The sequence below is a fragment of the Rahnella sp. ATs2 genome (assembly GCF_051851855.1).
Taxonomy (GTDB): Bacteria; Pseudomonadota; Gammaproteobacteria; order Enterobacterales; family Enterobacteriaceae; genus Rahnella; species Rahnella variigena.
Genome location: NZ_JBLYPL010000017.1, coordinates 1 through 115343 on the forward strand (window position 1 = coordinate 1; position 115343 = coordinate 115343).

105 protein-coding genes, 4 tRNA genes and 1 other RNA gene (1 of these 110 running past the window's edge) are annotated in these 115343 nt (G+C 52.9%); 32 read left to right on the forward strand and 78 right to left on the reverse strand.

The features are described from left to right. Positions 1-345: 345 nt before the first annotated feature. Genes hemG through pepQ form a run of 4 tightly spaced genes read right to left on the reverse strand, consistent with a single transcriptional unit; the run spans position 346 to position 4338 of the window. Complete coding sequence (gene hemG, locus ACJY2G_RS17865; RefSeq protein ID WP_120162759.1) at positions 346-885, reverse strand: menaquinone-dependent protoporphyrinogen IX dehydrogenase; 540 nt, start codon at positions 883-885, stop codon at positions 346-348. Positions 886-907: 22 nt separating this feature from the next. Then, a complete protein-coding gene (gene trkH / locus ACJY2G_RS17870; RefSeq protein WP_120162760.1) occupies positions 908-2359 on the reverse strand; it encodes a Trk system potassium transporter TrkH in 1452 nt (483 codons plus the stop codon). A gap of 36 nt (positions 2360-2395) precedes the next feature. Next, positions 2396-3007 (reverse strand): IMPACT family protein, encoded by a 612-nt coding sequence (locus ACJY2G_RS17875; protein ID WP_430320577.1) that lies wholly within the window; start codon positions 3005-3007, stop codon positions 2396-2398. Beyond that, the gene (gene pepQ, locus ACJY2G_RS17880; protein ID WP_439291970.1) at positions 3007-4338 is read right to left on the reverse strand and encodes a Xaa-Pro dipeptidase; all 1332 of its coding nucleotides are present in this window, start codon (positions 4336-4338) and stop codon (positions 3007-3009) included. Before pepQ ends, ACJY2G_RS17875 begins: the two co-directional genes overlap by 1 nt. Before the next feature lie 188 nt (positions 4339-4526). Between pepQ and fadB the strand changes: the two genes are divergently transcribed. Both fadB and fadA read left to right on the forward strand, forming a co-directional pair. Further along, positions 4527-6719: a fatty acid oxidation complex subunit alpha FadB gene (gene fadB / locus ACJY2G_RS17885; protein ID WP_439291971.1), complete on the forward strand. Its 2193-nt coding sequence runs from the start codon at positions 4527-4529 to the stop codon at positions 6717-6719. 11 nt (positions 6720-6730) lie between these two features. Continuing rightward, positions 6731-7894, forward strand: coding sequence for an acetyl-CoA C-acyltransferase FadA (fadA, locus tag ACJY2G_RS17890; protein ID WP_112290960.1), 1164 nt, complete (start codon positions 6731-6733; stop codon positions 7892-7894). A gap of 135 nt (positions 7895-8029) precedes the next feature. Here fadA and fre read toward each other — a convergent pair whose 3' ends face one another. From fre to pepE, 3 genes are all read right to left on the reverse strand, one after another. Next, the gene (fre, locus tag ACJY2G_RS17895; RefSeq protein ID WP_113878003.1) at positions 8030-8731 is read right to left on the reverse strand and encodes an NAD(P)H-flavin reductase; all 702 of its coding nucleotides are present in this window, start codon (positions 8729-8731) and stop codon (positions 8030-8032) included. 48 nt (positions 8732-8779) lie between these two features. Then, the gene (gene ubiD / locus ACJY2G_RS17900) at positions 8780-10270 is read right to left on the reverse strand and encodes a 4-hydroxy-3-polyprenylbenzoate decarboxylase (RefSeq protein ID WP_112290958.1); all 1491 of its coding nucleotides are present in this window, start codon (positions 10268-10270) and stop codon (positions 8780-8782) included. A gap of 191 nt (positions 10271-10461) precedes the next feature. Beyond that, complete coding sequence (gene pepE, locus ACJY2G_RS17905; RefSeq protein WP_430320579.1) at positions 10462-11187, reverse strand: dipeptidase PepE; 726 nt, start codon at positions 11185-11187, stop codon at positions 10462-10464. Between the two features lie 172 nt (positions 11188-11359). Here pepE and rfaH point away from each other — a divergent pair, with 172 nt between their 5' ends. Further along, entirely contained in the window at positions 11360-11848 is a 489-nt protein-coding gene (gene rfaH, locus ACJY2G_RS17910; RefSeq protein WP_181955594.1) for a transcription/translation regulatory transformer protein RfaH, read from the forward strand. A 60-nt stretch (positions 11849-11908) separates the two neighbouring features. On the opposite strand, the gene tatD is transcribed toward rfaH, so the two are convergent. The 11 genes from tatD to katE all read right to left on the reverse strand — a co-directional run bounded on the left by tatD (position 11909) and on the right by katE (position 23365). Then, a complete protein-coding gene (gene tatD, locus ACJY2G_RS17915; protein ID WP_113878005.1) occupies positions 11909-12700 on the reverse strand; it encodes a 3'-5' ssDNA/RNA exonuclease TatD in 792 nt (263 codons plus the stop codon). A 57-nt stretch (positions 12701-12757) separates the two neighbouring features. Next, positions 12758-13531: a Sec-independent protein translocase subunit TatC gene (gene tatC / locus ACJY2G_RS17920; protein ID WP_120162767.1), complete on the reverse strand. Its 774-nt coding sequence runs from the start codon at positions 13529-13531 to the stop codon at positions 12758-12760. A gap of 2 nt (positions 13532-13533) precedes the next feature. Further along, positions 13534-14181 carry a Sec-independent protein translocase protein TatB gene (tatB, locus tag ACJY2G_RS17925; RefSeq protein ID WP_120162768.1) on the reverse strand — a complete coding sequence of 216 codons (648 nt, stop codon included), beginning with the start codon at positions 14179-14181 and terminating at the stop codon, positions 13534-13536. A 3-nt stretch (positions 14182-14184) separates the two neighbouring features. After that, positions 14185-14451 carry a Sec-independent protein translocase subunit TatA gene (tatA, locus tag ACJY2G_RS17930; RefSeq protein ID WP_112290973.1) on the reverse strand — a complete coding sequence of 89 codons (267 nt, stop codon included), beginning with the start codon at positions 14449-14451 and terminating at the stop codon, positions 14185-14187. Positions 14452-14523: 72 nt separating this feature from the next. Then, positions 14524-16155 (reverse strand): ubiquinone biosynthesis regulatory protein kinase UbiB, encoded by a 1632-nt coding sequence (gene ubiB, locus ACJY2G_RS17935; RefSeq protein ID WP_112290949.1) that lies wholly within the window; start codon positions 16153-16155, stop codon positions 14524-14526. Then, positions 16152-16760, reverse strand: coding sequence for a ubiquinone biosynthesis protein UbiJ (gene ubiJ / locus ACJY2G_RS17940; RefSeq protein WP_430320607.1), 609 nt, complete (start codon positions 16758-16760; stop codon positions 16152-16154). The genes ubiB and ubiJ overlap by 4 nt, the downstream gene beginning before the upstream one ends. 13 nt (positions 16761-16773) lie before the next feature. After that, a complete protein-coding gene (gene ubiE / locus ACJY2G_RS17945; protein WP_112290948.1) occupies positions 16774-17529 on the reverse strand; it encodes a bifunctional demethylmenaquinone methyltransferase/2-methoxy-6-polyprenyl-1,4-benzoquinol methylase UbiE in 756 nt (251 codons plus the stop codon). A 148-nt stretch (positions 17530-17677) separates the two neighbouring features. Beyond that, on the reverse strand, positions 17678-19213 hold the full coding sequence (gene rmuC / locus ACJY2G_RS17950) for a DNA recombination protein RmuC (RefSeq protein WP_120162769.1): 1536 nt from the start codon (positions 19211-19213) through the stop codon (positions 17678-17680). Between the two features lie 157 nt (positions 19214-19370). Further along, positions 19371-19898, reverse strand: a complete 528-nt coding sequence (locus ACJY2G_RS17955) for a DedA family protein (RefSeq protein WP_113878008.1) — start codon at positions 19896-19898, stop codon at positions 19371-19373. A gap of 199 nt (positions 19899-20097) precedes the next feature. After that, complete coding sequence (gene udp / locus ACJY2G_RS17960; RefSeq protein WP_112290943.1) at positions 20098-20859, reverse strand: uridine phosphorylase; 762 nt, start codon at positions 20857-20859, stop codon at positions 20098-20100. Between the two features lie 223 nt (positions 20860-21082). Further along, positions 21083-23365: a catalase HPII gene (katE, locus tag ACJY2G_RS17965; protein ID WP_439291973.1), complete on the reverse strand. Its 2283-nt coding sequence runs from the start codon at positions 23363-23365 to the stop codon at positions 21083-21085. 184 nt (positions 23366-23549) lie between these two features. Here katE and ACJY2G_RS17970 point away from each other — a divergent pair, with 184 nt between their 5' ends. Then, positions 23550-24377, forward strand: coding sequence for a dienelactone hydrolase family protein (locus tag ACJY2G_RS17970; protein ID WP_120162770.1), 828 nt, complete (start codon positions 23550-23552; stop codon positions 24375-24377). Positions 24378-24555: 178 nt separating this feature from the next. On the opposite strand, the gene ACJY2G_RS17975 is transcribed toward ACJY2G_RS17970, so the two are convergent. After that, positions 24556-25320: an SDR family NAD(P)-dependent oxidoreductase gene (locus ACJY2G_RS17975; RefSeq protein ID WP_112290940.1), complete on the reverse strand. Its 765-nt coding sequence runs from the start codon at positions 25318-25320 to the stop codon at positions 24556-24558. A 223-nt stretch (positions 25321-25543) separates the two neighbouring features. Further along, on the reverse strand, positions 25544-27823 hold the full coding sequence (gene metE, locus ACJY2G_RS17980; protein WP_430320581.1) for a 5-methyltetrahydropteroyltriglutamate--homocysteine S-methyltransferase: 2280 nt from the start codon (positions 27821-27823) through the stop codon (positions 25544-25546). Positions 27824-27927: 104 nt separating this feature from the next. Between metE and metR the strand changes: the two genes are divergently transcribed. Continuing rightward, positions 27928-28863: an HTH-type transcriptional regulator MetR gene (gene metR, locus ACJY2G_RS17985; RefSeq protein ID WP_112290937.1), complete on the forward strand. Its 936-nt coding sequence runs from the start codon at positions 27928-27930 to the stop codon at positions 28861-28863. Here the strand turns inward: metR and ACJY2G_RS17990 are convergent. Further along, positions 28769-29668, reverse strand: a complete 900-nt coding sequence (locus ACJY2G_RS17990) for a carboxylate/amino acid/amine transporter (protein ID WP_120162772.1) — start codon at positions 29666-29668, stop codon at positions 28769-28771. The genes metR and ACJY2G_RS17990 overlap by 95 nt on opposite strands. A gap of 202 nt (positions 29669-29870) precedes the next feature. Here ACJY2G_RS17990 and ACJY2G_RS17995 point away from each other — a divergent pair, with 202 nt between their 5' ends. Further along, on the forward strand, positions 29871-30173 hold the full coding sequence (locus ACJY2G_RS17995) for a DUF2756 domain-containing protein (RefSeq protein WP_112290935.1): 303 nt from the start codon (positions 29871-29873) through the stop codon (positions 30171-30173). 56 nt (positions 30174-30229) lie between these two features. On the opposite strand, the gene ugpQ is transcribed toward ACJY2G_RS17995, so the two are convergent. The 11 genes from ugpQ to ACJY2G_RS18050 all read right to left on the reverse strand — a co-directional run bounded on the left by ugpQ (position 30230) and on the right by ACJY2G_RS18050 (position 41856). After that, positions 30230-30970: a glycerophosphodiester phosphodiesterase gene (ugpQ, locus tag ACJY2G_RS18000; protein WP_113878013.1), complete on the reverse strand. Its 741-nt coding sequence runs from the start codon at positions 30968-30970 to the stop codon at positions 30230-30232. A gap of 2 nt (positions 30971-30972) precedes the next feature. Continuing rightward, the gene (locus ACJY2G_RS18005; protein WP_430320582.1) at positions 30973-32046 is read right to left on the reverse strand and encodes a sn-glycerol-3-phosphate import ATP-binding protein UgpC; all 1074 of its coding nucleotides are present in this window, start codon (positions 32044-32046) and stop codon (positions 30973-30975) included. A gap of 5 nt (positions 32047-32051) precedes the next feature. Further along, entirely contained in the window at positions 32052-32897 is an 846-nt protein-coding gene (gene ugpE / locus ACJY2G_RS18010) for a sn-glycerol-3-phosphate ABC transporter permease UgpE (RefSeq protein WP_112290926.1), read from the reverse strand. Further along, positions 32894-33781: a sn-glycerol-3-phosphate ABC transporter permease UgpA gene (ugpA, locus tag ACJY2G_RS18015; protein WP_112290924.1), complete on the reverse strand. Its 888-nt coding sequence runs from the start codon at positions 33779-33781 to the stop codon at positions 32894-32896. The genes ugpE and ugpA overlap by 4 nt, the downstream gene beginning before the upstream one ends. 185 nt (positions 33782-33966) lie before the next feature. Beyond that, positions 33967-35280 (reverse strand): sn-glycerol-3-phosphate ABC transporter substrate-binding protein UgpB, encoded by a 1314-nt coding sequence (gene ugpB / locus ACJY2G_RS18020; RefSeq protein ID WP_112291887.1) that lies wholly within the window; start codon positions 35278-35280, stop codon positions 33967-33969. Positions 35281-35501: 221 nt separating this feature from the next. After that, the gene (locus ACJY2G_RS18025; RefSeq protein ID WP_430320583.1) at positions 35502-36689 is read right to left on the reverse strand and encodes a PLP-dependent aminotransferase family protein; all 1188 of its coding nucleotides are present in this window, start codon (positions 36687-36689) and stop codon (positions 35502-35504) included. A gap of 131 nt (positions 36690-36820) precedes the next feature. Then, positions 36821-37522, reverse strand: coding sequence for a high-affinity branched-chain amino acid ABC transporter ATP-binding protein LivF (gene livF, locus ACJY2G_RS18030; RefSeq protein ID WP_112291891.1), 702 nt, complete (start codon positions 37520-37522; stop codon positions 36821-36823). A 27-nt stretch (positions 37523-37549) separates the two neighbouring features. After that, a complete protein-coding gene (gene livG / locus ACJY2G_RS18035) occupies positions 37550-38320 on the reverse strand; it encodes a high-affinity branched-chain amino acid ABC transporter ATP-binding protein LivG (RefSeq protein WP_013577465.1) in 771 nt (256 codons plus the stop codon). Further along, entirely contained in the window at positions 38317-39606 is a 1290-nt protein-coding gene (locus tag ACJY2G_RS18040; RefSeq protein WP_120162778.1) for a high-affinity branched-chain amino acid ABC transporter permease LivM, read from the reverse strand. The genes livG and ACJY2G_RS18040 overlap by 4 nt, the downstream gene beginning before the upstream one ends. Further along, positions 39603-40529: a high-affinity branched-chain amino acid ABC transporter permease LivH gene (livH, locus tag ACJY2G_RS18045; RefSeq protein WP_113878018.1), complete on the reverse strand. Its 927-nt coding sequence runs from the start codon at positions 40527-40529 to the stop codon at positions 39603-39605. The genes ACJY2G_RS18040 and livH overlap by 4 nt, the downstream gene beginning before the upstream one ends. A 214-nt stretch (positions 40530-40743) precedes the next feature. Further along, positions 40744-41856 carry a branched-chain amino acid ABC transporter substrate-binding protein gene (locus tag ACJY2G_RS18050; protein ID WP_112290547.1) on the reverse strand — a complete coding sequence of 371 codons (1113 nt, stop codon included), beginning with the start codon at positions 41854-41856 and terminating at the stop codon, positions 40744-40746. Between the two features lie 405 nt (positions 41857-42261). On the opposite strand from ACJY2G_RS18050, the gene panM reads away from it, so the two are divergent. After that, positions 42262-42639: an aspartate 1-decarboxylase autocleavage activator PanM gene (panM, locus tag ACJY2G_RS18055; RefSeq protein WP_439291975.1), complete on the forward strand. Its 378-nt coding sequence runs from the start codon at positions 42262-42264 to the stop codon at positions 42637-42639. Between the two features lie 41 nt (positions 42640-42680). Here the strand turns inward: panM and ACJY2G_RS18060 are convergent, their stop codons facing one another. The 8 genes from ACJY2G_RS18060 to ftsY all read right to left on the reverse strand — a co-directional run bounded on the left by ACJY2G_RS18060 (position 42681) and on the right by ftsY (position 51597). Beyond that, positions 42681-43985, reverse strand: a complete 1305-nt coding sequence (locus ACJY2G_RS18060) for an MFS transporter (protein WP_113878020.1) — start codon at positions 43983-43985, stop codon at positions 42681-42683. A gap of 92 nt (positions 43986-44077) precedes the next feature. Continuing rightward, on the reverse strand, positions 44078-45292 hold the full coding sequence (gene rhmD / locus ACJY2G_RS18065; RefSeq protein WP_113878037.1) for an L-rhamnonate dehydratase: 1215 nt from the start codon (positions 45290-45292) through the stop codon (positions 44078-44080). 17 nt (positions 45293-45309) lie between these two features. Beyond that, entirely contained in the window at positions 45310-46215 is a 906-nt protein-coding gene (locus ACJY2G_RS18070; RefSeq protein WP_113878021.1) for a dihydrodipicolinate synthase family protein, read from the reverse strand. A 7-nt stretch (positions 46216-46222) separates the two neighbouring features. After that, complete coding sequence (locus ACJY2G_RS18075; RefSeq protein WP_240783273.1) at positions 46223-46993, reverse strand: IclR family transcriptional regulator; 771 nt, start codon at positions 46991-46993, stop codon at positions 46223-46225. Between the two features lie 256 nt (positions 46994-47249). Next, positions 47250-48107 (reverse strand): RNA polymerase sigma factor RpoH, encoded by an 858-nt coding sequence (gene rpoH, locus ACJY2G_RS18080; RefSeq protein ID WP_112290541.1) that lies wholly within the window; start codon positions 48105-48107, stop codon positions 47250-47252. Between the two features lie 318 nt (positions 48108-48425). Beyond that, positions 48426-49406, reverse strand: coding sequence for a permease-like cell division protein FtsX (ftsX, locus tag ACJY2G_RS18085; protein WP_112290540.1), 981 nt, complete (start codon positions 49404-49406; stop codon positions 48426-48428). Continuing rightward, complete coding sequence (gene ftsE / locus ACJY2G_RS18090; protein ID WP_013577472.1) at positions 49406-50068, reverse strand: cell division ATP-binding protein FtsE; 663 nt, start codon at positions 50066-50068, stop codon at positions 49406-49408. Before ftsE ends, ftsX begins: the two co-directional genes overlap by 1 nt. A 5-nt stretch (positions 50069-50073) precedes the next feature. Next, positions 50074-51597: a signal recognition particle-docking protein FtsY gene (gene ftsY, locus ACJY2G_RS18095; RefSeq protein ID WP_113878023.1), complete on the reverse strand. Its 1524-nt coding sequence runs from the start codon at positions 51595-51597 to the stop codon at positions 50074-50076. Between the two features lie 226 nt (positions 51598-51823). On the opposite strand from ftsY, the gene rsmD reads away from it, so the two are divergent. The 4 genes from rsmD to ACJY2G_RS18115 all read left to right on the forward strand — a co-directional run bounded on the left by rsmD (position 51824) and on the right by ACJY2G_RS18115 (position 56137). Continuing rightward, on the forward strand, positions 51824-52435 hold the full coding sequence (rsmD, locus tag ACJY2G_RS18100) for a 16S rRNA (guanine(966)-N(2))-methyltransferase (RefSeq protein WP_113878024.1): 612 nt from the start codon (positions 51824-51826) through the stop codon (positions 52433-52435). Between the two features lies 1 nt (position 52436). After that, positions 52437-52715, forward strand: a complete 279-nt coding sequence (locus ACJY2G_RS18105; protein ID WP_013577475.1) for a DUF1145 family protein — start codon at positions 52437-52439, stop codon at positions 52713-52715. Between the two features lie 219 nt (positions 52716-52934). Further along, positions 52935-53561 carry a lysoplasmalogenase gene (locus ACJY2G_RS18110; RefSeq protein WP_112290535.1) on the forward strand — a complete coding sequence of 209 codons (627 nt, stop codon included), beginning with the start codon at positions 52935-52937 and terminating at the stop codon, positions 53559-53561. A gap of 224 nt (positions 53562-53785) precedes the next feature. Continuing rightward, positions 53786-56137 carry a zinc/cadmium/mercury/lead-transporting ATPase gene (locus ACJY2G_RS18115; protein ID WP_430320584.1) on the forward strand — a complete coding sequence of 784 codons (2352 nt, stop codon included), beginning with the start codon at positions 53786-53788 and terminating at the stop codon, positions 56135-56137. A gap of 51 nt (positions 56138-56188) precedes the next feature. Here ACJY2G_RS18115 and tusA read toward each other — a convergent pair whose 3' ends face one another. Beyond that, positions 56189-56449, reverse strand: coding sequence for a sulfurtransferase TusA (gene tusA / locus ACJY2G_RS18120; RefSeq protein WP_430320585.1), 261 nt, complete (start codon positions 56447-56449; stop codon positions 56189-56191). Between the two features lie 233 nt (positions 56450-56682). Between tusA and ACJY2G_RS18125 the strand changes: the two genes are divergently transcribed. The 5 genes from ACJY2G_RS18125 to glpT all read left to right on the forward strand — a co-directional run bounded on the left by ACJY2G_RS18125 (position 56683) and on the right by glpT (position 61288). Next, a complete protein-coding gene (locus ACJY2G_RS18125; protein WP_112290530.1) occupies positions 56683-57354 on the forward strand; it encodes a 7-cyano-7-deazaguanine/7-aminomethyl-7-deazaguanine transporter in 672 nt (223 codons plus the stop codon). A 124-nt stretch (positions 57355-57478) separates the two neighbouring features. Next, positions 57479-58045: a DcrB family lipoprotein gene (locus ACJY2G_RS18130; protein WP_112290529.1), complete on the forward strand. Its 567-nt coding sequence runs from the start codon at positions 57479-57481 to the stop codon at positions 58043-58045. 217 nt (positions 58046-58262) lie between these two features. Next, positions 58263-58955, forward strand: coding sequence for a hypothetical protein (locus tag ACJY2G_RS18135; protein ID WP_430320586.1), 693 nt, complete (start codon positions 58263-58265; stop codon positions 58953-58955). Between the two features lie 226 nt (positions 58956-59181). Further along, a complete protein-coding gene (locus ACJY2G_RS18140; RefSeq protein ID WP_430320587.1) occupies positions 59182-59661 on the forward strand; it encodes an Hcp family type VI secretion system effector in 480 nt (159 codons plus the stop codon). A gap of 274 nt (positions 59662-59935) precedes the next feature. After that, positions 59936-61288 carry a glycerol-3-phosphate transporter gene (gene glpT, locus ACJY2G_RS18145; protein ID WP_120162786.1) on the forward strand — a complete coding sequence of 451 codons (1353 nt, stop codon included), beginning with the start codon at positions 59936-59938 and terminating at the stop codon, positions 61286-61288. Between the two features lie 47 nt (positions 61289-61335). On the opposite strand, the gene ACJY2G_RS18150 is transcribed toward glpT, so the two are convergent. Next, positions 61336-62412 carry an ABC transporter ATP-binding protein gene (locus tag ACJY2G_RS18150; protein ID WP_430320588.1) on the reverse strand — a complete coding sequence of 359 codons (1077 nt, stop codon included), beginning with the start codon at positions 62410-62412 and terminating at the stop codon, positions 61336-61338. Between the two features lie 102 nt (positions 62413-62514). After that, on the reverse strand, positions 62515-63549 hold the full coding sequence (locus tag ACJY2G_RS18155; RefSeq protein ID WP_439291976.1) for a LacI family DNA-binding transcriptional regulator: 1035 nt from the start codon (positions 63547-63549) through the stop codon (positions 62515-62517). A gap of 265 nt (positions 63550-63814) precedes the next feature. On the opposite strand from ACJY2G_RS18155, the gene ACJY2G_RS18160 reads away from it, so the two are divergent. From ACJY2G_RS18160 to ACJY2G_RS18180, 5 genes are read left to right on the forward strand one after another with little or no spacing between them, the layout of a single operon-like run. Beyond that, positions 63815-65077, forward strand: coding sequence for an ABC transporter substrate-binding protein (locus tag ACJY2G_RS18160; protein WP_439291977.1), 1263 nt, complete (start codon positions 63815-63817; stop codon positions 65075-65077). A gap of 4 nt (positions 65078-65081) precedes the next feature. Beyond that, entirely contained in the window at positions 65082-65951 is an 870-nt protein-coding gene (locus ACJY2G_RS18165; RefSeq protein WP_430320590.1) for a carbohydrate ABC transporter permease, read from the forward strand. 20 nt (positions 65952-65971) lie between these two features. Then, the gene (locus ACJY2G_RS18170) at positions 65972-66829 is read left to right on the forward strand and encodes a carbohydrate ABC transporter permease (protein WP_430320608.1); all 858 of its coding nucleotides are present in this window, start codon (positions 65972-65974) and stop codon (positions 66827-66829) included. Positions 66830-66841: 12 nt separating this feature from the next. Then, the gene (locus ACJY2G_RS18175; protein ID WP_430320609.1) at positions 66842-68392 is read left to right on the forward strand and encodes an alpha-amylase family glycosyl hydrolase; all 1551 of its coding nucleotides are present in this window, start codon (positions 66842-66844) and stop codon (positions 68390-68392) included. Further along, positions 68379-69449, forward strand: coding sequence for a glycoside hydrolase family 130 protein (locus ACJY2G_RS18180; RefSeq protein WP_167459661.1), 1071 nt, complete (start codon positions 68379-68381; stop codon positions 69447-69449). The genes ACJY2G_RS18175 and ACJY2G_RS18180 overlap by 14 nt, the downstream gene beginning before the upstream one ends. 103 nt (positions 69450-69552) lie before the next feature. Here ACJY2G_RS18180 and yigL read toward each other — a convergent pair whose 3' ends face one another. Both yigL and pldB read right to left on the reverse strand, forming a co-directional pair. Continuing rightward, positions 69553-70362, reverse strand: a complete 810-nt coding sequence (yigL, locus tag ACJY2G_RS18185) for a sugar/pyridoxal phosphate phosphatase YigL (RefSeq protein ID WP_113878084.1) — start codon at positions 70360-70362, stop codon at positions 69553-69555. A gap of 48 nt (positions 70363-70410) precedes the next feature. Next, positions 70411-71403, reverse strand: a complete 993-nt coding sequence (gene pldB, locus ACJY2G_RS18190) for a lysophospholipase L2 (protein ID WP_112291313.1) — start codon at positions 71401-71403, stop codon at positions 70411-70413. Positions 71404-71524: 121 nt separating this feature from the next. Here pldB and rhtB point away from each other — a divergent pair, with 121 nt between their 5' ends. Then, entirely contained in the window at positions 71525-72145 is a 621-nt protein-coding gene (gene rhtB / locus ACJY2G_RS18195; RefSeq protein ID WP_112291315.1) for a homoserine/homoserine lactone efflux protein, read from the forward strand. 64 nt (positions 72146-72209) lie between these two features. Here the strand turns inward: rhtB and rhtC are convergent, their stop codons facing one another. The 3 genes from rhtC to pldA all read right to left on the reverse strand — a co-directional run bounded on the left by rhtC (position 72210) and on the right by pldA (position 75705). Then, positions 72210-72827 (reverse strand): threonine export protein RhtC, encoded by a 618-nt coding sequence (gene rhtC / locus ACJY2G_RS18200; protein WP_112291317.1) that lies wholly within the window; start codon positions 72825-72827, stop codon positions 72210-72212. Positions 72828-72864: 37 nt separating this feature from the next. Next, complete coding sequence (gene recQ / locus ACJY2G_RS18205; protein ID WP_430320591.1) at positions 72865-74697, reverse strand: ATP-dependent DNA helicase RecQ; 1833 nt, start codon at positions 74695-74697, stop codon at positions 72865-72867. Positions 74698-74826: 129 nt separating this feature from the next. Then, complete coding sequence (pldA, locus tag ACJY2G_RS18210; protein ID WP_120162795.1) at positions 74827-75705, reverse strand: phospholipase A; 879 nt, start codon at positions 75703-75705, stop codon at positions 74827-74829. 255 nt (positions 75706-75960) lie between these two features. Between pldA and ACJY2G_RS18215 the strand changes: the two genes are divergently transcribed. Beyond that, on the forward strand, positions 75961-76443 hold the full coding sequence (locus ACJY2G_RS18215) for a thioesterase family protein (RefSeq protein WP_113878087.1): 483 nt from the start codon (positions 75961-75963) through the stop codon (positions 76441-76443). Positions 76444-76489: 46 nt separating this feature from the next. Continuing rightward, a complete protein-coding gene (rarD, locus tag ACJY2G_RS18220) occupies positions 76490-77404 on the forward strand; it encodes an EamA family transporter RarD (RefSeq protein WP_120162796.1) in 915 nt (304 codons plus the stop codon). Here rarD and ACJY2G_RS18225 read toward each other — a convergent pair. The 3 genes from ACJY2G_RS18225 to ysgD form a co-directional block, all read right to left on the reverse strand. Then, on the reverse strand, positions 77369-78421 hold the full coding sequence (locus ACJY2G_RS18225; protein ID WP_369921078.1) for an AbrB family transcriptional regulator: 1053 nt from the start codon (positions 78419-78421) through the stop codon (positions 77369-77371). The two genes, rarD and ACJY2G_RS18225, sit on opposite strands and share 36 nt — an antisense overlap. A 21-nt stretch (positions 78422-78442) precedes the next feature. Next, positions 78443-79393, reverse strand: a complete 951-nt coding sequence (gene corA, locus ACJY2G_RS18230; RefSeq protein ID WP_095924204.1) for a magnesium/cobalt transporter CorA — start codon at positions 79391-79393, stop codon at positions 78443-78445. 167 nt (positions 79394-79560) lie between these two features. Next, on the reverse strand, positions 79561-79617 hold the full coding sequence (gene ysgD / locus ACJY2G_RS18235; RefSeq protein ID WP_369921081.1) for a YsgD/CorL family protein: 57 nt from the start codon (positions 79615-79617) through the stop codon (positions 79561-79563). Between the two features lie 205 nt (positions 79618-79822). Between ysgD and ACJY2G_RS18240 the strand changes: the two genes are divergently transcribed. Continuing rightward, complete coding sequence (locus ACJY2G_RS18240) at positions 79823-80299, forward strand: WbuC family cupin fold metalloprotein (RefSeq protein WP_112291325.1); 477 nt, start codon at positions 79823-79825, stop codon at positions 80297-80299. Positions 80300-80450: 151 nt separating this feature from the next. Here the strand turns inward: ACJY2G_RS18240 and uvrD are convergent, their stop codons facing one another. The 7 genes from uvrD to ACJY2G_RS18275 form a co-directional block, all read right to left on the reverse strand. Next, positions 80451-82613 carry a DNA helicase II gene (gene uvrD / locus ACJY2G_RS18245; RefSeq protein ID WP_112290261.1) on the reverse strand — a complete coding sequence of 721 codons (2163 nt, stop codon included), beginning with the start codon at positions 82611-82613 and terminating at the stop codon, positions 80451-80453. Between the two features lie 85 nt (positions 82614-82698). Beyond that, entirely contained in the window at positions 82699-83415 is a 717-nt protein-coding gene (yigB, locus tag ACJY2G_RS18250; protein ID WP_159282718.1) for a 5-amino-6-(5-phospho-D-ribitylamino)uracil phosphatase YigB, read from the reverse strand. Continuing rightward, positions 83415-84326, reverse strand: coding sequence for a tyrosine recombinase XerC (gene xerC / locus ACJY2G_RS18255; protein WP_439291978.1), 912 nt, complete (start codon positions 84324-84326; stop codon positions 83415-83417). The genes yigB and xerC overlap by 1 nt, the downstream gene beginning before the upstream one ends. After that, positions 84323-85027, reverse strand: coding sequence for a DUF484 domain-containing protein (locus ACJY2G_RS18260; protein ID WP_112290265.1), 705 nt, complete (start codon positions 85025-85027; stop codon positions 84323-84325). The genes xerC and ACJY2G_RS18260 overlap by 4 nt, the downstream gene beginning before the upstream one ends. Next, the gene (gene dapF / locus ACJY2G_RS18265; protein ID WP_439291979.1) at positions 85024-85848 is read right to left on the reverse strand and encodes a diaminopimelate epimerase; all 825 of its coding nucleotides are present in this window, start codon (positions 85846-85848) and stop codon (positions 85024-85026) included. Before dapF ends, ACJY2G_RS18260 begins: the two co-directional genes overlap by 4 nt. 95 nt (positions 85849-85943) lie before the next feature. Next, complete coding sequence (gene lptM, locus ACJY2G_RS18270; protein WP_112290268.1) at positions 85944-86147, reverse strand: LPS translocon maturation chaperone LptM; 204 nt, start codon at positions 86145-86147, stop codon at positions 85944-85946. 158 nt (positions 86148-86305) lie between these two features. After that, the gene (locus ACJY2G_RS18275) at positions 86306-88864 is read right to left on the reverse strand and encodes a class I adenylate cyclase (protein WP_120162800.1); all 2559 of its coding nucleotides are present in this window, start codon (positions 88862-88864) and stop codon (positions 86306-86308) included. A 330-nt stretch (positions 88865-89194) separates the two neighbouring features. Between ACJY2G_RS18275 and hemC the strand changes: the two genes are divergently transcribed. From hemC to hemY, 4 genes are read left to right on the forward strand one after another with little or no spacing between them, the layout of a single operon-like run. Next, entirely contained in the window at positions 89195-90136 is a 942-nt protein-coding gene (gene hemC / locus ACJY2G_RS18280) for a hydroxymethylbilane synthase (RefSeq protein ID WP_430320592.1), read from the forward strand. Then, a complete protein-coding gene (hemD, locus tag ACJY2G_RS18285; protein WP_430320593.1) occupies positions 90133-90882 on the forward strand; it encodes a uroporphyrinogen-III synthase in 750 nt (249 codons plus the stop codon). Before hemC ends, hemD begins: the two co-directional genes overlap by 4 nt. A 13-nt stretch (positions 90883-90895) precedes the next feature. After that, complete coding sequence (gene hemX / locus ACJY2G_RS18290) at positions 90896-92047, forward strand: uroporphyrinogen-III C-methyltransferase (RefSeq protein ID WP_112290275.1); 1152 nt, start codon at positions 90896-90898, stop codon at positions 92045-92047. 3 nt (positions 92048-92050) lie between these two features. Beyond that, positions 92051-93247 carry a protoheme IX biogenesis protein HemY gene (hemY, locus tag ACJY2G_RS18295; RefSeq protein WP_113878096.1) on the forward strand — a complete coding sequence of 399 codons (1197 nt, stop codon included), beginning with the start codon at positions 92051-92053 and terminating at the stop codon, positions 93245-93247. Between the two features lie 641 nt (positions 93248-93888). Here the strand turns inward: hemY and ACJY2G_RS18300 are convergent. The 18 genes from ACJY2G_RS18300 to trxA form a co-directional block, all read right to left on the reverse strand. Continuing rightward, a non-coding RNA gene (locus ACJY2G_RS18300) (RtT sRNA) lies at positions 93889-94018 on the reverse strand. Between the two features lie 36 nt (positions 94019-94054). Beyond that, positions 94055-94131 (reverse strand) — tRNA-Pro (locus ACJY2G_RS18305). A 59-nt stretch (positions 94132-94190) separates the two neighbouring features. Continuing rightward, positions 94191-94276 (reverse strand) — tRNA-Leu (locus ACJY2G_RS18310). 29 nt (positions 94277-94305) lie between these two features. After that, positions 94306-94381 (reverse strand) — tRNA-His (locus ACJY2G_RS18315). Between the two features lie 68 nt (positions 94382-94449). Further along, positions 94450-94526: transfer RNA gene (locus ACJY2G_RS18320), tRNA-Arg, on the reverse strand. A gap of 143 nt (positions 94527-94669) precedes the next feature. Continuing rightward, the gene (gene thrP, locus ACJY2G_RS18325; protein ID WP_112290315.1) at positions 94670-96064 is read right to left on the reverse strand and encodes a bifunctional threonine/serine APC transporter ThrP; all 1395 of its coding nucleotides are present in this window, start codon (positions 96062-96064) and stop codon (positions 94670-94672) included. 240 nt (positions 96065-96304) lie between these two features. Continuing rightward, positions 96305-97045 carry a lipopolysaccharide N-acetylmannosaminouronosyltransferase gene (gene wecG / locus ACJY2G_RS18330; RefSeq protein WP_430320594.1) on the reverse strand — a complete coding sequence of 247 codons (741 nt, stop codon included), beginning with the start codon at positions 97043-97045 and terminating at the stop codon, positions 96305-96307. Then, positions 97029-98408, reverse strand: a complete 1380-nt coding sequence (gene wzyE, locus ACJY2G_RS18335; protein WP_430320595.1) for an ECA oligosaccharide polymerase — start codon at positions 98406-98408, stop codon at positions 97029-97031. Before wzyE ends, wecG begins: the two co-directional genes overlap by 17 nt. Continuing rightward, complete coding sequence (locus ACJY2G_RS18340) at positions 98405-99487, reverse strand: TDP-N-acetylfucosamine:lipid II N-acetylfucosaminyltransferase (RefSeq protein ID WP_439291980.1); 1083 nt, start codon at positions 99485-99487, stop codon at positions 98405-98407. Before ACJY2G_RS18340 ends, wzyE begins: the two co-directional genes overlap by 4 nt. Continuing rightward, a complete protein-coding gene (gene wzxE, locus ACJY2G_RS18345) occupies positions 99484-100734 on the reverse strand; it encodes a lipid III flippase WzxE (protein WP_439291981.1) in 1251 nt (416 codons plus the stop codon). Before wzxE ends, ACJY2G_RS18340 begins: the two co-directional genes overlap by 4 nt. A 1-nt stretch (position 100735) precedes the next feature. After that, positions 100736-101866 carry a dTDP-4-amino-4,6-dideoxygalactose transaminase gene (gene rffA / locus ACJY2G_RS18350; RefSeq protein ID WP_113878102.1) on the reverse strand — a complete coding sequence of 377 codons (1131 nt, stop codon included), beginning with the start codon at positions 101864-101866 and terminating at the stop codon, positions 100736-100738. 4 nt (positions 101867-101870) lie between these two features. Continuing rightward, the gene (gene rffC, locus ACJY2G_RS18355; protein ID WP_192878660.1) at positions 101871-102581 is read right to left on the reverse strand and encodes a dTDP-4-amino-4,6-dideoxy-D-galactose acyltransferase; all 711 of its coding nucleotides are present in this window, start codon (positions 102579-102581) and stop codon (positions 101871-101873) included. Then, complete coding sequence (gene wecC / locus ACJY2G_RS18360; RefSeq protein WP_113878104.1) at positions 102572-103834, reverse strand: UDP-N-acetyl-D-mannosamine dehydrogenase; 1263 nt, start codon at positions 103832-103834, stop codon at positions 102572-102574. Before wecC ends, rffC begins: the two co-directional genes overlap by 10 nt. Further along, on the reverse strand, positions 103831-104961 hold the full coding sequence (gene wecB, locus ACJY2G_RS18365) for a non-hydrolyzing UDP-N-acetylglucosamine 2-epimerase (RefSeq protein WP_113878105.1): 1131 nt from the start codon (positions 104959-104961) through the stop codon (positions 103831-103833). The genes wecC and wecB overlap by 4 nt, the downstream gene beginning before the upstream one ends. Next, positions 104958-106010 carry an ECA polysaccharide chain length modulation protein gene (wzzE, locus tag ACJY2G_RS18370; RefSeq protein WP_439291982.1) on the reverse strand — a complete coding sequence of 351 codons (1053 nt, stop codon included), beginning with the start codon at positions 106008-106010 and terminating at the stop codon, positions 104958-104960. The genes wecB and wzzE overlap by 4 nt, the downstream gene beginning before the upstream one ends. Positions 106011-106054: 44 nt before the next feature. Beyond that, a complete protein-coding gene (gene wecA, locus ACJY2G_RS18375; RefSeq protein WP_113878106.1) occupies positions 106055-107140 on the reverse strand; it encodes a UDP-N-acetylglucosamine--undecaprenyl-phosphate N-acetylglucosaminephosphotransferase in 1086 nt (361 codons plus the stop codon). Between the two features lie 288 nt (positions 107141-107428). Then, positions 107429-108688, reverse strand: coding sequence for a transcription termination factor Rho (gene rho, locus ACJY2G_RS18380; RefSeq protein ID WP_013577536.1), 1260 nt, complete (start codon positions 108686-108688; stop codon positions 107429-107431). A 415-nt stretch (positions 108689-109103) separates the two neighbouring features. Further along, entirely contained in the window at positions 109104-109430 is a 327-nt protein-coding gene (gene trxA, locus ACJY2G_RS18385; protein WP_013577537.1) for a thioredoxin TrxA, read from the reverse strand. 117 nt (positions 109431-109547) lie between these two features. On the opposite strand from trxA, the gene rhlB reads away from it, so the two are divergent. Both rhlB and gppA read left to right on the forward strand, forming a co-directional pair. Beyond that, on the forward strand, positions 109548-110840 hold the full coding sequence (gene rhlB / locus ACJY2G_RS18390) for an ATP-dependent RNA helicase RhlB (RefSeq protein ID WP_112290300.1): 1293 nt from the start codon (positions 109548-109550) through the stop codon (positions 110838-110840). A gap of 6 nt (positions 110841-110846) precedes the next feature. After that, positions 110847-112337, forward strand: coding sequence for a guanosine-5'-triphosphate,3'-diphosphate diphosphatase (gene gppA / locus ACJY2G_RS18395; RefSeq protein WP_439291983.1), 1491 nt, complete (start codon positions 110847-110849; stop codon positions 112335-112337). A 100-nt stretch (positions 112338-112437) separates the two neighbouring features. Here the strand turns inward: gppA and rep are convergent, their stop codons facing one another. Beyond that, positions 112438-114462 carry a DNA helicase Rep gene (rep, locus tag ACJY2G_RS18400; RefSeq protein ID WP_439291985.1) on the reverse strand — a complete coding sequence of 675 codons (2025 nt, stop codon included), beginning with the start codon at positions 114460-114462 and terminating at the stop codon, positions 112438-112440. Positions 114463-114637: 175 nt separating this feature from the next. On the opposite strand from rep, the gene ppiC reads away from it, so the two are divergent. Then, positions 114638-114919, forward strand: a complete 282-nt coding sequence (ppiC, locus tag ACJY2G_RS18405; protein WP_015690589.1) for a peptidylprolyl isomerase PpiC — start codon at positions 114638-114640, stop codon at positions 114917-114919. Between the two features lie 195 nt (positions 114920-115114). On the opposite strand, the gene ilvC is transcribed toward ppiC, so the two are convergent. Next, positions 115115-115343, reverse strand: the final stretch of a protein-coding gene (ilvC, locus tag ACJY2G_RS18410; RefSeq protein ID WP_056772344.1) for a ketol-acid reductoisomerase. 1247 nt of this gene lie beyond the right edge of the window; the window shows 229 of its 1476 coding nt (coding positions 1248-1476); its start codon lies off the right edge, out of view — the gene reads right to left on this strand; it ends in the stop codon at positions 115115-115117.

The window sequence follows — 115343 nt, forward strand, 5'->3', positions numbered from 1 at the left end:
CTGTCAGTAAATATTTTGCCACCGAAGTGGCTGATATCGTCTTGTGAGTGCCCACACAGATTGTCTGATAAATTGTTAAAGAGCGTACGTTGCAAGACTTAACTCAGCAACGTGGGAGGCAGATAATACTCTTTCTCCCTGAAGAGTCAACCATTTTCTTTTACAAGATGCGGTGTTCTCACCGGGTTGAATCTTCCTGACTGGGCGACTTGGTTCTCGTTAGAGGAGTCGTTGTTCCCGGTCAGTGGAGGCGCATTATAGGGAGTTCTCAGAAGGCCGCAACCCCTAATTTCAAAAAACTTTCTGAATGCTTTCTTTTTGGTCTATACGTCTATAAAGCCCGCATTAATGCGATTTTTTATACGATATCTGCCCAAAATCTTCAGCGAATTTAGCCACCTGCTGCCAGTCGGTGTATTCCACTTCTTTTCGCGTATCGGTTTCGCCACCTGTCATACGCATAATAAGTTGGATCATTACCTTATCGAACCAGCGATATCGTGGATAACGCAGCGCACCGGCGAATACTGCGCATATTGCAGGTTTCCACGGCGTGGCCAGCAGGAACTTACGCACATACGCATTAGTTTGCGGAGTCCGCTTCTCTGCTTTACGCGCCGTCAGATTCACACCGAAAAATGCCGAAGGCATCTGGTTCAGCGTCTGCACGTGTTTCTCAACGAATTTATCCAGCACCGGATTGAAATGACCATAACGTATAGAAGCACCGATCATCACCTGGTCATAGTTTTTCAAATCGACGTGTTCGGCATGAACGAGATCGATGACATCGCAGCTGCACTTCTCTTTCAGCTCACTTGCTATATAAGAAGCAATCGCGTGTGTCTGTCCGTCACGACTTGAATAGAGTATCAACGCTTTCATTCTTGTTTCCCTTTCTTAAAACTCATTCGCGCCAGAACGTCGGCGTGAACAGTACCAATAATGTGAACACTTCGAGACGACCAAACAACATGGTGACGATAAGGATCCATTTCGCCACTGAATTCATAGATGCAAAGTTATCGGCCACAACGCCTAATCCCGGCCCCAGGTTATTCAGCGTAGCCGTGACCGCAGCAAAAGCAGAGAAGTTATCTACGCCGGTCGCCACGATCGCCAGCATGCTGATAATGAAAACCAGTGCGTAAGCGGAGAAAAATCCCCACACAGCTTCGATAATACGTTCTGGCAGTGCGCGATTACCGAGTTTGATGGTGTAAACCGCGTTCGGGTGAACCAGCCTTTTCAGCTCGCGTGTTCCCTGTAAATAAAGCAACAGGATGCGGATCACTTTCAGACCGCCGCCGGTGGAACCCGCACAGCCGCCGATAAACGCAGAGCACAATAATAAAAGAGGCAGGAACAACGGCCATTTGGAAATACTGTCCGTGGTATATCCTGCCGTAGTGGCCATTGAGACTACCTGGAAGAATGCCTGATTGAGCGTTTCCAGCGGCGAGCCGTAGGTATTATGGATCCACAGAATCACCGTGCAGATGACGACCAGCGTGAACTGCACGCCGATAAACATGCGAAATTCCGGATCACGCCAGTACACCTTGAGGTTGCGCCCGCTCAGCACTGCGAAATGCAGGCCGTAGTTACAACCGGAAATCAACAGGAATACCGCCACAATGCTATTAATAGTGCCGCTATGGAAATAACCGATGCTGGCGTCGTGCGTCGAGAAACCGCCAATCGCAATCGTCGAGAAACTGTGCCCAATCGCATCAAAGACCGACATCCCCGCGCCCCATAAAGACAAAGCACAGGCAATTGTCAGCAGAACATAGATAAGCCACAGCGTTTTAGCCGTCTCAGCAATACGCGGGCGCATCTTGTTATCTTTCAGCGGCCCCGGCATTTCTGCGCGATATAACTGCATCCCCCCGACGCCCAATATCGGCAGAATTGCCACCGCGAGCACAATGATCCCCATCCCGCCAAACCATTGCAGCATCTGCCGGTAGAAGAGAATCGCCTTCGGCAGGGAGTCCAGCCCGACAAGCGTGGTGGCGCCTGTTGTAGTCAGACCGGAGAAGGATTCGAAGAACGCATCGGTCAGGGAAAGGTTCGGCCGCTCAGAGAACAGGAATGGCAATGCCCCGACGCTGCCCAGCACCGTCCAGAACAGCACCACGATCAGGAAACCTTCGCGCGGCTTGAGCTCACTCTTTTGTTTCCGGTTGGGAAGCCAGAGGAATAGCCCAATCGCCAGGGCGACAAAGAATGTCTGACTGAATGCACGCCCCGCACCATCACGGTAAATTAAAGCGACCAGTCCGGGAATGATCATCGTTCCCGAGAAAAGGATGACAAGCACCCCCACGATGCGTGTTATGGCACGAAAATGCATGCTGGTGCGTTCCTCAGCGAATTAACCATAGAAAATTTAAGAAACCGGACGCAGGATAAGCGTGCCACGGCTGATATCGAATAAGTGACTGACGGTTGCCGGCGCATCCGCGGCGGGTAGCGCCAGTACGAGATCTACCGCAGCGCCAAACTCACTGCGTAAAATATGTCCACCGACTTGCGAAAGCAGGGTTTCCACCAGCTGTAACTGGCTGTAATCACACTGCACCGCGAACTCCACCAGCGGAACTTTTTGCTGCACGACAAGTTGCTTTAATGCCTGCTGAACACCGCCGCCATAGGCTTTCACCAGCCCGCCGGTTCCCAGCATAATGCCACCGTAATAACGTACGACGACGGCGGTAATTTCTCCGATCCCGCTTCCCATCAGCTGACTGAGGATCGGTTTACCTGCTGTGCCCGCAGGTTCCCCGTCATCAGAAAATCCCAGTTGCTGAGAATCATCAGGCGCACCCGCCACAAACGCCCAGCAGTGATGACGCGCTGCGGGGTGCTGGTTTCTGATCTCCTGAATAAAAGCTTTTGCCGCTTCAACTCCCTCAGTTCTCGCCAGCAGGGTGATGAAACGGCTCTTCTTTATTTCTTCGCTGAAACTGACAGGTTCAGCGGGGACGGAATAAGGCTGCATCAGGCCAGCTTCAGATCACGTGTCATGTTCTCGATACGATTATCGTGGATGACAATGTTGTCTTCGATACGAATGCCGCCAAACGGCTTCATTGCGTCGATGCGATCCCAGGCAAAGTGCTTGCTGAACTGCCCTTCCCGCCACGGTAACAGCAACGAATCAATGAAATACAAACCTGGCTCGATAGTCAGCACCATTCCCGGCTCAAGAACACGGGTACAACGCAGATACGGATATTGCGAAGGCGCCGCCAGATGCGTACCGGTGTCGTCCTGCATGAAACCGGCCACATCGTGTACCTGTAATCCCAGCGGATGTCCCAGACCATGCGGCAGGAAAGGCCCGGTCAGATTCTGTTCCACCATAGCGTCTTCACTGATATCAACCACCAGCTTGTGCGCTTTCAATAATTTGGCGATACGGTGATGCATCTGAACATGATAGTCGGTATAGCGCACACCAGCCTTAATCGTATCGATCAGCGCCAGCTCTTCCGTGTTCAGATCTTTGATCAGCGCAGCGAAATCACTGTCCGGTTTTGCGGCATAGGTCCGCGTCAGGTCAGCGGCATAACCGTTATATTCCGCGCCCGCATCCAGCAGGAAGCTGCGCATTTCGGCAGGTGGCTGGTTATCGAGCGTGGTGTAGTGCAGCACGGAAGCGTGTTCATTGAGCGCGACGATGTTGCTGTAAGGCACATCGGTATCACGGTGACCTGTCGCAGTCAGATACGCCAGGTTGATATCGAACTCGCTCATGCCAGAAAGGAACGCTTCTTTCGCCGCAAGATGGCCACTCACCGCGACTTTCTGCGCTTCACGCATACAGGCCAGTTCGTAATCTGTTTTGTAGGCGCGTTGATAATGCAGGTAATCCAGCACCGCTTTCGGGTTCACATTCGCAGCAGGGATACCCATGCTGATCGCGCGATCCTGACTGTAGCCGATATAACCGACACGCTTGAGATCAACCGGCAACTGGCCTTTGATGTCATCGGCATTAGCCAGCGGCGTCAGGGAAATTTCTTTGGTCCAGAAGGACTCCGGCAGCGGTTCATGGCTGTGCCAGTAGTCCACCGGCGAATAGAACCACAGCTTCGGCGCATTCACGCCATCCACCCATAACCAGCAATTAGGCACCTGCGTGACCGGCACCCAGGCTTTGAACTGCGGGTTTACTTTGAACGGATAACTATGATCATCAAGGAAGGTCGTCAGCAATTCACCAGAGTGAATCAGTAACGCATCAAGCTGAGAACGTTGCAGAATTTCACGGGCACGCGTCTGCAGCGTGGCGATATGTTCTTTATAAAGCGTAGTAAGCGATTCCATCCAACTGTCCTTTTTCACCTGAAAGACGATGCAGCATCTTACCACAGCCTCACCGTGACCATAGTCCCGGAAGGTTTGTGATCTTGCCTGCAAATAAAACACATCTCATTTGCAAATTATTAACATAAAAACCACACTCCAAAGCATCTGGTCATACCAGATCATCCCAGATGATTCAGGAGAGACACATGCTCTACCAAGGCGAAACATTACACCTGCACTGGCTCGACGGCGGTATCGCGGAGCTGGTGTTTGATGCTCCAGGCTCGGTTAACAAGCTCGACACCCAAACTGTCGCCAGCCTGGGCGAAGCCATTGCGATACTTGAAAAACAGTCTGACCTGAAAGGTTTGCTGCTCAGTTCAGCCAAACCGGCGTTTATCGTCGGCGCGGATATCACTGAATTTTTATCACTGTTTAATGCGCCAGCCGAAAAACTGCACGAGTGGCTGGATTTCGCTAACAGCATTTTTAACCGGCTGGAAGACCTGCCGGTGCCGACCCTTTCTGCCATCAGTGGTTATGCGCTGGGCGGCGGTTGCGAATGCGTGCTGGCGACGGATTTTCGTATCAGCACCGCCGATGCGCGTATCGGTCTGCCGGAAACCAGCTTAGGCATCATGCCGGGCTTTGGTGGCTCCGTGCGTTTGCCACGCCTGATTGGTACTGACAGTGCGCTGGAAATTATCGCCGCCGGTAAAAACATCAGCGGGAAAGAGGCTCTGAAAGTCGGGCTGGTTGATGCAGTGGTTGAAGCGGATAAACTGCGCGACGCCGGTATCACCATGCTGAAAAATGCCATCGACGGCAAACTGGAATGGCACAGCCGTCGTGACCCGAAACGTCTGCCACTGAAACTCAGCCAGATTGAAGCGACGATGAGTTTCAGCGTGGCCAAAAGTATGGTCATGCAAACTGCCGGCAAACATTATCCGGCACCGATGACCGCAGTAAAAACGATTGAAGCCGCTGCCCGTCTGGGTCGCGACGAAGCTTTGCAGCTGGAAACCGCCAGTTTTGTGCCGCTTGCACAATCGAAAGAAGCGCGCGCACTGGTCAGCATTTTCCTTAACGATCAGTTCGTGAAAGGCAAAGCTAAAAAACTGGCGCAGGACAGCGAAAAACCGAAGCAGGCTGCGGTTTTGGGCGCAGGCATTATGGGCGGCGGGATCGCTTATCAGTCCGCGCTGAAAGGCGTACCGGTAGTGATGAAAGACATCAGCGACCAGTCCCTGACGCTCGGCATGAACGAAGCGGCCAAATTGCTGAACAAGCAGCTTGAGCGCGGCAAACTCGACGGTCTGAAAATGGCCAAAGTACTGTCGACCATTCATCCAACGTTGGATTACAGCGGCATCGAACGTGCTTCCGTCGTCGTTGAAGCTGTAGTAGAAAATCCAAAAATCAAAGCCGCAGTTCTTGCGGAAGCGGAATCCTTACTCATCGCCGATACCATTCTGGCCTCGAATACTTCAACTATTCCTATCGATCAGCTGGCTTCTTCGCTGAAACGTCCGGAAAACTTCTGCGGTATGCACTTCTTTAACCCGGTTCACCGTATGCCGCTGGTTGAAATCGTGCGTGGCGAGAAAACTTCAGACAAAACCATTTCGCGTATCGTTTCTTACGCACTGGCGATGGGCAAAACGCCGATCGTGGTGAACGACTGCCCGGGCTTCTTTGTTAACCGCGTGCTGTTCCCGTATTTCTCCGGCTTCAGTTTGCTGCTGCGAGATGGCGCTGATTTCCGCCAGATCGACAAAGTGATGGAAAAACAGTTCGGCTGGCCAATGGGCCCGGCCTATCTGCTGGACGTGGTCGGCATCGATACCGCTCACCACGCGCAGGCCGTCATGGCCGCCGGTTTCCCGCAACGCATGGCCCGCGATTATCGTGATGCGGTTGATGTCCTGTTCGACAACCGGCGCTTCGGTCAGAAAAACCAGCTCGGCTTCTACCGCTACAGCGAAGACAGCAAAGGCAAACCGCGCAAGGAAGTCGATGAACAGGCGATCAGCCTGCTGGCCGATAACCTGAAACCGGCTCACGCTGACTTCTCACCGCAGGACATCATCGCCCGCATGATGATCCCGATGATTAACGAAGTGGTGCGTTGCTTTGAAGAAGGCATTATTGCCAGCCCTGCTGAAGCCGATATGGCGCTGGTGTACGGCATCGGATTCCCTCCGTTCCACGGCGGGCCGTTCCGTTATCTTGATACCCTCGGCACCGCCGAATATCTGAAAATGACCGAACAGTACGCACATCTGGGGCCGATGTATCAGGCACCGGCAGGGTTACGCGCCAAAGCGCAAACCAATGAAAGTTACTATCCGGTTGCCGCTCCGCTGGAAAATCTCAGCACCGGCAATCAGGCATAAGGACCGAAATCATGGAAAACGTAGTCATTGTTGATGCAGTCCGCACGCCGATGGGTCGTTCGAAAGGCGGCGCATTCCGCCATGTCAGGGCTGAAGATCTCTCCGCACATCTGATGCGCGCCGTGCTGGCCCGCAACCCGGCGCTGAACGCCAAAGATATTGATGATATTTACTGGGGCTGCGTCCAGCAGACGCTGGAACAAGGCTTCAATATTGCCCGTAACGCCTCGCTGCTGGCGGAAATTCCGCACAGCGTGCCGGCGACTACGGTCAACCGCCTGTGCGGATCATCCATGCAGGCTCTGCACGACGCGGCGCGCGCCATTATGGTTGGCGATGCACAAGTTAGCCTGATTGGCGGTGTGGAACACATGGGCCATGTGCCGATGAATCACGGCGTCGATTTTCATCCTGGCCTGAGCAAAACTGTCGCTAAAGCGGCGGGGATGATGGGACTGACCGCGGAAATGCTGGCGAAAATGCACCAGATCAGCCGTGAAATGCAGGATGAATTTGCCGCACGCTCCCATCAGCGCGCGCATGCCGCCACGGTTGCCGGGCATTTTGCCAATGAAATTGTCCCGACAGAAGGCCATAACGCCGAAGGTGTGCTGACCCGTTATGATTTCGACGAAGTGATCCGCCCGGAAACGACGGTCGCCACACTGGCGGCACTGCGTCCGGCGTTCGATCCGGTGAACGGCACCGTCACGGCGGGCACGTCTTCTGCCCTGTCCGACGGTGCGTCAGCGATGCTGCTGATGAGCGAATCCCATGCCAAATCTTTAGGTCTGACAGCCCGCGCCCGCATCCGTGCGATGGCGGTGGTCGGCTGCGATCCGTCGATTATGGGCTACGGTCCGGTACCGGCAACGCGACTGGCATTGAAACGCGCCGGACTGAGCGTGCAGGACATCGGCCTGTTCGAGCTGAACGAAGCTTTTGCAGCACAAGCCTTACCGTGCGTGAAAGATTTGGGACTGCTGGAAACCATGGAAGATCGCGTCAACCTGAACGGCGGCGCCATTGCGCTCGGTCATCCGCTGGGTTGTTCCGGTTCACGCATTTCCACCACGCTGCTGAACCTGATGGAGCGCCGTGACGTACAGTTTGGCGTGGCGACCATGTGCATCGGTTTAGGTCAGGGTATCGCGACCGTTTTCGAACGCGTCTGATTTTCCCTTTCTGCAAAACAAAAAAAGCGGGCATTCAGCCCGCTTTCATCAATGTGTCTTATCCGTTTTAGTTGCCGTTTTCCCGCCTGTCAGGGGCGGGCTTTTTCATCTTTCTCTCCGATCCTTAAATACAAATCAGATGAAAGAGAAGGCATCCCCAAACAGACGATCTTCCTGCGCACCGCGTTCCGCGACAAAACGCTCACGGGCGATTTTAGCCATCTCAAAACGACCGGCGATATAAATATCGTGCTCAGACAGTGAAGAGAAATCCTGTAAAACCGCGCTCAGCACGGTACCGCTTCTGCCCTGCCAGCCCTCTTCCGGCTGTTCAACTACCGGGATCACTTTCAGGTTCGGATGATTAATGCTCATCGCTTCCAGCTCACCAAGATCGTACAGATGCTTCAGTTCACGCCCGCCCCAGTAAATGGAGATATCGCGGTGCGGTTGCTGCTCAAGTGCGGTGATAAGAATCGAACGGACGTAGGAGAAGCCGGTGCCACCGGCAATCAGCACCAGAGGACGCTCGCCGTCTTCACGCAGCCAGGCATCGCCGTGCGGAATATCGACGGTGATCGCCTGCTCTTTCAGAATGCGATCCATAACCGCCATCGCGTACAGATTCAGTTCCGACGCGCCGATGTGCAGCTCAATCACATTGTGTTGCGCAGGCGTGGAGGCCAGTGAGAACGGGCGCTTATCGCGCTCATCCATTACCACCATCAGATACTGACCCGCGCGGAACGAGAAAGGCGCTTCCGGAACCAAGCGGACGCGATACACCGTATCCGTTATCGCCTCAACCGAGGTCACTTTACAGCTCAATGTTGTCATGCGTTCCCTCTGTGGGTCATCAAAGCAAAGCGTAGGACAAAGATTCGATTATTTTTTCGCATCGTCTTTATCATTAAGAATAGCGAGTTCATCCCAAATAGCGTCGATACGCGCGGTGACTTCCGGATCTTTCACAATCGGACGTCCCCACTCACGCTGCGTTTCACCCGGCCATTTGTTGGTCGCATCCATCCCCATTTTTGAGCCAAGCCCCGAAACTGGAGAGGCAAAATCGAGATAATCAATCGGCGTGTTTTCTACCAGAACCGTATCCCGTGCAGGATCCATACGGGTAGTAATCGCCCAAATCACGTCGTTCCAGTCGCGGGCATTCACATCGTCGTCACACACAATCACGAACTTGGTGTACATGAACTGACGCAGGAATGACCAGACGCCCATCATCACGCGTTTCGCATGACCGGCGTATTGCTTCTTCATGGTAACGACAGCCAGACGGTAGGAGCAACCCTCAGGCGGCAGATAGAAGTCCACAATTTCCGGAAACTGCTTTTTCAGGATTGGCACAAACACTTCATTCAACGCCACACCCAGAACCGCAGGTTCATCCGGCGGACGGCCGGTGTAGGTCGAATGATAGATAGCGTCTTTCCGCTGCGTCATGTGCGTAATGGTGAATACCGGGAAACTGTCTACTTCATTATAGTAGCCGGTATGGTCACCATAAGGGCCTTCCGGAGCCATTTCGCCCGGTTCAATATACCCTTCGAGCACAATCTCAGCGCTGGCCGGCACTTCCAGATCGTTAGAAATACACTTCACGACTTCGGTTTTATTGCCGCGCAACAAACCCGCGAAGGCATATTCAGACAGCGTATCGGGAACCGGTGTCACGGCACCAAGAATCGTTGCCGGATCGGCACCCAGCGCCACCGAAACAGGAAAACGCTGCCCCGGGTTTTGCTGGCACCATTCCTGGAAATCCAGCGCGCCGCCGCGATGGGATAACCAGCGCATAATCACTTTGTTTTTGCCCAGCACCTGCTGGCGGTAAATGCCCAGATTCTGGCGAGGTTTATTCGGACCGCGGGTGACGGTCAGACCCCAGGTGATCAGCGGTGCGGCGTCTTCCGGCCAGCACTGCATCACAGGGATCTTAGTGATATCAACGGCATCGCCTTCCCAAATCTGTTCCTGACAAGGTGCAGAATGCAGCACTTTGGTCGGCATATTCAGCACTTGTTTAAACTTCGGCGCTTTGTCGAATAAATCACGAAAACCGCGCGGCGGCTCAGGTTCCTTCAGAAACGCCAGCAATTCACCGACTTCACGCAACGCACTGACATCTTCTTTACCCATGCCCATCGCCACACGCTGCGGTGTGCCGAATAAATTGCACAGGACCGGCATGTCATAGCCCTTTGGATTTTCGAACAACAGAGCCGGGCCGCCGGCACGCAAGGTGCGATCGGCAATCTCGGTCATTTCCAGATAAGGGTCGACAGACTGGCTAATGCGTTTCAGCTGGCCTCTCTTTTCGAGTAACGAGAGGAAGTCACGTAAATCACGGTATTTCATGCTAATTCTGAGTCGCCGGGTTGAAGGAGGGCATTATAGAGCCTCTCCGGGGTTGTTGCTGCTTTTTTGTTATCAGCAGGTTTCTTTTTAGTAAGACTCTTACCCTAAGTAAACGCCGATAACGAAAAAGCAGTATAACCGTCAGTCCCGATATTTCTGGTCTGACGGTGCGGATTAGATCTGTGCAAAAATTACTGGCAGTTAAAAGGTACCAGAGGTTGGATCGCATGAGTATCCTGATATTCCTGCGTTTCCTGCCCATGACGGAACACTTTGAAACCCTGCTCTTTGGCACTGAAGTAACTCAGATCGTTACCGGACACCTGCAGCAAACTGCCTTCACGCAACGCAATCACCGATTCAGACGGATTAACCGCGCAGAACTCGGCGATACGCTCATCACGCGTTTCACCCATGTGACCACTCAGATGCGCATCAATATAATGCGGATTAATTTGCACCGGGAACAGGTTCAGCGCAGGCAGTACGACTGAATTGCGCACCGGCATATCATTGGTGGTACGAATGCTTGGCGTCGCAACATTACAACCCGCGCTCCAGCCGACATACGGCACATTGCGCTCACGCACCGCGCGCTGAATTGGCACGATCAGGCTGTTTTCATGCAGCATCTGATTGAGCATCCAGGTATTCCCGCCACTGATAAGAATACACTCTGCGCTGGCAATCGCCTCAGCCGGGCTTGCTGCGTGATGAATACTGCTGACCTGAATACCCAGCGCATCTGAAAGTTCTTTCGCACGCGCGTCATAATCACTGCGGATCAGGGCGTAAGGGATCAGGACAGCAGAAGTAATTTTGCGGGCCTGTAACATGGCCTGGATGCGCGCTTTCGCGTAGCCCAGTAACTCAGATTCGCCTGAAAGCTTACCGTTACTCAGTAAGAACAACTCCATGAGACTTCTCCTGATAAAATAAGACTAATAGAGGGGATAAGAAGGTGCATTCCTTCGATAATAAAAGATAACGGGTCGACAATCAGCAAACGTATGCAAAGACTTGCACTGTCTGTATCTCGTGAGCGGCTTTTGGTATGCTGCCCCGCTCGACGCTTTAATGTGGGAACCTATGGAATCCTGGTATTTACTCTATTGCAAACGTGGTCAGCTTCTGCGCGCCAAGGAACATCTTGAACGCCAGCAGGTAAACTGCCTGACACCAATGATCACACTGGAAAAGCTGGTGCGTGGACGCCGTACGGCGGTCAGCGAGCCCCTGTTTCCAAATTACATGTTCATTGAGTTTGACCCTGAGCGGATCCATACCACGACGATCAACGCAACGCGTGGCGTCAGTCACTTCATCCGCTTTGGCGCAAAGCTGGCAACTGTTCAGCCGGACGTGATCAAACAACTGATGGAGCCGCCGACGATTGAAGTTCGCGATCCTGATACACCGTATGAAGGCGATCCGGTTGTCATCACTGACGGTATTTTCGCCGGAATCGAAGCCATTTATACCGAGCCGGATGGCGAGGCCCGTTCGCTGCTGATGCTCAACCTGATCAATCAGCCGGTTCGCCAGAGCATTGAAAATACCCACTTCCAGAAACTCTGACCGGTATTTTCGACACATCAGAACTCAAAAGGCACCTTCTGCGGTGCCTTTTTCATGGATTCAGCGACGCTCCGGTAACGCAAACAGCTTACGCGCATTGGCATCGGTGATATCCGCCAGCCATTGCGGATCTTCACCCCGCCACAGTGCCACCTGATTCACGATATGCGGCAGGAAAGCCGGTTCGTTGCGACGGTTCTTTGGTTTGTTCTCCATATCCCGCGGCAGTAAATACGGCGCATCCGTTTCAAGCATCAGCCTTTCAGCCGGGATCAGCGGCAACATTTCACGCAGCTCCAGTCCGCGACGCTCGTCGCACACCCAGCCGGTAATTCCAATCGACAGACCAAGGGACAAATACAACTCAAGCTCCTGGCGGGTGCCGGTAAAACAATGCACAACGCCACCCGGCAAATCTGCCAGCCAGGGTTTCAGCAATGCGGCAAAACGCTCACCGGCGTCGCGACAATGCAAAAACACCGGCAACTGTAACTCTTTCGCCAGTGCCAGTTGCGCCGTAAAAGCCGCTTCCTGAAGGTCAGCTGGCGAAAAGTTGCGATTGAAATCCAGCCCGCACTCACCGATGGCGACGACGTTGGGCAATTCAGCCAGCTGACGAATGTTTGCAGCAACCTGCTCGTTCCAGTCGCTGGCCTGATGCGGATGTACACCTGCCGTCGACCAGCAGAAGTCCGGATGCTCTGCCGCCATCATCTGCGCTTCGATACTCTCCTGCGCAGAGGTACCGGTGATCAACATGCCGCTCAGCCCGGCGGTCCGGGCTCTTTCCACCACCTGCGGCCGGTCTTTGTCAAACTGGCTGCTGGTGAGGTTTATACCGATTTCAAACATGGGAAGTCCTGAAACAGAAACCGCCCAACAGGGCGGTTTTTTAGAGCAGAATAAGGATTATGCAGGCCGATCCGGATCGGTATCAGACTCTGTATCGACATCAGACCGGCGGCGTGCTCCGACGTAGAAACGGGCAAAGAACACCCCGATTTCAAACAGCAGATACATCGGAATTGCCAGCAGCGTTTGCGAGAACACATCCGGCGGCGTTAACAACATGCCCACCACAAATGCCCCAACCAGGACATACGGACGTTTCTTTTTCAGGTCTTCCGGCGTGGTCACGCCACTCCAGCAGAGCAGCACAATCGCGATAGGCACTTCGAAAGACACACCAAAGGCCATAAACAACGCCATCACGAAATCGAGATAGTTGTTAATGTCGGTAGCAATCTGTACGCCAACCGGCGCGGTTTTCGCAAAGAAAGCAAACGCCAGCGGGAACACCACGAAATAGGCAAATGCCACGCCCAGATAGAATAACGCAGAGCTTGAGAACAGCAGCGGCATCATCAGACGTCGTTCATGTTTGTACAGCGCCGGCGCCACAAACGCCCAGACCTGATACAAAATGAACGGCGCGGATAAGAACACCGACACGATCATCGTCAGTTTAATTGGCGTAAAGAACGGTGATGCGACATCGGTCGCAATCATGCTCGCGCCCATCGGCATCTGCTTAATCAGCGGTGAGGCCACCAGCTGATAGATGTCATTCGCAAAATAAACCAGCGCTAAAAACACCACCAGAATGCAGATAATGGCATTCAGCAGGCGCTTGCGCAGTTCAATCAGATGACTGATCAGTGGTTGAGTATCTTCAACTGCCATGTTTAACGGTCACCTGTCGTTTGAGTTGATGAAGCCGGTTTGACGGGTGCGGCAGTTTCAGCAACAGGGGCTTCATCCACAGCAGCTTTCGTCAACGGTGCAACCTCAACAGAAGTGTCAGGCACCGGTTCCGTTGGTGTCATCAATGGCTGAGCAGCATGAGCGGATTTATTCGATGCGAGTGCAGCATCAACAGCGCTTTGAGGCGCACCTGCCGGAGCAGAAACCACTTTGTCTGCCGTTGCCGGAGAAACACCCGCGTCATGATGCGCTTCCGCTTCATCCAGAACCGGATTATGAATGGTATTGCCTTCAGCTTTGGCTTCTTCCACCGCCTTCTCCGCAGGGTTAAGCCCTGAATTGATCGACTTTTTCATGGATTCTGCCGCTTCTTTCAATTCGTCCATAGACGCTTTGATTTCAGGCGTTAAATTCTTCAGACCGGACTCTTCCGCTTTCTTCAGGCTATCCTGCAGCTCCTGAAGTTTCAGCTCCTGCGATAATTCGCTTTGAACTGAAGCGGCCATTGCACGAAGCGTACGGATCCAGCCTGCTACTGTTCTCACTGCTACAGGTAAACGCTCCGGCCCGAGAACAACCAGGCCAATCACCAATACCAGCAGCAGTTCACTAAATCCAATATCGAACACGGCTTATACCTGCTCTTTGTTTTGGCTCTTGGTGTCTTCTGCTTTCGCTTCCGGCTTGATCTCAACAGACTTTGCCGTGAAATCAGCATCAGTTGGAGAAATGTCAGCGTCTTTAGTTTTTGGCTGAGTATCGTCATCGCTCATGGCTTTTTTGAAGCCTTTGATGGACGCGCCCAGATCAGAACCCAGACCACGCAGTTTCTTCGTACCGAACAGCAGTACCACAAGAACAACGAGAATCAGGATTTTTGTAATACTAATACCACCCATTTTTTTCACCTCAATAGGAAGGAACGACATTCATTGCCGTTCGCAAACGGCATTCAATTTAAAACAATATGATTAGCTGGCGCGCTTCCATCCGATCAACCAGGAAACAGCACCGGCAGCCATCAGGCAGGCTGGATAAATCTTCACGTCGCCCAACAGCAAAAGGGTTCCGCTTAACAACAGCGTCGCACCTATTCCCAGAAGATAACGAGACTGACCCTGACGGGAACTCTGGTTATGGATCTGCGAGGAAAGCTTCTCAATGTTGTATTGCAACAGCTTGTGCTGATGCAGACTCTGATACACCAAATCCGGCAACTCAGGCATTTTCTCGAGCCAGAACGGCGCACGCTCTTTCAGTGCGCGGATCATCGCCGGTAAACCGACCTGATCGCGTACCCAGCTTTCGAGGAACGGCTTTGCCGTGGTCCACAAATCCAGCTGAGGATAAAGCTGACGCCCGAGGCCTTCGACATACAACAGTGTTTTTTGCAGCAACACCAGCTGAGGCTGGACTTCCATATTAAAGCGCCGCGCCGTGTTAAACAGGTTTAACAATACGTTGCCAAAGGAAATCTCTGCCAGTGGTTTCTCAAAAATCGGTTCGCAGACCGTACGGATAGCAAATTCGAATTCTTCAACGTTGGTATCGCGGGGAACCCAGCCGGAATCGACATGCAGCTCAGCCACTTTGCGATAATCGCGGTTAAAGAACGCGATGAAGTTCTCCGCCAGATAGCGCTTGTCTTCCTTATTGAGCGAACCCACTATGCCGCAATCGATCCCTATGTAGCAAGGGTCTTCCGGCGTTTCGTAGCTGACGAAAATATTGCCCGGATGCATATCGGCATGGAAAAAACTGTCGCGGAAAACCTGTGTGAAGAACACCTGCACACCACGCTCTGCCAGCAATTTCATATTGGTGCCCTGTTTTTTCAGTGCCTCAATATCAGAAACCGGAATGCCGTAAATGCGCTCCATCACCATCAGTCGTTCGCTGCAGTAGTCCGGATACACTTCCGGCACATACAGCATCGGACTACCTTCAAAGTTACGACGAAGCTGAATCGCATTTGCTGCTTCACGTAACAGATTCAGTTCATCGAGCAAGGTTTTCTCATACTCGCGTACCACTTCACGCGGGCGCAAACGGCGACCATCGGGTAGCAGAATCGGCAGCCAGCTTGCAAGGCGAGACATCAGGCGGATGTCCGCCACAATGGTCGGCAAAATATCCGGGCGGATAACCTTGAGTACGACTGGCTTGCCGTTTTCCTTGAGGATTGCCGTATGAACCTGTGCAATCGAGGCAGAAGCCAGCGGAGTCTGATCGAACTCATCAAACCAGGTTTCCAGCGGACCACCAAGTGCAGCATCGATTTGCTGACGCGCTTTTGCGCCATCAAACGGCGGGACATGGTCCTGCAGCAGAGCGAGTTGATCGGCAATATGCGGAGGGAAAAGATCGCGGCGCGTGGACATCATCTGACCAAACTTGATCCAAACCGGCCCAAGTTGTTCCAGCGCCAGACGCATGCGCTCGCCCAACGGCTTATCTTTGTGACGATGAGGTAACCAGAAAAAAAGATAACGGCCCATTCGCAGCGGCAGCGTTAAGCGGATTTTAGGGATCAGTTCGTCAAGGCCGTAGATAAGAAACATGCGGATAATCAGGTATAAACGTCGCATTTCCCTAGGCGTCACGGTTTGCCCTCCAGTTTTTCGATACGTTTATCCAGCGCATCAAGTTCATGCTTCAGTGCAGTGACTTCATCGCTAAACCAGACGACTTCCAGCGGACCGGGTGCCATTTTCCACTCCTCGGTCAGCGTCTGCGCCACATAACTTTGCTGGTGCTTCAGGCTTTTTTGCAGAAAATTAAAGCCGCCCTGAACCGCCTGACTTAACCCCTGTGCGGCGATATCACCGATATAGGGCGCCAGAAATTCTGCGGGCTCAAATTCCGCCATATCCAGCAACGCAGAGAACTGCTGAACCACGGAAATATCCCCGTCGACCACCAGTTCGCCACTGCGCATCATCGGTGACAGCTGCTGGCGATCCCGTAATTTGCGCAGAGATGAAATCCGGGAAGTGACGGTGCAATCGGCCGCGCCGTCCCATTGTCCGAGGACATCGATTTTTTGCTCGCTGAAAACAAAGGTCAGCGGTGAGCTCAGTTCCTGCAACTCAACACGTAAAACTTTACCTGCCAGACGCGTGCGCGCCGCCTTCATGCTGCGATCTTTGAAAAGCAGAAAATTGAGCGGCGTCTCGATAGCGGCAGTCAGCAACGGCGTTAACAACATCGGCATACTCATATCAGAATTTAAAACCCCGATGCAGTGCGACAATGCCACCCGTCAGATTGTGATACGTCACATTTTCAAAACCAGCATCGCCCATCATGCCCTTCAGGGTTTCCTGATCAGGGTGCATACGGATAGATTCGGCCAGGTAGCGGTAGCTCTCAGCATCCTGCGCAACCAGCTCGCCAATGCGCGGCAGAATGTGGAAGGAATAGGTATCGTAGGCTTTGCTCAAAGGCTTGAGGACAGGTTTGGAGAATTCCAGAACCAGTAAACGACCGCCCGGCTTAAGCACGCGGAACATTGAACGCAGCGCTTTTTCTTTTTCGGTAACGTTACGCAGACCGAAGGAAATCGTGATGCAGTCAAAATAGTTATCAGGGAAAGGCAGGGCTTCGGCGTTCGCCTGTACGTAGCTGACGTTACCGACAATGCCGAGATTGCGCAGCTTTTCGCGGCCCATTTTCAACATGGAATCATTGATATCGGCCAGCACAACTTCGCCTTTCTCACCCACCAGACGGGAGAATTTAGCGGTCAGGTCACCCGTACCACCAGCCAGATCCAGTACACGATGTCCCTGACGGACACCGCTGCAATCAATCGTGAAGCGCTTCCAGATACGATGAATACCGAAAGACATCAGGTCATTCATCAAATCATATTTTGCCGCAACGGAATGGAAGACTTCTGCCACCATTTCCTGTTTTTCATCTTTGGCTACTGTACGAAAACCAAAATGAGTGGTTTCCTGCGTCTGCTTTTCCATTTTATATGCCTGCTTTTTCAGTCGAACTCTTGGGGAGAAGTGTATCAGAACCCATAGGAAAGCCCCATCACCGATGGTGATTCAACATATTGCAATAATTCACACGTTGAATCTGAAATGCCGTGCTGGCCCTTCCGGCAAGCGCGGCCTATTGATGCAAGTTTAGCTCGCGCGGGTTCAGTGTCTGTTCTTCTTCCGCATCAGAGGTATCTGGCAGAGATGCGGTATCTTCAGGTTCATTTTCCGCTTTAGCCCTCTCAGCCAGAGAAGGGCTGATTGGCCGTTTAACTTCAACACCCAGAGCGCGGAAACTCTCAACCTGTCCGATAAGATTACCACGGCCTTGCGTGAGTTTATTCATCGCAGCGCGATAACTTCCCTGCGCTTTGTCGAGGCTCTGCCCCATCGACTCCATGTCATCCACAAACAGTCGCAGTTTGTCGTAAAGACGCGCAGCGCGATCGGCGATACGTTTGGCGTTCTGGCTCTGGTGTTCATAGCGCCACAGATTACTGATCGTGCGTAACGCCACCAGCAGAGTCGTCGGGCTGACAAGCATAATATTGTGACGGAGTGCTTCGCTGATCAATTCGGGCTCCCGGTCGATGGCCAGCAGGAAAGCAGGTTCAACAGGGATAAACATCAGCACATAATCGAGGCTGCGCAGGCCAGGAAGTTGCTGATAATCTTTGCGTCCGAGCAGGCGGATGTGCCCGCGTACTGAGGCAATGTGTTCATTGAGAGCGATTTCGCGCTCAGCGTCATCTTCACTGTTGAAATAACGCTCGTAAGCGACCAGCGTCATTTTGGCGTCAATCACCACGTCTTTGTTTTGCGGTAACCGCACCACCACGTCAGGCTGCATGCGGCTGTTACTGTCTACCTGCACGCTGACCTGCGTCTGATATTCATAGCCTTCACGTAATCCGGAAGCCTCAAGCACGCGGCTGAGCACCACTTCGCCCCAGTTGCCCTGCGTTTTGTTGTCACCTTTCAGCGCTTTGGTCAGGTTGACGGCTTCACGCGCCATCTCGACATTCAGCTGTTGCAGATTGCGGATTTCGTGGGCCAGCGTATGCCGTTCACGGGCTTCCTGCCCGAAGCTGTCCTGCACCTGACGGCGGAAACCGTCGAGTTGCTCGCGCAACGGCAGCAGTAATTTGTCGAGGCTTTGCTTATTCTGTTCGTCGGCGCGACGGCCATTTTGTTCGAAAATCCGGTTCGCCAGATTCTCAAACTGACTGCTGAGACGCTGTTCGCTGTTGATCAGCAGACGCTGCTTCTCCTCAGCCGCCATGCGGGTTTCATCCAGACGGGTGGAAACCTCACGCAATTCTGCCTCCTGCGCACTGTTAATTTCCCGCTGTGCGCGCAGTTCCTGATTAAGCTGTTCACACTCGTTTTGCCAGTGCGCCAGCAGTTGCAGCTTTTCCTGACTGGCGGCCTGCAGGCTATGCAATTTTCTCAACTCAAGTTCAGCTTCACGCAGTTGCTGCTGGCCCGATAGCCGCTCGCTTTTGTGCGTATCATTTTCCGCTTTAACCTGCTCCAGCGATTGTTCCAGCAAACGGCGCTGCGTTTCGTACTCCGTTTGCTGTTGCTGTTGTCGCAAACTGGCGACAAGCCACCCCACCAGTAAGCCAATTAACGCCGCTGCCAGAGCAGTCAGAATGCTGATATCCACACGATTTCCCTCTTGAAGTCTCTTGCGGCCAAGGTAATGTCAGGCTGTATGGATGTCCAGTCTATTTTCTGTTGCATTGAGCCTTTGCGAGACGTCTTCCAAAAGGGAATTTCTCTGTACTTGCCCCCTTGCGGCGGTCAGCCACAGGGAGCAGGATTCAAAACCAGCGGCTCAGCCACTGAATGCCAAAAGCGCCAGGCGCCAGAATGCCGAAAGCCCAGATAAGCGCCGACGTCACATTGGCAATCTGAAAATATTTTTGCGGCATACCGCAAATCCCCGCGACCAGCGGCACAACAGCACGCAGCGGGCCAAAGAAACGACCGATAAACGCGCCCGGCATGCCCCACTTGTCAAAGAAAGCATGACCGCGCACCAGCATTTGCGGATGACGTGAGAAAGGCCAGAAGTTACCCACTCTGTCCTGAAAATGGTTGCCGACCCAATAGGAAAGCCAGTCACCAAAGAAAGCACCCGCAGCGGCGGCGGCCCAGATGGGCCAGAAAGGAATACCGGTTTCGCCAATCAGCGCGCCCAATCCCAGCAGGATAAAGGTCGCAGGAAGGAGCAGTGACAAAAAGGCCAGAGACTCACCAAAAGCCAGAAAGAAGACGATGGGCGCAGCCCACACCTGATGCGCGCGGATAAAGGTGGTGGTGTAATCGAGAAGATCATGAACAGTCAAAAATGCAGTTCCTTTTTATCAGAGATACGGAGCGGGAATTGATCAATTATTCCAGACGCATTACTAACATGACCTTAACAGATCTGCTTAACAGGACAAAAAAATGGGCCGCCAGTGGCAGCCCATCAATGTGATGTAGTTTCTTTATAATCCGATCCTTTCCCTAAATCATTCGAGTTGCAGAAAGGATGACGGGAAATCAGATAAGTCGGCGAGCCGCTTCTACAACAATCTTCACCGCATGGCTTTCGGTCTTCTTCATGGTTTCCGCATCAGGGATTTCCTGCTGCGTACGGTTCACGATCACACCGGCAACCATACCGGCGCGCAGGCCCTGGCTGGCGCACATGGTCAGCAAGGTGGCGGACTCCATTTCATAGTTCATGACGCCCATTTCCTGCCACTCTTTCATCGATTCTTTGAAGCGACGGACAACGCGGCCGGAGAAGGTGTCATAACGTTCCTGACCCGGATAGAAGGTGTCAGAAGACGCGGTCACGCCAATGTGCGTGGCAGCGCCTGCGGATTCTGCCGCAGCAACCAGCGCGGTGGTACAGGCAAAATCGGCGACCGCTGGGAATTCCATTGGGGCGAAATGCAGGCTTGCGCCATCAAGGCGAACGGCGGCGGTAGTCACCAGAACGTCACCCACATTGATGTGTGGCTGGATAGCGCCGGTGGTGCCGACACGCAGGAAGGTACGGATCCCCAGTTGCGCCAGTTCTTCAACCGCGATGGAAGTCGAAGGACCACCAATACCGGTTGAACAAACAATCACAGACTTGCCATCAAGCTCAGCGCGCCATGAGGTAAATTCGCGGTGGGAAGCCAGACGAACCGGGTTCTCCATCAGTTTGGCAATTTTTTCCACGCGCTCAGGGTCGCCGGGAACAATCGCCAGCGTCGCGCCGTTTAAATCTTTTTTGGCCAGGCCAAGATGGAAAACTTCAGGCTGAGACATAACAAACTCCTCTGTGTGTAAGGTCATAAATTGGCAGGAGGAACACCCGGCAACTGTACTGAACATTGTGACGTTATTTCGTGACGGTCGTCACTATGATGTAACAACAGGAATTACGCATACATTTAATTTGTGATGATGGTCACAAATTAACAGGCGATTGACGCGATTTTAAACAGCCTGGCTCCGCTACCGGAGACAGGCTGTTGTCAGTTATGACAAATCAGGCAGGAACCGCATCTGCCGCTGCACTACGCGACCAGATACGGTGTTTCAGCATTTCTTTCAGGAACGTTTTCAGCAATGCGCCTTCGGCTTTTTCACCTTCGACAACGCCCTCTTCCGGCACATCATCCTTCAGCCCAAGCAGCGATTTGAAGCGACGCGCATCACCACTTAAACCGATGACTTTCAGATGCTTATAGGCTTCGAGCAGGTAATGACGGGAATCGCCGTTCATCAGCAGTGCATCAATATGCCCGTGCGGAACAATCACTGCATCGACGGTAATGGAAGGTGACCCGGCAAATGTGGCATCCACCGGTAATGTCGAACCATCATCGGCGGTGACAGTCCCTAAATGACTCGCCAGTAATTTAGGATGCACACCCGCCGCCTGAAGCGCCTGCAAGGTTTCCAGTACATCGGCCGCATTCACGCCTTCACCGAGCAGAATTGCCACCTGACGCCCTTTAATCGTGCCTTTGCCGCTGGCATACAAACTCAGGGTCGGATCACTTTTCAGGCCATTCACCGGCTTCGGCGCTTTTATCTTCAGGGTGTCAGCGGAAAGCGTAATACCCAGATTTTTAGCCACTTTCTGCGCCAGCGTCTGGTCAACATGCGCCAGTAAATCCACCACACGCTCGCGGATATACGGCCGCGCCACCTTCGACAATTCAAACGAGAAGGCCTCGACAATATGATCCTGCTCCGCTGTTGTCTGGCTCAGCCAGAACAAACGCGGGTGGGAATAATACTCAGCAAATGACGGACTGCGCTGACGGATTTTTTCCGCATCTATCCGCTCCGGATAGCTTTCGAAACCGCCGCCGGACGCTGCCGGAGGTGTCTCCCTCGGCCAGTTATTGTTGATGGAATTCGGCTCATAATTCGCCGGATTGGTATCGATATCCTGCCGGTGCATGCCGTCACGCTGGAAGTTATGGTACGGACAGGTCGGGCGGTTAATCGGAATTTCATGGAAATTCGGTCCGCCAAGACGACTGATCTGCGTATCGGTATAGGAGAACAGGCGCCCCTGCAACAGCGGGTCATTGGTGAAATCGATGCCCGGCACCACGTGTCCCGGATGGAATGCGACCTGTTCGGTTTCCGCGAAGTAATTATCGGGGTTACGGTCAAGCACCATCTTGCCGATGAGTTCTACCGGCACCAGTTTTTCAGGGATCAGCTTGGTCGGATCCAGCAGATCGAAATCAAATTTGAATTCGTCTTCTTCCGGGATCAGCTGAACGCCCAGTTCATATTCAGGATAATCACCGGCTTCGATGGCTTCCCATAAATCACGGCGGTGGAAATCCGCATCTTTCCCGGCCAGTTTCTGCGCCTCATCCCACAACAAAGAGGCCTTTCCGGCCAGCGGCTTCCAGTGGAAACGCACAAAAGTGGCTTTCCCTTCGGCATTCACGAAACGGAATGTATGGATGCCAAAACCTTCCATCGTACGGTAACTGCGAGGAATGCCACGGTCAGACATCGCCCAGAAAACGTTATGCAGTGTTTCAGGTTGCAGGGACACGTAATCCCAGAAGGAGTCGTGCGCGCTGGCACCCTGCGGGATTTCATTATGCGGTTCGGGTTTTACCGCATGGACAAAATCAGGGAATTTATGGGCATCCTGAATAAAGAATACCGGCGTATTGTTGCCGACCAGGTCGTAAATGCCTTCATCGGTATAAAATTTGGTCGCCCAGCCACGGATGTCGCGAACAGAATCCGCCGAGCCACGCGAGCCCTGAACGGTAGAGAAACGCACAAACACCGGCGTTTTCTTTGCCGGATCAGAGAGAAAATGGGCTTTCGTGACGTCTTTCATGCTGCGGTATAGCTGGAAATAGCCGTGCGCCGCCGCACCGCGCGCATGAACAATACGTTCAGGAATGCGCTCGTGGTCAAAATGGGTAATTTTCTCGCGGAGGATAAAATCTTCCAGCAACGTCGGCCCGCGGCTGCCGGCTTTCAGCGAGTTCTGATCATCCGAGATTTTGGTGCCCTGATTGGTGGTCAGCGGCTGCTTTTCGCCATTTTTACGATGGCGCTCTAATGCGTCCAGTTTGGCATTGGTATTTTTCGGACTTTTGGCACTGCCGGAAGCGGTCGGCTCTTTCCCCGGCGGTGTCGGCTGGGGTGAAGGCTGATAAGCACGATCGGCGGGTGCCAGGTCGCCCAGGCCAGGTTGAGAGGACTCGATGCCCGTGGCGGGGGCGCGGCTTACCGGTTTTGGCTCACTTTTTTTGGTCACTTTAGACGGTGATTTTGACATTGAACATAGCTCCTAAGACTAAGGTTTCGGGCGTTTGGTGTACGTTCTGTAAATCTTCCATGATGACTTTCCTGATTAACTTTTAACTATAGAACATCTCTTGCGCCTTGCTGTTCATGCTTTAGGGCTATAGTTTTAATCCAAAGCCACAGATTTTCGTATGGACACTTGCCTGGAGACCCCGATGAAAAAAGAAGAATTGCTTACCCTGAAACAGGCTCCGACCAGCTTTGCTCCTGCCGTCACTCCCGTCGCCAGTACCACCATCCACACCGATACCGACGGACTGCACGCAGGCCAGACCACTATTCCTTCGCAGGGCGAAGACATGCCTGCCTATCTTGCCCGTCCGGAACAGTTCACCGGCAAATTGCCGATCATTCTTGTAGTGCAGGAAATTTTTGGCGTACACGAACACATTCAGGATGTCTGCCGCCGTCTGGCGAAACAGGGCTATATGGCCATCGCGCCTGAGCTGTATTTCCGTCAGGGCGACCCGCGTGATTACACCGAAATCAGCGAGCTTTTCGCCAAACTGGTCAGCAAAGTGCCGGATCAGCAGGTGCTTTCCGATCTCGACCACACCGCACACTGGGCCGCGCAACATGGCGGGGATATTTCCAAATTAGGTATCACCGGTTTCTGCTGGGGCGGACGCATCACCTGGCTGTATGCGGCGCACAATCCGCAGCTGAAAGCGGGCGTAGCCTGGTATGGCAAACTGGTGGGTGACAAAACGCTGACCAGCCCGTCACAACCGGTCGATCGCGCCGCCGCGCTGGATGCGCCTGTTCTGGGTTTATACGGCGCAGAAGATTCCAGCATTCCTCTGGACACGATTGAAACCATGCGTCAGGCCATCCGCGCAGCCAACGCCACGGCGGAAATCGTGGTCTATCCGGAAGCCGGTCACGCGTTTAACGCTGATTACCGCCCGAGCTACCACGCTGAAGCCGCCGCTGATGGCTGGCAGCGTATGCTGGATTTCTTTGTCCAGTATGGTGTGAAGTAAAAGTACGGTATTGAGCAAATAAAAAAGCCCGGCAGATTTTCCTGTCGGGCTTTTTACTGGCATTCAGTCAGTTACAGCGGCAATCCTTTTACAACGATAATCTGCTTACAACGACAATCGCCCAAGCGCGCCCTGCCAGTCCTGTTCGAAATTATCGACCGCTTTTCTAAACAGCGTGCTATGCCTGCGGAGGCTGACCGTTTGAGGCAGAAAGTCCGCCATCAACCGGCAAATTAACGCCCGTCACGAAGCGCGCATCATCACTGGCGAGAAACGCAATCACATCGGCAATTTCTTCCGGCTCTGCCCCACGCCCCAGCGGGATACGTTCGGCAAATTTCGCCAGTAACGGCTGGTTATCTTTAATGCCAGCCGCCATATCCGTGAAGGTCAGCGACGGACAAACAGCGTTGACACGCACGCCGTCTTTACCGTGATCCATAGCAATCGAACGGGTGAAGTTGGTCACACCACCTTTCGCGGCATTATAGAAGCTCATGCCCCAGTCACCGCCGATGCCGGACACCGAGGAAATATTCACGATATTGCCTTTGCTTTTAATCAGCGCGGGCATAAAGAAACGTGTGCAGTAGAAAACACCGCTCAGATCGATACCCATGATTTTCTGCCAGTCATCGAGGCTGGCTTCTGTCACTTTGCCCTGCACCACGACGCCTGCGCCATTTACCAGCACATCGACCCGGCCGAATTTATCTTCAATCACTTCTGCCATACGCTCCACATCCTGTGCGGAAGAAACATCCGCCAGATGAATGTAATACTGCGTACTGCTCAACGTTTTAGCGACTTTCTCCAGCTTTTCTTTCGTCCGGCCGACAAGTACCACAATCGCCCCTTCTGAAGAAAAACGCCGTGCCGATGCAGCACCCATGCCGGAACCTGCGCCAGTCACTACCACGACTTTGTCTGTAAACCGGTTCATATTTTCTCCCTGTCTGATGGGTAAAAAGAAAGTAAATCCTGATTTAAGCCTAGCGGAGAACCGCGCCGTGTGCGGAAACTGCCTGAAACCCAGCGCCGTAATCGCGCTACAGCCGCCGTATGACGCGGGCTGAAAAAGACGTAACAAAGTGCAAATGGGAGCAATAAAAAGGGGGCACCGGAGTGCCCCAAATGTTTCAGCAACAACACAACGACTCTTTATTTCAGGCTTTCTCAGCACGCAGGCGCCTGGCGGCTTTCACCATGTTTTCCAGCGACTCGCGGGTTTCCGGCCAGCCACGGGTTTTCAGGCCACAGTCCGGGTTGACCCACAGACGTTCTGCCGGAATGCGATCCGCGGCTTTACGCAGCAAATCTTCAATCCATTCCACGCTTGGCACGTTAGGCGAGTGAATGTCGTAGACGCCCGGCCCGATTTCATTTGGATACTCGAAGTCCTTGAACGACTCCAGCAGGTCCATATCAGAACGCGAGGTTTCAATGGTGATCACGTCAGCATCCAGCGCGGCAATGGAATCCATAATGTCGTTGAATTCGCAGTAACACATGTGGGTGTGGATCTGCGTGTCATCGCAGGCAATCGCGGCATTGAGTTTGAACGCATCCACTGCCCAGCGCAGGTACGCATTCCATTCAGACTGACGCAGTGGCAGACCTTCGCGCAGTGCCGGTTCGTCAATCTGGATGATACCGATACCGGCTTTTTCCAGATCCTCCACTTCGTCACGCAGCGCCAGCGCGATTTGTTTGGCGATGGTTTCACGGCTGACATCTTCACGCGGGAAGGACCAGCACAGGATCGTAAGCGGGCCGGTCAGCATGCCTTTCACCGGTTTTTCGGTCAGAGACTGCGCGTACTTCGCCCACTCAACGGTAATTGCTTGCGGACGGCTGACGTCGCCGATAATGACCGGAGGTTTCACACAACGTGAACCGTAGCTTTGTACCCAGCCGTTTTGCGTGAACACAAAACCGTCCAGATGCTCGCCAAAGTATTCAACCATGTCGTTACGTTCAGCTTCGCCGTGAACCAGCACGTCGATACCCAGACGTTCCTGCTCTTTAATGGCTTGCTTAATATGTTCGCTGATCCCGGTGCGGTATTTAGTGTTGTCGAGACGCCCCTGTTTGAAGTCCAGACGCAGGCCACGGATCTCCGTGGTTTGCGGGAATGAACCGATGGTGGTCGTTGGCCATGCTGGCAGATTGAAACGGGCGCGCTGCGCTTTGGCGCGTTCGGTATAAACGTGTGCACGCTCGATATCTGCGGCGGTGATTGCCGCCACACGTTTACCGACGGCTGCGTTATTTACACGGGCAGATTCGCGGCGGGCGCGGATTGGCGCGCTGTATTCCGCCAGTTTTTGCTGCGCTTCAGCGGTCGGATTGTTCAGTGAAGAGGTCAGTAATGCCAGCTCGGCGCATTTTTGCAGCGCAAAGGCGAACCAGCTTTTCACTTCTTCATCCAGACGGCTTTCAACGCTTAAGTCGATCGGGCTGTGGAGCAGCGAACATGAGCTGCCGATCCAGACATTTCGGCCCGCCACCAGCGGTTTCAGACGCTCAAACCAGGTGCTCAGATCCGCACGCCAGACATTACGGCCATTGATCACGCCCAGAGAAATCAGCCAGTTTTCTGGCAGCTGACTGATGACGGTTTGCAGGTCATCACGACCGGCGACAGCGTCAATATGCAGACCCTGAACCGGTAACTGGCGGATAGTGTCGAGGTTGTGCCCGACGCTGTCGAAATAAGTGGTCAGCAGTAGTTTGGTTTTGCTCTGTTCCAGCGCGGTATAAGCCGGTTTATACGCATCCAGCCATTCCTGCGGCAATTCCAGCACCAGAGCCGGTTCGTCAATCTGCACCCATTCGATATCGCGTTTTGCCAGTTCGGCCAGAACTTGCTGATAAACAGGCAGTATATCGTTGAGCAGGGAAAGACGGTCAAACTGTTCGCCCTTCACTTTGCCGAGCCACAGATAGGTCAGCGGCCCCAGCAGAACAGGTTTCACTTTGTGGCCGAGCGCCAGCGCTTCGTCCACTTCTTCCAGCAGTTGTGTCCAGGTCAGTTTGAATTTCTGCCCTTTCACAAACTCCGGCACCATGTAGTGATAGTTGGTGTTAAACCATTTTGTCATTTCCGCTGCGGCAGCCGGTTTACCGGTCGGTGCGCGGCCACGGCCAAGACGGAATAAGGTATCGAGATCAACAGAGCCATCGGCATTCTGATGACGGGCCGGTACGTTGCCCAGCAACAAACTGGTGGTCAGTACGTGATCGTACCAGGCGAAATCGCCCACCGGCACCAAATCCACGCCTGCTTCAGCTTGTTGCTTCCAGTGACGGGCGCGAAGTTCACGTCCGGTTGCCAGCAGTTCTTCCTGAGTGGAATTGCCTGCCCAGTAGCTTTCTTGTGCTTTTTTAAGTTCACGACGCAGACCAACGCGTGGAAAACCCAGAGTGTGATTCAGTATCGTCATCTTTTTAATTCCTGTTTAGCCATCCAGATGTTTACACATCCATAATCCGCAGGTAGTGTATATTCCACAAGCGCAAATTATTCATGACACAGTGAAGGACTCTCATGATCGAACTGAAACACCTGCGAACGTTGCAAGCACTGCGCAACACCGGGTCACTGGCCGCAGCCGCCTCGCAGCTTCATCAGACCCAATCGGCTCTGTCGCACCAGTTCAGTGACCTGGAGCAACGCCTGGGTTTCAGGTTGTTCGTGCGAAAAAGTCAGCCTTTACGTTTCACGCCGCAGGGCGAGATCATGCTGAATCTGGCAGAACAGGTGCTGCCGCAAATCCAGCAGGCATTGCAGGCCTGTAATGAACCGCACCAGACTTCACTGCGTATTGCGATTGAATGTCACAGTTGTATTCAGTGGCTGACGCCCGCGCTGGATAACTTCCACCAGAACTGGCCGCAGGTGTTGATGGATTTCAAATCCGGTGTGACCTTCGACCCGCAGCCCGCGCTGCAACAGGGCGAGCTGGATATCGTATTAACCTCCGACATTCTGCCGCGCAGCGGTCTGCATTATTCCCCGATGTTTGATTTTGAAGTGCGTCTGGTGCTGGCACCGGATCACCCGCTGGCAGCTAAAACGGTGATCACGCCGGAAGATCTCAGCGCGGAAACGTTGATGATATATCCGGTACAGCGTCAGCGGCTGGATATCTGGCGGCATTTCCTGCAACCGGCAGGCGTCAGCCCGGCACTGAAAAGTGTCGATAACACGTTGTTATTGATTCAGATGGTATCGGCGAGAATGGGGATTGCGGCGTTACCGCACTGGGTGGTGGAGAGTTTTGAGCGCCAGGGTCTGGTGGTGACCAAAACCCTGGGCGATGGCTTATGGAGCCGCCTGTACGCCGCCGTACGTGACGGCGAACAGCGTCAGCCGGTAACCGAAGCCTTTATTCGTTCGGCGCGGCAGCACGCGTGCGATCATCTGCCGTTTGTTCGCGACGCGGCACGACCCAATGCCGGTGCACCCACAGTGAGGACATAATCACTGCGGCACCGACGATAAAGCTCGGCCAGTGAGGCTGCTGTTGCCAGATTGCCAGGTTAACCAGCAGCCCGGCCGGGACGTGAAAGTTGTTCATAATCCCCAGCGTTCCCGCATCAACCTGCGTCGCCCCGTAGTTCCACATGAAATATCCCAGCCCGGAAGCGCCAATCCCCAGCCACACCAGAATGCCCCATTGCAGATTCGTGGTCGGCAGTTTTTGCGGATTGCCCCACAGGAACCACGCCACCACCGCACAGAGCAACGCCCCCAGATAGAACCAGGAAAACGCCGTATGCTGCGGCATCGGACGGGTTTCCATCAGGCGTTTATAGCCCACCTGCCCGATGGCAAAACAGATATTCGCCGCCTGCACCAGCAACAGGCCGATGATGAAATGCTCGCTGATGTGGTCGTAACGAATAATCGCCGCCCCCGCCACCGCCAGCAGTGCGCTCAGCGCATAACCGATGCGGATTTTGCGGCCACTGATCAGGTCATAAATCAGCGTGACGTACAGCGGCGTCATCACTGTAAACAGCAGGAATTCCGGCACTGACAGGTACAGATACGCCTCGAAACTGATGAGATACATGATCCCAAGCTGCATCGCACCTACGGCCATATACAGCAAAATGGTGGTCAGCTGATGGCCTTTCCAGCGCAGGAATGGCAGGAAAACCAGCGCCGCCAGCCCTAAACGGACTAACACGGAGAATACGCTGTCGACCTGTCCAGCCAGATAGACGCCGATCAGGCTGAAGGAAAAGGCCCACAAAATGGTGGTAATAATGAGTAAAGGCACGGCAGTTGAGCCCTAAAATGTTAAAGATAGATAATTGTAACGGAATGAAGGAAACCGCGAAGTGCGAAGGTGGTTTACATCTGTTTAATTATAGAGCAAACGAGAGCAATGCCACGCTTTGAGGGAAACGTGCGCTCAAAGGACACGTTCACGGCTGCGATGGCATACACTTAACGTATGACTGGAAACGGAGGATGAACTGATGAAATGTTTATATGGAATGCTCGCCGCGCTGCCGCTGCTGTTTGCCGTTCAGACCGCCAGTGCAGTCGAAAAAGTGCCGAACCCGAACGATCCGCTGCTGAACAATCCTTCGCAACAGCGGATGCAGCAACAACAACAGAATAACCAGCAGATGCAGAAACGTCAGCAGGAACAGGATATGCGTAACAGTCAGCAACAGCAGCAACTGAAGCTGAAATCACAGATTCAGAGCAATCAGCAACGATTGCAGATCCAGCAAAATAACCAGACGCTTGGTCAGAAATTGAATCAGACGCCTTAGTTAATCTTTCAGGCGCGGTGGTCACTGCGCCTGATCTGTGCTTTTAGCACCACTTTCTAGGTAAAATCCGGCCCAATCACATCAATCTTATCGGTACAAATACAGTCCACGCCCCAGCCCAGTAATTCGCGGGCGCGCGCCGGATTATTCACCGTATACACCAGAATATGCAGTCCGGCGTCTTTGATGGCTTTAACGCGTTCTTCATTGAGCAATTTATGGTTGAGATGCAGAGAAACGCATTCCAGTTCGTCGGTCAGCGCTTTCCAGTTCTCGTGCCATTCGTCGATCAGCAAGCCGCGTGGCAATTCGGGGGCGGCTTTTTTAGCGGCAACCAGCGCGTCGAATTCGAACGAGGAAAGCAGCGGCGCAACAGGCTGATCTTTCCACAGCTCACGGGCGGCCAGCGCCACGTCAGTACCGGTTTTCTCGTTCAGACCGGTGGTCGGTTTGATCTCAATATTCACCATCATATGATGACGCGCACAGCGTTCGGCAACCTGCGCCAGCAGCGGCAGTTTCTCGCCTTTAAATGCGGCGCTGTACCAGTTACCGGCATCGAGCTGTTCGAGTTTTTCCCACGGCAGTTCACCCGCCACGCCCCAGCCGTTACTGGTGCGGTTCAGGGTATCGTCGTGCAACAGGAAGATTTCCCCGCCCTGCGCCAGTTTGGCGTCAAATTCGATCATGGTATGACCGTATTTTGCGCCCATATCGATGGCGGCCAGCGTGTTTTCCGGAGCCAGCGCGCCGCCGCCACGGTGCGCCACAATGCGAGGATAAGGCCAGGCTTTCATGTTTATTCCATCCGTAATCCGCTGTGAGTATCGAAAAAGTGTAACGCTTTCGCCGGGAAAACCAAGCGCAACAGCGAGCCGGCTGTCGGGAACACTTCATGGGATAAACGCACTACAACGCCGCTGCCCGCCAGTTTGCCGTGCGCCAGATTATCCGCGCCCAGCAGTTCCAGCGTATTCAGCACCATCGGAATACCGTTTTGGGTGTCATCGGTCAGATGAATATGTTCAGGACGAATACCGACCGTCAGCTCACGACCGCCCCACTCAGGGCGCGGAACCGGCAGCGGCAACTCAAATCCGCCTTCCATCACCAGCGACGTACCGTCAGAGGTCAGCTGGCCGGGCAACAGATTCATGGCCGGAGAGCCGATAAAGCTGGCAACAAACAGGCTGGCCGGACGGCGGTAGACTTCCGAAGGCGTCCCGATCTGCTCGGCGATACCTTTGTTCATCACGATCACGCGTTCGGCCAGTGTCATGGCTTCCACCTGATCGTGCGTCACGTACAAACTGGTGGTGCGCAGACGGCGATGCAATTGTTGCAGTTCAAGGCGCATCTGCACGCGCAGTTTGGCGTCGAGGTTGGAAAGCGGTTCGTCGAACAGGAACACCGCCGGTTCACGCACGATGGCACGCCCCATCGCCACACGCTGACGCTGACCGCCGGAAAGCTCTCGCGGTTTGCGTTTAAGCAGCGGGCCAAGTTCCAGAATACGCGCCGCCTCTTCAACACGGTCGTTAATCTGCGCTTTGCCAAAACCGCGGATTTTCAGGCCATACGCCATGTTGTCGTACACGCTCATGTGTGGATACAGCGCGTAGTTCTGGAACACCATCGCGATGCCGCGATCTTTAGGTTCCAGTTCGGTGACACGTTGGTCGTTGATGTAGATATCGCCGGACGTGGTGCGCTCAAGCCCGGCCACCATCCGCAGCAGGGTCGATTTTCCGCAGCCGGAAGGCCCGACCATCACGATAAATTCGCCGTCGGCGACGTCCAGATCGATACTTTGAATGATCTGGTTTTTGCCGTCGTAGGACTTGGTCACTGCCTGTAATTTCAAATTTGCCATTTCAGTTACTTCTCACTGTCTACCAGGCCGCGCACAAACCAGCGCTGCATCAGGAGCACCACCGCCAGCGGTGGTAATAAGGTCAGGATCATGGCCGCCATCACCTGATTCCATTGAGTCGAGCCGTCGCCGGAGGAAATCATGCTTTTAATCCCCGCCACCGCCGTCCCCATCGAGGCATCGCTGGTGATCAGAATCGGCCACAAATATTGGTTCCAGCCATAAATGAAGGTGATGACGAACAGCGCCGCGAGATTGGTTTTCGACAGCGGCAACACGATGTCCCAGAAGAAGCGCATCGCACCCGCGCCATCGATACGCGCGGCTTCCAGCAGCTCATCCGGCAAGGTCATAAAGAACTGGCGGAACAGGAAGGTCGCGGTCGCCGAGGCCATCAGCGGCAGCGTCAGGCCGGTGTAGCTGTCGAGCATATGCAGATTGGCGATCACCTGAACTGTCGGGAAAATACGCACTTCCACCGGCAGCATCAGCGTCATAAAAATCAGCCAGAAGAACAGGTTACGCAGCGGAAAACGGAAATAGACAATCGCGTAGGCCGAGAGCATCGACACCGAAATCTTACCGACGGTGATCACCATCGCCATGATGAAGCTGTTGATCAGCAAACGACCAAACGCCGGGCTGTTATTGCCAGCGCCCTGCGTCCAGATGGTGCTGATGTTTTCCCATAAATGGGTGCCCGGGATCAGCGTCATCGGCACATCAAAAATCTGTTTGTTATCCAGCGACGCCGCCACAAACGCGACATACAGCGGGAATAAAATCACCAGCACGCCGAGCAGCAGCATGATGTGGCTGAAAATATCCAGCCCTCTGCGGTTCTCAATCATTGGTAACGCACCTTACGCTCGACAAAGCGGAACTGAATGAACGTCAGGCCGCAAACCAGCATCATCAGAATGACGGACTGCGCGGCGGAGCTGGACAGGTCCAGACCGGAGAAACCTTCGCGATACACTTTATAAATCAGCGTCGTCGTCGCCTGCACCGGGCCGCCCGCTGTCGCGGCATCGATCACCGGGAAAGTATCAAAGAAGGCGTAAACCAGATTGACCACCAGCAGGAAGAAGCTCACCGGAGAAATCAGCGGCAGCACCAGATTGAAGAAGCGTCGAACCGGGCCTGCGCCGTCGATAGCCGCCGCTTCCACCAGGGATTTAGGGATCGACTGCAAGGCCGCGAGGAAGAACAGGAAGTTGTAGCTGATTTGCTTCCAGACCGACGCCAGCACCACCAGGAACATCGCCTGACCGCTGTTTTGCGCGTGGTTCCAGTTATAGCCCATCGAGCCTAAGAAGTGGGTAATCAGACCCAGACCGGGGCTGAACAGGAACATCCACAAGACGGCAGCCACGGCAGGCGCAACGGCATAAGGCAGGATCATCAGCGTCTGATAAATCCGGCTGCCGCGTACCACGTGATCGACCAGCGCCGCGAAAAACAGCGAAACCGCCAGTCCGATAAAGGCCACCATAAAGCTGAATTTCAGCGTGGTGTAGAAAGAGTCGAGATAGTACGGATCCTGAAACAGCTGCGTGAAGTTCGTCATACCCGCGAAAGTGCTGGAAAGTCCGAACGGATCCAGCGTCTGCACCGAATACCACAGCGCCTGACCGGCAGGCCACAGGAAAAATATCGCGGTGATTAACAGCTGCGGCAAAACCAGCGCGTAGGGCAACCAGCTGCAACCAAAACCGGGACGGTGTGAACTCATGATGGTTTACTCGTTGATATAAAAGACTCCCCGAAAGGGAGCAAACCAGGTTGGTTTTGAATTTGGCTTTTGGCTCCCCCCCCTGCGAAGGGGGAGGTTGGGAGGGGGTTTTAAAGACGACTAAGGAGCTGCCATTAATACCCCACCCCAGCCCTCCCCTTCGCAGGGGAGGGAGCAAAACGGGATTACTTAGTAGAAGCTTCGAAGCGACGGAGTAACAAATTCCCGCGCTGTACTGCAGTGTCTAACGCTTCTTTCGCCGTTTTCTTACCGCTCCATACGCTTTCCAGTTCTTCATCCACGATGGTACGGATCTGCGGCATGTTACCCAGACGCAGGCCTTTGGTGAACGGTAACGGTGGCTTGTTCAGCATCTGGCGGGTGGCGACGTCAGAACCCGGGTTCTTCTCGTAAAAGCCATCTTTTTTGGTCAGTTCATACGCTGCGGTGGTCACAGGCAGATAACCGGTTTTCTGGTGCCATTCGGCTGCGATTTCCGGCGTGGTCAGGAATTGCAGGAATTCGGCAACGCCTTTGTAGGTGTCTTTATCTTTGCCATTCATCACCCACAGGCTTGCGCCGCCGATGATGGCGTTTTGTGGTGCGCCTTTGATGTCTGCGTCGTAAGGCATCATGCCCACGCCGTAGTTGAATTTGGAATACTGACGGATGTCGGCCAGTGAACCGGAAGACGCGGTGGTCATCGCGCAATCACCGTTATAGAACTTGGCGGTGGATTCATCTTTACGACCAAAATAGGTGAAATCACCTTTCTTGTTCATGTCTTCCAGCATCTGGATGTGTTTGATTTGCTCTGGTTTGTTGAATTCCAGAACCGCATCAGTGCCATCGAAGCCGTTGTTTTTGGTGGCGATTGGCAGACCGTGCCAGGCGCTGAAGTTCTCAATCTGGATCCAGCCCTGCCAGCCGCTGGCGTAACCACATTTCATGCCCGCTTCACGCAATTTCTCGGTGTAGGCGGCCATATCCTGCCAGGTTTTCGGCGGCTGATCCGGGTTCAGACCGGCTTTCTTAAAGGCATCTTTGTTGTAATACAGCACCGGCGTAGAGCTGTTGAATGGCTGTGACAGCAGGCGGCCTTTGGAATCGGAGTAATAACCGGAAACAGTCGGCACGAACTGAGAAACGTCTTCTTTAATGCCCGCATCGCTGAACACTTCGTAAACCGGTTTGATGGCTTTGCTGGCCATCATGGTCGCAGTGCCCACTTCGTAAACCTGCAAAATCGCCGGAGCATTACCGGTACGGTATGCCGCGATACCGGCCGCCAGGCTTTCGTCGTATTTGCCTTTATAGACAGGCACGATTTTGACATCAGGGTGCGTCTGGTTAAAACGGTCGGCCAGCGAGTTCACTTCTTTGCCTAACTCGCCGTCCATTGAGTGCCAGAAAGGAATTTCTGTCACAGCGAAAGCATTGGCGCTGAAAGCCAGCGTCAGCGCGGTGCCGATAACCGTTTTTTTGAGGTTGATGAACATGCCTGTCTCCTGAATTCTGCTGGTGTGCTGCAAGTGCAGAGAAATAATGGATGTTAAGAAACGTTTTTAATCGCAGGTAAAATGACACGGCTAAATGACAGAAAAATAACCGTTAAATGACAATGAAGTTACAGCAGCGTTAAATGCAGGTGACGGACAGATGGCAAAAAATAAGGCGCATCAGGTTAACGATGCGCCTCAGGGAATACGAAAAAGAGGGATTACAGTGCGCGTTTCAGACGGGCGACCGCCTCGTGCATTTGCTCTTCGGTTGCGGTCGCGAAGGAAAGACGGAAGGTCGAGTGATCCGGGTTATCGGCATAGAAGAATTCGCCCGGCACAAACACCACGCCCTGCTCCAGCGTCTTTTTCATCCATTCAGCGCAATTACGCGGCTCGCGGAAACGCGCCCACAGGAACATGCCGCCTTTCGGGTATTCAAACGTCAGCACGTCGCCCAGCTCGCGTTCCAGCAGTTCGGCCATGATCTGGCATTTCTTTTTATACGCCGCACGGATGGTTTCGATCTGCTTCGGCAGACGACCCAAACCGAGATAGTATTCCGCGATAGTCTGCGACAGCGCGCTGGCGTGCAGATCTGCGGCCTGTTTGATGATGGCAACTTTGTGCAGCAGCCAGTCAGGCATAATCACCCAGCCCAGACGCAGGCCCGGTGCCAGAATTTTAGAGAACGTCGAGGTGTAGATGATGTTTTCGGCGTGACCGAACAGCGATTTCGACAGCTCGAACAGCGTCGGCTGGCGTTCATCGGTGAAACGCAGTTCGCCATACGGGTCATCTTCTACAATCAGGAATTCGTGCTGTGCTGCCAGTTTCACCAGTTGCTCACGACGGGCGCGGCTCAGGGTCACGCCGCTCGGGTTACCAAACGTTGGCACCAGATACACGCCTTTGATTTTCTGCGTTTTCAGCAGTTCCGCCAGTTCATCAACAATCATGCCGTCGCCGTCAGAACCGACGGACAGCAGTTTAGCTTCGGCCAGTTCCAGCGTCTGTAACGCTGCCAGATAGGTCGGGCGTTCCACCACAAACACGTCATCCGGGTTAACCACGGCGCGCATCACCAGATCCAGCGCCTGCTGAGAGCCTGCGGTGACCACGATGTCGTCGGGGCTCGCCACCACGCCACGTTCCTGACAAAGCTCAGCAATACGCTCACGCAGCGTATAACTGCCTTCGGTCAGGCCATACTGAAAAGCTTGCTCAGGCTGTTCGGTGATCGCCAGTTGTGTAGCTTCACGCAGGCCGTCGAAATCAAAAAGCGCTGAAGAAGGAATACCACCCGCCAGTGAGATAACGCCTTCCATTTTGCTGTGTTTCAGCAATTCCCGGATGGCCGAACTTTTAAGCCTGACCATACGGGCGGCGAGTAAACCTTCTGTGTTCATGACATGTTCCTGATGATGTGCAAAGTTATAAGAATGTAAGAGATGTTAATTTATAGACAAAATAAAAACCGCAAAGCGCTTGCCGTGCGGTTTACCAGATTTATCACAGATTTTTAAAATGTGAAGCCACTTTATGCACCGAGATAGGCTGCACGCACCGCTTCGTTCGCCAGCAAGGCCGCACCGGTGTCTTCCAGCACCACATGACCGTTTTCCAGCACATAACCACGGTCGGCGAGTTTCAGCGCCTGATTGGCGTTTTGCTCGACCAGGAAGATGGTCATCCCTTCTTCGCGCAGTTGCTGGATGGTGTCGAAAATCTGCTGGATGATGATGGGTGCCAGCCCCAGCGACGGCTCATCGAGCAGCAGCAAACGCGGCTGGCTCATCAGCGCACGACCAATTGCCAGCATCTGTTGCTCACCGCCGGACATGGTGCCCGAACGCTGAATGCGGCGCTCTTTCAGACGCGGGAACAGCGTAAACACGCGCTCCAGACGGGCATGATACTGGTCGCGTGTGGCAAAAAATCCGCCCATCGCCAGATTCTCTTCCACCGTCATACGTGAAAACACGCGACGGCCTTCCGGCACAATCGCGATATCGCCGCGCATGATTTTGGCGGTTTGCCACTGCGTGATGTCCTGACCTTCGAAAATGATCGAGCCGTTCGTCGCACGCGGTTCGCCACACAAACTGCCGAGCAGCGTGGTTTTACCCGCGCCGTTCGCGCCGATCAGCGTGACGATTTCCCCTTTATTAATACTCAGGCTGACTTCATGCAGCGCCTGAATTTTGCCGTAATGGGCGGATACCTGATTGAATGACAACATCTTGTTCTGTCCCTTAGCCTTCGCCCATCAACCTTCGCCTAAATAGGCGCGGATCACGTCAGGATTATTACGAATTTCAGCCGGTGTGCCTTGTGCCAGCGGCGTGCCCTGATTCACCACGTAGATGCGGTCGGAAATGCCCATCACCAGTTTCATGTCGTGCTCAATCAGCAGAACCGACACGTTGTGCTGGTTACGCAGTTCGGCAATCAGCTGATTCAGCTCTTCGGTTTCACGCGGGTTAAGACCGGCAGCCGGTTCATCGAGCATCAGGATTTCCGGGCGCGTGACCATGCAGCGGACAATTTCCAGACGGCGTTGCTGACCGTAAGCCAGATTGCCCGCCTGACGGTTTGCCAGCTCGAGTAATCCGACACGTTCCAGCCAGTCGGCAGCGCGATCGAGCGCATCCGCTTCGGCGCGACGGAATCCCGGCGTTTTGAACAGCCCCGCCAGTACGCCGCTTTTCAGGTGCTGATGCTGGGCGACCAGCAGGTTTTCAATCACCGTCATTTCGCGGAACAGACGCACGTGCTGGAAAGTACGCACCACACCCATGCGGGCAATTTTCTGCCCCGGCAATCCTTCCAGATGCTGGTCACGCAGTTTAATAGTGCCGCCGCTCGGTTTATAGAAACCGGTCAGGCAGTTAAATACCGTGGTTTTACCGGCACCGTTCGGGCCGATCAGCGAAACAATTTCGCCCTGGTTGAGGTTTAGCGCCACGTTGTTGACCGCCAGCAGGCCGCCAAAACGCATCATCAATCCCTCAACCGCTAACAGAGGTTGCGTACTCATGCCTGTTCCCCCTGATCCGCGATTTGTTTCTTCGAAAGCTTCAGTTTGAGATGAACACGTTTCATCGGCAGCAAGCCCTGCGGACGCCAGATCATCATCAGCACCATTAACGCACCGAGCAGCAACATGCTGTATTCGTTGAGGTCACGCATCAGTTCACGGGAAACCACCAGCAAAATAGCCGCCAGAATGACGGCAAACTGCGAGCCCATCCCGCCGAGCACGACGATAGCCAGCACGAAAGCGGATTCCGCAAAGGTGAAGGATTCCGGGCTGACAAAGCCCTGACGCGCGGCAAACAGCGTACCGGCGAAACCGGCAAATGCGGCGCTGATAGTGAACGCGGTCAGTTTGATGCGGGTCGGGTTCAGCCCCAGAGAACGGCAGGCAATTTCATCCTCACGCAACGCTTCCCACGCTCGCCCCAGCGGCATACGCAGCAGACGGTTGATGATGAACAAGGTCGCGATCACCAGCAGCAGCGCCACCATATACAGGAAGATAATGCGGTCGCTCGGATCGTACGCCACATGGAAGAAATTACTGAAAGTGTCCCAGCCGCCGTCACGCGGCGTCCGGCTGAATTCCAGCCCGAACAGCGTCGGTTTTGGGATCTGGCTGATGCCGTTCGGCCCGCCGGTCAGTTCGGTATTATTGAGCAGAAGGATACGGACGATTTCGCCGAACCCGAGCGTCACAATCGCCAGATAGTCACCCCGCAACCGCAGCACCGGGAATCCGAGCAGGAAACCAAACGCCGCCGACACCAGTCCGGCCAGCGGTAATGCTTCCCAGAATCCGATGCCGTAATAGTGATTGAGCAGCGCGTAGGTGTAAGCGCCGATGGCATAAAAACCGCCGTAACCCAGTACCAGCAGGCCGGACAATCCGACCACCACGTTCAGACCGAGACCCAGCATGATGTAGATCAGGGTCAGCGTGGCGATATCCACCGTGCCGCGCGAGACGATAAACGGCCAGGCGATAGCGGCGATAATCAGCACCAGCACCAGCAGTTTTTGTTTCGGCGTCGAGCCATCAAAGCTCGGCAAAACCCAGCCCGGTCCGGAGACTTTTTTCAGGCTGCTGCTGACCATCGGGCGGAACAACTGAAACACGAAGACGATGGCGCAGCCGATGGCAATCCACGTCCAGCGCACTTCACCGGCCCCGTTGACCACCAGTTTTGTACCGTCGAGGCTCAGCTGTAATCCCATGATGAACGCGGCCAGCACCAGCAGAACGAAAGCCGAGACCAGCGCATTTAACAGATTCAGGCGCTTCATACTTTCTCAACCTCCGGACGTCCGAGAATACCGGTTGGCAGCACCAGCAACACGACGATCAGCAAGGCGAAGGACACCACATCTTTGTATTCGGTGCTCAGATACGCCGAGGTCAGCGCTTCGGCCACGCCTAAAATCAGGCCGCCGATCATCGCGCCCGGAATGCTGCCGATGCCGCCGAGAACCGCCGCGGTGAAGGCTTTCATCCCGGCCATAAAGCCGATGTAGGGGTTAATCACGCCGTAGAACTGACCGAGCAGAACGCCCGCGACGGCGGCCATTAATGCGCCAATGACGAAAGTCAGCGAGATCACGCGGTCAGTGCTGATCCCCAGCAGGCTGGCCATTTTCAGATCTTCCGCACAAGCGCGGCAGGCACGTCCCATACGCGAATAACGGATGAACAACGTCAGCGCCAGCATCGCGACAAACGTGACTATCCAGATAATCAGTTGCATGGTGCTGATGGTCGCGGCGAAACCATTCGCCTCGCCCAGAGTCCACTGGCCGGTCACCAGACTGGGTAAAGCGAGATCGCGTGAGCCCTGCGTGAGGCTGACGTAGTTTTGCAGAAAAATGGACATCCCGATGGCAGAAATCAGTGCAATCAGACGCTTGGAGTTACGCACCGGCTTATACGCCACGCGTTCAATACTCCAGCCGTAGGCACTGGAAATCACAATCGCGGCGATAAAACCGGCACCGATCAGCAACCAGCTGGCGTCGATACCCATCATCATCAGAGCGGCGATTACGATAAAGGAGACATAACTGCCGATCATATACACCTCGCCGTGGGCGAAGTTGATCATGCCGATAATGCCGTAAACCATGGTGTAACCAATGGCGATCAGCGCATAAGTGCTGCCCAACGTGACACCGTTGAACATCTGCTGAATGAAATAGAGGAACTGCTCTGACATACCCTATCCTTATTAATCAAGGGTTTGAAGACTTGCATAGCTCCTCCCCCTGCGAAGGGGGAGGCCGGGAGGGGGTTTTAATGGCAAAACTAAAGCCAAAGCACACTTCAAGTCTTTGATTCGCCATTAATACCCCACCCCAACCCTCCCCTTCGCAGGGGAGGGAGCAGAACGGTGAATACCTCTCTCTTCGCAGCGAAAGGTGTTAAGACCATTATTTGATTGGGGTAGACGTGCCGTCCTTATGCCACTCGAAAATACCGAATTCGAATCCTTTCAGGTCACCTTTCTCATCCCAGCTCAGCGGACCCATGACAGTATCCACTGACGCTGATTTCAGATTTTTAGCGATGTCAGCCGGTTCCATGCTGCCGCTGCGTTCCATACCGGTGGTCAGCGCCTGCAATGCAGCGTAAGTCGTCCAGACGAACGGACCGGTTGGATCCAGTTTTTTGGCTTTCAGCGCATCAACGATTGGCTGGTTAGCCGGAACCTGGTCATAACGTTTTGGCAGCGTCACCAGCATACCTTCAGAGGCATCACCGGCGATGTTAGACAACGAGGAGTTGCCCACGCCTTCCGGACCCATGAATTTGGCGTTCAGACCGGCTTGCTTGGACTGGCGCAGGATCTGGCCCATCTCCGGGTAGTAGCCGCCGAAGTAAACGAAATCGACGTTTTCTTTCTTCAGACGTGCCACCAGCGTGGAGAAGTCTTTATCACCTGCGGTCACACCTTCAAAAAGAACGACGTTGCCGCCACCTTTTTTCAGCGCGTCCTGCACGGAACGGGCCAGGCCTTCGCCGTATTGCTGTTTGTCATGCACAACGGCGATACGTTTTGGTTTGATGGTGTCGAGGATGTATTTGGCTGCTGTCGGGCCCTGATCGGAATCCAGACCGGTGGTGCGCATCACCATTTTATAACCGCGGGTGGTCAGGTCAGCGTTGGTCGCGGCCGGAGTGATCATCAGCACGCCTTCATCTTCATAGATGTCAGAAGCAGGCTGAGTAGAGGAAGAGCACAGGTGGCCGATCACGTAACGGATACCGTCGTTGATCACTTTGTTCGCTACCGCAACCGCTTGTTTCGGGTCACAGGCATCGTCATATTCCACGCCAACCAGTTTGTCACCTTTCACGCCGCCTTTGGCGTTGATGTCAGCGATGGCTTGTTTTGCACCTGTAAATTCCATGTCACCGTACTGGGCGACCGGACCTGACATAGCACCAACAATGGCGACTTTAATATCTTTTGCGAATGCCGCCTGACTCATTGCTAATGCAATACAACCTGCCAGCCAGATCTTACCCTTCATTGCTTTCATCCGATTACCCCGTTCATGTGTGTGTTGTGGTTTGCTCTTTGTTGCCTGTTTAAAACATCATCACTTAGGAAATTTAGTATAAGTAATAACGAGTTAACGGCTTATTTCGTCTTATTTTCGAATAAGACTTTATAATTCATATCATTAAACAGGAATTTTCTTCTGCAAATCAAATAGCACAATCAGAAATATGAGGTGTAAACAGAATTTTATTTGGGTGAAAAGGCGGGCGCGGATGTAAACAATCAGTCGTTAACACTGGCTTTATTGATTAAAGCCAACATTTATCGCTTATGCAGAGATCGCTAAAAAACTTTTCGACCTGTTACTGTACAAAAAAAGTTACGCCCGTTCTGCAGAACGATCCGCTACACTGATCGCCTCCTTTTTCTGACCTTCCGCATCATGAAACTAACTATCCAAAAACTGACGTCACTCAGCGCGCAGGGCCTGATCGATCTGGCAAAAATCTGGCCGGAGCAAACCGAAAGTGACTGGCAAGCCAGCCTGCAAAACGACCGTGCGCTGTTTGCGGCGGTGTTTAATGAACGCATTCTGGGCGCGGTGAAAATTGCGCTTGATGGCAATCAGGCTGAACTGAGTGATTTGCTGGTGCGCGACGTCACGCGTCGTCGCGGTGTCGGGCTGTATCTGATGGAAGATGTGCAGACGCAGCTGCCGCAGGTGAAAAGCTGGACGATGAAAGCAGAACCTGAGCCCGTGCTGGATGCGTTTATGCAGGCATGTGGTTTTCACAATGAAAAAGGTGTGTGGCGCAAATAAGTGCTACAGGCGCCCCGTCCCCGGGCGCCTGGGTTTCCCTTTTACTGACTGGTTTTCAGCTGGCTCTCCGGCAATTTTGGTGTTTCAGGTTTTGCCCTGAGAAGCGCTATCGCGACCACGCCAAACAACGTGATGCCGCAAAGGGTGAGTAAGCCGGCAATATTATTCGAGAACATACTATCCGCGGCCACACGGATTTGTGGTGCCAGGAATCCGCCAATCGCCCCGAACAGATTGATGAAACCAATCCCCGCCGCCAGCGCACTGCCGCTGAGCAACGTGGTCGGAATGGTCCAGAACACCGGCTGTACGGCAATAAACCCAACGGCGGCAAAGCACAGCGCACCTATCGCCAGCACCGGACTGGCAACCAGAGCAGAACCCCCAATCCCCAGCCCGGCGGCCAGTAAGGTGAACGCGGCTATCGAGCGTAAATGGCCAGTTTTATCGGCATAGCGCGGAATAAAGAAGGTGCCGAACATCGCCGCAATCCAGGGAACAGACGCGATCAGCGACGCACTGAAACCGACTTTTGTTCCCAGCAAACTGGCGACCTGCGTCGGCAGGAAGAAAATCAGCCCGTATACGCCAATCTGAATAATCAGGTAAACCAGCCCGAGGTGCCAGATAGCCGGAATGCTGAAGGCATCCCGCAGGCGCGAATTCTGTTTCAGTTTCTCTTCTTTCGCCAGTTCACCGATCAGCGCCTGTTTTTGTTCAGCTGACAGGAAACGCGCCGTCGACGGGCCATTATCGAGATACCAGAATGTCCAGATACCGGCCATCACCGCCAGCACCCCTTCAATCATAAACATCCAGAACCAGCCCGGATGTCCGGCAAAACCGTGCATCTCCAGCAACGCACCGGAAAGCGGGCTGCCAAACGTCAGCGCCAGCGGAACGCCCATATAAAATAATCCCATCACCGAAGCCCGGTTTTTGGCCGGGAACCACAGGGATGTCAGGTAGATCATGCCGGGGAAGAATCCGGCCTCGGCAGCACCCAGCAGAAACCGCACCAGCAGGAATTTGAATTCCGTGTCGGCAAAAGCCATTGCTGACGAGAGAACGCCCCACACCAGCGTGGTGCAGCCAATCCATTGTTTGGCACCGAACTTTTTCATTAATAAATTTCCCGGCGCACCGAGAAAAGCATAAGCGACGAAGAATATTCCCGCCCCCATAGCAAAAGCTTCATTACTTAATCCGGTATCAATCTGGTAAGACTCTTTCGCAAAACCAATATTCGCCCGATCCAGAAAGGCCAATATATATAACGAAAGCATAAAAGGAATCAGACGCCAGCGGGTTTTCTCAACGGCTTTATTTAATATCGTCGTCATAATATGAACCTTTTTATAACCGGCCTGTTATTAGTCAAAAAGGATATCAATAACAGGCCGAAGTAAACGTTCGGATAAATAGTCTGTCGCAGAAATTAATGCTGATATGGGCGGGTTAATTTGCACTCAGGATTTAATTCCACCCCGAATCCCGGTTTATCCAGTACCGATTTATGAATACGTCCGTTCACCGGCACCGGCTCATCAAGCAGGATTGGCGCAAACTGCGCACGGGTGTGGTCAGCCTCAGGTGCAGTCATCAGGAACTCGCTGAAAGGCGTATTGGTGAAGGTAATCACCGCATGATGTGAATACACGGAGGAACCGTGCGGCACCACTAATTGCCCTTTCGCCTTGGCGATGGCGGCGATTTCCAGCAAGGTGGTGAGCCCGCCACACCAGCCCACGTCAGGCTGCATGATATCGACGCCGGTTTCTGACAACGTCTGGAAAGACTCCAGCGTGCCGTGGTGTTCACCGGTGGTGACCATCATCCCGGCTGGTGCGTTGCGTTTGATTTCGCGGTAACCTTCATACTGTTGCGGCGGCAGACATTCCTCAATCCATTTGAGGTTATACGGCGCACAGGCATGCGCCACTTTGGTAGCGAAATTAACGTCCATCGACATCCAGCAGTCAAGCATCAGCCAGAAATCCGGGCCGCATTTCTCGCGCATATCCGCCACCATAGCAGCCGTTTCACGTACGCCGTGGTCGCCATCATGCGGGCCAAAATGCGTCACCATTTTGCCACCGATGAAGCCCATCTCTTTGGCCAGATCCGGACGTGAACCGGTGGCGTAGAACTGGATTTCATCGCGCACTGCGCCCCCGAGCAGTTTATACACCGGCAGTTGCGCACATTTACCAAACAGATCCCACAGCGCCAGGTCGACGCAGGAAATAGTATTCATCACCAGACCGCCGCTGCCGGCGTAGAACATCGTGGATCGCATCATCTGGTCGTGGATCAGTTTGATTTCTGAGACACAGCGCCCTTCAATAAAACGGTTGAGATGTTTTTCGACAATAAAACACCCCATTTCACCCGCCGTAGACACCGCAAAACCGGTGACGCCATTGTCGGCTTCTATTTCAACCACCAGCGTACCCAATACGTTAATACCGAATGACTGTCGGGATTGTTCATATTCTTTATATTTACTCATTGGCGTACAGACTTTATCGTCGATCCAGTGTTTTTCCTGCTGGTCATGATAATCTGCACCGCCACTGCCTTTTTCTGCAGTCGCACCGCCCATGAAATAAGCACGAATTTCTTTAATTTTAGGTAATACTCTTGATTCCATCATAATATAAACTCCGTTTATTTTATCAGGGTAAGGAGAGAGGTTATTTCTTTATTCAGGGAAAAGCTTAAATCATCTATCTTTTGCTTTATTTCATCCGAAAGCGGAATTTTATTTTCGCCCAACGGGAAACCACGTAATGACATGCCGAGTTTATATCCCAGAGGAAAAGGCAATGACGCCATCATCGACATCACGGGTAATGCGGCAAATTGTAATGCCTTCGATTGTTCCGTTTTTCCTTCGCTGAAGAGATCATAAATTTTACGCATCACTTCCGGCAAAACGCCTGCGGTCGCGGTCACGCTGCCGGTGGCTCCGGCACATAATGCGGAGAAGAAAAATTCTTCCCGGCCGGTCATCACAGCAAAATCTGCGTCTTCCCGCGGACAACAGGACAGCATTTTCATCATGCCGACGGCATCACCGCTGGAATCTTTAATACCGACAATATTCGGATGGGCTGCCAGTTCAGCGACACTTTCGGCATTTAACGGATCGGCGAAAAACGGGATGTTATACAGGCATAACGGCAGATTTACCGCGCTGGCAACCTGGCGAAAAACAGTGGTCAGCGTCGCAGCATCATAGTGATAAAACGAAGGCGGCATCAGCACGACCCCGCTGGCGCCGGCGCGTTCTGCCGCATGTGCCAGTGCGATGCTTTCATCCGTCGTGGTCGCCGGGATCCCCGCCCAGACGGGGACGCGTCCGGCAGTCTGTTCAACGACGGTTTCGACTACCGCACGCTTTTGCTCAACGTCCATATAACCGGCTTCGCCCACCGAACTCACCGGGAACAGAGCACTCAGGCCAGCCGCTATCTGAAAATCGACAATTTTGCGCAACATGTCCATGTCCGGCTGCCCTGCTTTCCAGGGGGTTAACATGGCGCTGATGACTCCTGAAGGTCGTAACATCATTGATTCCTTATGCTTTGTAGCCCAGATCCCTGGAGATTTCCCAGGCGGTTTTTTTTACCTTGTCAGCCAGTACATCGATATTTTCCGGCATGACATGCAAGGTGGTGCCCACGACGGAAATCGCTGCCGTGACGCGATGTGCTGCATTGAATACCGGCGCGCTGATACAGCGGATATTCGCCACATCTTCTTCATCATCGAAAGCCCATCCGCGCTGATGGATTTGCTGTAACGCCGTGCGCAGCTGCTGAGCACTGGTCAGCGAGTTGGGCAATACCGGGCTGAATTCCAGTGCAGCAATCAGTGCGTCCTGACGTTCACGACCGCACCAGGTCAGCAGACATTTGCCCAGCGAAGAGCGGCACAGAGACAGGCGTTTTCCTTCCCAGGTGCGAACCTGAATATTCGACTGGCTTTCGACTTTGATCAGATAAATCGGCGTATCCCCGTCCAGCACGCCGAGATGACAGAGCAGCCCGGTGTCGTGCATCAGTGCTTTCAGATGCGGGAGTGCGACATTGCGCAAATCGAGCTGGCGGGAAACCTGACTGCCCAGCTCCAGCAATCTGAGCCCGAGGCGGTAATTACCGGAATTTGACTGCGTAACTAAACGCTGATTTTTCAGTTCCTCCAGCAGCAGATACACGGTGCTTTTGGGCATCCCCAGTTCACTGACCAGCTGGTTCGCGTTGCACTGTCCTTGCCGGGAAATGATGTCGAGAATGGCGACGGCGCGCGTCAGTGCCGGAACTTTTGATTTAGCGATTAATTCCATCATGCTGGAATCCATTCTGTTGAGATGGACAAGTTATAGAGGCAAAAATGAACAGACGACAGGACGCTTGTGATCCTCTGTGATTGAGTTCTCTATAAAGTTGAATATTCCAACATGCTGGAATAACCAGATGATTTAGAAGGGAAAATATTCAGAATAATTCCAGTATGCTGGAATTAACAGGGGCGTTCAGAGGGGAATTTCAGGCATAAAAAAAGCGACCATAAAGGTCGCTTTTTCACATCGGAAACTGCGTTTATCAGGCTTCGATTGCCACACGCAGTTTTTTCATCGCGTTCTTTTCCAGCTGACGAACACGTTCTGCGGATACACCGTATTTATCGGCAAGCTCCTGCAGAGTCGATTTGTTTTCGTCGTCTAACCAGCGGGCACGAATGATATCCTGGCTGCGCTCATCCAGACCTTCCATTGCAGAAGAAAGTTTGTCTGTCGCGTCCTGATCCCAGTTATCTTCTTCGATGGTTTCTGCAAAATCAGAACTCTTGTCTTGCAGATACAGCATCGGTGCCATCGCAGCGCCGTCGCGTGGTTCATCGTCCGGGGTCGGATCAAACGTCATGTCCTGTGCGGCCATGCGTGATTCCATTTCCAGCACATCTTTGCTGGTCACACCCAGTTCGCGGGCAACGTGCTCCACTTCGTCGTGGCTGAACCAGCCCAGACGCTGTTTGTTTTTACGCAGGTTAAAGAACAGCTTACGCTGCGCTTTGGTGGTGGCGACTTTCACGATGCGCCAGTTACGCAGCACATATTCGTGAATTTCTGCTTTGATCCAATGCACGGCAAAGGACACCAGACGCACACCGACTTCCGGATTAAAACGGCGAACCGCTTTCATCAGGCCGATATTCCCTTCCTGGATAAGGTCTGCCTGTGGCAAACCGTAACCTGAATAGTTGCGGGCAATGTGAGCAACAAAGCGCAGGTGAGACAGGATCAGCTCTTTCGCTGCTTCCAGGTCACCGTCGTAATGCAGCCGTTCAGCCAGCGCCCGTTCTTCCTCTGCGGTGAGCATAGGATAGGCATTGGCGGCCCGAACATAGGCTTCCAGGCTACCTTGGGGTACTAATGCTAAAGTGCGCATTTCTTTGGTCATTCAAGCCTCTCATGTATGACGTAATGCAGGTTTTATACCACGTTGCTGCGGGATGATACCGCTACGTTGCTGGCCTTCAGGGGCGACAACAAAGCAACGCCGAGCCCTTCATATTCGCTGCTCTACGACCACGAATTTTACATAAAGTTCACGGACAGATTCAACAGTCTGATGACTGTATGTGACAGACTGACTATTGGATAGTGAATTTGTGCCATTGCAGGGGAAGCAGGAAAATGATGGGACGATATAGCAAGAATCGGCTGTTCCCCTGTACACAAAGACTGAGCAGCAGGGGAACATTATAGCAAATTATCGCTACTGTGGTGTAAATCGCCGTAAATGTTGAACCGTCGCCAGCCAGGCGGCAATCCAGCCAATCATCGCGGACACGATCAGCAGCAGCAGGCTTTCATCCCAGCCCAAACCGTGCAGATCAAAGGTGGTACCGAACACCTGTGCCACCTGGGTCACTACACTCTCAAGGCGCAGCACCAGCACTTCCGAGAGGATCAGCGACAACAATGCGCCGGTGAAACCGAGCATCGCGCCGCCGTTCAGGAACGGTCTGAGTATGAACCCGTCGGTCGCGCCAATCAGCTTCATCACGTTGATGGTATCGCGTCGGCTGAAGATGCTCAGTCGCACACTGTTACCAATAACCAGGAAGACGGCGATCACCATCAGCACGCCGATCATCGCCGCAATCTGCCCGACCAGACCGGTGAGCGCCGCAAGACGGGCAAACCAGCTGTCATCCATACGCACTTCATCCACGCCATGTACGGCCGCCACGCGGTCGCGCAAGGTGTTGAGTGTCGCAGAATCCTGGAAATTCATTTTAGGCGTGATGATAGCCACCGCTGGCAGCGGGTTTTGCTCCAGCATGTCCATTGCGCCGCCAAAGCCAGACCAGTTGCGGAACTCGCCCATCGCTTCTTCACGGGACAGATAATTAACTTTATCCACGCCCGCTTCTGTTTTGAGGGTTTTCACCACGTTTTCTGCGGCGTCATCATCCAGCGCTTTGTCGAGATACACGGTCAGCTGCGGCGTCGGATACCACTGTTCTGCCGCGGTACTGACGTTTTTCCACACCAGATAACAGACGCTCGGCAGCGTCAGGGAAATCGCGATTACCATCACCGTGAGCAGTGTTGCCAGCGGCTGACGCAGCATGTCAGCCAGCGCGTTCATCCACGCATAACGCCACTGTTCGCGCCAGCCACCCTGCAACGCTTTGCTTTTTGCGGCACGGGCGCTTTTTGCGGTTTTCGCCGGGTTCGGACTGTTCGCCATTAGTACACCCCTCCCGACATACGCCCCTGACTCAGCGTCAGCGTACGGTAATTACGACGGGCAATAAGACCCACATCATGTGTCGCCATCAGAACGGTGACGCCGACGCGGTTAAATTCTTCGAACAGACGCAAAATGCCTTCCGACAATTCGCCATCGAGATTACCGGTCGGTTCATCCGCCAGCAGCACCGCAGGCTTGTTCACCACCGCACGGGCGATGCCCACACGTTGTTGTTCACCGCCGGAAAGCTGGATTGGCAGGTTCTTCGCTTTATCCAGTAATCCGACTTTATCCAGCGCAGCCGATACGCGACGGCGAATATCTTCGCTGCTGGCCCCGGAAATGATCAGCGGCATCGCCACGTTGTCATACACGGTGCGATCCATCAGCAGATGGTGATCCTGAAAGATCATGCCGATCTGACGACGCAGAAATGGCACTTCGCTGGATTTCAGACGGCTGATGTCATGGCCGCCAAACAAAATATGTCCGGCACTCGGGCGTTCAATGCCGCAAATCAGCTTGAGCAGGGTACTTTTACCCGCGCCTGAGTGTCCGGTCAGAAATGCCATTTCCGCTTGCTGGATGTGAAAGTTGACGCCCTGAAGCGCCTGTCGTCCGCCCAGATAAGCTTTACTGACCTGTTCAAAGCGAATCATCCGTATTAATCCTCTCGGGCAAAAAGTGCCTCAATAAAATCGTCTGCCTTAAACGGCCTTAAATCTTCGATACCTTCACCGACACCAATGTAGCGGATCGGAATGCTGAACTGATCGGCGATGGCAAAGATCACGCCGCCTTTCGCGGTGCCATCCAGTTTAGTCAGCGTTATCCCGGTCAGCCCGACGGCTTCGTTGAATAATTTCGCCTGACTCACCGCATTCTGGCCGGTGCTGGCATCGAGCGTCAGCATCACTTCATGCGGCGCATCTTCGTCGAGCTTCTTCATCACGCGGACGATTTTCTTCAGCTCTTCCATCAGGTGCGCTTTGTTCTGCAAACGCCCGGCAGTATCGGCAATCAGCACGTCGATATTACGGGCTTTCGCCGCCTGAATCGCATCGAAGATAACGGACGCGGAATCGGCACCGGTATGCTGTGCAATCACCGGGATCTTGTTGCGCTGACCCCAGACCTGCAACTGTTCAACGGCTGCGGCACGGAACGTATCGCCCGCCGCCAGCATCACAGATTTACCCTGTGCTTCAAACTGGCGCGCCATTTTACCGATGGTGGTAGTTTTACCGACGCCGTTAACGCCAACCATCAGAATGACATACGGGGTTTTCCCGCTGACATCCAGTGGCTCGTCAACTTTTGCCAGTATTTCGGACATTTCTTCCTTCAGCTTACCGTACAGCGCGTCAGCATCTTTCAGCTGTTTACGCGAAGCGTGTTCGGTCAGTGAAGCAATGATTTTACGGGTAGTTTCGACGCCAACGTCGGCGATTAACAGCTGTTCTTCCAGCTCTTCGAACAGATCGTCGTCGATTTTCTTACCGCGGAACAGGCCGACAAAACCTGAGCCCAGATTCTGCTTGGTTTTGACCAGACTGCGTTTCAGACGCGCAAAGAAACCTTCTTTGGTCGGACGCTCCTGCTCGGTTTCACCGGCAGGTAAAACGACGATAGGATCCAGCGCCACCGGCAGTGGTTCTTCGGCTGCGACAGAATCATCAACATAATCAATGGCATCAAGACGTTCGTCTTCGGCAATTTCTTCGGCCGATTCAGCAAATTCGTCTTCAGCAACATCTTCTTCAATCAGATCGTCTTCAACCACCACTGGCTGCGCAGCAACCTGTTCGGTGATGTGAACAATTTCTTCTGCCAGTTCAGCGGCGGCCTGTTCGCGAACCGGTTCAGGTTCTTTCAGCGGTTCCGGCTCAATTTCTGGCTCAGGTTCCACTTCCGGTGCCGGTTCGACTTCTGGCTCAGGTTCAACCACAGGTGCGATTTCTGCGGCAGATTCTGCGGAGGCTGCGGTATCCCATTCGCCAGGATGCTGCTCAACCGGAACACCCGGCTCTTCGGCTAGCGGATGTTCTTCAACGACCGCATGTTCTTCAACAACAGACTGTTCTTCAATAACAGGCTGTTCTTCGCGGATTTCTTCCTTCTGCTGCTCTTCTTCCTGACGGCCACGGCCAAACCAGGAGAAGAAACCGCGTTTTTTATCTTTTGCCATTTTACAACTTCACTCCTCGCCGTTAATGACTGGCGAACGGATTATTAATAGGGTTATGGTCAGGCAGTCTATCACTTTCCCCTGCAGGCAACACGCCCGCGTATTGAATTCCGGTGGTTTTTCAATCGACAATGTTAAACATTTGCCCAATGGCCGCACACCGGTAGAATAGCCTTCCAAACGATATGCAACGAAGCCTGACGGCTTTGGATTACACAAGCGAACTATGGCAAAGAAACCCAACACTCCCGCCGCCGGCCAGATCCGAATTATTGGCGGACAATGGCGCGGACGCAAACTTCCGGTTCCACATAGCCCGGGACTGCGCCCGACCACCGATCGCGTACGCGAAACGCTGTTTAACTGGCTGGCGCCGGTTTTACAGGGCGCACATTGTCTGGACTGTTTTGCAGGCAGCGGCGCGCTCGGTCTGGAAGCCTTGTCACGTTATGCGGCCAGCGCCACACTGCTGGAGTTTGAACGCCCGGTTGCGCAACAGTTAGAGAAAAACCTGGCGCTGCTAAACGCCAGTGATGCGAAAGTATTTAACGTCAATACATTGAACTGGCTGGCAAAAGCCGGAAATGCCTTTGATGTGGTTTTCCTCGATCCGCCTTTCCGTAAAGGCATTCTGCAAGACACCCTGAACCTGCTGGAACAAAACCAGTGGCTGGCGGATGAAGCCTGGATTTATGTCGAAACAGAAGCCGAGCACGGTACATTGGATGTGCCCGCCAGCTGGCGGCTGCACCGTGAAAAAGTCGCCGGACAAGTTGCTTATCGCCTCTACCATCGCGATGTGACGCCTGAAACCGGCTCACCAGAACAGGAGCAGTAAGATGTTGATCAATATTGGTCGGTTGTTGATGTTATGTATTTGGGCGTTTCTGGCGTTTAACCTGATCCACCCGTTCCCGAAGCCGATCAAATACTTTTTAGACGTGGCGATTGTGTTCATGTTCTTTATGCACGGCCTGCAGGTGATGCTGCTTAAAGCCACGCAGGGCAAGGAAAAGGACACCATCGGCCCGTGGCTGCAAACCCGCATCTTCCTGTTCGGCGTGTTCGAACTGATGGCGTGGCAGAAAAAACAGCCGCCGCTGCCCGCTAAAAAGTAATGCCTGTATTGTCGGCGCGTCAGGCGCCGTTCATTTCCTGCGTCGCCCCACAATTTTAAACTGCGTTAATCAGACCCGTCGTTACGGGGATTTCTGATTGTCGCCGGTGTGCCCTCTCTCCTACACTGAAAGCAAGTACAGGAAAACAGGATGTGTTTTCCTGAAGGCAGATCCTTGCATCGGTTCCATGTTCTGTTCTTAAATTTAAAAGGATAAACAATGAGTTGGCCATTCCTCGCAGTATTTTTCTCTGGCTGGTTATTCGTTGACGCCAGCTATCGCGGCCCGCGCTGGCAGCGCTGGGTGTTTAAACCCGTCACCTTACTGCTGCTGCTTTTGCTTGCCTGGCAGGCACCCACGCTCAATGTTTACAGCTACCTGATCCTGCTTGGACTGGCGGCGACGCTGGTGGCAGACGGCCTGCTGTTGCTGCCTGAAGAGCGTTTCATGTACGCCATCGGCGCGTTCTTCCTCTCGCATCTGCTGTATACGTTGAGTTTCGCCAGCCAGATGACCATTACCTTCTTCTGGCCGTTGCCACTGACGCTACTGATTATCGGCGCCATATTGCTGGCAGTGATCTGGACGCGACTGGCCGAACTGAGATGGCCAGTGACCACTTATATTGCGATGACCCTGCTGATGGTCTGGCTGGCAGGCGAGCAGTATTTCGCGCGCAGTACCGACATGGCGTTTTCGCTGTTCTGCGGCGCGGTGCTGTTGCTGCTGGCGAATATTCTGTGGCTGGTCAGCCGCTATCGCTTCAAATTCCGGGCGGCAGACGCACTGGTCGCCGCCTGTTACTTTGGCGGTCACTTCCTGATCGTACGCTCACTTTATTTGTAAATGACTCAATAACACTGAATACAATCCCCAAAATAATTCGAGTTGCAGAAAGGCGGCAACTGAAGGAATCCCGATGAGCTTACTCAGGTAAGTGATTCGGGTGACTGAGGGCAGCTAACGCATCTGCAGCTCAAAGTATGAAGGGGATTAAAATTGCTTGACCTTAGAGCTGACTCCAGGGTTTACAATGGAGGTAATCCCACTCTGTTTCTACCGGAGGCAGTATGAATCAAATGCAAAAAAACAGCGGCTGTGGCTGTCACAGCGACCATAAACATGGTCTGCACATCAATAAAATCAGCGCAACCGTGCAGTCAGGCACGCATCCTGCCAGCTGTTGCAGTGATAATTCCCCGCTGGCGGCGTCGGCTTGTGCCACCACTTCTGACAGTTGCTGTGCGCCGAAGGCAGGTGAGCACTCACACACTTCTGATGACGGCAGCACAGAAGGTTCACCGGGCGAAGATGACCCCAGCGCGCCGCCTTCAGGCACTCAGCAATACAGCTGGAAAGTGGAAGGTATGGATTGCCCGGCCTGTGCCCGCAAAATTGAAAATTCTGTTGCCGGTCTGGATGGCGTAAACCGCGCCAGAGTGCTTTTCGCGACAGAAAAACTGGTCATTGATGCCAGCCACGACATCTCACAAAACGTGATGCAGGCCGTAACCGGTGCAGGTTTTACCCTGCAATCCCTCGATAAAAATCAACATACTCCGCAACCGGAAGAGTCGCGCCTGAAAGAGGCGCTGCCGCTGATCGCCCTTTCGGTTCTGATGCTGCTGAGCTGGGTGCTCGACCATTTCAACCCGCAAATGGGTGAAATTGCGTTTATTGCCACCACACTGGTAGGACTGTGGCCGGTGCTTCGTCAGGCTATTCGCCAGACCCGTTCCGGCTCGCCTTTCACCATCGAGACCCTGATGAGCATTGCCGCAATCGGCGCGCTGTTTATCGGTGCCACTGCCGAAGCCGCGATGGTGCTGCTGCTGTTTATGGTCGGCGAACGCCTTGAATCCTTTGCCGCCAACCGGGCGCGCAGCGGTGTGAAATCCCTGATGGCGCTGATACCCGATACCGCCGTCCGCGTAGTGAATGGTAAATCTGAAACCGTGCCGGTCAGCAGTTTGCGTCCCGGCGACGTTATCGAAATCGCCGCAGGCGCACGTCTGCCCGCCGATGCCATTTTGCAAAGCGCTGCCAGTTTCGATGAAAGTGCTCTGACCGGTGAGTCAGTACCTGTAGACCATCAGCCCGGTGAGAAAGTCCCGGCGGGCAGCCTGTGCGTTGACCGCCTCGCACGTCTGGAAGTGGCTTCCGCCCCCGGCAACAGCGCCATCGACCGCATCCTGCAACTGATCGAAGAAGCCGATGAACGCCGTGCGCCAATCGAGCGTTTCCTCGATACTTTCAGCCGCTATTACACACCGGTCATTATGCTGATGGCGCTGCTGGTGATTGTCGTTCCGCCGCTGGCAATGGGACTGTCGTGGGAAACCTGGATTTACCGCGGGCTGACTTTATTGCTGATTGGCTGCCCGTGCGCCCTGGTAATTTCAACGCCGGCAGCGATCACCTCCGGGCTGGCCGCGGCAACGCGTCAGGGCGCTTTAATCAAAGGCGGTGCAGCGCTGGAACAACTGGCGCTGATTCAAACCGTGGCGCTGGATAAAACCGGCACACTGACCGAAGGCAAGCCAGAAGTCACTGACGTTTTAATCCTGAACGGTGCCAGTGAAGGCGAAGTATTAAGTCTGGCCTCGGCGGTGGAAGAAGGTTCGCATCACCCGCTGGCACAGGCGATTTTAGCCCGTGCAAAAATCAGTAATCCGTTACCGCTCACGGCGCAGGATCGCCGTGCGCTGGCTGGTTCAGGCGTGGAAGGCCTCGTTTCAGGCCGCAAAATTCAGGTACTCGCACCAAAAAGCGTGACTGAAAACAGTCTGACAGCGGAAACCCTTACGCAAATTACTGACTGGGAATCCACCGGAAAAACCGTGGTGGTAGTGTTGCAGGAAAATAACGCGATCGGGCTGATTGCCATGCAGGATCGCCTGCGTGATGACGCGGCAGAGGCGTTGCAGAAACTGAAAGCACTCGGCGTTTCAGCAGTGATGCTGACCGGTGACAATCCGCGGGCAGCGAAAACCATCGCTGACCAGCTGGGCATTGATTTCCGTGCCGGTTTACTGCCTGCGGATAAAGTCTCGGCGGTCACCGCGCTGAATGCGCAAAAACCGGTGGCAATGGTCGGTGATGGCATTAACGATGCGCCGGCGATGAAAGCCGCGACTATCGGTATTGCGATGGGAAGCGGAACGGACGTCGCGCTGGAAACGGCGGATGCCGCGCTGACGCACAACCGTCTGAGCGGGCTGGCGCAGATGATCAGCCTGTCACGCGCCACGCGGGCGAATATCCGTCAGAACATCACGATCGCGCTGGGGCTGAAAGCGATTTTCCTGGTCACCACGCTGATGGGGCTGACCGGATTGTGGCTGGCCGTGCTGGCGGACTCCGGCGCAACGGCGCTGGTCACCGCCAATGCGCTAAGGCTGTTGCGCAATAAATCGAAATAAACTTAATCGATCCGAACGTAATCGCAGCAGACAAGACTCAGGGCTGAGCTATCAGCCCTGTTTTTCGACTAAACCTTTGCACAATAAATAGCGATACGGCTGGCTTTCGGTATCCGACGCCAGCAACGTATGTTCCATAAAACGGCAGAAACCGGGAATATCACGGGTCGTTGCCGGATCATCGGCGATGATCAACAGCGTTTCGCCATCGTTCATGGTACGTACCGCTTTGCGAACCATCATCACAGGTTCCGGGCAACGCAGGCCGAGCGCATCAAGCTGATGGTCGGGATTGATAAAGGGATCGGTCATTTCGTGTCTCAACATCTTCTGGCGCGGCAAAGCCTGATAGTTTAACCCGCTGGATTTCCCGCGCAACTGACACGGCTCATTGCGCTAAAATTAACCGTCAGATCTGTTGCGCAAACGGTGTGCAAACAGGTACTATGCGCGCCGCAAACCGCTAACGCCCCTGCGACAGCTTCAAGAACGCAGGGTATTTGGGTTCCCTCACCCCAATTTGTTCATAAAAAAAGGTCACATATATGTACTCCTTTACTGCTCAGCAGCGGTTTTCCGCGCTGATATGGCTTTCGCTATTCCACATTGCCATCATTACTTCCAGTAACTATCTGGTTCAGTTACCCGTCTCCATTTTTGGTTTCCATACAACCTGGGGCGCGTTCACCTTCCCGTTCATTTTTCTGGCTACTGACCTGACCGTCCGTATATTCGGCGCGCCGCTGGCACGACGGATTATACTTTCCGTGATGGTGCCTGCGCTGGCGATTTCCTATGTCATCTCGGCGTTATTCTTTGAAGCGCAATGGCAGGGAGCAGAAGCACTCAGCAGCCTGAATATCATGGTCGCGCGTATCGCTACCGCCAGTTTTATGGCGTATGTGCTGGGGCAAATTCTTGACGTTCACGTGTTTAACCGCCTGCGTCAGAACCGCCGCTGGTGGATAGCGCCGGTCGCCTCGATGTTCCTCGGCAATATCAGCGATACCCTGTCCTTCTTCTTTATCGCTTTCTACAAAAGTACCGATGCTTTTATGGCGCAGCACTGGGTGGAAATCGCGATGGTGGATTACACATTCAAGGTGCTGATCTGCCTGGTATTCTTCCTGCCGATGTACGGCATGCTGCTGAATATGCTGCTTAAGCGTTTATCCGCGCAGGGAAATAACCCGCATTCTGCCGTCCGCGTGCACTAAACTGTGAGCGGGGAAGACACAAATCGCGCCATAATCTGACTTGCTTTTGTGGCCTGAATAGGTTGCCATAAAGGCTGTTAAGTCAACATGTAAGCCTGGTTAACAGGCCACTTAAGGAAGCCCGATGCGTAATATCGCGAAAATGATGGGAATGGCAGTACTGATCGCTGGTCTGGCTGCGTGTGACGGTAAAACTACCGATGCACCTGCCGCAGATAAAGGTGCGCCAGCGGCATCAGCAACGGCAGCGACCGTACCGGTCAGCCTGCTGGAAGGTAAAGTCACCTTCTCCCTGCCGCAGGGAATGAGCGACCAGAGCGGTAAGCTGGGCACTCAGGCAAACAATATGCATGTGTACGCTGACAGCACCGGTCAGAAAGCCGTGATTGTGATCCTGGGTGATAACACCACCGAATCGCTGGATGTTCTGGCGGGTCGTTTACAGGATCAGCAAAAAGCCCGTGATACCAATCTGCAGGTTGTGACCAATAAATCTATTCAGGTCAATGGCCAGACGCTGCAACAACTGGACACCGTAATCACTTCTGCGGGTCAGAAAGCCTACTCTTCCATCGTGCTGGGCAAAGTTGACAGCCATTTGCTGACCCTGCAAATCACCCTGCCAGCGGATAATCAGCAGCAGGCGCAGACCGATGCAGAAACCATTATCAACACCCTGAAAATTCAATAAATTCAGAGGTATTGAAAATATCAGGCGGGGCTCAGGCTCCGCCTTTTTTATGCTGTTACTGCCACTTAAAAAAACCTCATTTTATAAGCGGAACAGATAACGTTTTATTACTTTCGATGGAGTACAGTAATATAGAACAGAGAGTAATAAATAGTTTTGTTATATATATTAACCAGCACACATCATGAAATGGAATGATTAACTTAAGGAATAAGTTATGTACCATAGTGATTTCATTATTAATAAGTTGGCCAATGATAAAATACTGGCGACAAGGCTGGATGCAGCTGTTAGCGGAGTTAAGGAACAGGTTCTCGATCAATCGCATAGAATTCAGGATGGCGCAACAAGACTAATATATTACACTTCATGTTTTACGGAAAATTATCAAGATGTTTGCGCAAATCTGAAAAGAGAAGATGTTCGATTTCTTGAATCTTTACAGCAGTTAATTAAAGACAGAAGAATCATATCCGACATGATACAGATTTATGTTGAATCACTTCTTAAAAATAGAAACCAAAGCCAACTACACTATATCCAACGCACCTTAATGAAGGCAAGCGTACATATATCAACGAGTTCTCTGACGACACAATCATTTGCATTGGGCATAACAACGTCCATTTGCCTTGGGTTCAATATTCATACCAGCTTCAGCCAGAAAATTGGGAAGGTGTCCGCACTTGCCGCTGCCGGAATAGGCTTGTACGGATACGTACAGGAAGCCGCAGAGAGTGCGGAACGTTTGCAGGTTCTTAGCCCCGCGTATTACTACGCGTTGTATATGCGAAAATTAGAAATGATGTATTTTTTAGTTGAACCTGTTTTTATGAAAGCCCGCTCATTTAGCACGAATCTTACATCAGATGATGAAGTCGCAAAAACAATAATTGAAATGATAAAGTGAATGTCATGATCGATTTTTTAAAGCGGTGGTTTAAACATCAACTGTCTTATTTTATCTGGACTTACATTCCATTAATTATAACTGTGATTTTCGGTGTATTTATGGTGAGCTTTTTTCCTGATATCGCGATACCGTCGATTGGGGCGTTCTTCCTGTTGATGTTAGTTTTCGTTTTTTTATTCTCACGGTAAATTTCATGCAATCTAATTACATAAGGATATAAAATATGTCGAACCCAGCTCATATATGGTTAACTGATGAAAATGGCTCGCCTATTGTTGGCGGATGTCTGATACCCACCAGACTCGGATCCATTGAGTTAAAATCATTATCACACAATGTTAATATTCCTGTAGATCAGCACATGGGAAAATTAACAGGAACAAGAATTCACTCACCGATTATTATGCAAAAGGAGTTTGATCAAACCACACCTGTTCTTTTCCGGGCATTATGTGAAGGGCGTACACTGCAATCCGCAATAATAAAAATGTATCACATATTAGATGCGGGGATTGAGAGTGAATATTTCAATATCATTTTAGAAAACGTCAAAATCACATCTATTTCCCCCTATTTGCATCCAAATGGTATGACAAGTACACATATAGAAAATATCGAATTACGTTATCAAACCATAACCTGGAAGAATGTAGAAGGGAATATTATATACAAAGATACGTGGAATGAGCGCATGACAGCTTAGTGCCAAAAAACTATTTGAGAATGTAGAATGAGTCTTTTGGAATGTCACAAACCTGTCTGGCGGGGCTCAGGCTTCGCCTTTTTTTGTCTTATGCTGTTACTCAATCTCACAAACCCCGCCTCCGCTGTAATAAAAATGTAACATTTCCGTCATAAATCACAGTTCGTTTGTGCGCGAATAGCTAAAATGATGTTCGTTTTGGAACACACCGGCTTCGCCATTTCGTTCGTGGCTCACGATGAGTCCCACCTGATTTATGCCATCGGAGGCATTTATGCTCAGTATCTTTAAACCCGCGCCCCACAAAGCTCCTGTTGATGAGGCCCACGTCGATCCGCTCTACCGCCGTCTCCGCTGGCAAATCTTTATGGGGATATTCTTCGGTTATGCGGCCTACTATCTGGTGCGCAAAAATTTCGCACTGGCCATGCCTTATCTGATTGATCAGGGCTTTTCCCGTGGAGACCTCGGGTTTGCGCTGTCCGGGATTTCCATTGCTTACGGCATATCAAAATTCATTATGGGGTCGGTGTCTGACCGCTCGAATCCGCGTGTTTTCCTGCCCGCGGGTTTAATTCTGGCTGCGGCGGTGATGTTGTTTATGGGCTTCGTGCCGTGGGCAACATCGAGCATTGCCATCATGTTTGTGTTGCTGTTCCTCTGCGGCTGGTTCCAGGGAATGGGCTGGCCGCCGTGCGGTCGCACCATGGTTCACTGGTGGTCGCAGAAAGAACGCGGCGGCGTGGTGTCGGTATGGAACTGTGCGCATAACGTCGGTGGCGGTATTCCTCCGCTGCTGTTCCTGCTGGGCATGGCGTGGTTTAACGACTGGCATGCGGCGCTGTATATGCCAGCCTTCGGCGCGATCCTGCTGGCGGTATTTGCCTTCATGACCATGCGCGATACGCCGCAATCCTGCGGCCTGCCACCGATTGAAGAATACAAAAACGATTACCCGCCGGACTATGTGAAAGAGTCAGCCGAACAGGAACTGACGGCGAAACAGATTTTCATGCAGTACATTTTGCCGAACAAATTGCTGTGGTATATCGCGCTGGCTAACGTTTTTGTTTATCTGCTGCGCTACGGGATCCTGGACTGGTCACCGACTTACCTGAAAGAAGTGAAGCATTTTGCGCTGGATAAATCCTCGTGGGCGTATTTCCTTTATGAATACGCAGGGATCCCCGGCACGCTGCTGTGCGGCTGGATGTCGGACAAAGTGTTTAAAGGCAACCGCGGCGCGACCGGTGTGTTCTTCATGGTGCTGGTGACTATCGCCACCGTCGTTTACTGGCTGAATCCGGTCGGCAATCCGGGCATTGATATGGCCTGTATGATCACCATCGGCTTCCTGATTTACGGGCCTGTGATGCTGATAGGTTTACATGCACTGGAACTGGCACCGAAGAAAGCGGCCGGAACCGCGGCAGGATTTACCGGGCTGTTTGGTTATCTGGGCGGCTCGGTCGCGGCCAGCGCCATTGTCGGCTATACCGTGGATTACTTTGGCTGGGACGGCGGGTTTATCGTGATGATTGCCGGTTGTGTGCTGGCCGTTGTGTTGCTTTTACTGACCATGCTCAGCGAGAACAAACACAAAGCGCAACTGAGAAAAAATGCCTGATTGGTTTTGATGTTCGTCGAAAGGCACCGAAAGGTGCCTTTTTTGTTTTACACAGCTTCAGAAGGGATCCGTCTGCCCGCTTCATCAAACAGTAAAATACTGGCGGCATTAAATCCAAAACTGAGCGGCGTATTTTTAGCAAAAGAGAGCTGTTTCGACGATTTCATTTTCAGGATGTGCTCGCCGAAACGCGCGTATACCAGCGTGGAATCGCCCTGTAATTCAGTGAAATCGACTAAAACGTCAAATGCGTTTTCCGTCGCTTCATTCAGGCGCAACAGCTCAGGGCGGATCGCCAGCGACACGGTTTGTCCATCCTGCGCCGCGGGGAATTTATTGCCCAGAGGAAACATCGGCTGCCCGTCAATACACAACTGGCGGCCAGTCACCTGCGCGGGGATCACATTGATTTTCGGCGTACCGATAAAACCGGCAACAAACAAACTGGCCGGACAGTTGTAGAGTTCAACCGGCGAACCAATCTGCTCAATATTACCCTGATTAAGCACCACAATCCGGTCCGCCAGCGTCATGGCCTCGACCTGATCGTGGGTCACGTAAATCATGGTGTTTTTCAGGCGTGCATGCAGCTGACTGATTTCCTGACGCATCTGAACGCGCAGCGCGGCATCGAGATTCGACAGCGGTTCATCAAACAAAAATACTTTCGGCTGCTGAACGATAGAGCGCCCGATGGCGACGCGCTGACGCTGCCCGCCGGAAAGATTTTGCGGCAACCGGTCGAGCATCTCGTCCAGCCGCAGGATCAGAGCCGCTTCGCTGATGCGTCGGGCGATTTCAGCCGGTGGCGTTCGGATATTCTTCAGACCAAACGCCAGATTCTGCCTGACGGTCATGTGCGGATAAAGCGCGTAGGATTGAAATACCATCGACAGACCGCGCTTTCCGGCGGGCAACTCCGTCACGTCAGTGTCCTCAATGTGGATGGTCCCGTCGCTCAGCCCATCCAGCCCGGCAATCATGCGCAGCAATGTTGATTTACCACAGCCCGACGGCCCTACCAGAACCAGAAACTCACCGGAACGGATCTCCAGAGTTAAATCGGGGATCACGGCTGTTTTGCCATAGTATTTTTTGACGTTTTTTAGCGTTAAGCCTGACATAGCGTTGTCCTTTGAAACAAAATGATGCGCGGTTACGCCCCGGCAAAGGCGAGCAGTATTCCGCCAACATCGGTCATTGCGTCCTGATGGCCCCGCCAGATATCAGGTAGAACCACGTATAATTAACCTAAACTCCAGGTCGTGGTGAATATTGGTTTTACCTTCCAGCAACAGGGCTGCGGCTATTTCACCTTTTTTAACCGGGTCCTGCGAGATTGTCGTGAGCCCGATCTCATTCACTGGCCGGGGAATATTATCAAAACCAGTAACGGCTATATTTCCCGGAACAGATAGCCCGCTTTTCCGGCAATAATTAATGGCACCCTGCGCGAAGCGGTCGGACAGGCAAATAAACGCGGTGATATCGGGATTACTTATCAGTAATTCCCTGGCAGCTATTTCGCCAAATGTTTCATGATGGTTCGTTTCGCAAAGAAAGCATTTATTCAGATCAATATTCCATTCCCGGAAAGTTGCCACGCAGGCATTCACACGGGTAATCATCACTTGATTATCACCGGAAATACTCTGACTCAATGGCATCACTCCTTTTCGTCCCTGAAGAGAAGGGAATGAAATAATCCCAAATTCACGGTGCCCTTTTTCCAGCAGGTGCAGACAGATTTCCCTCATCGCCCTGTCGTTATCAATAGATACGCTGCTGTGCGAGGGAATTTTAAAATCCGTAGTCACCACGGGCAGATTTTTGGACAACGCTTTGGCGATGATCTGATCATTATTGTGTGTCGCATTAAGGATATAGCCATCTACAGCCGTATTGATGACACTGGCCCGCGCGCCCTGCCCGTTATGCAACGGGATCAGGATAATGCTGACTCCTTTTCGGTCACATTCACCGGCGATGCCTTGCATAAGCTGCACGTCATGACTGTCTGTAAACACATCGCTGAGCGTGTCATTAAAAATAATCCCGATGGCATCCGATTTCCCGGTACGCAATGCCCGACCAAGATTGTCAGGCCCGTAGAAATTAACGGAATGCGCATAATCGATTATTCGTTTTCTTAATGATTCTGACAGCTTCCCCGGATTATTAAATGCATTCGACACCGTGGTGTGCGTCACGCCTAATTCGCGGGCAATTGACTTTAACGTTATCTTACTCAGCTTACACACTCCTGAATGCGGTGAATAAAGGAAGCCCTGCCTCTGAAATGCAATAAATTACCCCACATATACTCACAGCCAACAGGCTATTGCAACGATTATAAAAATAAAGTTTAACGTTAAACAAAATCATTTATGTGACTGTAATAACGTTTATTCAATGATTGTCCATGCTAGCGTTTAAATAGACGTTAATTCATAAAAAAATAATATGAATAACCATTAAATATAATTTCTCATTATGACTAATAACCTAATAGAAACGGGAAATAGCATGAAAATAATGAAACTGGCTGCTATTGCAGGTATCACGTTATTTCTTTCGGGCTGTGGCCCTGATGAAAAAGACCAAACCAGCATTAAAATGTGGGTCGCGCCGAATATTACACAGGAAGTGTATTGGGGTGAAATCGTTAAAGAATGGAACAGCAACCCTGCCAACCGGAAAGTAGAATTCACCTCAATACCGGCGGCAGGAAGTTCTGAAGAAGCCATCATGAATGCGCTGGCGTCGGGTACAGAGCCAGACATTTCGACCAATATTTTTATCGGCTTTGCTAAGCAGTTATCCGAACTTAAACAGCTCACTGATTATTCCAAAATGCCCGGTTTTCAGACACTGACAGAAACCCGTCATATGGGAAAAACGATTTCAAACTGGCAGTTCGACGGACAGCAGACAGTCATCCCCATTTACATCAGCCCTGTTCTCTACTGGTGGCGCAGTGATCTGCTGACAGCTCAGGGTTTTGACCACGTTCCGACCTCTTATGACGAAATTTACACGCTTTCAGAACGTATCGCGCTCACTCAGAAGGGTTACAGCCTGCAACTGACCAGCGGTAAAAACTGGTGGGATCGCTGGTTCGACTTTATTCCGCTGTATTACGCCGCCGCGGGTGGCCGCCCGTATATTCAGGATAAAAAATCGGCTTTCGATAATGAGTCCGGTCTGGAAGCACTGAATTTCATGGCGAAAATGTTTGCCAATAAGTGGACCAGCTACGATTTCACAACCGCAGACGATCCTCTGGCGGCGGGAATGGTGCTGGGAGCCATGCGCGGGCCCTGGGATATCGAACGTTATCAGAAACAATTCCCTGAAGTACTGAAAGAGATCCGTATCGGCCCAATGCCGACTCAGTCTGGCGCGCCGGGTGCAAATACCATGGCCGACAGCAAAGGGATCGTGATGTTCAGTACCTCGAAAGTGCAGAACGACGCCTGGAAATTTATTCAATGGGTATACAGCGACCCGAAACACGATCTGCGCTGGCTTGAACTGACAGGTATGCCTCCGGCCAGAGAAGATTTGCAAAGTAATCCGGTGTTCAGCGACTACCTGCAACAGCATCCGCTGGTGAATGACATCGTCTCCTACGTCCCGAAAGCTGTGCCGCCTGCCGCCGTCACGAAAACGGTCGAAGTCCAGCGCACAATGACCCAAATGATTGAAAAACTGATGTTTGAAAACAACTCAGTGCCGGACGCGCTGCACCAGTCTTCGCAAGAGATTGACAAAATACTGGAACAATAAAGCGATGATTAAACTGAAAGAGTCCACCACAGGAGGCCTTCTGGCCTCCACTTACCTCGGATATTCTCTGGTATTCTGGCTTTATCCTTTTATCTGGTTAGCGGTACTGAGCTTTACTGACTGGAAATTTATTGGCACGCCCTCTTTTAATGGCGTGAAGAATATTATTGCCGTCATGCAGAATCCTTTGTTCTGGACAGCAATGTATAACGTATTTAAATTTCTGGCTTACTATCTGCCGATTGTTTTGGTGTCTTCATTATTATTCGCCTTCGGTTTAAGGAAACTAAAATATGGCAAAGCCTTTGTTGCCCTGAGTTTCCTGCTCGCCAATGTTTCATCCGGCGTGGCGTATTCTATTGTATTTTCCAAACTGTTGAGTGAAACAGGCCCCATAAATACCTTTCTGATGAACACAATGGGTATTAATGTTCCGTGGTTTACCCATCCGGATTTTGCCATGTTATCTGTTGCTCTTATTATCACATGGAAATTTGTTGGCTACTACGGCCTGATTTTTTATTCCGGACTGATTACGATTCCGAAAGATATCTACGATGCGGCAGATCTCGATAAAACCAGCGGCCCCGGAAAAATATGGCATATCACATTACCCCTGATGAATGCGCAGATCGTCATGGTGCTGGTTCTGGCGATCACAGTCGCGTTCAGTATTTTCACCGAACCCTATCTCATCACCGGCGGCGGTCCGCTGCAAAGCACCACCACACCAATGGTAGTGATGTATGAAGCCGCGTTCCGGCAGATGCAACCAAGCTGGGCCGCCACCATGTCAATTATTGTCGCCGTATTCAGCTTCTCACTGATCTGGATATTGCGCCGGTGTCTGGAAAAGAAAATCGAGATCGTATGATGAAGACTAAAACTGCACAGATGCCGACAGCCTCTCCTGTGCAAAAATATTCGCTGAAAAGAACACTCAGTTCTGTGGTGATCCATCTGCTGATGTTTGTGCTGGCCATCACCTGGTTATATCCCTATTTATGGATGCTAATCGGTTCTTTTAAAAACACCGCTGATATTTATACCACTTCGCTTTTTTCCGGCCCGCTGTCATTCGATAATTATACTTTCCTGTTCGACGGCAACGGTAAAGCGGAAAAACCCTTTCTTCGCACGTTGTTTAATTCCATTTTCATTACATTAACCATTACAGTGTGCGTCACACTGAGTTCCTGTTTAATAGGTTATGCGCTGGCAAAAATGGAATTCAAAGGCCGGAGTATTTTTAAAAACCTGCTGATCTTACAAATGGTTTTCCCGGCATTCATGTTTATTATTCCGCATTTTGTACTTATGCGGGAACTCGGCATGCTTAATTCGTATGGCGCACTTATTTTACCGTTTGTCATGAATGGCTGGGGTATTTTTATGATTTCCCAGAGTTTTAAAGGCACGCCCAATGACTATATTCATGCCGCGAGATTAGATCACGCCGGTCTAATCAAAATTCTGTTCCATGTCATGTTGCCTCTCAATAAATCCATTCTGGCTATCGTCGCAATATTTACCTTCACCAGCGCCTGGGACAATTTCCTCTGGCCGCTGATTGTGATGCAGGACGCTAACAAAATGCCGCTTTCCGTTCTGCTGGCGACGTTCAGTAAATCTTACAGCGTCTATGTCGGCCCGATTCTGGCGGGGTCGGTGGTACAAACTTTGCCGATCGTCGTCTTGTTTATCCTCTTCAGGAAGCATTTCCTGGAAGGGATGTCGCTTTCACTTAAATAACAGGCATGAATGATGAATAACCTGAAAACAGCGCAGGAACGGGTATTTTATCAGGTGTATTTGCCGTCTTTCTGCGACGGTAATACGGACGGATTGGGCGATTTTCAAGGTCTGATTTCTAAGCTGGATTATCTGGCTGAGCTGGGCATTGGCGGTATCTGGGTGACGCCTTTTTACCCGTCTCCGCTGGTGGATAATGGCTATGACATCAGCGACCACTGCGCTGTTGATCCGCGTTTTGGCACGTTAGCGCTTTTTGATGAACTGATTGCAGCCTGTCATCAGCGCGACATTTTGCTGGTGATCGACGTGGTAATTAATCACGTGTCAGATCAGCATCCCTGGTTTCAGGCAGCGCTCAGCCAGCCTGACAGCCCTTTCCGCGACTTCTTTTTCTTTCGTGAGCAAACTAATAACTGGACCTCTTTCTTCGGCGGTTCAGCCTGGACACAGGAGCCCGGCGGAACGGCCAGTTACTACCATAAATTCTCGCCTCAGCAGGTTTGCCTCAACTGGTCTCAGCCTGCCGTTGAGCGTGAGATTAAAAAAATCTTCGATTTCTGGATAGCCCGCGGCGTCGACGGTTTCCGTTTTGACGTGATTAATTTTCTGACCACCGATGGCATCGGGGACGATCACCCGCCAGCCGAAACGGGCGCAGAGCCACCTCATGAAAAAGATATCAATCAGCCCGGTGTGCTCGATGTAGTGAAGCGCCTGTGCCGCCATATCCGTGCACAAGGGGAATTCCTGCTGATTGGCGAAGTGGGCAGTGAAGTATTGCCGGTGATGGCGCCTTATCAGGGTGCGGAGCTGCTGGACGTGGTCTTCAATTTTAATCTTGGCAGCCAGAAACACTTCGATATCACCGCGATCTTCGCCGAAATGCAGGCTATGGAAGCCACGCTGCCCGGCTTACCGACGCTGTTTTTTTCCAGCCATGATATGTCACGCATGATCAGTCGCTTCGGTGAATCCTCCCGGGATGTTCCCCGTGCGGTGGCCGTTTTCGCCCTGCAAATGACCGCCCGTGGTCTGCCTTTCATCTTTCAGGGTGAGGAAATCGGCATGACGGATTTTGTCCCGCAGAATTTGCAACAAATGCGGGATATTCAGGGCATCACTCAATATCACACCGCAATCTCAAAAGGTATGCGTAAAGAGCAAGCACTTACTTACTCATTGCCTTTCTGCCGTGATGCCTCCCGCTTACCCGTTCCCTGGACGCCAGCCAATAACAGCGAAGGGCAAGTAAACGTCGCAACAGAGAGTAAGTGCTCACATTCGATTTTTAGCGCATATAAGCAACTGATTGCGTTGAGAAATAGCCATCCTGCGCTTCAGCGTGGTCACTATGAGTACCTCACGCTGTTTAAACAATGCCTGATATTCCGCCGCTTTCTGAAAGGGGAATGTCTGGAAGTGATGATCAATTTCGGCGCGACGGTCGTCAACGTAGGTTATGGCGATGGCAATCCCGTCTTGTTCGGCGCGGATGAACCGCTGCTGGAAAAAAACCAAATTCTTATCAAAAAGGTAAACCATGAAAATACTCAGAAGTGATAAAAATCCGCTGTTAACACCTGCCGATATCATCCCTTCCCAGCCCGGCTGGAAGGTCGATTGTGTATTTAATGCAGGCGTGTGTTCGTATCAGGATGAAACCCTGCTACTGCTTCGTGTTGCGGAAAGCGTGGTCTCAACGGACGCCAATTGTCTGGAAGTACCGCTTCTGGTGAACCGGCAAAATACCTGGCATCCGGGCACTAAACGTTTTCAACGGGACGACCCGGCCTATGACTTCAGTGACCCCAGAATGATTGCACTGAAAGCCGATCCTTCGGTTATCTGGCTGACCTCCATGTCGCATCTGCGGTTAGCGAGAAGTCAGAATGGTGAAGATTTTATTGTGGATACTCAGCCATTTTTAACCGCCGATACGCAATATGAGCAATTCGGCTGCGAAGATCCGCGAATTACGCTGATAGACGGTGTTTACTACATTAACTATTCGGCCATTTCGCCGTATGGCATTTCTACCGCACTGGCGACCACCACCGATTTTATTGCTGTGGAAAAACAAGGCGTGATTTTCTGCCCGGATAACCGCGACGTGTGTTTCTTCCCGGAAAAAATTAACGGCAAATATCAGGCGCTGACCCGTCCTTCGCCCAAACATTTTGGTAAGCCGGAGATCTGGATCTGTGAATCCCCGGACATGCTGCACTGGGGCAATCATCGCCATTTACTCGGCAGCGCGTCCGGCGACTGGGATGCGCTGAAACTGGGCGGTGGCGCCCCGCTGATGAAAACGGCACGTGGCTGGTTACAGATTTATCACGGCGTGGATAAAGATCAGCGCTATTGCCTCGGCGCCATGCTGCTCGATTTGCATAATCCATTGAAAATTATTGCTAAATCCTCAGCGCCGCTGTTACAACCGGAAGCGATTTACGAGAGAGAAGGATTCTTTGGCAACGTAGTCTTTACCTGCGGCGCGCTACTTGAAAAGGACACGCTGAAAATTTACTACGGGGCCGCCGATGAGTGTATTGCGCTGGCGACAATGCCGCTGGCGGATTTGTGGCAACATCTGGGCATTTCAGTAAGTGCAGATTAGGCAGGATCAGAGGCGGGAACCACCAAAGCAGAGTGAATACCCTGCTTTGGTTTTACGACTTTTGTTTTACGACTTTTGTTTTACGACTTTGCTTTAAAACTGATTAGCTTTCTTCAGCCAGATACATCTTACGCAGGTAATGCGGCACGGCATCGTCGGCGTTGGATCCGATGATTTCTGCATCCGGCATGGCGGCTTTCAGTCGTGGCAATGAACCGCTCATCAGACAACCTTTACCGGCCATGGTCAGCATTTCAAGGTCATTCAGGCCATCACCAAAAGCGATGCAATCCTTCAGGGAATAGCCCATCAGCTTGGAAACATATTCCAGCGCATGACCTTTTGACACGCCGCCTGCCATGACTTCCAGACATACCGGCAGTGAGAAGCTGACGTTCACACGATCGCCCCAGCGCGCATTGATCGCTTCTTCCAGTGGCAACAGTTTTTCGTGATCTTCACAGGTGAAATACACTTTGCAGATACCGTCAGTTTCCAGCAAACCCGGCTCATACAGTTTGTATTTAAAAACGGATTCACGGAAGAAATCATCCTGATCGGCGCGGTCACGGTTCATGTACCAGTCATCATTACGATAAACGTTGGTCAGAATATCCGGGTTGTTATGCATGATGCCGAACAGGTCTCTGGCGATGTCTTCATCCAGATTGTGCGAGAAAATCAGGTCGCCGTCGGTGTTATGCACGCGCGCACCGTTGGAGGTGATCATGTACGCACTGATTTCCAGATTGTCGCGCATCTGCGCCACGTCGATATGGTGACGCCCGGTGGCGAAAACGAAATGCACGTCGCGCTGAGTCAGCAGTTTCAGCGTCTCTTTGGCGAACGGGCTCAGGGTATGATCAGGTGATAGCAGCGTGCCATCTAAATCGGAAGCAACAACATGGTACATAGCGTTAGGTTCTAACCTCTGATGGAGTTGTGCGCGGCGAACCGCGGATTAAAGCTGTCGCGCAAAAAAGCGCATGATAGCGTCCAGCGCCTGTGCCCTCAGGTCGTCCCGTTCAAACAGGATCTCATGGCGCGCGCCTTCGATGACCAGCGGTTTTTCCCCTTCACAAGGGTGCCCCGCAACGGCCATGGCCTGACAAAAAGCAAGATGGGACCGGTTATCCACCACACGGTCTTCGCTCGCCTGCAATAACAGAACAGGAGTGGTGATTTTTTCGGCTTCTTTCAGGATATGCATCCCCGCCTCAATGCCTTCACGCACCCAGTGATAGGTAGGTCCGCCAACCTGCAACTCAGGATAATCGGCGTAAAACCGCAAATTGCGGCGATAACGCGCGCGGCTGTGCGTCAGCTGGTTGACTACAAACGGCAGCGGCCGCCAGTGGCCGGTACCCAGCGCATAGCCATCACGACGAACCGGACGATTTTCCGCCCAGTTAAGGATACGGCGCGATAACCATCCCGGCATCGGCAAATAAATACCGGTCATCGGCGCCAGTAACGCCGCAGCATCGAAATTCTGCGGATTTTTTGCCAGATACAACGCCAGAATTGCCCCGCCCATAGAGTGTGCCAGCGCAAACTTTTTCTGGTACTGACGCGGCGCAACCTCCAGCTGATAAAAGCGGTCGAAATCTTCGACATAATCGTCAAAGTGCTTCACGTGACCACAATGCGGATCATCGAGCATACGCCCGGAACGTCCCTGACCACGGTGATCGACAATCATGACATCGTAGCCGCAATGGAATAAATCGTAGGCCACTTCGGGATATTTTACGTAGCTTTCTATACGACCCGGTGACACAACGATGACTTTATCGTGAGCAGGCGAACAAAACCGGACATAACGGACAGGAACATCATCAACGCCGCTAAACTCGCCTTCTTCGCGTGTCCGCCAGAAATCCAGCAAAGGCCCGGTCGCAAAGGCTGCAAACTCCTTCTCACGTGTTAACCACTTCGCATAATTCGCAGGCATTCAATGATCCAAAGTCGTCAAACAGGGAGGATGAAAGTGTTATTTGTGAGCTATAGCGCAATTATAGACAATGGCGTATTGTGCCATAAAACAACCTAAAACGTACTCAGGGAGTCTCGCAATGACACTGGACTGGTGGTTAACCTACCTGCTCACCACTTCTATTTTAAGTTTATCACCCGGTTCCGGCGCGATTAACACCATGAGCACCGGCATCAGCCACGGCTATCGTGGTGCTGTGGCCTCAATTGCCGGGTTACAACTCGGTTTAGCGATCCACATCGTGCTGGTCGGTATCGGGCTGGGCGCGCTGATTTCATCATCGCTGCTGGCCTTTGAGTTTCTCAAATGGTTTGGCGCCGCCTACCTGATCTGGCTGGGTATTTGCCAGTGGCGCTCCGCCGGTGCGATTGACCTGAACGCGCTCGCCAGCAGTATGCCGCGACGCCGTTTGTTCAAACGCGCCATTCTGGTGAACCTGACCAATCCAAAAAGCATTGTATTTCTGGCTGCACTATTTCCACAGTTTATCATTGCGCACCAACCTCAGGCTGCACAATACGTGGTACTGGGTGTCACCACGGTGGTTGTCGATATCATTGTGATGATCGGCTACGCCACGCTGGCCACCCGCATCGCCGGTTGGGTGAAAGCACCGAAACAAATGCAGTTGCTGAACCGCATCTTTGGCTCGCTGTTTATGCTGGTGGGTGTGTTGCTGGCGAGTGCGCGGAAGGTTTGATTTCTCAGAATGCAAAAAGGGTCCGGCATCAACCGAACCCTTTTTTATTAACCGGCTAATTTGCTCAGCGGTTGATGATTAAGGCAACACCAAAGCCTGCAAACACCACACCCGCCACGCCATCAATCCATTTCGCCAGACGCTGATACCCGCGACGCATTTTAGGCAGGGCAAAGACCAGTGCCACTAATGAGAACCAGGCCAGGGTTTCCACGACGATCAGCAGGAATATGCCCAGACGCTCGCCGCCGCTGACGCTGTCGCTAACAAACATCGAGAACACGCTGCCGAAGTAAATGACGGCTTTCGGGTTAGAAAGATTGGTCAGCAGTCCGCGCATAAACGTGCGGCCACGGGCAGGCAGAGCCACCGGTGTATCATCGCCGTTTTGTTTCTTAGCACGTGCAGATTTCAGCAGTTGCCAGCCCATCCAGCACAGATACAATCCGCCGCCGACGGTGATGATCTGATGCAACCAGGCCATTTTTTGCAGAATAAGATGCAACCCCATCAGCGCAACGGCGGCCCACACCAGCACGCCCAGCGTAATGCCAATCACGCCCATCATGGCTTCTTTACGCGACCGGCTGGCGGCGGTTTGTGAGACAAAGAAGAAGTCCGGTCCCGGACTCATCAGCGCGATCAGATGAACCATCGCAACCGTCAGGAATAGCATCAGCATGATTAACTCTCTGTGTTATGTGTAGGAAACAGAATTCTTACTCGTCGCCGTTATCGATGTGATCGCGGATCATCGCCATAAATGGCCGACCGAATTTCTCCAGCTTACGCTGACCGACACCGGTGATGTCGAGCAAATCACTCGCGCTGACCGGCAGATGTTCAGCCATTTCCAGCAGCGTCGTGTCGTTAAATACCACGTATGGCGGCACATTATTATCATCCGCCAGTGACTTACGCAGTTTACGCAATTTAGCAAACAGCTTACGGTCGTAATTTCCGCCGTAGGTTTTCTGACTGGCACTGCTTTTAATTTTGAGCGTCTGAATTCGTGGCACCGCCAGCTGAAGCGGGATTTCACCACGCAGCACCGGACGCGCAGATTCTGTCAGCTGTAACGCAGAGTGCATGGCGATGTTTTGCATCACCAGCCCGAGGTGGATCAGCTGGCGAACCACGCTGGTCCAGTGCTCGTTACTGTGTTCTTTGCCGATACCATAAACCGACAGCTTCTCGTGGCCGTATTCACGGATACGCTGATTGTTCGAGCCGCGCAATACTTCGACCACATAACCCAGACCAAAACGTTGCCCGACGCGTGCGATAACGGACAGCGCTTTCTGCGCGTCCAGCAAGCCGTCGTAGCGTTTTGGCGGATCCAGGCACACGTCGCAGTTACCGCAGGCGTTCTGTTTACCTTCGCCAAAGTAATTGAGCAGCACCAGGCGTCGACAGGTTTGCGCCTCCGCGAATGCGTTCATGGCATTCAGTTTGTGGCGTTCAACATCCTGCTGGGCGCCAGCCGGTTTCTCTTCCAGACAGCGGCGCAACCAGGCCATATCGGCCGGATCGTAAAGCAATACCGCTTCCGCTGGCAGGCCGTCACGTCCGGCACGCCCCGTTTCCTGATAATAAGATTCAATGGTGCGCGGAATATCAAAGTGCACCACAAAACGCACGTTAGGCTTGTTGATGCCCATACCGAAGGCGACGGTGGCAACCACAATTTGCAGGTCATCACGCTGAAAACCTTCCTGCACGCGGGCACGGGTTTCGTTATCCAGTCCGGCATGATAAGCGCCAACGCTCAGCCCGCGACTTTGCAATCGCGCTGCGGTGTCTTCAACTTTGGCACGGCTGTTACAGTAAATGATGCCGCTTTTGCCGCGCTGATCCTGCACAAAGCGAATCAGCTGATCGAGCGGCTTAAATTTTTCCACCAGCGTGTAACGGATATTTGGACGGTCAAAACTGCTGACCTGAATCAGCGGGTCATTCAGTTCCAGCAGGCGGACGATATCGTTACGTGTGGCTTCATCGGCGGTCGCGGTCAGGGCGATCACCGGCAGTTGCGGATAACGCAGTTTCAGCTGGCCAAGGGCGCGATATTCCGGACGAAAATCGTGGCCCCATTGGGAAATACAGTGGGCTTCATCGACAGCCAGCATTGCCAGATTCCACTGTTGCAGCTGTTCCAGGAAATCGCCCATCATCAGGCGTTCTGGCGCGATATACAGCATTTTGATACGTCCCGCGCGGCAACCGGCCATGACTTCCAGCTGTTGCTCACGGGTTTGCGTCGAGTTCAGGCAACCGGCTTCAACGCCTGCGGCCATCAGCTGATCGACCTGATCTTTCATCAGGGAAATGAGCGGCGAAACCACCAGCGTCAGGCCGTCCATCACCAGTGCGGGGATTTGATAGCACAGCGATTTACCGCCGCCTGTTGGCATCACTACCAGACAATCCCGGCCAGAAATGGCGGTGTTGATGATAGTTTGCTGGCCTGGTCTGAATTGCTGATAACCGAAGGTATCGCGTAATACCTGATGAGCCAGCTCTTCTTTGTTTATCACTGCCGCCGTAGACACTCAATTCCCCAACTGTTCAAACCACCCGGCTAAGCCCTAAAGCCGCCGGGGCTGTACTGCACCGACATAATATACCCTAAATAATCCGCGATGCAGCCAACGCAACTGCAACCAGAAGTATGGCGGGGATTACATAATGTCGTTAAGCATAATACCGACGCCGATACGGGTCTGCTTATGGTTATAGTCGATCAATGACTCGCCGTAACCACTGAATACCTGAGTATAGAAGCGAACTTGTTTGGAAATCGGGTAGCTCCAGCCGGTCGTCGCGCCGCCGTAACCGGTATTCCAGTTGTAACGGCTTTCGACGCTGAACACGCTGTCGCCCCACGCATACCCAACTTTCAGGCGGTAATAGCCCATGTACTTGGCGATGTCCGGGTTGTCGTCATCTTCATCGCTTTCAGGGATGCGATACCAGGGTTTCAGATCAACCTGCCAGTTGCCGTGCTGCGCCATGAAACGGGCATACACACGGTTCCAGCTGCGGGACGTCGGGTCGGAGCGACCGTTAGACTGGTGACTGACACCATATTCTGCTTCACGCAATGTCCAGCCGAGGACATCGTAATCCGTTGCCCAGGCCAGGAAAAGCTGTGGCTCGTAGTTGGTCTCACGGAAAGGTGAAGACTGCCCGCTGTTAGAAAGCTGCCAGAATGATTTTTGCGTGTAGGACGCGCCGAGAACCGAGTTATCACCCGCAATACCGCGCCACAGAGGGAATGCCAGGCTGAGCTGGAACTCGACTTCATCGTGACGTGCTTTATCTGCCCAGTCGTAAGACTCAATCGCTTTCTTGTTGATATTGCTGGTATCGGTGTAAATCAGAAAGTTGGGTTCATAAGGATATAACGTGAACGGGTTGTCATGCTCTTGCAGCATATTTGCAATAATGCTTCCGCGCACAGCAGGTTTATCATGTACTTCCTGTACCGTGGCTTCCTCTGCATAGCCCAACAATGGCAACGCCAACAGCGTGGCACCGACAGCCCAATTTTTACGCATTATTCCTTACCCTCACCCTAAAGTTATTGATTCATTATTTTTTGATAATCAGCCTTCCGCCCGGCCGGCAATGCGCAGACTACAATCCGGAAATCTCAAAGCAGGGCATTTTACACACAAATACATTTCTACATGAGTACTGAATACATTTATCCTTCGCCCGGTAGAAATCCATCCTGCCCGCACCTAAAATCAACACTTCGTTAACTTTTTCGGCGAACATACGATCCACTCGTTTTCGTCAGGAATTTATTCATGTCTGCTTCATCTCTCAGCCACGAGGCCGCCCTGCAACTGATCGGCAATATTTTCGTTTACGATATGCCGTTTAACCGCGAACTGGGCCTCGAGCTGAAACGTCTCGACTGCGACTACGCAGAGTTAAAATTTACCAACCAGACCAAACTGGTGGGCAATGCCGCACAAAAAATCCTGCACGGCGGCGTGATTGCGGCGGTGCTGGATGTCGCCGCCGGTCTGGTTTGTGTGACCAGTTCACTGATCCGCCGTGACAAGCCGGATCATCCGTTACTGGAAGCGGAAATGCGCCAGCGGTTATCCAAAATGGGCACCATTGATTTGCGCGTTGATTATCTGCGTCCGGGCCGTGGCGACTACTTTATTGCCTCGGCAAGCCTGGTCCGCGCCGGCAATAAAGTGTCCGTTGCGCGCGTGGATTTGCACAGCGATACCGGCGTTCACATCGCCACGACCACGGCGACCTATATGGTCGGCTGAAATCAGGTAAACTCCGCTTCTTTCCTTACTCATTTTCAGGTACCACATGGACGCACATCGTACCCGGCAAGGTGTTATTTTTGCCTTTATTGCCTATCTGATCTGGGGAGTCGCGCCCGCGTACTTCAAGCTGATCAAACAGGTGCCTGCTGACGAAATTCTGACTCACCGGGTGATCTGGTCATTCTTCTTTATGTTAGTGCTGCTCTCCGTCAGCCGAAGCTGGGGCGATGTCCGGCGGGTACTTGCACAACCGAAGAAAGTCGGCATGTTACTGATTACCGCCCTGCTTGTCGGTGGGAACTGGCTGATTTTTATCTGGGCGATAAATCATGATCACATTCTGGAAGCCAGCCTCGGCTACTTTATCAATCCGCTGGTCAATGTGGTGCTCGGCATGCTGTTTTTGCGGGAAAGATTCCGAAGTTTGCAGTGGTTTGCCGTCGCGCTGGCTTTCGCCGGAGTACTGATTCAGGTGTGGATTTTTGGTTCGGTGCCGGTCATCGCCATCGGCCTGTCACTGACGTTTGCCTTTTACGGCCTGCTGCGTAAAAAAATCGGTGTGGACTCGCAAACCGGCATGTTGATTGAAACGCTATGGCTGCTGCCGGTCGCCGGGATTTACCTGTTCTTTATCGCCAACAGCCCGACCAGTAATCTGGCCGCAAATCCGTGGTCGCTTGATTTGCTGCTGATGGCTGCCGGGATTATTACCACCATCCCGTTGCTGTTCTTCACTGCCGCCGCCGCCCGCCTGAAGCTTTCGACGCTGGGCTTTTTCCAGTATCTGGGGCCGACGCTGATGTTCCTGCTGGCAGTGCTGTTCTACGGTGAAACTGTTAACACATCACAGCTCATCACCTTCGGCTTTATCTGGGTCGGTCTGCTGTGCTTTATCACGGATGCGCTGTATACGCAGGGCCGTTTACGACGAGGAAGAAGCGGGCACAGCGCTGCGTGATATAAAGCGCGCCATCGCCGGACCGGTTGCCAGGATGGTGATCAGACGCAACGTCTGCATCGCCATCACAAATCCTAAATCCGCATGGCTGCCCGCCGCAATAATCGCCACGGTGTCCAGTCCGCCCGGGCTGGTCGCCAGATACGCCGTCAGCATATCTACGCCCAGCAGTTTGGTCAGCACCCACGCCATACCGCCGCAAATCAGCATCAGCCCGATAATCGATGCAATCATCTGCGGCAGCGTGCGCAAAGCCAGTTTGAAAATCGGGCGCGTGAAGCGCAATCCGACACTCCAGCCAATCAGCGTATAGGCCATCGCCAGCAGCCATTCCGGCACTTCTAAGGCCACGGTACCGGTGGAATGCAAAACCGCGCCGGCGATGGCCGGGAGCAGCAATGCGCCGGAAGGAATTCGCAGACGCGGCCCCAGCCAGACACCGGCCACCGCCAGAAATAGCGTCGCAAAGAAACGCCACGTCAGCGGCGGAAACCACACCACCGCCGCCGCCAGTGACGCGCTGTCGCCCATCGCCATACGGGCCACAAATGCGGCCGCTGTGGCCACAAACAGCACGCGCAGATACTGCATAAACGCCACCAGACGCACATCAGCACCAAAATCACCGGCCATAGCCACCATCGCACTGGCACCGCCCGGCGATGAGCCCCACGCACCGGTCGGGCCGGGTAACTGGCTAAAACGTACCAGCAGCCAGCCGGAAAGCCCGCTGGCCAGCAGCGTCGCCACCAGCACCATCAGCACCAGCGGCCAGTCATTGAGTAACGGGGGTAATATCGACGGCGACAGGCTTTGGGCAATCATGCAGCCCAAAACCCCCTGAGAGAGTTTAAAAAACAGCGGGTGAATACGCACGCTGGCGCCCAGCAGCCCCATGATGACGCCGACAATCATCGGCCCCAGTAACAGTGCGGCTGGCACATGGAAGGTTTGAAAAATAATGCCCAGAATCAGCGAGGAAACGACGAGGATAAACCACTGCCCCGCCGGAACCATCCTTTCCATCAGCATCGCAGGTTATAACCAGTTTTTGCGTTTGAAGTACAAATAAGGTGCCAGACCGGCGAGGATCATCAGTGCAATCGCGCCCGGATAACCGAATGACCATTTCAGCTCAGGCATGAATTCGAAGTTCATCCCGTAGCTGGAGGCCACCAGCGTTGGCGGCAGGAACACCACGGAAACCACCGAGAAAATCTTGATGATGCGGTTCTGTTCGATGTTGATAAAGCCCATCGCCGCCTGCATCAGGAAGTTCACTTTCTGGAACAGGGATTCGTTGTGCGGCAGCAGGGATTCGATATCGCGTAACACCTCGCGCGCCTGCTCCAGCTGACCTGCCGGTAAACGGGCTTTGCGCACCAGGAAATTCAGCGCGCGCTGGGTATCCATCAGACATAAACGGACTTTCCATCCGATATCTTCCAGTTCTGCCAGCGTGGAAAGCGCCGCGTCATATTCGTCGCCCTGATGCCCTTCCATGATCACACGACTGAGTTTTTCCAGATCGCTGTAGATGTTTTCGATTTCGTCCGCCAGCTGTTCGATTTTGGTTTCGAACAAATCCAGCAGCAGTTCATACGCATTACCATCGACCAGTTTCTGGTTGCGGGCACGCATACGGTAGAGACGAAACGCCGGTAACTCGCGTTCACGCAGGGTGTACAAACGGCCTTCGCGCACGGTAAAGGCGACGGTGCTGTTACCGGCATGATCGTCGGCATCTTCGTAATAAAAGAAGGAGTGAATGTGCAGACCGTCTTCGTCTTCAAAGAAACGCGCAGAGGCTTCGATGTCATCCAGTTCCGGACGCGTCGCCAGGCTTTGCCCTAATTCGCATTGAACACGCTCACGTTCCTGATCGTCAGGCTCAACCAGATCGACCCACAGTGAAGTTTTGAGATCGTCTGACTCGTCCAGCTCTAAACGGGATAAGCGGCTGTTTTCTAATTTAAAAGCACTCAGCATGTGCCCGTTCTCCCAAAAATTACGGAAAGTGGACAACGCGTTGAAGCACAGAAAATCACGGAGTGAAAAATGTCACCGGCGTAATTCAGACCAACTTCAGATCTGACTCACAGCGACAGAACGGGGGTCGCTGACAACCACTAAGGCCATCAGCAATGAGGAGGGCCTTAGAAGTGGTACCTGGAAAACAGGTTATTGAGCCAGTATCTACTGGGTGTGTCCAAGGCGCAGTTCCTCATTGATAATAGTGCGCGCATGTTACGCCGGTAATAAAAAGACTGTCAACCGCGAACAAATCTATTCTGGCAACATTTATGCATAAATTTCAGGCGGTGTTGATAACCTTTAGCGGCTTATGTCTGATCGTTTTTTTGGCTACACTCAGGCACCGAATTTCTCCGTTACCAGACTTCTCAGGCAGAGACTGAAATGATTAAACAAATAAACCAGGACACGCTGTGTGATCTGATCACCAAAGCCGCTCACTCCCCGCGACTGCGCCAGAATCTGAATATCCATCCGGCGCCGGAAGATGACGTGCAACGTCTGGCCATTGCGATGGAACCGGGCACTTACGTGCGCATCCATCGCCATCCGCATACCTGGGAAATGCTGACCGCCCTGCGCGGACGTTTTCTGGTGCTGATTTACGATAACAGCGGCAAAGTCACCGACCGTCTGTGGCTCGGCGCAGAAACCCGCCTGCTTGAAATCCCGGCCAACACCTGGCACAGCGTGTTATCCCTCGACGAAGGTGGCGTGATTTTTGAAGTGAAACACGGCGCGTATCAGCCAGTGCAGGAACAAGATTATCTGCCAGGCACCCCGCCGGAAGGCGAAGAAGGCGTGAAAGAAACGCTGGAATGGTATGCGAAAGCCGAAGTGGGTGAAATTTTTAGCCTCTAGCCTCTAGCCTTTCGGCTCCTCCCCCTGCGAAGGGGGAGGCTGGGAGGGGGTTTTAAAAAGACAAAACCAACGTTAAAGTACGCTTAAACGTTGGTTTTTGACCTTAATACCCCACCCCAACCCTCCCCTTCGCAGGGGAGGGAGTTAAAAATCAGACGGCTTCGAGGCGGGCGTAGGCGGCGACCAGCCACTTAATCCCTTCCCCCGGGAACGCCACCTGCAGACGGCTGTGTTCGCCGCTGCCTTCCATGTTAACGATGGTGCCTTCACCGAATTTTGGATGCATGACGCGCTGGCCGAGTTTGAAGCCGGTATCGCTGACGCTGGTTGGCGTGCCGACGCTGCGGTTGCTCATCGGACGCGAAACATTGGCGCGCATCCTGACTTCTTCGACACAGTCCTCCGGCAATTCACCGACGAAACGTGACGGACGATGCGACACTTCTTTGCCGTATAAGCGGCGGGTTTCAGCGTAAGTGAGGGTGAGTTTTTGCATGGCGCGCGTAACGCCGACGTACGCCAGACGGCGTTCTTCTTCCAGACGCCCGCCTTCTTCCAGTGACATCTGACTCGGGAACATACCTTCTTCCATGCCGACGATAAACACCTGCGGGAACTCCAGCCCTTTGGCCGAGTGCAGTGTCATCAGCTGCGTGGCGTCCTGATTGGCATCCGCCTGCCCTTCGCCTGCTTCGAGCGCGGCATGGGACAGGAATGCCTGCAACGGCATCAGGTCTTCGTCTTCATCCTGATAGCTGAACTGACGCGTTGCCGTTACCAGTTCTTCTAAGTTTTCGATACGCGCCTGGCCTTTTTCACCCTTCTCCTGCTCATACATGATGAACAGGCCGGAGTCTTTGATCACCCGGTCAGTCTGCACGTGCAGCGGCATGTCTGAGGTTTCATGCGCCAGTGCGTCAACCAGTTCGGTGAAGCGTTGCAGAGCAGACGCGGCACGGCCTGCCAGAACCTTTTCCTGTAACAATGCACGCGTGGCCTGCCACATGGTCAGCTGACGGTCACGGGCTGTCTGACGCACCACATCCAGCGTACGGTCGCCGATGCCGCGCGTTGGGGTGTTCACCACGCGCTCGAACGCTGCATCGTCATTACGGTTAGCCATCAGACGCAGATACGCCAGCGCATCTTTGATTTCCTGACGGTCAAAGAACCGCTGGCCGCCGTAAATACGGTACGGCATCGCCATCTGCAACAAGGCTTCTTCCAGCACACGCGACTGGGCGTTGCTGCGGTAAAGAATGGCGCAATCTTTCAGCGCACCACCGTTGTCCTGCCAGGTTTTGATGCGGTTAACCACAAAGCGCGATTCATCCAGTTCGTTGAATGCGCAATACAGTGAAATCGGTTCGCCCTCGCCGTCTTCAGTCCACAGGTTTTTACCCATACGGCCGTTGTTGTTTTCAATCAGCGAGTTAGCAGCCTTCAGAATGGTGCTGGTCGAACGGTAGTTCTGCTCCAGACGGATAGTTTCCGCATTCGGGAAATCTTTCAGGAAACGCTGGATGTTTTCGACCTGCGCACCGCGCCAGCCGTAAATCGACTGGTCATCGTCGCCGACGATCATCACGTTATTGTTGTCGCCCGCCAGCAGACGGATCCACGCGTACTGAATGCTGTTGGTGTCCTGGAATTCGTCCACCATCAGGTTGGTAAAGCGTTCGCGGTAATGCTGCAAAATATGCGGCTTGTTCAGCCAGAGTTCGTGGGCGCGCAGCAATAACTCGGCAAAATCCACCAGACCGGCACGGTCGCAGGCTTCCTGATAGGCCTGATAAATGCGTAACCAGGTCGCTTCGACAGGATTGTTATAAGTTTCAACGTGCTGCGGGCGCAGACCTTCATCTTTTTTGCCGTTGATGTACCACATCGCCTGACGCGGCGGCCACTGTTTCTCGTCGATGTTCAGCGCTTTGATCAGACGCTTGATCAGACGCATCTGGTCGTCGCTGTCGAGGATTTGGAAATCCTGCGGCAGATTGGCGTCCAAATGGTGCGCACGCAGCAAACGGTGCGCGAGGCCGTGGAAGGTACCAATCCACATGCCGCCCTGACTGGTGCCGATCAGCTGGTCGATACGGTGGCGCATTTCTGCCGCCGCTTTGTTGGTGAAGGTGACCGCCATAATGGAATACGGCGAACACTTTTCGACGGCCAGCAGCCACGCGATGCGGTGAACCAGCACGCGGGTTTTGCCACTGCCTGCCCCGGCCAGTACCAACAGATTGCTGCGCGGCGCGGCCACGGCTTCACGTTGTTTTTCATTCAGGCTGTCGAGCAGGTCAGAAACGTCCATAGGCACCGTTTGTCAGGATGAGAAAAGCACTCACCCGGTGAATGCTTTTCTACTGTGAATTTATACAGAGTAATTTAAGAAGGGATTATAGCAATGCTGTCAGCGATGCCAACTGCGAAATCTCAATATGCGGTAACAGACGGGCATCCTTAATGTGCATCAGGTCGCCTTCGCGCAAATTAATCCAGCACGATTGCATCCCGCAACGCACGGAACCCGCGACGTCCGTCGTCAGGTCATCACCCACATGGAGGATGTTTTCCAGCGGGATATCCAGCTTCATTGACGCCTTTTTATACATGTCAGCGTAAGGTTTTGCACGGCCGTGATCGCCAGCGCGCAAGGTGAACTGGAAATATTGCGCCAGACCACAGGCGTGCGGATCGGCATTGCCGTTGGTGATCGCCACTAAAGGCCAGCGTTCCGCCAGGGCGGCCAGCGCGTCGTGATTCTCACCCGGAACATAAATCCGGCTGCGCCACAGGGCGAAGGTTTCCATCGCAGCTTTCGTGCCCTGCGTGGCATCACTTTCGCTCAGACCTGCGCGTTTCATCGCCAGCAATACCGCCTGACGACGCCATTCGGTGACGTCGTGATAAATTTCCGCGTCGTCTGCCAGCAATTCTGCGCGCATCAGGCGGATGGTGTCCGGTGCCATATCGGCCAGCGCCGGATGGAAACCCTGAATCGATTTCAGCGTTTCAGAATCGGTACGACGGATAACATCGTAATTGTCATACAGCGTGTCGTCTAAATCGAAGGTGATCGCTTCAATGCGTTTCAGCGGACGATAGAACTTCATCATGATTTTCCTCGTTTTGCGCGGGGATGCGCGGCGTCGTAAACCGTCGCCAGATGTTGAAAGTCCAGATGGGTATAGATTTGCGTGGTGGACAAGTTCGCGTGACCCAGCAATTCCTGTACCGCGCGTAAATCGCCGCTGGATTCCAGCACGTGCGTGGCGAACGAGTGGCGCAGTTTATGCGGATGAATATGGCTGTTCACACCCTGTTTCACGCCCCATTCGGCAAAACGCTTCTGAACATTACGCGCAGAAATACGGCTGCCTTTGCTCGACAAAAACATCGCGTCATCCTGCGGATTAAACAGACCACGACGTTCCAGCCAGTGTTCCAGCCAGGTGACGGCTGTGCGCCCGATCGGCACTTTGCGTTCTTTGCTGCCTTTACCCAACACGCGCACTTCGCCGGAAGCCATATCGATATGCTTGCAGTCGATACCCACCAGTTCAGAAAGACGCAGTCCCCCGCCGTACATCACTTCCAGCATCGCGCGGTCGCGCACGGAAAGCGGATCGTTGAGGTCGATTTCAAGAAGTTTATTCACTTCATCAACATCAAAATTTTTTGGCAGATGCTTTGGAGAACGCGGGGTAGAAATCCCTTTGGCAGGATTGGCGCTCAATACGCCCTGACGCACCAGCCAGTCGAGAAAACTGCGCAGTGAAGACATGCGCAGCGCCAGACTGGAAGGCCCTAAACCGGCGCGTTTACTGCGCGCCAGTAACATACGGACTTTTGGTGCATCGAGTTGCTGCCAGTTGGAAATACCGATCTCGCCGGAGATGGCGATCAGGGCTTCTAACTGGCGGCTGTAATTAGTCGTGGTGAGCGGGCTGAGTTGACGTTCAACGTGCAGATAACGCAGAAACGCCTCGACCGCGGGATACAGAGGCGATTCGGTGTGGCTCATACCCGTTCGATCCAACGTTCCAGCAGGCCGGGTAACATTTTAGCCAGCTGATTGAGTAAGACGGTGCCCATTCCCGGCTGATAGTGTTGCGGATCACGGCTGCTGAAAATCAGTACGCCCAGTTCACCCTGCTCGCCCATCAGGGAAAGCGCGACAGAACCGACGGCTTTGGCCTGAGGTAATAACAGCAACAGTTCCGGGCCGTTCAGACCACCAAGGTAATGCGGAGTTTCGCCCAGACGCTGAATACGCATCGATTCAAATGCGCTGCGACTTACTGCCAGATGAGTGAAATCGGAAGGCGCGCCGATACGCCAGCCCTCACTGAACAGACGCACATTGGCGCCCGCCAGTCCGAGACTGCGCGCCCAGCGCTGCAGGCGATTCAGCATATCCTGCAAACTGCTGGCCGCCGCAAGTGTGGCCTGCAGTTCGATCATCCGTCCGAACAGCGATTCGTTGATCGAGGCCTGCTCCATCAGCAAGGTAATTTCTTCTTCAAGCTGCGCAATCTGATGACGCTGACGTCCGAGCTGCCATTCAACCAGCGAAATACTGCCTTTCACCGGATGCGGTACGTGCATCTGCTCGACACTTCGGGCATTGCGAATAAAGAAATCCGGGTTTTGCAGCAGATATTGCATCACGCTGTCGTCGTCGAGTGCTATCACCGGTTCAATCTGGTCATCAAGATTGTTCATAGATGAATAAATCCGTCGTAAACATGAGTGGCAGGTCCGGTCATATACAGCGGATGACCCGGCCCTTTCCAGCGAATTTCGAGGCTGCCTCCCGGCAGTTCCACCTGAACTTCTTCAGCAAGTAACCCTTGCTGGATACCTACCGCAACGGCGGCACAGGCACCACTTCCGCACGCCTGTGTTTCACCGGCGCCCCGTTCGTACACGCGTAATTTCACGCTTTCCGGACTGAGGATCTGCATAAACCCGACGTTCACACGCTCGGGGAAACGTTCATGGCTTTCCAGCATCGGCCCGAGAATGTCGACTTCAGCCGTTAATACATCCTCGACCTGCAATACGCAGTGCGGGTTTCCCATCGACACGACGCCGCAAAATACTGTGCGCTCTTCTGCACGCAGAATATAGGTCTTTTCCGGTTTCACTGCACGGAAAGGAACCTGTTGCGGCTCGAACACCGGCTCGCCCATGTTGACCTGAACTTCCTCATCTTCCGTTACCGTCAGCACCATACGACCAGTCTGCGTACTGACGCGAATGTCGCGTTTGTTGGTCAGACCTTTAATGCGGACAAAGCAGGCAAAGCAACGCGCGCCGTTGCCACACTGCGCCACTTCGCTGCCGTCGGCATTGAAAATGCGGTAGTGGAAATCTAATTCGGGGTCATAAGGTGGCTCTACCACCAGCAGCTGGTCAAAACCCACGCCACGGTGACGGTCGGACAAACGGCGGATCAACTCAGGCGAGAAGTAGACATTTTGAGTGACGGCATCAACGACCATAAAATCGTTACCCAGGCCGTGCATTTTGGAGAACTGCATAACTGACTCCGTTTACCGCTGGTCAAATCCAGTCGCGATGATCCCTGAAGGAAAGGGCTCCGGCAGCGTTGCACGAAACCCCCGGCACAGGCCGGTTAATCTCTGGAATTAGTCGTGAGATCTTCTGGTGATACACCTTTCTGCTGCGATGAACCGTCGTTAGCAGTACCTGGAACATTACTGGTTTTCTGAGTAGTTGATTTTTCCGGTGGTGGGAAATACAACGGCCCTTTCAGTCCGCAACCGGAGAGAGAAAATAATATCGTCGCGGCCAGAGACCAGCGTAAAGCGTTTTTCATTTTATGAATGCCCGTAATTCATGCGACCAAGCTCTCTATAATCGCAGGTGGATCATGAAAAGCAACAGGAATCGATAAAACACACGGGCACATTTTCAGGGTTTAAAGAGAAGGAAAGCCAGATATTCTGCCGCGTGTCCGGGATTGGGACAACTTTTCTAATGCAACTGAAATTGCTGTTTCAACCGGGAAGGTTCGACTTCAGTTTCAGGCAAAGGCGCGCAGGCCGCAGATAACGCATTGCTGCGAAACGGGATCACCTGAATGCGCTCATCAAGGGACACAATCTGGTAGAACTGCGGCAGGTTAAAGTTGATGAAGCTTGAGCCGTAAGTAAACCGGTCATGCGAGGAAGAGTAGAAGCGGCTGACGTCACGCACCAGATCTTCTTTACTGCCTTCACAATGGTGATAAACCTCGACGCGGTTCGACTCATCCAGAATGTAGATGTTGAAACCGATGTCGTCGGAACTGTCTTCGAAGAAGAACTGAATGATCCCTTCGCTGGCGTAGCCGTCAATGACCGCCGGAAGATGTGCCTGGTCAGTCTGCAATTTCACCGACAATCCGTGCAGTTTGTTGTTGGAGATCGCACCGTAGAACTCAATGGCGTTTTCCAGCTTCTGCACGGAAACACTCAGGCGTTCGAAGAACAGACCCCAGGTTTGTCCGGCAACGCGCACGGCTTTGAAACGGCCAGGTTCGAGACGTTTGCTTGAAAGGCGAAGTTCGATGCACTCCGACACCAGTTGCTGAACGCGCGTGCGGATAAGGCCGCGCAAATGCTGGCTGTAGCAGAACACTTCCACCGACTCCGGCGGTGCGGCGTCCTGATGCATTTTGCCCAGAATAGTTTTCAGCGCTTCCAGCACCGCCTGTTCACCGCTGAAATGCAGCGTACGCACCTCGTTCCACGAGTTGCGGTAAAGCAGGTCGATACTGCCGACCATACATTCCTGATTCTGCCCGAAACTGAAAACATCCAGTTTACGGAAATCAAAATGCACGACCTGATTACGGAAGGCCGCGGTCGGATCGTGTTCCAGATTGACGATAATCGCTAAGTGGCGGATCTCACACGGGCTGTACAACGCTTTCGGCGTCGGTGCGGCCAGTCGCAGCGGGAAGTGATGCGACACATCCGCCACCAGTTCGCGCAGTTTAGCGATATCACACAGACCGCCGCTTTTGATGTGCAGACGCGTAGTCGACGTCAGCAGGCCGTTGAAATAGGCCCACGCCACCAGCTTGTTCAGATAACGGTTATATTCCAGCGGCTGATGGCTGACGATAGATTCCATCGACGGCGACTGGTTATACAGATACCAGCCTGTGCGGTTAGCACGGCCAATCGGCACATGAATAAAGGTTAAATCGTTCTCAGACAGGTCAGGTGAAATCTGCGGGTTCACCAGCGTGACTTTGCCCGGCAGCGCTTCGAAAGCGGCGTACAACTTACGGGTCAGCACGCCGATATCCTGCGGGCTGGCACTGACGCTTAAATTGTTGCGACGGGCAAAGCGGATCAGGTTGCGATAGCTTTGCATCATGGCATCAAGCAGTTCGTTATGTGCTTCGCGCACACGTTCGATTTTCCAGTTCGCCCGGTTATCCAGAATAGCCAGACGCTCTTCGTCCCAGCCCCATTCCGCCACCAGCTGACTGAGAATTTCACGACGCCAGCCGACCGATGCCCGTGCGCGGGACAATTTTTCGCAGACTTTTAAATAGAAACAGCGGCGGACTAAATCAAGGCGGGTGGTGTCTTCAATCTGGGTGAGATAGCGGGTCACGCGGTCGAGCATCATACAATAGGAATCAAGCCCGAAGCAGACGATTTCGCCCTGATGCAGACGCTGTTTAATGTCCATCGCCAGCAACTGGGTTTGCGGGTATTCCCACGAATAGGCTTCCAGCAACAGCGTTTTGAGCACCGCTTTATAAGGCGAATCGATACTTTTATACAGCTGCCACAGGCTCGCGCCGAAATACTCTTCCGCCGAGAGCGTACTCAGGCCGCCCAGATCCAGCCATTCATTTGGCGTCAGGGCGCCCTGCGAGTAAAGCGAAAGGACGTATTCGTCGTAATGCGCTTCTTCTTCGCCCGGCACCATATTCCACAGAATACGCTTACCGGCCATGCGCACCGCGGTGCGATAGAATTCGTCGAGCAATAAGATGTGCTGCGTTGAACCGCAGTCTTCGCCGCCCAGGCTGCCACTTTCGTTATGGCGGAAACGGTTTTCGTCGATCAGGAAGAAGCTGACTTCCACGCCCAGCGAGGCCGCCCATTTTTCTAACAGGCTGCATTTTTGCTGTAAGCGGTTGCGTTCTTCGTTATCGAGCCAGGACTGATGGCAGACCCAGATATCCAGATCAGAACTTTGGCTCTGACCGATTGAGGAGGTACTGCCCATGGAATAGATGCCGGTGACAGGCAATTCGCCTTTCACCATGGGCTCAAGCGGGCTGCCCCATTTCTCTTCCAGGTCATTCAGATAGGTTTGCTGGGATTCATCAGGCGTGAAAATACAGATACCATGCGGAACCTTACCTTCAAGGTATCCCGGCATCAGAGGGTGATGTTGATGTAAAAAGACAGGAAGCAGCGTGTAGACCTGTTGAAACGCAGGACCCATGGCTGCCAGCGCACGATCGACTCGTAACTGGTTGATCGCATCCAATCTTTGCTTCAATGTCTCGATGTAGAGGTACAAGACGTTTCGCCTGATTATACAGTGTCTGGAAATAACCCCGTTCCAAATCCGTCATTTATCGTGATGCTTATGCTTTGAACAATCGAAATTGTGCAAATAGTTGACGAATAATTGCTGGAAACGTGATCAATTTAACACCTTGCTGATTGACCGTAAAGAAAGTAACGCACCACAATTACTCTTCCGCTTCTCTGGATTTTACCGTCTGTTCCGCAAAGGAACAATTCCCCTCAGTGACCGTTAACCTTCTTTTACGAATGGCTTCTTACGCTGACAGCTTTCTATTGTCAGTGGTAGGATGGTCGCAGAGACAGTTAAACGGTAACAAACATGTTAGACAAAATCATTCGAATTGCCACCCGCCAGAGCCCGCTGGCTCTGTGGCAGGCACAATATGTTCAAAGCCAGCTGATGGCCTGTCACCCCGGTTTACAGGTGGAACTGGTCCCAATGGTCACCAAGGGCGATATCATTTTAGATACCCCGCTGGCCAAAGTGGGCGGCAAAGGTTTGTTCGTCAAAGAACTCGAACTGGCAATGCTCGATGGGCGCGCGGATATTGCCGTGCATTCCATGAAAGATGTGCCGGTTGAATTCCCGGAAGGTCTGGGACTGGTCACAATTTGTGAGCGCGAAGACCCGCGCGACGCTTTCGTCTCAAATCAATACGCCAGTCTGGCGGATCTGCCCCACGGCAGTATTGTCGGGACATCCAGTCTGCGCCGTCAGTGCCAGTTGCGCCAGAAGCGTCCGGATCTGGTGATCCGCGATCTGCGCGGCAACGTGGGCACGCGCTTATCCAAACTCGATAACGGCGAATACGACGCCATTATTCTGGCCGTCGCAGGCCTGAAACGTCTGGGTCTTGAGAACCGTATCCGTACGGCGCTGACGCCGGAAGAGTGCCTGCCCGCAGTCGGACAAGGTGCCGTCGGTATCGAATGCCGTCTCGACGATCACATCACCCGCGAATTACTCGCGCCACTGGCTCACCGCGAAACTACGGTACGCGTTGAGGCTGAACGCGCCATGAATATGCGCCTCGAAGGCGGTTGTCAGGTGCCGATTGGCAGCTACGCGGAACTCAATGGCGACGACCTGTGGCTTCGCGCGCTGGTTGGCGCACCCGATGGCAGCCAGATGGTCTCCGGCGAACGTCGCGGTCCGGCCGCAGATGCATACAGTATGGGCGTGGAGCTGGCCGAAGAGCTGCTGGCCAACGGCGCACGGGAAATTCTGCAAGAGGTCTATCAGGGGAACGCCCCACGATGACCATTCTGGTTACCCGCCCCTCTCCGGCAGGAGAAATGCTGGTCAACCGGCTGCGTACACTGGGCCGGGTAGCCTTTCATTCCCCGTTGATTGAATTTGCGCCAGGGAACCAGCTCGCAATGCTGCCGAACCTGCTATCCTCATTAAATCAGCAGGATCTGGTGTTTGTACTCTCTCAACATGCCGTGAACTACGCCGATCGCGCATTACGTCAGTCTGCCACCCACTGGCCGGATAACGTCAGCTATTATGCGATTGGCCGCACCACAGGCCTGCTGTTTCATCGTGCCAGCAGTCTCCCGGTTATCTATCCGCAGGAGGGTGAAACCAGCGAGACGCTATTGAATCTCCCGGCGTTGCAGCGCATTCAGGGCAAAAAAGCGCTGATATTGCGGGGCAATGGCGGAAGGGAATTGCTGGCCGAAACGCTCACGGAACGCGGCGTTGAAGTGACCTACTGCGAATGTTATCAGCGCAGCCCGGTTTACTACGATGCCAGCGAACAGAGCGCACTCTGGCAACGCGCCGGAATTGATACGCTGGTCGTGACCAGCGGAGAAATGCTGCAACAGTTGTACCAGTTAGTTCCTGAATACTATCGAAATTCATGGTTACTGCGCTGTAACCTGGTGGTGGTCAGTGAACGTTTGGCAACCCTCGCCCGCCAGCTTGGCTGGAGCGCAATTAGGGTTGCAGAAAATGCAGACAATGATGCGCTGATCCGCGCATTACAACTACCTGACTAAGGGATGTGCCAAAATGACGGAACAAAAAAATCCTTCCGCGCCGGATGAGAACGTTGTGATCTCCCCAGCGGTTGAGAGCCCCCAGCCAGACGCTTCAGAACGTGACCAGGAGCTGAAAACGCTGCGTAAAAAGCAACGTACCGCGCCGGTATTAGGCGCTATTGCGATTGTATTAGTGATCGCGCTTGGTGCAGGTCTTTACTATCACGGCCACCAGCAATCGCTGGCGCAGGCCGCAGCCAATGCGGCGCTTTCCGAACAGCTTGATGCCCTGCAAAAAAGCCAGCAACAGGATAAGCAGCAAATCGCTTCCCTGCTCGCTCAGCAGGATAAGACTCAGCAGGCCGCTGATCGCCAGCAGGCGTCGTTTGGTCGTCAGCTGAATGAATTACAAGATAAAGTCGCCAGCATTTCCGGCAGCGATGCCAAAACCTGGTTACTGGCTCAGGCCGATTATCTGGTGAAACTGGCAGGTCGCAAACTGTGGAGCGATCAGGATGTCACCACCGCCGCCGCTTTGCTGAAAAGTGCCGATGCCAGCCTCGCGGACATGAATGACCCGAGCCTGATTGACGTGCGTCGTGCGCTGAACGAAGACGTAGGCAGCCTTTCTGCCGTCGCACAGGTCGATTTCGACGGTATCATTCTCAAGCTGAATCAGCTGTCAAATCAGGTGGATAACCTGCGTCTGGCCGACAATGACACCGATGATTCCCCGATGGACAACGACAGCTCAAGCCTTTCCGGTTCGCTGACCGAATGGCGTCAGAACCTGACCAAAAGCTGGCACAACTTTATGGATGACTTCATTACCATCCGCCGTCGTGATACCAGCGCAGAACCGCTGCTGGCGCCAAATCAGGATGTGTATCTGCGCGAAAATATCCGCTCACGTTTGCTGATTGCCGCACAGGCCGTTCCGCGTCATCAGGATGAAGTTTACAAGCAGTCACTGGAAAGCGTATCGACCTGGGTTCGCGCCTATTTTGATACGTCTGACCCGTCAACCAAAGCTTTCCTGGAAGAACTGGATAATCTCAGTCAGCAATCCATTTCAATGGATGTACCGGACGAGCTGAAAAGCCAGCCGATGCTGGAAAAACTGATGCAGACCCGCGTGCGTAACCTGCTCCAGCAGCCCGCCGCCGCCACGCAGGGGGAATAACGCATGTTACGAGTCTTCGTGTTATTCCTGATTGTGTTTGCCGGGATTATTGTCGGCCCGATGCTGGCCGGTCATCAGGGTTATGTGCTGATCCAGACCGATAACTACAACATTGAAACCAGCGTCACCGGTTTAGTTATCATGCTGATCGTGCTGATTCTAGTGCTGTTCTTTATTGAATGGATCCTGCGACGCATTCTGCGTACCGGTGCGCGTACCCGCGGCTGGTTTGCCGGGCGTAAAAGCTCTAAAGCGCGTAAGCAAACTAAGGCTGCGATGCTCAAACTGGCAGAAGGCGATCATCGCCAGATGGAGAAACTGCTGGCACGCAATGCTGATCATGCCGAACAACCCGTGGTGAACTATTTACTGGCAGCAGAAGCGGCGCAGCAGCGTGGCGATGACATCCGCACTAATCAGTATCTGGAGCGTGCGGCGGAAATTGCCGACACCGACCAGATGCCGGTGGATATTACCCGAGTACGCATTCAGCTGGCGCAGGGCGAAATCCATGCCGCGCGCCATGGCGTTGACCGTTTGCTCGGCCAGTCGCCACGTCATCCGGAAGTGTTACGTCTGGCGGAACAGGCTTATCTGCGTACAGGTGCCTACGGTTCACTGCTGGAAATACTACCGTCGATGGCTAAAGCCGGCGTCCGTAATGACGATGAAATCCGCGTTCTTCAGGAACAGGCTTATATCGGCATGATGAATCAGCTGATGGCGGAAGAAGGCAGCGAAGGCCTGAAACGCTGGTGGAAAGATCAGAGCCGCAAAACCCGACATGAAGTGGCATTGCAGGTGGCGATGGCAACGCATCTGATTGAATGCAACGATCAGGATCTGGCGCAGGAAGTGATCCTCGACGGACTGAAGCGTCAGTATGACGACCGTCTGGTTGCGCTGATGCCGAAACTGCGTTCAGGTAATCCTGAGCAGCTTGAAAAGACTTTGCGTCAGCTCATTAAGCAAAACGGCACTACGCCGCTGCTGAGCAGCACGCTCGGTCAGTTGCTGATGAAACACGGTGAATGGCAGCAGGCCAGCGAAGCGTTCCGTGAAGCGCTGAAACAACGCCCTGACGCGTATGATTATGCGTGGCTGGCCGATGCGCTGGATAAGCTGCACAAACCGGCTGAAGCGGCTGAGATGCGCCGTGAAGGATTGATGCTGACACTGAATAATTCACAGCAACCGTAAGAAAATTGCTGTCTGCTAAAGGCTCCTTCGGGAGCCTTTTTTATGTCTCAATACTTATACCCCAAATCATTTGAGCTGCAGATGCATTGGCTGCTCAAAGGATGACGGGTATGGGCAAAAAAAAACACCTGCGTATGGGCAGGTGTCTAAAACAATCAGGTCCAGGACAACAGATTTAGTGCCTCACTCAACGTTTTGCCTTCTGGATGATAGCGCTTGCGCGTTATCGGTCAGGATGACAATAGGCACTGTAAATTGGCTCTGCGTCATTCCCAGGTTTATGAAGCCGGAGCAAACATAATAGGTGGAATGAGCATCTACGGCGGGAATATTGCAGGACGCGTGCCAGGATGGCAAGGGTCTGTTAATAATTTTTTATTCTACTGATAATTAACAACTTTATTTTTATTACGTATCAGCACCCATTTTCAGAGATGTCAGAGACCGTCCGATAATCCCCCATTCTGTCGTCAGTGGACGACGTATGAATGTCAGCTTATATGAGTCTATATTTATCAATAAGATACGTGTCTCCTGACAGAGACAGGCATACAGCGGAATGTCGCGGATAAACAACAGGGTGAGTTGAGAAACTCCAGACGAAAAAAAACCTGCTTTAAAAAAGCAGGTTTCTTCGAATGTGGTCGGCGAGAGAGGATGACGCGCATCTTCGATGCTTGCCCTGCGGGTCGTTGCTAAAGCAACGTTGTCTCGCTTCGCTCGGCTCAAACCTCCTTCGGAGGTTCTCATCCTCTTTTACTACAGGCGAAAAAAAACCTGCTTTAAAAAAGCAGGTTTCTTCGAATGTGGTCGGCGAGAGAGGATTCGAACCTCCGACCCACTGGTCCCAAACCAGTTGCGCTACCAAGCTGCGCTACTCGCCGATGTCGTGCATCTTACTACTTTCTGATGCTAACTGCATCATTTAAATGAAATTTGTGTGTGGTGCGAAGGGAGGGACTCGAACCCTCACATCCGAAGGACACTAACACCTGAAGCTAGCGCGTCTACCAATTCCGCCACCATCGCATGTCACAATCACAAAATCATTTTTAGAGTGGGGTGGCTAATGGGGCTCGAACCCACGACAACTGGAATCACAATCCAGGGCTCTACCAACTGAGCTATAGCCACCATATCTCTAACTACTAACGTGAACTGTCAGACTTTAACATTTCACCGCAACTCTAGCGCATACTAAATGGTGCGCCCGACAGGATTCGAACCTGAGACCTCTGCCTCCGGAGGGCAGCGCTCTATCCAGCTGAGCTACGGGCGCTTAGCGCCGTTGCGGGTGGGGATACTACGGTTTTAACGCTTGGCTGTCTAGTGCTTTTTTTCAGAAATATTGCGTTTGATTACGCTTTATCCAATACGCATTAAAAGTAAGCGCCTTCCCTTCCCCACCCATGACTTACGGCGTTATTTTAGTTTTTCCGACGTCAGCGCGGCACGTTTGTGCATGCCGAGGCCGAAGTATATCAGCGACACCGCCGCGATGAAAATCCCACCCACCAGCAATGAAACGCGGGTATCCGGATTAATCGCCATACCGACCAGCACACACGCCAGGAAAAGCAGCGTCAGATAGTTGGTATAAGGAAAGAGAATCGATTTAAACGGATGGTTTTTCAGTTTCTCTTTATGCGCATCACGAAAACGCAGCTGGCTGATCAGCACCACAAACCACGGCACCATGCCCGGCAATACGCTGGCGCTGTAAACGTACACAAATACTTTCTCAGGATTCGGAATGATGTAGTTCAGGCACGAACCGACCAGCAGACACAAAATCGTGATCGCAATGCCGTAAACCGGCACACCGCTTTTAGATACATTGCTCAGGAAAGCTGGCAACTGACGATTCTGAGACAACGCATACAGCATGCGTCCGCAGCTATACATGCCGCTGTTACAACCCGACAGTGCCGCTGTCAGCACCACAAAGTTGATAATACCCGCCGCTGAAGCGATACCAATCTTCGCAAAGGTCAGCACGAACGGACTGCCGTGCGAGCCCATTTCGTTCCACGGGAAGATGGTGATGATAACGAAAATCGCGCCAACGTAGAAAATCAGGATACGCCACAGGATGTTATTGATGGCGCGTTTGAGGGTAACCTGCGGGTTTTTGGCTTCACCGGCGGTGATACCCACCAGTTCCACGCCCTGATAGGATGCCACGACAATACACAGCGCAAACAGGAAGCCTTTCCAGCCGCCGGCAAAGAAGCCGCCGTGCGCGGTCAGGTTCGCAAACCCCACCGGTTCGCCGTGATTACCAAATCCGAAGAAAATCACCGCCAGCCCGACTACGATCATCACAATGATGGTGGTGATTTTGATCAGCGCAAACCAGAACTCCATTTCGCCATAGAGTTTCACAGCCGCGAGGTTTGCCGCAGCAACAATCGCCACAGCCGCCAGCGCGGGGATCCACTGCGGTAAATCCGGGAACCAGTATTGCGCGTAAACGCCAATCGCGGTGATTTCGGAAATCCCCACCGCTATCCACATGAACCAGTAACTCCACGCGGTAAGATAACCGTAATACGGCCCGAGATATTTATGCGCATACACTGCAAACGAACCGGCCACCGGCTCCAGATGGAGCATTTCACCCATCGAACGCATGATAAAGAAGACGAACACACCAGCCAGAATGTACGCCAGTAACACTGACGGCCCGGCCCATTTCAGGGTGCTCGCCGCGCCCATGAATAATCCGACACCGATGGTACCGCCCAGAGCGATCAGCTCAATATGTCTCGCCTCCAGCCCCCGGTGTAGCCCACCCTTTTCTTCTTTATTCTCCATAGATCCTCAATTTCTCTCTCGTTGTGTTTGCCTTCCGGAAGGAGCGGAATGTTATTTTTATTGTGATGATGCCCGTATAGGGCGGAAAAACGGCGTTATGGTTCCGTATTTTCCGACGAGTTGCAAACGCCTATTGAGAAAGATAAGCACTGATATGCAAAGCGGACAGGAAACACAGGCAAGAGAAGTGAAGAAATGAGAGGTGACGCGCCGTCCTGAAGATTCAGAACGGCGGATTCGTTACAGACGACCGGTGTAGTAATAACGGACGAATTTGAGCAGTTTGAGCTGACGACGCAAACGGCTTGGCTGCAAAATTAGACGATAGAGCCATTCCAGCCCCATGTTTTGCCAGATTTTTGGCGCCCGTTTCACGTGGCCGGTGAAAACGTCGTAGGTGCCTCCGATGCCCATATAGAGCGCATCCGGATGAACCAGACGACAATCACGCATCAGGATTTCCTGTTTCGGCGAGCCCATCGCCACCGTCACAATCGCTGCCCCGCTGCCTCTGACGCGTTCGAATAACGAGCCACGCTGCTCCGGCGTGAAGTAGCCATTCTGGCTGCCGACAATATTGACGTTCCACTGCGTGCGCAGCTTTTCTTCCGTTTGTTCCAGAACTTCAGGTTTGCCGCCAATCAGAAAGACCGGCGTTCCTTCACGACCGGCGCGCTCCATCAGGCCTTCCCAGAGATCGGCACCGGCGATACGGGAAACCTGCGCCTGCGGGTATTTACGGCGGATGGCCCGCACAATGCTGATACCGTCAGGATATTTGTATTCAGCGCGGCCAATCAGCTCACTCATTTCCGGATTACTTTCGACGGTCAGCACTTTCTCGGCATTTATCGCCACCAGCGCACCGGTTTTCACCTTGTGACCGGCAAAAAGGTAATCGAGAAAATGCGCCATATTACGAAAGCCCCAAAGGCGGATCCCGCGGATATCGTATTGCGGAATGTTATTCTCCAGATTCATGATTCTTCCTTACCGCCAGCGGCTCCATGAGTTTTTTTCTGCGGGGTATTTTGGCACGTATCAGCCCGGCGGCGTCAAACATCCAGTACAACAATTTGGCCACCACCAGACATGCGCCGAAAACGACACAGAAGAAGACCACCCGCGAAAAGAAGGAATCCACGCCTTCACGGGCCAGCACAATCATATTAAAGACCGCACCGAAGCAAAAACTTTGCAGGATGGCGGCTTTGTAGCGGTTGGTGTCTGCTTTGCCTTTTTCGTACAACCAGTCGAACCATTTGATGATCATACCGACGGCGACAGCGCCCAGCGGGATAAACCACACGCCGCCCATCACCACCAGCGAGCCAATCAGCGTCGGGGAAATCGCCAGACCGGAATGGTTATCCAGCACTTCCCAGGTGAAATAGTTGGCCGAGTTAAGCACCACGCCCGGACGATCGTGCCACAGCCAGCCGGGGATAAAGACGTAGAAATCACGCACAATCGGTGCCAGTCCCTGAAAACTGATTTTGTCGTAGTTTTGCAGCAACAGCCCCAGATTCTCCCACGGCGAGAAGGTATCGCGCGTCAGATAAAGGAAGGTATAAATGGCCTCCGGACCGCTGACGTTCAGACCGTAGCGTTTAAGCGCCAGCCAGAACATGCCGACGATACCCAGCACGCCCGCCGCCGCCAGCATCCATAAGCTGATCCAGCCGCGAACAATGCCAATAAACAGAAACAGGGCGAACGCGATAATGATATTGGCACGGGTTCCGCCGACGATGACATACGTCAGGAAGCCAAACGCCACCGTACTGGCGAGGAAAAACAGCCAGCGGCGCACGTCGGGTTTAAGGAAAAAGACCACCAGCATGGCCGGAATAAAGAAGTAGAAGAAACGCTTGAGCGCCACGCCGGACACATCGCTGGAGAATATCTGGCTGTACGACTTGAGCTTAAACAGCAAAAAGCCGTTATGCGCAAAGAAAATAGAAACCGTCACCACCGCAATCAGCGCCAGCAACATCCAGGTGAGATGGGTTTCCACCCGGTTCATGGTAAACAGCGGGCGTGAAGGCCCGTCACGTTTTGCCTTCAGCCGTGTTTTATAGCTGACGTAATAAATGCCGTAGAAACAGGTGGCGGCCAGCATGGCCTGCAACAGGTTTTCGACCGGCACCACTTTTACATCAAACTGGAAAACCAGCAGACAAGTCAGAGGAAAACCGAAATAGAACGTCAGCAGATAGAGCAGCGAAAACAAGACGTTGAAGTTAAAGCGCACGCGGCGAAACTCTTTATACGTCAGCGTCAGAATGAACAGCAGCGAGAACGCATACACCAGTGACAAGCCACCGAGCTGTGTCAGCGTCATGATGCGTCTCCCGCCGCCAGCTGCAAGGCCTGCTGCCAGCCCGCGATGTAATTCGGATTAAAAAAGGCGATATTTTGGCGATCAGCGCTCAGCAACTGGCGTCGTGCTTCCGCCACTGTTCTGGCATCCAGCGCATCGCCGTAAAACAGCACCGGCAAATGCTGCTCAGCCAGATCCTGCCAGAATGGATTCTGAAGGCTGACGACGAACGGCACGCCGAACTGGATAAGCAGACATTGCGTCCCAATGCCCTGCTGGCGGTCGAAAATAAAATACCCCAGCGAACAGCGGCGCAGCACGTTGAGATAGTCGTCAAACGCCATCGCGCCGGTCATCAGTTCAACGTTTTCAGGCGCAAAAAGTTTTAATGCCTCAGCGCGAACCTGCTCAATGTAAGTCTGGTTATTGGCCGGATAGCCCATCGGGATAATCACCCGGATATCGGCTCCGAACTGCTGATGCAACGAACGCAGCGCTTCAATATGCCGGTTAGTGCGATCGCCGGAGTTACCGACCAGAACCGTCATCGGCCCTTCGGGCTCGGGCAAATCCGCAAGCTGCGTGAGCGCCGGATCCATCCGCGTCGGGAAATACAGCAACGAAGAAGGCACGCGGGGATGGCGCTGATGGAAGTGGATCAAGTCACCGCGGGTGGCGAAAACATGCCCGATACGGCCCTGCGCCAGACGACGCATCAGATAGAACAGACGGAATTTCAGACCGCCTGCCGATTCATAAAGGTCTGCGCCCCAGATATGCCAGCTGACCTGTCGTGCCTTAATTTTGCCGGTCAGCAATGCCAGCCAGAGTGTCGGATTAAACTGGCCGTGGAAGAAAAAGTGATGTGTGCGTTCCTGCGCGCGGGAAATCACCGCCGCCGCCAGCGTCTTTTTATCCGGATAAACGCGAATATCCAGACGCGTGAACTCAGCAAACGCTGATGCATCCGCCGCCGCGACCATAAAATGACAAATCAGCTTTTCCGGCGCGCATTCGGCCAGTACATCATTAAAAAAGCGCAGTACGGTGACATTATGGTGGGGAATGTCAGATCCCAGAACGTGAATCAGCGTTGTCATGCTCGTCTACGATAGATAACAAATACGGTGCAACACAGGGTGAAATAGACGATGTAGGTCGCCATATAGGCCTGTGCAGCGCCAAGAGAACCGTGTATCGGGATCAGCCAGTGAGAGAATCCCGTCAGTAACGCGAACTGGCTGATTTCAGTCAGCACGTAAAAGCGCAATGACGCTCTGGCGATCACCAGATACCCAAAAACATACGAGCCGACTTTCAGCACATCGCCGACCAGTTGCCACGCAAACAAATCGCGCATCGCGATAAATTGTTTTGAAAACAGCAGCCAGATAGCGAAGTCGCGCAGCAGCCAGACGGTAAAACTGACCGCCGCAACCGCTGGCAAAACGAATTTCAGCGATTTCACAATCTCGCGAGTGACATCGCGTTTATCGGTCAGGCGCGATAACGTCGGTAACAGATACACGCTGAAAGAGGCGGTAATGAACTGTAAATAGGCATCGGAAATGCTGCTGACACCCTGCCAGATCCCCACATCTTTCCAGCTGTAATGCTCCGCCAGCAGATTTCGCATCATCACATACGCCACCGGTAAGGTAACGGAGGTGATCAGCGCCATCAGCGTAAATTTGCCCAGATGGCTGGCGATAAAGCGATCCCAGCCCGGCTTTAAATAATGCAGCGGGAAGGATTTTCGCCGCCACAACATACCGCCCGCAGGCAGGATCACCAGCGCCGGCACCAGCGCCAGCCCGGCCAAAGCGCCTTCGTAGCCGCCCAGCTTAAAGCACAGCAGATAGGCCAGAAGACCTATCAGGCTGCCGCCGATCACCGCCAGCGCGTTGCCCATGGCATCACGGTAGCCTCTCAGGATGGCCTGAAAATAGTTGGCGTAGGCGATGCCCATCTGAATAAAAGCCACAAAGCGGACGACTGCCTGATAGCGGTCATGGCCGAACAGCGCGATACTCACCGGTCCGGCGGCCAGCAGGAAAACGGCCGCCAGCACCGTCGAGAAACCTAAAATCAGCGTGGAAGACGTGCCGAGAACGGCTTGTAACCGCTCCGGGTTTTCATGATGTTCAGCGACGTATTTGGTAACGCCGTTGAAAATTCCGGCACCGGAAAGCACGCCCAATACTGTCACCAGCTGGCGGAAATTCCCCGCCTGCCCCACACCATCAGGCCCGAAAGCCACCGCCAGCAGTTTCACCACCAGCAGCCCGGCACCGATTTTAATCAGCGTGGAACCAGCGGTCCAGACGGACGCTTTTGCCAGCGACATATCAGGCGAAATATTGCAGCATGGCCGCAATCACCGTGCGCTGCGTGTCGTCGGTCATGTTGTAGAACAACGGCAGTCGCACCAGACGTTCACTTTCTTTGGTCGTGAAACGATCGACACCAGAGAAACGACCAAAATCTTCACCCGCCGGACAGGCGTGCAGCGGGATGTAATGGAATACAGTCAGGATATCCGCCGCTTTCATGTGACGAATAAACGCGTCGCGGTCTTCGATATCGTTCAGGCGGACATAGAACATGTGGGCGTTTTGCACGCAATCTTGCGGAACTGAAGGCAACTGAACGCGGCCAGCGTCGGCCAGATCCTGCAACGCTTCGTAATACTCATTCCAGATGCTCAGACGGCGCTGGTTAATCTTTTCAGCGGCATCGAGATTTCCCCACAGATACGCGGCCTGTAAATCGGACATCAGATAACTGGAACCGATATCACGCCAGGTGTATTTATCCACCTGCCCGCGGAAGAACTGACTGCGGTTAGTGCCTTTTTCGCGAATGATTTCAGCGCGGTCAATCAGCGCCGGATCGTTAATCAGCGTTGCCCCGCCTTCGCCACCCGCAGTGTAATTTTTGGTTTCGTGAAAACTGAAACAGCCGATATGACCTATAGTGCCCAACGCTTTGCCTTTATAAGTCGACATCACGCCCTGCGCCGCATCTTCCACCACAAACAGACGATGCTTTTCGGCCAGCGCCATAATGGTGTCCATTTCACAAGCCACACCGGCGTAATGCACGGGAACAATGACTTTCGTTTTCTCAGTGATCGCCGCTTCAATCAGGGTTTCGTCGATATTCATGGTGTCCGGACGGACATCAACAAACACGATTTTGGCACCACGCAGCACGAACGCATTAGCGGTCGAGACAAAGGTGAAGCTCGGCATGATCACTTCGTCGCCGGGATGGATATCGAGCAATAACGCCGCCATTTCCAGAGAAGCGGTACAGGATGGCGTCAGCAACACTTTCGGGCAGTTAAAACGTTGTTCAAACCACTTCTGGCAGCGCAGGGTAAATCCGCCATCGCCACACAGTTTGCCGCTGCTCATCGCCTCGCGCATGAAATCAATTTCAGTACCCACAATCGGTGGCGCATTAAAAGGGATCATCGTTTCACCTGTACAACCAGTACGCCGTGCGGGTGACTTTGCCACCGCTGGCGAGATAAAGATTCAAGGCCGCGAGATTGCCGGTTTGGGTGGCGACATACAATCGCGACACGCCTTGTTCAGCACACCATTTTTTCGCAGCCACCATTAACTTTTTGCCCGCTCCCTGCCCCTGACACTCAGGTCTGACAGCCAGCAGGCCGATTCTTACGTCATCTTCGGACAGACGTCGCAGCGTGACAAAACCCAGTTCGTTGCCCTGTTCATCGTCTGCCCACAGGCAAAGGTGATCAAAGGTGCCGAGAACCGCTTTTTCTGCCCACATCGTGTAAAAACGTGCGCTGTCATCCGGCTGATACCAGGGTGCGCGAAAACGACTGAGGCGAAATGCCTGACGGGCAATTGCGGTCACACCGGCAATGTCTTCCGGAATGGCCAGACGCCCGGCCGCCAGCGCGTTATCCTGCGGCGTCACCGTCACGCAAATGTCCGTTTCACCTTCTGCCAGCCGGAAACCCAGCGCCGAAAGCGCATCCAGCGTGTGCGTTTCTGACGCATCCACTTTCGCCTGCACCAGCGCATAGTCATCCAGCGCCTGTGTCGTGATGCCAGTCGCTGTGGTGTCCGGTGTCAGTCGCGCGCTTTTCAGCCCGAAGAATTCACTCTCCCAGACCAGCGGTTCAAGCACGCCGCGCAACGGCTGGTTTATCGCCATACGCCTTTGGTATCCACAATCCAGGACTGCTGGATCTGATCGGCGGGGATCGCTTTAAACGATTTATGATCGACCAGCATCACCAGCAGATCGGCTTCTTTCAGCGCACGATCAACAGGCTGTAGCGTGACTTTGTCCGCGAGTGACGCCGGAAGCTGATGCACGTTAGGTTCAACCGCCCAGGTTTCACCTGAATGCCAGTCAGCAATCAGATGGGTCACTTCAACTGCCGGACTTTCGCGGAGATCGTCAATATTCGGTTTAAAAGCCAGCCCGAAGCAGGCGATTTTGATATCAGCAGCACGCTTGCCGGTCACGGTAAGGCAATCCGCCAGCGCCGCTTTCACACGGTCAACGACCCAGTGCGGTTTGCTGTCGTTCACTTCACGCGCCGTGCGGATCATGCGCGCCAGCTCAGGGTTTTGTGCCACGATAAACCACGGATCAACTGCGATACAGTGGCCGCCGACACCCGGACCGGGTTGTAAAATATTCACGCGCGGATGGCGGTTCGCCAGACTAATCAGTTCCCAGACGTTAATCCCCTGCGCATCACAAATCAGCGACAGCTCGTTCGCAAAGGCAATATTCACGTCACGGAAACTGTTTTCGGTCAGCTTGCACATTTCAGCGGTGCGGGAATGGGTGATCACACATTCGCCTTCGAGGAAAATGTTATACAAGTCACTGGCTCGCTGTGAACACACCGAAGTCATGCCGCCAATCACGCGGTCATTTTTAATCAGCTCAACCATCACCTGCCCAGGCAAAACACGTTCAGGACAGTAGGCGACGTTGATATCAGACTGCTCGCCGGCCTGCTGAGGGAAGCTCAGATCAGGGCGGGCTTCTGCCAGCCACTGCGCCATTTGCTCTGTCGCACCGACCGGTGAAGTGGATTCCAGAATAATCAGATCGCCTTTTTTCAGAACCGGCGCCAGCGAGCGGGCGGCAGATTCGACGAATTTCATATCCGGCAAATGATCGCCCTTAAATGGCGTCGGTACGGCAATCAGGAACGCATCAGCCGGTTCAGGCTGCGTCGTTGCGCGCAGGAAACCGTCTTCAACCGCACGCTTTACCAGCACATCAAGGTCTGGCTCAACAATATGGATAGCGCCGCGGTTAATGGTTTCCACGGCGTGCTGATTGATATCCACACCCACCACTTTTTTCTGACGGGAGGCGAAAGCGGCGGCGGTAGGTAAACCGATGTAACCCAGGCCAATAACAGAAATAGTGTCAAAACTCATTGTGATACCCAATGATTTTTCAAAGCGTCAAGAATGTGGCGACAGGCATGCCCGTCACCGTAAGGATTGTGCGCCCGGCTCATGCTGTTGTATTCGTTTTCATCGTTCAGCAGGCGATTCACTTCCTCTACTATTTTAGCGGGATCTGTCCCTACCAGCCGCACCGTTCCGGCATCAACCGCTTCCGGGCGTTCGGTAGTTTCACGCATCACCAGCACGGGCTTGCCCAGCGACGGTGCTTCTTCCTGCACGCCACCGGAATCGGTGAGGATCAGATACGCTTTATCCATCAGATAGACAAACGGCAGATAATCCTGCGGATCAATCAGAACAATATTATCAATGCCTTGCAGAATGCGGTTCACCGGTTCACTGACGTTCGGATTGAGATGGACCGGATAAACGATTTGTACGTCGGGATGCTGACGGGCGATGTCCGCTAAAGCCGAGCAGATGCGCTCAAAGCCTTCCCCGAAACTTTCACGACGGTGGCCGGTGACCAGAATCAGCTTTTTAGCGGCATCAAGGAACGGGTAGCTATCCGCCAGTTGCTGAGCCAGCGACGCATCACTGCTAAAGCGATCACGCACCCACAGCAGCGCATCAATCACGGTATTGCCGGTGACAAAAATGCCCTGCGGAGCAATATTTTCCTGCTGCAAATTTGCGCGGGCGTTTTCCGTCGGTGCGAAATGCCACTTAGCCAGATGCCCGGTCAGCAGACGGTTGCCTTCTTCCGGCCAGGGAGAAGAGAGATCGCCGGTACGCAATCCGGCCTCAACATGACCGACAGGGATCTGGTGATAAAACGCAGCAAGGCTAGCCGACAATGTCGTCGTCGTGTCGCCATGCACCAGAACAACATCAGGCTGGAATTCATCCAGCACAGGCTTCAGCCCGGTCAGGATGCGGCTGGTAATTTCCGTCAGCCCCTGCCCCGGTTTCATGACGTTAAGATCATAATCCGGTGTAATTTCAAAGAGGCGTAATACCTGGTCGAGCATTTCACGGTGCTGGGCCGTGACACAAACTTTGGATTCAAATGCCGCATCCTGCGACAAAGCGAGCACCAGCGGGGCCATTTTAATGGCTTCCGGACGGGTGCCGAAAATCGTCAACACTTTCACAATGTGTTTCTCTTATTTTTACGGCGAGTCAGGGCCACGCCAGCCCCGATAAGACCACCGACAATGCCCCACATAATCATCAGTAATACCCTGCGGGGACTGTCACGTTTTACTGGCTCTTCCGGCGTTCTCAGATAACGATAGGTCTGGAATTTCGCGGTGGGCGTAGGGCCGACATTCAGTGTTGAAAGCATCGCGCGGTTCTGGTCGTAATCAAGATCAAACCCCGGACCTGAAGCCTGCAATAATTCCAGACGGGCTTTCAACATCGGCACGCCCAGCAGGAACATATCGGAATTCGGCAGTTCTTCGGCAGGCGTATCGGTCACGCTTTTATTGATATTTTGCTGCTGAGCTATCTTAAGTGCCTGTTCAGTGGTGTTTGTCGTGCGGGCGAAAACAGCCTGCGCCACGGCTTCCTGACGCTTCACCTGGGCTTTCATGGACTGTGTACGAGCCGCCCATGCGCCTTCCAGTTCATCATATAAATGCTGTGCCGCGCGATGACTGGCGAAATCAACATACTGACGCAGCAGCTTATTGGCGTCGGTGGCGTTTTCCGCTGTCAGCTTAACAATATCATTCGGCACTTTTGCCGCATCACGCGCCGTAAACTGAATGTCGTTGATCAGTTCATCGAGCAGAACGGCATCGGCACGCGGGTCATTCTCCTGACGCTGCTTGTAATAAGGACTTTGCATCCAGAAATCGCGGCGTGTGTCGTACGCTGCCAGCTGCATAACAAACTCGTTATACGCCTCATCAGAAATCGCCGGACGGTTAACGTCCGATTGCGGCGCATTACGGATATCTAAATTGCGCAGGAACTGCGCCTGGGAGAAATAGGAAGACAGATTATTTACTGTCGGGCGGTCAGTAATCGCCGTGGAACTCCACTCCTGTTTCATCAGATAAGATGAACCCAGTGCCACCAAAGCAAACAGTATCGCCAGGCCAGCAATCCAGAATTTACCGTTCCATAGCGTGCAGCACAGGCCGCGAATATCGAGTTCATTCTCGATGTCGTGTTCGTTCTGGTTTCTGATCATTTCTGGTTTATCCACAGCCAGTATGCCCCTGCTTAAGAGAGTGATTATTGATTAGAGGAACGGCGCAAACGCCTTTTAATACGTTTAATAAACCGCGCCACACGCCAGGCGTGCTTGATGCAGATGCCATACAACAGGAAGGCAACAAAAAATAAGGCCAGCATGACCCATTCGGGGACGAAACTCAGGTGCTCGCCAATCACGCCGATGCCCGCGAGGAGCGCTGCCGCTAATGTGATCAGAACAAAGGCCTGCCGGGAAGTAAAACCTGCCCGCATGATCAAATGATGAATGTGCTGGCGGTCAGCAGAGAACGGGCTCATTCCTTTGCGCAAGCGGCGGTACATGATGGCAACCATGTCCATCAGCGGAATGGCGATAAGCCACAGCGCGGTCACCGGATTCATCGGATGGGATTCGCCTTGCGTACTTTGCAAAAGGATCCAAATCACGGTGAAACCAATCAGCGTGCTGCCCGCATCGCCCATAAAGACTTTATAGCGCGGCCCCAAAACACCCAGATTGAGCAAAATATAAGGAACGATGGCGGCAATCATCGCAAAGCACCAGAGCGCCAGCTCCATATGCCCGCTGTCATACATGATGATGCCTAATGAGCCGAAGCTGACACAAGACAGACCGCCCAGTAATCCGTCGATACCATCGACCATATTAAAGGCATTGATAGCGGCCCATACGGCAAACAATGTGATGAGATAGCCAAACGGACCTAATACCATTTCCCACGGGCCAATCAGATGGCCGAGGCTGCGCAGATCGAGGTTAGCGAAACTCATCATCGCGATAGCGACGACGGCCTGAACCATGGCACGGGTTTTGACACTGATATCGTAACGGTCGTCCAGCGCACCGACGAGCACCAGCAAACCGGCGCAGGCAAGATAAAGCTTGCCATGTGGAATGGTGTAATTGGTGATCAGAAAGGCAAAGCAAACGCCTGCATAGACAGAAATGCCGCCCACCAGCGGGATCAACCCCTGGTGACGTTTACGAAAATTGGGTTTATCAACGAGTCCTATTTTATTCGCAACCTTCCGGGCAACGAACAAAAAGAGGAATGAAAATACGAAGACAACAGCTAGCTCAGTACTCATATTGAGTAAATTCACAGTTAAGAGATCTCTTCTGCAAAAATAAGGTGCGGGGAATGGAAAACATCATAAACCTCACAGCCTTAAATCATATCCTATGGTGACAGTTATGGTTTTGTCTCGGGCAAGACCTTATCTGCTGCCATTTCTCGGGCAATCTACCGACAAAGTAAAGAAAGGGCATGTGAAAAACCATCAGCTATTATCCGAATAGTCTGACCATCTTTCCAAAGTAGCATTATGGTAGCTACCAAAAGCAAAAAACGCCACGACTGAGCGTGGCGTTAGACTGAGTTTTACACCAAATTACGACCGTTTCATCATGTCGAAGAAGTCGTCATTGGTTTTGGTCATGGCGAGCTTGTTAATGAGGAATTCCATCGCATCAATCTCACCCATCGGATGAATGATTTTGCGCAGGATCCACATTTTTTGCAGCTCTTCAGACGTGGTCAGCAGCTCTTCTTTACGGGTACCTGAGCGGTTGTAGTCAATCGCAGGGAATACACGTTTTTCAGCGATTTTACGCGCCAGATGCAGTTCCATGTTGCCGGTACCTTTGAATTCTTCATAGATAACTTCATCCATTTTAGAACCGGTATCGACCAGCGCCGTAGCGATGATAGTCAGGCTTCCACCCTCTTCCACGTTACGTGCAGCACCGAAGAAACGTTTCGGACGGTGCAGGGCGTTGGCGTCCACACCACCGGTCAGGACTTTACCTGACGCTGGAACCACGGTGTTGTAGGCACGCGCCAGACGGGTGATAGAGTCCAGCAAAATGATCACGTCTTTCTTATGCTCAACCAGACGCTTCGCCTTCTCGATAACCATTTCGGCTACCTGCACGTGACGGGATGCCGGTTCGTCAAAGGTAGAAGCGATAACTTCGCCTTTTACCAGACGTTGCATCTCGGTCACTTCTTCCGGACGTTCGTCAATCAGCAGAACCATCAGTACGCAATCAGGATGGTTGTACGCAATGCTGGTCGCGATGTTTTGCAGCAGCATGGTTTTACCGGCTTTCGGCGGTGCAACAATCAGACCACGTTGGCCACGGCCAATCGGAGAGGCTAAGTCGAGTACGCGAGCGGTCAAATCTTCTGTTGAACCGTTACCACGTTCCATACGCAGACGTGAATTTGCATGCAGAGGGGTTAAGTTTTCGAACAGGATTTTGCTGCGGGCGTTTTCGGGTTTGTCGTAGTTAACTTCGTTAACTTTCAACAGGGCAAAATAACGTTCACCTTCTTTAGGTGGGCGGATTTTACCGGAAATGGTGTCGCCAGTGCGAAGGTTGAAGCGGCGGATTTGGCTTGGTGATACGTAGATGTCGTCGGGGCCTGCGAGGTAGGAACTGTCTCCGGAGCGGAGGAAACCAAATCCATCCTGCAATATCTCCAGTACGCCATCACCGAAGATGTCTTCTCCGCTTTTCGCATGCTGCTTCAATATTGAAAAGATAATGTCTTGCTTGCGCATGCGGGCCTGGTTTTCCAGTCCCATATTTTCGCCGAGTGCAATCAGGTCAGAGACCGGCGTATTCTTTAATTCGGTAAGATTCATAATGGTGGGTTCTTAAACTCGGGGTATGTCTCGAACATCTGTCGTGAATGGGTATGGCAGGGTCATCCATGCCTGTTTATTGTATGACACTTAAATAACAGCCCAGAAATCCAGCCGCAGGCAGTCGCACGCGGGCGATTCTTGAGGGGTAATGCTGATATTGAAGGTGTCTTAAAGCCGATTTTGTCAAAACCGTTAGATGGTCAAGCACAGTGCCAGTTCAATTTAATTATTATTCAAAGAAACTTTATAGGCAGATGTTTTTGACACAACAGAGTAAAACGTAAGAATCAAACTACAGGTAAGCTCTATTTGCAGTAAGCGTAAACTTAGCACGCTTCTTGACAGGCGTCTAGCGGACAATGTGAAAAACACGGCAGCCCGCTAAACACCTGGCTTGGGTCATCCGGACCTATTACAGATTAGCTGTTAAGAACTCTTTCAGCTGACCTTTCGACAGTGCGCCAACTTTAGTTGCTGCGACTTCGCCGCCTTTAAATAACAGCAGGGTAGGAATACCACGGATGCCGTATTTAGGTGCAGTACCTGGGTTTTCATCGATATTCAGTTTCGCGATGGTCAGCTTGCCTTCGAACTCAGTGGCAATTTCATCCAGAATTGGAGCGATCATTTTGCATGGTCCGCACCACTCTGCCCAAAAATCGACCAGCACCAGCCCTTCGGCTTTCAATACGTCGTTGTCGAAACTGTCATCGGTCAGGTGAATAATTTTATCGCTCATGTTTACTCCAAAGGATTATCTTTACCTTGTTGATGTAGCATTAACCAACATCAGGTTGACTTTATTTCACCGGATACGCTTTCGTAAAGCAATAGTTAGCTGATATTCTACCACACTATGAGCAAAACACACTTGACCGAACAGAAGTTTTCCGACTTCGCCCTGCACCCGCTGGCAGTAGAAGCCCTTGAAAAGAAAGGGTTCCATTACTGCACGCCTATTCAGGCATTGGCATTGCCGATCACGCTCGCTGGGCGTGATGTTGCAGGTCAGGCGCAAACCGGTACCGGCAAGACGCTGGCTTTTCTAGCGTCTACTTTCCATTATCTGCTTTCTCACCCTGCTGCGGAAGGTCGTCAGACTAACCAGCCGCGTGCCTTGATCATGGCACCTACGCGTGAACTCGCGGTGCAGATCCATTCCGACGCCGAAGCATTATCTGAATCTACCGGACTGAAACTAGGTCTGGCCTATGGCGGCGACGGTTACGACAAACAGCTTAAAGTGCTGGAGAGCGGCGTGGACATCCTGATCGGAACCACTGGCCGTTTAATCGATTACACTAAACAGAACCATATCGACCTGGGCGCAATCCAGGTAGTGGTGCTGGATGAAGCAGACCGCATGTTCGATCTGGGCTTCATCAAAGATATCCGCTGGTTGTTCCGCCGGATGCCACCTGCTAATCAACGCCTGAACATGCTGTTCTCAGCAACCCTTTCCTATCGTGTGAAAGAACTGGCGTTCGAAAACATGAACAATGCCGAGTCGATTGAAATCGAACCGGAACAAAAAACCGGTCACCGTATTCAGGAAGAACTGTTCTATCCTTCAAACGAAGAAAAAATGCGCCTGTTACAGACGCTGATTGAAGAAGAATGGCCAGACCGTTGCATTATCTTCGCGAACACCAAACACCGCTGTGAAGACGTCTGGGGCCATCTGGCTGCCGATGGTCATCGCGTTGGCTTGCTGACCGGCGACGTTCCGCAGAAAAAACGTCTGCGCGTTCTGGAAGATTTCACCAAAGGCACGATCGATATTTTGGTGGCGACTGACGTTGCTGCCCGTGGTTTGCACATTCCTGCCGTAACGCACGTCTTTAACTATGACCTGCCTGACGACTGTGAAGACTACGTACACCGCATTGGCCGTACCGGTCGCGCGGGACTTAGCGGTCATTCCATCAGCCTGGCCTGTGAAGAATATGCCCTGAATCTGCCGGCGATTGAAACGTACACCGGCCACAGCATTCCGGTCAGTAAATACAACAGCGATGCGCTGTTAACTGATTTGCCTCCTGCAAAACGTCTTGCCCGCTCGCGTACCGGTAACGGCCCGCGTCGCAACAGCAATTCGTCTTCACGTCGCAGCAGTGCACCACGTAGCAACCGTAAACGTCCGGGCTGATAACCTATGCTAAGCTCCACCTCACTGTATGCAGCGATTGATCTGGGCTCTAACAGCTTTCACATGCTGGTTGTTCGTGAGGTGGCAGGCAGTATCCAGACCCTCGCCAGAATTAAGCGCAAAGTGCGTCTCGCAGCCGGTCTGGATAAGCAAAACCAGCTTTCTCAGGATGCGATGCAGCGCGGATGGCAATGCCTGAAGCTATTTTCTGAAAGATTGCAGGATATCCCCCGCGACCAAATCCGCGTCGTTGCTACCGCAACGCTGCGGCTTGCCAGTAATGCCGACGAATTTCTGGGTAAAGCGCAGGAAATCCTTGGCTGTCCGATTCAGGTCATCACCGGTGAAGAAGAAGCGCGTCTGATTTATCACGGCGTTGCCCATACGACGGGCGGCCCGGATAAACGTCTGGTTGTTGATATTGGTGGCGGCAGCACAGAACTGGTCACCGGTGTTGGCGCGCAGGCCACCACGCTGTTCAGTCTTTCCATGGGCTGTGTGACCTGGCTTGAGCGTTATTTTGCAGACCGCAATCTGGCCAAAGAAAACTTCGATCAGGCTGAACAGGCTGCGATCGACATGATCATGCCTGTTTCACCAGAGCTGATTGCCAATGGCTGGCAGATTTGCGTCGGAGCTTCCGGAACCGTGCAGGCATTGCAGGAAATCATGGTCGCTCAGGGCATGGATGAACGCATCACGTTGCCTAAGCTTCAGCAACTCAAACAGCGCGCCATACAGTGCGGCAAACTGGAAGAGCTGGAGATTGAAGGCCTGACTCTTGAACGTGCGCTGGTTTTCCCCAGCGGACTGTCCATTCTGATCGCCATTTTCAAAACGCTGAACATCGAAACCATGACACTCGCTGGCGGCGCGCTGCGTGAAGGTCTGGTTTACGGCATGCTGCATTTGCCGATTGAACAGGATATCCGTCAGCGTACGCTGCGGAATCTGCAACGCCGTTACCTGCTCGATAATGAACAGGCTGAACGCGTCGCTCAGCTGGCAGAGAATTTCTCGCTGCAGGTGGCTCAGGAATGGAAACTGGATGCCCGCGCCCGTGACTTACTCAACAGCGCTTGCCTGATCCACGAAATCGGACTGAGTGTCGATTTCAAAAAAGCGCCGCATCACGCCGCGTATCTTATTCGTCATCTGGATTTGCCGGGCTTCACGCCTGCGCAGAAAAAGCTGCTGGCAACGCTTTTGCAAAATCAGAATGGCACGCTGGATTTGCCGCTGCTGAATGAGCAAAATGCCGTACCGCCGCGTCAGGCTCAGCGTCTTTGCCGCATTATGCGACTGGCGATTATCTTTGCCAGCCGCCGCCGCGACGACACATTGCCTGCGGTGCGTTTACGCGCCAATGATGATGAGCTGAGTGTGATTGTGCCGCAGGGCTGGCTGGAACAGCATCCGCTGCGCGCTGAAGAGTTAGAACAGGAAAGCCACTGGCAGAGTTATGTCCACTGGCCGATGTTTGTCGAAGAACAGTAAACGTTCATTTGAAAATCATTAAAAAAAGCAGAGACCTGAGCGATCAGCCTCTGCTTTTTTTGTGGTTCATGTTTAAGGTCTGTTGGTTAAAGTCTGACGACTAATTGCCGCCCCTGGCTTTCGCCAGCTGTTCGCGGATTTTCTCCAGATGGCTTTGCCCTTTCACCATGCGTTCCTGGGCGCTGACCACCTTACGTTCACTTTCCCACGCCAGATCGTCCTGCGGTAATTCCAGCAGGAAGCGGCTCGGTTCCGGGCGGATCAGCTCACCGTACTGGCGGCGCTCCCGGCAAAGGGTAAACGTCAGCTCTTTCTGCGCACGGGTAATACCCACATACGCCAGACGCCGCTCTTCATCCACGTTATCTTCATCAATACTGCTCTGATGCGGTAACAGCCCTTCTTCCATGCCGACCAGATAGACATACGGGAACTCCAGCCCTTTTGAGGCGTGCAGCGTCATCAGCTGAACCTGATCCAGCTCTTCATCGTTCTCGCCACGTTCCATCATGTCGCGCAGCGTAAAGCGCGTGACCACCTGAGTGAGCGTCATCGGCTCATCCAGATCGGTGCCTTCCAGCATTTCTGTCATCCAGCTGAACAGCTGATTGACGTTTTTCATGCGCATTTCTGCCGCTTTCGGACTCGGCGAGGTTTCGAACAGCCAGCTTTCGTAATCAACGCCGTGGATCAAATCTCTGACGGCAGCGACCGGTTCACGTTCTGCCAGCTCGGAAATATTGCCCATCCAGTGCGTGAAACGTTGCAGGGATTCCAGGCCACGACCGGTCAGAGACTGACTCAGTCCCATATCAAAACTGGCTTTGAACAATCCTTTGTTGCGCTGATTCGCCCACTCTCCCAGTTTCTGCAACGTAGCCGCACCGATTTCACGGCGTGGCGTGTTAACGATACGCAGGAAAGCACTGTCGTCATCGGGATTGGTCAGCACACGCAGATAGGCCAGCAGGTCTTTAATCTCCGGTCGGGAGAAGAAGGAAGTGCCGCCGGAAATACGGTACGGGATGCGGTTCTGCATCAGCATTTTTTCAAACAGGCGCGACTGGTGATTACCGCGGTATAAAATTGCGTAATCGCCATAAGCTGTTTTATTGATGAAGTGATGAGCGATCAGCTCACCCACGACGCGTTCCGCCTCATGGTCTTCATTATTCGCTGTCACCACTTTCAGTGACTCGCCATAAGCCAGTTCAGAGAACAGACGCTTCTCGAACACATGCGGGTTATTGGCGATCAAAATGTTGGCGGCTTTCAGAATACGCTGCGTGGAACGGTAATTCTGTTCCAGCTTGATGACCTGCAACTGCGGGAAATCTTCTTTCAGCAGCACCAGGTTTTGCGGCCGTGCGCCACGCCAGGAGTAAATCGACTGGTCATCGTCGCCGACCACCGTAAAGCGTGCGCGGTTGCCGACCAGCAGTTTCACCATCATGTACTGGCTGGTGTTGGTGTCCTGATATTCATCGACCAGCAGATAACGCAGCTTGTTCTGCCAGCGTTCGCGCACTTCTTCATTTTTCTGCAACAGCAGCGTCGGCAACAGGATCAGGTCGTCGAAATCGAGAATATTACAGGCACGCATATGGTCGTGATAAAGGCTGTAGCAGTGCGCGAAGATCTGATCGCGTTCCGATCGCGCCCGACCGGCGGCATGGGAAGGATCAACCAGATCGTTTTTCCAGTTGGAGATCGTCGACACCAGTTGCTGCAATAACGTTTTATCGTTCTCCAGCCATTTCTCGCTCAGCTCTTTGAGCAGCGCCAACTGGTCCTGATCATCAAATAAAGAGAAGTTAGATTTCATGCCCAGCGCAGCAAATTCGCGCTTGATGATCTCCAGACCCAGCGTATGGAAGGTGGCAATCAGTAAGCCCCGCGCCTCTTTGCGCCCGAGGGTTTGTCCGACACGCTCTTTCATTTCGCGTGCGGCTTTATTGGTAAAGGTGACGGCCGCGATGTGACGTGCCTGATAACCACATTCACGGATCAGGTGTGCGATTTTATTGGTAATGACCCGGGTTTTGCCTGAGCCAGCCCCCGCCAGAACCAGGCAGGGTCCGGTGACGAATTCGACGGCGTTTTGTTGGCTGGGGTTTAATCGCATGGCGTATTTTTGCTCACCTGATAGACAAGGACGGCGATTGTAGCAGAAACGCCGTCTGAGATTGACTGGCTTTACAGCGCAATTTCTTATCCCGGAACGCAGGCCGGATTCCCCACGCGCCGTTTCAGATGTTACATTACGCGTCTGGAAACACTCTCGCAAAAAAGGTCTTATCATGGCAAAAACTGCCGCAGCAATGCACATCCTGGTAAAGGAAGAAGCACAGGCGCTTGATCTTCTGGAACAACTGAAGAACGGTGGCGATTTTGAGAAACTGGCTAAGAAGCATTCTACCTGCCCGTCAGGTAAGAAAGGCGGCCATTTAGGTGAATTCAAGCAAGGCGCAATGGTGCCGGCTTTCGATAAAGTGGTTTTCTCTGCACCACTGATCGAGCCACAAGGTCCGCTGCACACTCAGTTCGGTTACCACATCATTAAGATTTTGTACCGCAACTAAGTTCTGCTTCAGCCAGAACCAAAAGAAAGGGCACCGCATTTTCATGCAGTGCCCTTTTTATTTATCTTCCGAAAACCCTAAATAATTCGAGTTGCAGGAAGGCGGCAAGTGAATGAACCCCGATGAGCTTACATAAGTAAGTGATTCGGGTGAACGAACGCAGCCAACGCCCCTGCGGCTTGAAGTATGACGGGTTTAACTGGCGACGGCGATGCGCTTCATATCGGTCATATAGCCACGCAGAGTACGGCCGATAGACTCAATCGGGTGGTTGCGAATGGCTTCGTTAACATCACGCAGTTGCGCGTTATCAACCTGCGTTTCAGCCACAGATTTGCCCAAATCGCCCGCCTGCAGCGTGGTCATGAACTCTTTCAGCAACGGCACGGCAGCGTTAGCGAACAGGTAGTTACCGTATTCAGCG

Coding starts and splice junctions, on each gene's coding strand:
- hemG (WP_120162759.1), bottom strand. CDS start 885: ATGAAAGCGTTGATACTCTATTCAAGTCGTGACGGACAGACACACGCG.
- trkH (WP_120162760.1), bottom strand. CDS start 2,359: ATGCATTTTCGTGCCATAACACGCATCGTGGGGGTGCTTGTCATCCTT.
- ACJY2G_RS17875 (WP_430320577.1), bottom strand. CDS start 3,007: ATGCAGCCTTATTCCGTCCCCGCTGAACCTGTCAGTTTCAGCGAAGAA.
- pepQ (WP_439291970.1), bottom strand. CDS start 4,338: ATGGAATCGCTTACTACGCTTTATAAAGAACATATCGCCACGCTGCAG.
- fadB (WP_439291971.1), top strand. CDS start 4,527: ATGCTCTACCAAGGCGAAACATTACACCTGCACTGGCTCGACGGCGGT.
- fadA (WP_112290960.1), top strand. CDS start 6,731: ATGGAAAACGTAGTCATTGTTGATGCAGTCCGCACGCCGATGGGTCGT.
- fre (WP_113878003.1), bottom strand. CDS start 8,731: ATGACAACATTGAGCTGTAAAGTGACCTCGGTTGAGGCGATAACGGAT.
- ubiD (WP_112290958.1), bottom strand. CDS start 10,270: ATGAAATACCGTGATTTACGTGACTTCCTCTCGTTACTCGAAAAGAGA.
- pepE (WP_430320579.1), bottom strand. CDS start 11,187: ATGGAGTTGTTCTTACTGAGTAACGGTAAGCTTTCAGGCGAATCTGAG.
- rfaH (WP_181955594.1), top strand. CDS start 11,360: ATGGAATCCTGGTATTTACTCTATTGCAAACGTGGTCAGCTTCTGCGC.
- tatD (WP_113878005.1), bottom strand. CDS start 12,700: ATGTTTGAAATCGGTATAAACCTCACCAGCAGCCAGTTTGACAAAGAC.
- tatC (WP_120162767.1), bottom strand. CDS start 13,531: ATGGCAGTTGAAGATACTCAACCACTGATCAGTCATCTGATTGAACTG.
- tatA (WP_112290973.1), bottom strand. CDS start 14,451: ATGGGTGGTATTAGTATTACAAAAATCCTGATTCTCGTTGTTCTTGTG.
- ubiJ (WP_430320607.1), bottom strand. CDS start 16,760: ATGTTGTTAACGCCGTTGCTGACTGCCGCTATCGAGACGCCGCTCAAT.
- ubiE (WP_112290948.1), bottom strand. CDS start 17,529: ATGGAAAAGCAGACGCAGGAAACCACTCATTTTGGTTTTCGTACAGTA.
- udp (WP_112290943.1), bottom strand. CDS start 20,859: ATGTCTCAGCCTGAAGTTTTCCATCTTGGCCTGGCCAAAAAAGATTTA.
- katE (WP_439291973.1), bottom strand. CDS start 23,365: ATGTCAAAATCACCGTCTAAAGTGACCAAAAAAAGTGAGCCAAAACCG.
- ACJY2G_RS17970 (WP_120162770.1), top strand. CDS start 23,550: ATGAAAAAAGAAGAATTGCTTACCCTGAAACAGGCTCCGACCAGCTTT.
- ACJY2G_RS17975 (WP_112290940.1), bottom strand. CDS start 25,320: ATGAACCGGTTTACAGACAAAGTCGTGGTAGTGACTGGCGCAGGTTCC.
- metE (WP_430320581.1), bottom strand. CDS start 27,823: ATGACGATACTGAATCACACTCTGGGTTTTCCACGCGTTGGTCTGCGT.
- metR (WP_112290937.1), top strand. CDS start 27,928: ATGATCGAACTGAAACACCTGCGAACGTTGCAAGCACTGCGCAACACC.
- ACJY2G_RS17995 (WP_112290935.1), top strand. CDS start 29,871: ATGAAATGTTTATATGGAATGCTCGCCGCGCTGCCGCTGCTGTTTGCC.
- ugpQ (WP_113878013.1), bottom strand. CDS start 30,970: ATGAAAGCCTGGCCTTATCCTCGCATTGTGGCGCACCGTGGCGGCGGC.
- ACJY2G_RS18005 (WP_430320582.1), bottom strand. CDS start 32,046: ATGGCAAATTTGAAATTACAGGCAGTGACCAAGTCCTACGACGGCAAA.
- ugpE (WP_112290926.1), bottom strand. CDS start 32,897: ATGATTGAGAACCGCAGAGGGCTGGATATTTTCAGCCACATCATGCTG.
- ugpA (WP_112290924.1), bottom strand. CDS start 33,781: ATGAGTTCACACCGTCCCGGTTTTGGTTGCAGCTGGTTGCCCTACGCG.
- ugpB (WP_112291887.1), bottom strand. CDS start 35,280: ATGTTCATCAACCTCAAAAAAACGGTTATCGGCACCGCGCTGACGCTG.
- ACJY2G_RS18025 (WP_430320583.1), bottom strand. CDS start 36,689: ATGAACACAGAAGGTTTACTCGCCGCCCGTATGGTCAGGCTTAAAAGT.
- livF (WP_112291891.1), bottom strand. CDS start 37,522: ATGTTGTCATTCAATCAGGTATCCGCCCATTACGGCAAAATTCAGGCG.
- livG (WP_013577465.1), bottom strand. CDS start 38,320: ATGAGTACGCAACCTCTGTTAGCGGTTGAGGGATTGATGATGCGTTTT.
- ACJY2G_RS18040 (WP_120162778.1), bottom strand. CDS start 39,606: ATGAAGCGCCTGAATCTGTTAAATGCGCTGGTCTCGGCTTTCGTTCTG.
- livH (WP_113878018.1), bottom strand. CDS start 40,529: ATGTCAGAGCAGTTCCTCTATTTCATTCAGCAGATGTTCAACGGTGTC.
- ACJY2G_RS18050 (WP_112290547.1), bottom strand. CDS start 41,856: ATGAAAGCAATGAAGGGTAAGATCTGGCTGGCAGGTTGTATTGCATTA.
- panM (WP_439291975.1), top strand. CDS start 42,262: ATGAAACTAACTATCCAAAAACTGACGTCACTCAGCGCGCAGGGCCTG.
- rhmD (WP_113878037.1), bottom strand. CDS start 45,292: ATGGAATCAAGAGTATTACCTAAAATTAAAGAAATTCGTGCTTATTTC.
- ACJY2G_RS18070 (WP_113878021.1), bottom strand. CDS start 46,215: ATGATGTTACGACCTTCAGGAGTCATCAGCGCCATGTTAACCCCCTGG.
- ACJY2G_RS18075 (WP_240783273.1), bottom strand. CDS start 46,993: ATGATGGAATTAATCGCTAAATCAAAAGTTCCGGCACTGACGCGCGCC.
- rpoH (WP_112290541.1), bottom strand. CDS start 48,107: ATGACCAAAGAAATGCGCACTTTAGCATTAGTACCCCAAGGTAGCCTG.
- ftsX (WP_112290540.1), bottom strand. CDS start 49,406: ATGGCGAACAGTCCGAACCCGGCGAAAACCGCAAAAAGCGCCCGTGCC.
- ftsE (WP_013577472.1), bottom strand. CDS start 50,068: ATGATTCGCTTTGAACAGGTCAGTAAAGCTTATCTGGGCGGACGACAG.
- ftsY (WP_113878023.1), bottom strand. CDS start 51,597: ATGGCAAAAGATAAAAAACGCGGTTTCTTCTCCTGGTTTGGCCGTGGC.
- rsmD (WP_113878024.1), top strand. CDS start 51,824: ATGGCAAAGAAACCCAACACTCCCGCCGCCGGCCAGATCCGAATTATT.
- ACJY2G_RS18105 (WP_013577475.1), top strand. CDS start 52,437: ATGTTGATCAATATTGGTCGGTTGTTGATGTTATGTATTTGGGCGTTT.
- ACJY2G_RS18110 (WP_112290535.1), top strand. CDS start 52,935: ATGAGTTGGCCATTCCTCGCAGTATTTTTCTCTGGCTGGTTATTCGTT.
- ACJY2G_RS18115 (WP_430320584.1), top strand. CDS start 53,786: ATGAATCAAATGCAAAAAAACAGCGGCTGTGGCTGTCACAGCGACCAT.
- tusA (WP_430320585.1), bottom strand. CDS start 56,449: ATGACCGATCCCTTTATCAATCCCGACCATCAGCTTGATGCGCTCGGC.
- ACJY2G_RS18125 (WP_112290530.1), top strand. CDS start 56,683: ATGTACTCCTTTACTGCTCAGCAGCGGTTTTCCGCGCTGATATGGCTT.
- ACJY2G_RS18130 (WP_112290529.1), top strand. CDS start 57,479: ATGCGTAATATCGCGAAAATGATGGGAATGGCAGTACTGATCGCTGGT.
- ACJY2G_RS18135 (WP_430320586.1), top strand. CDS start 58,263: ATGTACCATAGTGATTTCATTATTAATAAGTTGGCCAATGATAAAATA.
- ACJY2G_RS18140 (WP_430320587.1), top strand. CDS start 59,182: ATGTCGAACCCAGCTCATATATGGTTAACTGATGAAAATGGCTCGCCT.
- glpT (WP_120162786.1), top strand. CDS start 59,936: ATGCTCAGTATCTTTAAACCCGCGCCCCACAAAGCTCCTGTTGATGAG.
- ACJY2G_RS18150 (WP_430320588.1), bottom strand. CDS start 62,412: ATGTCAGGCTTAACGCTAAAAAACGTCAAAAAATACTATGGCAAAACA.
- ACJY2G_RS18160 (WP_439291977.1), top strand. CDS start 63,815: ATGAAAATAATGAAACTGGCTGCTATTGCAGGTATCACGTTATTTCTT.
- ACJY2G_RS18165 (WP_430320590.1), top strand. CDS start 65,082: ATGATTAAACTGAAAGAGTCCACCACAGGAGGCCTTCTGGCCTCCACT.
- ACJY2G_RS18170 (WP_430320608.1), top strand. CDS start 65,972: ATGCCGACAGCCTCTCCTGTGCAAAAATATTCGCTGAAAAGAACACTC.
- ACJY2G_RS18175 (WP_430320609.1), top strand. CDS start 66,842: ATGAATAACCTGAAAACAGCGCAGGAACGGGTATTTTATCAGGTGTAT.
- yigL (WP_113878084.1), bottom strand. CDS start 70,362: ATGTACCATGTTGTTGCTTCCGATTTAGATGGCACGCTGCTATCACCT.
- pldB (WP_112291313.1), bottom strand. CDS start 71,403: ATGCCTGCGAATTATGCGAAGTGGTTAACACGTGAGAAGGAGTTTGCA.
- rhtB (WP_112291315.1), top strand. CDS start 71,525: ATGACACTGGACTGGTGGTTAACCTACCTGCTCACCACTTCTATTTTA.
- rhtC (WP_112291317.1), bottom strand. CDS start 72,827: ATGCTGATGCTATTCCTGACGGTTGCGATGGTTCATCTGATCGCGCTG.
- pldA (WP_120162795.1), bottom strand. CDS start 75,705: ATGCGTAAAAATTGGGCTGTCGGTGCCACGCTGTTGGCGTTGCCATTG.
- ACJY2G_RS18215 (WP_113878087.1), top strand. CDS start 75,961: ATGTCTGCTTCATCTCTCAGCCACGAGGCCGCCCTGCAACTGATCGGC.
- rarD (WP_120162796.1), top strand. CDS start 76,490: ATGGACGCACATCGTACCCGGCAAGGTGTTATTTTTGCCTTTATTGCC.
- ACJY2G_RS18225 (WP_369921078.1), bottom strand. CDS start 78,421: ATGGTTCCGGCGGGGCAGTGGTTTATCCTCGTCGTTTCCTCGCTGATT.
- corA (WP_095924204.1), bottom strand. CDS start 79,393: ATGCTGAGTGCTTTTAAATTAGAAAACAGCCGCTTATCCCGTTTAGAG.
- ACJY2G_RS18240 (WP_112291325.1), top strand. CDS start 79,823: ATGATTAAACAAATAAACCAGGACACGCTGTGTGATCTGATCACCAAA.
- uvrD (WP_112290261.1), bottom strand. CDS start 82,613: ATGGACGTTTCTGACCTGCTCGACAGCCTGAATGAAAAACAACGTGAA.
- yigB (WP_159282718.1), bottom strand. CDS start 83,415: ATGAAGTTCTATCGTCCGCTGAAACGCATTGAAGCGATCACCTTCGAT.
- xerC (WP_439291978.1), bottom strand. CDS start 84,326: ATGAGCCACACCGAATCGCCTCTGTATCCCGCGGTCGAGGCGTTTCTG.
- ACJY2G_RS18260 (WP_112290265.1), bottom strand. CDS start 85,027: ATGAACAATCTTGATGACCAGATTGAACCGGTGATAGCACTCGACGAC.
- dapF (WP_439291979.1), bottom strand. CDS start 85,848: ATGCAGTTCTCCAAAATGCACGGCCTGGGTAACGATTTTATGGTCGTT.
- lptM (WP_112290268.1), bottom strand. CDS start 86,147: ATGAAAAACGCTTTACGCTGGTCTCTGGCCGCGACGATATTATTTTCT.
- hemC (WP_430320592.1), top strand. CDS start 89,195: ATGTTAGACAAAATCATTCGAATTGCCACCCGCCAGAGCCCGCTGGCT.
- hemD (WP_430320593.1), top strand. CDS start 90,133: ATGACCATTCTGGTTACCCGCCCCTCTCCGGCAGGAGAAATGCTGGTC.
- hemX (WP_112290275.1), top strand. CDS start 90,896: ATGACGGAACAAAAAAATCCTTCCGCGCCGGATGAGAACGTTGTGATC.
- hemY (WP_113878096.1), top strand. CDS start 92,051: ATGTTACGAGTCTTCGTGTTATTCCTGATTGTGTTTGCCGGGATTATT.
- thrP (WP_112290315.1), bottom strand. CDS start 96,064: ATGGAGAATAAAGAAGAAAAGGGTGGGCTACACCGGGGGCTGGAGGCG.
- wecG (WP_430320594.1), bottom strand. CDS start 97,045: ATGAATCTGGAGAATAACATTCCGCAATACGATATCCGCGGGATCCGC.
- wzyE (WP_430320595.1), bottom strand. CDS start 98,408: ATGACGCTGACACAGCTCGGTGGCTTGTCACTGGTGTATGCGTTCTCG.
- ACJY2G_RS18340 (WP_439291980.1), bottom strand. CDS start 99,487: ATGACAACGCTGATTCACGTTCTGGGATCTGACATTCCCCACCATAAT.
- wzxE (WP_439291981.1), bottom strand. CDS start 100,734: ATGTCGCTGGCAAAAGCGTCCGTCTGGACCGCTGGTTCCACGCTGATT.
- rffA (WP_113878102.1), bottom strand. CDS start 101,866: ATGATCCCTTTTAATGCGCCACCGATTGTGGGTACTGAAATTGATTTC.
- rffC (WP_192878660.1), bottom strand. CDS start 102,581: ATGGCGATAAACCAGCCGTTGCGCGGCGTGCTTGAACCGCTGGTCTGG.
- wecC (WP_113878104.1), bottom strand. CDS start 103,834: ATGAGTTTTGACACTATTTCTGTTATTGGCCTGGGTTACATCGGTTTA.
- wzzE (WP_439291982.1), bottom strand. CDS start 106,010: ATGATCAGAAACCAGAACGAACACGACATCGAGAATGAACTCGATATT.
- rho (WP_013577536.1), bottom strand. CDS start 108,688: ATGAATCTTACCGAATTAAAGAATACGCCGGTCTCTGACCTGATTGCA.
- trxA (WP_013577537.1), bottom strand. CDS start 109,430: ATGAGCGATAAAATTATTCACCTGACCGATGACAGTTTCGACAACGAC.
- rhlB (WP_112290300.1), top strand. CDS start 109,548: ATGAGCAAAACACACTTGACCGAACAGAAGTTTTCCGACTTCGCCCTG.
- gppA (WP_439291983.1), top strand. CDS start 110,847: ATGCTAAGCTCCACCTCACTGTATGCAGCGATTGATCTGGGCTCTAAC.
- rep (WP_439291985.1), bottom strand. CDS start 114,462: ATGCGATTAAACCCCAGCCAACAAAACGCCGTCGAATTCGTCACCGGA.
- ppiC (WP_015690589.1), top strand. CDS start 114,638: ATGGCAAAAACTGCCGCAGCAATGCACATCCTGGTAAAGGAAGAAGCA.